The sequence below is a fragment of the Arthrobacter sp. NPDC080073 genome, assembly GCF_040686575.1.
GTDB lineage: Bacteria > Actinomycetota > Actinomycetes > Actinomycetales > Micrococcaceae > Arthrobacter.
This window is the reverse complement of record NZ_JBFBKR010000001.1, coordinates 115,344-226,321: the sequence shown is the minus strand read 5'-3', so window position 1 is coordinate 226,321 and position 110,978 is coordinate 115,344. Positions and strand designations below refer to the sequence as shown.

Here is a 110,978-nt window from a genome sequence, read left to right as displayed (position 1 = left end):
AACGTCGCCGAGGCGGGCGACCACGTTGTCGCCAGCCCGAGCCTCTACGGCGGCACCTACAACCTGCTGGCCCACACGCTGAAGAAATTCGGCATCTCGGTCACCTTCGTCGAGGATCCGGACAACCTCGACCACTGGCGCGACGCCGTGCAGCCAAATACCAAGCTCTTCTTCGCCGAAGTCGTCTCCAACCCCCGCCAGGATGTTTTGGACATCGAGGGCGTCTCCCGCGTTGCGCACGAGGCAGGGGTCCCGCTCGTCGTGGACAACACCCTCGCCACGCCCTACCTCATCCGGCCCATCGAGTGGGGCGCGGACATCGTGGTGCATTCGGCCACCAAATACCTGGGCGGGCACGGATCTGCCATAGCCGGCGTCATCGTGGACTCCGGCAACTTCGATTTCGGCAAGGACCCTGGGCGGTTCCCCAACTTCAATACCCCGGACCCCAGCTACAACGGCCTGGTCTACGCCCGCGACCTCGGCAAGGACGGTGCCCTCGGCGCGAACCTCTCCTACATCCTCAAGGCCCGGGTCCAGCTCCTGCGCGACCTCGGCTCGGCAGTTTCCCCGTTCAACGCTTTCCTGATCTCCCAAGGAATCGAAACCCTCAGCCTGCGGGTGGAACGCCACGTGGACAACGCCACCAAAGTGGCGCAATGGCTCGAAGGGCGCGACGACGTCGAATCGGTCGCGTACGCGGGGCTGCCTTCGAGCCCGTGGTTCGAACGCGGGCGCAAGTACGGTCCCCGCGGCACCGGCGCGGTGGTCTCCTTCACCATCCGCGGCGGGATCGACGCCGGAAAGCGCTTCGTGGACGCCCTGGAACTGCATTCGCACGTAGCAAACATCGGCGACGTCCGTTCCTTGGTCATCCACCCGGCGTCCACGACGCACAGCCAGCTGACGACCGATCAGCAGGCCCTTGCTGGGGTGACCCCGGGCTTGGTGCGGCTGTCCGTCGGAATAGAGCACATCGACGATATCCTCGCGGACCTCGAGGCTGGATTCCGGGCGGCCAAGGGCGCCTAGTACCGCTCCGGATGGCGCAGGAGGCCGGCGGGCGACGCAGCATGAATCTTCGCCGGCTGGCTTCCGCATCCCTTTCTTCGTGAACAAAACGCGGCCAAGTGTCACAAAGATGTCATAATCTTCGTCAGGAGGGGTCCGGTTTTCCTAGACTCTTCCCGTAGGTCATGAGTGCCAGCGACAGCCCCGGCTTGCTGGCCGGCAACCCTCCTTTCGCGGCGGGGTGCCCCGGGTGAAGACCTGGCCCTTCGCTGTATTGGCGGCGGGCAAGCGCGATGTGAGGTGTCAACGAATGACAATTGCTGCAACAGCCATACCCCTTTCCGGTACCCAGGACGGAACCCTCAAGTATGTTTCCGTGGGCGGACTCGAGCTCGAAGCCGGAGGTTTCCTGCCGGACGTAGTCCTTGCCTATGAGACATGGGGGCGGCTCAACGCAGACGCGTCCAACGCCGTCCTGGTGGAGCACGCACTGACCGGCAGCACCCATGTGGCCCGCGGCGAGAGCGGGGAAGAAGGCTGGTGGGAACAACTCGTTGGCCCCGGTGCCACCATCGACACGGACCGCTACTTCGTAGTCTCCATCAACATCGTGGGAGGCTGCTACGGCAGCACCGGCCCGTCGTCGAACGCTCCTGACGGCAGGCCGTGGGGCTCCCGCTTCCCGCTCGTGACCCTGCGGGACAGCACCGTAGCCGAAGCCCGGTTGGCCGACGCCCTGGGGATCCGCAGCTGGCATACCGTCGTCGGCGGGTCCTTGGGCGGTGCCCGGGCACTGGAATGGGCCGTCAGCTATCCGGACCGCGTCCAGCGATGCGCCGTGATTTCGATCGGGGCGTACAGCACTGCCGAGCAGATCGCGTTCGCGCAGGCCCAGACGCTTGCCATCCGGCAGGACGCCGACTTCAACGGCGGCGACTACTATGGCCAGGCCGCGCCCGAGGCGGGGTTGGCCCTTGCCCGTCGGATTGCCCACATCACCTATCGTTCGGCGGATGAACTGGACTTCCGCTTCGGCCGGAACGCCCAAGGCGGCGAGGCGCCCCTTCAGGCTGCCGCGTTGGGGGACCGGGGCCGCTACCAGGTGGAGAGCTACCTCGACCACCAGGGAAGCAAGCTCGTCCAGCGCTTCGACGCCAACAGCTACATCGCCATCACCGAGGCCCTCATGAGCCACGACATCACCCGCGGCCGGGGCTCATTGGAGGAGGCGCTGTCCGTGGCAACGGCGAAGTTCTTCGTTGCCTCGGTGGACTCGGACCGCCTCTATTTCCCGGAACAATCCCACGAGTTGGCCAAGGCCTTGCCCGGAGAAGTTCCCGTTCACGTGATCGAGGCGCCGATCGGGCACGACGGTTTCCTCACCGAGATCGGCCAGCTCGGTCCCCAGCTGCGCGAAGCTTTCTTCGGCTGAATCAGCCGTTCATGATCTCCTGGCGGAGCTTCATGTAGTCCTCCATGGCGATTTTCCCGTCACTGTACTCCTGGTCCAGTTCCGCCAGTTTCCGCGCCCGGTAGCCGAGGGGAGCACCGTTCGGCTGGTGCGCCGCTTCCGGTTGGGGCGCCGCGTCCGGTTGGGGCGCCGCGTCCGGTTGGGGAGCAGTCGACGGCGGAGCGCCCTGCGGAACGGGCCTCGCCACCGGAGGTTGCGGCTCAGCCGGGATGATTACCGGGGGTCGCTCCGGGTATCCGACGGGGTGGTGCTGTGGAGGGTATTGCTGCCCGGGGAGGGGGCCGTCGGGATATTGCTGTCCGGGGAACTGGCCCGGAGGGGCTTCGGGGTACCTCCCGTAGCTGTTGTTCCCGTAGTCCCCGTTCCGGAGCCTGCGCTGGCGCGATCGGTTGTACATGCGGATCCCCATGGGAATCAGCCAAGAGCAGACGATGATCCAGAAGATCAAATTGTTCACGGTGGGGGCCTCCTAGGTCTTTCACCAGCTTAGTCCCGCTCCCTGTGACCCACCTCGTGGTTCCCGGTCAGCTCCGCGGCTGGATGGTGTCGGCAGGACCGAAGACGGGTCCCGGCGTCGGGCGTTTCGGAAGGATTCCGTCGCCGGAGGACCGGTGCCGGATCCGGCGGATGACCCACGGGACAAAATACTCCCGCGCCCAAACGAGATCGCCCGAGCGGGCTTCGCGCCAACTGCGCTGGGGGAGCGGCTTGGGGAACAGCGGTTCGAGGTTGTGCGGCACATTGAGTGAATCGAGGACCATCGCTGCGATGGTGTGGTGGCCGAGCGGCGAGAAGTGCAGGCGGTCTTCGTCCCACATCTGGGAGTCCGAAAGTTGCCGCAGGGACCACATGTCAGCGATCACGGCATCGTGGCGCGCGGCGACGGTGCGGAGGTTTTCGTTGTAGATGGCCACCTTGCCGCGGATCCGGCCGAGTACGGATGACACGGTGTCCGGACCATTGAAGAGAACCACCGTGGCGCCTTCGGAACTCAGGATCTGCACGGCGGCATCGAGTTTCTCGGCCAAGGCGTCGGGATCGCCGCCTGGACGGATGAGGTCGTTGCCGCCTGCGGAAATGCTCACGAGGTCCGGCTTGAGGTCCATGCACGGGCCAAGTTGTTCGTCGATGATCTGTTGTAGCAGTCGCCCGCGGATGGCGAGGTTGGCGTAGGCGAAATCCCGGTGTCCCCGGCTCAGTTCCTCCGCAACGCGGTCCGCCCAGCCGCGATGTCCCCCGGGGTTGTTGGGCTCGGGGTCGCCGATGCCTTCGGTAAAGGAATCACCCAATGCCACGTAGCGGGTCCACGGATGATTCCGCTCGGCCGGCTTCGGCCCCACCGTGGAATCAGTGTCACTCACGTTCATATCCTGCCTCTTGCTGCATCGCTACGCGCCCGTAGCTTGTTACTCATCGGTAACTGCAAGAATAGTCCCATGAGTCAAGCCTCCGCCTTCCCTGCCCCTGCTTTTCCGGATCCGGTCGTTTTGTGGTCCCACGAAGAGGAAGAACGGGCTGGTAAACCGTTGCTGCTCCTGTTGCACGGTTACGGGTCCAACGAGCAAGACCTCTTCAGCCTTGCCGGGCTGTTGCCCCAGGACTTCGTCGTCGCTTCGCTCCGGGCGCCGATCGCCACCGGCCCGGGCTTCACGTGGTTCCCTCTCACGGCGTCCATCGACTACTCCCTCGACGCCGTCAAGGACGCAGCGGAGTACGTGTTTTCCTGGTTGGACACGATCAAGGCCAACCACAGTTCGGTGACCCTCCTCGGATTTTCCATGGGCATGGCCATGGCCACCTCGCTGCTCCGGCAGCGCCCGGCGGACTTTGCCGCCGTCGTCGGGCTTTCAGGCTTCGCCGTTGACGTCGATGCCGACCCCGCTTTCCATGACGCCGAACTGGATGGTTCAGTGCCGCTCTTCTGGGGACGGGACCAGCAGGATCCCGTGATCACGCCGGACAAGATCGAATACACCATGGAGTGGGTACGAAAGCACACGGACCTTACCAAGGTGCTCTACACGGGCATGTGGCACGGCATCAACCAGCAGGAAATCGGCCACGTTGCAGAATTCCTGGAGCACAAGGTCCTCGCCTCCGTCTGAAGCAACGCGGGGTCACTTACGGCCCATTCAGAGGCATGTAACGGGCCGTAAGTGACCCCGCGTTGCTAGGAATCCTTGGTGATCCGCACCGTCTGTCCGTTGACGGTCACGGCGTCGCCTACGTGGAGTTGGCGGCCGCGTCGATCGTCGATCTCGCCGTTCACTTTGACCAGGCCGTTCTTGATGAGTTCCGTGGCTTCCACGCCGTCCTCCACCAGGTTGGCGAGCTTCAGGAGCTGGCCGAGGCGGATCATGTCGTCGCGGATGGGGACTTCTTCGATTTCCGGGTTGCTCATACAAGCAATGATGCCTGAAGTAAGGTGGTGAAAATGCCGCAGTCATCCCGTCCCTTGCTCACCGGGCTGCTCCTTGCCGTAGCAACCGGACTCGTGATTCCCCTTCAGGGCCGCATCAACGGCGCCCTGGGAGCAACGCTCGACGACGGCATCGCGGCCGCCGTCGTCAGCTTCACCACCGGACTGGTCCTGATCGCAGCGATCGGACTGATGCTGCCGAAGGGCCGCGCCGCCTTGCGAAGGATCGTCCCTGCCCTCAAGGAGCGGAGCTTTCCACGGTTCTACGTCCTGGCCGGCGGCATCGGTGCACTGTTCGTGTTCGCCCAATCGTTCACAGTCGGCTTGCTTGGCGTGGCCTTGTTCACGGTTGCTGCGGTGACTGGCCAGACCCTGAGCGGACTACTCGTGGACCGGCTCGGCATCGGGCCCGGCGGCAAACGCTCGATCACCGGGGTCCGCATCCTCGGCAGCGTCCTGACGATCGCCGCCGTCGTCTGGGCCGTTTCGCCTCGCCTGGGGGCTGCAGCCGACGTCGGGTCCCTGCTGCTCCCGATCCTGTTGCCCGTCGTGGCCGGCTGCCTGGTGAGTTTCCAACAGGCGATGAACGGCACGGCGACCGTGCACTACGGCAGCCCTGTCGCCGCGACGCTGGTGAATTTCGTGGCCGGAACGGTCATTCTCTGGATCGCGTGGCTCATCAAAGTGATCCTCGTTGGTCCTGGTCACGCCCTGCCCGCCGAATGGTGGTATTACTTGGGCGGACCGATGGGCTGCGTCTTCATCGGCCTGGCGGCCTTGTTGGTCCGCAGCCTGGGTGTCCTGGTGACGGGGCTGGGAATGATTGCGGGCCAGTTGCTCGGATCCCTCGCGCTTGACCTGGTCCTGCCGGCGCCTGGAACCGTGGTTGCCTTGCCCACGATCCTTGGCACCTTGCTGACGCTGTTCGCCATCATCGTCGCCACGTTGCCTTGGCCCAAGGGTGCGCTCTCTTCCCGCCGTCGCGCCGGGGCGAGCCAGGCCAGTTCCCGGAGGCAGGACCGCGGCCAAAGGCCGGTAGGCTAGGACACGCAGCTTCCTGCACAGCATTACCTTCGCGCACAACCACGGACCGCACCCAGCGGCCCTGTAGAACATTGGAGTACCCATGGCAGCAAAATCCGTCCTCGACCAGGTCATTTCCCTCTCCAAGCGGAGGGGCTTCGTGTTCCAGGCCGGTGAAATCTATGGTGGCTCCCGGTCCGCATGGGACTACGGCCCCCTCGGTGCCGAGCTCAAGGAAAACATCAAGCGCCAATGGTGGCAGAGCGTCGTCCGCGGCCGCGAAGATGTAGTGGGCCTGGATTCCTCCGTGATCCTGCCCCGCCAGGTATGGGAAGCCTCCGGCCACGTCGAGGTGTTCTCGGACCCCCTCGTCGAGTGCCTTTCCTGCCACAAGCGCTACCGCGCCGACCACCTCGAGGAAGAGTACGAGGAAAAGAAGGGCCGTCCCGCCGAAAACGGCCTCAAGGACATCGCCTGCGCCAACTGCGGCACCCGCGGCCAATGGACCGAACCGCAGGAGTTCTCCGGCCTGCTCAAGACCTTCCTGGGCCCCGTGGCCAGTGAAGAAGGCCTGCACTACTTGCGCCCGGAAACCGCGCAGGGCATTTTCGTCAACTTCAGCAACGTGCTCACCACATCCCGCAAGAAGCCGCCGTTCGGCATCGGCCAGATCGGCAAGTCCTTCCGCAACGAAATCACGCCGGGCAACTTCATCTTCCGCACCCGCGAGTTCGAACAGATGGAAATGGAATTCTTCGTCGAGCCGGGCACGGACGAGGAATGGCACCAGTACTGGATGAAGGAACGCATGTCCTGGTACACCGGCCTGGGCATCCGGCCGGAAAACCTGCGTTTCTTCGAGCACCCGTTGGACAAGCTCAGCCACTACTCCAAGGGCACCACGGACATCGAGTACCGTTTCGGTTTCCAGGGCTCCGAGTGGGGCGAGCTCGAGGGCATCGCCAACCGCACCGACTTCGACCTCTCCACCCACTCGAAGGCCTCCGGCCAGGACCTCAGCTACTTCAACCAAGCCACCAACGAGCGCTACACGCCGTACGTCATTGAACCGGCCGCCGGCCTGACGCGGTCCTTCATGGCCTTCCTCGTGGACGCCTACACCGAGGACGAGGCACCCAACGCCAAGGGCGGCGTCGACGTCCGCACCGTCCTGAAGCTCGACCCCCGCCTGGCACCGGTCAAGGCAGCCGTGCTGCCCCTGAGCCGCAACGAGGACCTGTCCCCGAAGGCGAAGGACCTGGGTGCCCAGTTGCGCAAGAACTGGAACATCGACTTCGACGACGCCGGTGCCATCGGCCGTCGATACCGCCGCCAGGACGAGATCGGTACCCCGTTCTGCATCACCGTGGACTTCGACACGCTTGATGACCAGGCCGTCACCATCCGAGAGCGCGACACCATGAGCCAGGAACGTGTGTCCCTGGACAAGGTGGAGGGCTACCTGGCTGCACGACTGATCGGCGCCTAAGCGTGACCATCGAATACCGCGAATGGCGTGAGGGCGACGACCTCGCACTCCTGGAAATGTGGGGCGGCCCCGAGACCCTGCCGGCCCAGCAGTTCCGCGCAGCCCTGGCGCCGTCGAGCAACGGGGGCCAAGGCCAGCCTTGGCGCCGGTGCATCGTGGCCGAAGACGTCGTTGACGGCATCGGCATCCCGGTGGCCGCGGGCGTGGTCCATGAGGCGTCCCTGCACCCGGAACGGCTCTGGGCCTACGTCGAGGTTGCCAAGGACCACCGCCGGAGCGGGATAGGGTCCACGCTCCTGACCATGCTGCGGCGCGAAGCCGAGCAGTCGCCGTCGGGGGTTACCAAGCTGCGCAGCAAAGTGGAGCCTGGCACGTCCGGTGCGGCCTTCGCCGAGTGGGCAGGGCTGGCACCTATCCAGCGTTCCCGGCTGGTGGTGGTGGATCCCGAGCCGCTCAGGCTGCCGGTGTTTGGAGACGGCTCCGAAGAAGCCGCTTCCGAGCAGGTGGAAGACCTCGCGACGGGGTCCGTGGAACTGAGCGACGTCGTAGGCCGGTACTACACGGCCGTGCACCACTGGGACAACCCCGGCGAGCTCGGCATCCCCACGGTGCAGCGGCTGTTCCTCGACGAGCTGACGGGGGCGCACGGTGCGCTCGTGCTGCGTGCGCCCAAGGCGAGTGCCTTCGGTGCGGGAGTTCCGGCGACCCGCAAGGGCAAGTTGCAGGCCTTCGCGATCAGCTATGCCCAGGGCAGCTCGGATGAGCCCTCGGAAGTATTCCTTGGCCACGAGCCGCTTTTGCAGGATGACGAGGCCCGCGCTGCGATCCGTGACCTGCTGGCGCTCATTGCCTACCAGCACCCCGTGCTCCTCGAAGTGGACGATTCCATGACGGCCGTGCGGGCCGTCGTCGATCCATTGCTGGAGCTGGGCAAGGCGAAGCTCCGCAGTGCGGACACCTTGGTGGTCAGCGAATAGCTGCTGTTCTCCCGCTGCCGTCCCAACTGACTCGCATTAGTTGTCGTTTTGAGCCCTCATAACGACAACAACTGCGTGGGCCCACGCCGCCAGGGTTCCCTGGCCGAGCTTGCGAGGCGAGGGTGGCGGTGGGGACGAGTTGGGCGGGACGCAGCGCTGCCCCACGTAGGCTTGTGCGCATGAGGTTTTGCAGCTAATGGGTCACGGCCATTCACACGGACACACAGAGCATTTCGAGCCCAGCCCGCAGGCGCTCGCGGCACGCAAGCGGGCCAACTGGCTCCTCGTAGCCGTGCTGGTTCCGATTGCCGTGCTCACGATCGTTGCCATGCTGCTCATGTGGCCCTCCGGGAGCAAGGAAGGCATCACGTTCGCGAGCCCCTACGCGGCCGCCCCCGGGGTGACGTTCGATACCGGCAAGATCCAAGCTGTCACCCAGGAAAGCTGCACGCAGGGGACCCAAGCTCCGGGTGCGAACGGTACGAACGGTGCGAACCAAAGCAGCGGGACACAGCCGCAGGGGTCCCAATGCACCTTCGCGTCCACGCAGCCGGATAACGGCGGCAGCCCTGTCAAAGTGGTCATCAACCCGGATGTCGCCAAGTCCCACGGCGTCAAAGTGGGGGACAGCATCCGCTACCTGAACCTCTCCGGGGTGCAGGGCGCGGCGGCAGGCAACGGCTCGCCGTCGTACGTTTTCCTGGATTTCGTGCGGACGGTTCCCATGGCCCTTCTGGCGATCCTGTATGCCGTGGTGGTCATTGCCGTCGCGCGTTGGCGCGGCTTCAGGGCGCTCCTTGGACTCGCCGGAGCCTACGTGGTGATGGTCAGCTTCATGCTTCCGGGATTGGTGGAAGGCAAGCCGCCGCTGCTCGTGGCGTTGGTTGGCTCCACGGCGATCATGATGGGCGTGCTCTATTTCGCCCACGGATTCTCGGCCAAGACCTCCACCGCGTTGCTGGGCACGATCTTCGGCCTCGGCATTACGGCGCTGCTGGCGGCCTGGGCCACGGATGCGGCTAACCTGACCGGCATCGCAAGCAGCGAAGGCGCCACACTGGTGAACATGTCGGGCAAGATCTCCCTCACCGGGATCATCCTTTGCGGGCTGATCATCTCCGGACTCGGAGTCCTCAACGACGTGACCATCACCCAGTCCGCGGCCGTGTGGGAACTCTACGAGCTGGCACCGGAGACCGGCGCGCGCAAGCTGTTCACCTCGGCCATGAGGATCGGCCGGGACCACATCGCCTCAACGGTCTACACGATCGCGTTTGCCTACGCCGGTGCCGCCCTCCCCATCCTGATCATTGTCATGCTGTACGACCGCCCGCTGGTCGATGCCCTCACCAGCGCCGAGTTGTCCGAAGAAGTCATCCGCACCCTGGTCGGGTCCATCGGCCTGGTGCTGGCGATCCCGGTGACCACGTTGATCGCCGTGATGGTGGTCAAAGCGACAGGTCCGAGGCGGCTGGCGGCCGCGGTCGCCCCGGATTCGGCACCAGGAGACGACGACGGGAAGGTCCGCGAGCTTGAAACCGCAGGGTCCGCCGATGCCTTCGAATCGTTCGATACCGGCGAGCTCGCCGCCGTCGTCATGACCAGGCGGGCACGCAGGGAAGCCGAGCGCCGCTAGCCCCCTGCGTCGAAACCGCGGGTGCGGGCCGAGCGCTGCGTTCCGGTCCGCAGCCACCGGGCGAAACCCATGTATTCACCGATAACAGGGTCCACATGACATTTGTCACCCCGCATTGGTGACACACGCCCGGGCACCGGACACGGATCCCGGCTTTGATGGGTAGTGAAGTGAACCAAAGCCAAGGAGAGCCATGACAACAGCGAGTGTGCCGGCCGTCCACGCCGCCGGACTGCACAAGAGCTTCGGGAAGGTCCACGCCGTCCGCGGCCTGGACCTCACCGTGCAGCCGGGGGAGGTGGTGGCGTTCCTCGGTCCCAACGGGGCGGGCAAGACCACCACGATCGATATGATCCTCGGATTGAGCGCCCCGGACCAGGGACGCGTTTCCATCTTCGGCCACACTCCCCGGGGAGCCATCGCCCGCGGCCAGGTGGCAGCCGTGATGCAGACCGGCGGCTTGCTGCGGGACATCAGCGTCCGCGAGACCGTGAAGCTCAATGCCGCCATGTTCGATTCCTCCCGCCCCGTGGACGAAGTCCTGGCGCGGGCGGGCATCCTGGAGATCGCCGACCGCAAGGTGGAAAAGTGCTCCGGCGGCCAGCAGCAACGGCTGCGCTTCGCCATGGCCCTCGTCTCCGATCCTGGATTGCTCATCCTGGACGAGCCCACCACCGGCATGGATGTCGCAGGGCGACGCGACTTCTGGACCGCCATCAGGACCGACGCCCAGCGCGGACGGACCGTCATCTTCGCCACCCACTACCTCGAAGAAGCCGATGCCTACGCGGACCGGATTGTCCTGGTCCGGCAGGGCAGCATCGTTGCGGACGGCACCGCCGCCCAGATCAAGAACCTTGCCTCGGGCCGCACCGTCAAGGCTTCGCTTCCGGCCACAGAGCGCGGGCTGCTCGCCGGGATGCCGCCCGTCGAAAGCATGGAGTACGACGGCGGCCGCCTCACCGTCCGCACGGGCGACTCGGACGCCGTCGTGCGGTACTTGCTCAACAACACGGGCGCACACGACGTCGAGGTGGCGGCCAACAACCTCGAGGAGGCGTTCGTAACCCTCACCGGAGACGATGCCGTGCCGGAATCCACGAGCATCACTTTCGAAGGAGACCTCGTATGAGCACGGCAGCAGTCGTCCAGGAACGGAAGCCGTCCGCCGGCGGGGTCAACCGCACGTTCCTCTGGATCGAGATCAAGCGGATGCTCCGGAACCGCCGGACCATCATGTTCACGGTATTCATGCCGGCCATCTTCTTCTTCATTTTCGGCTTGTCCAACAAGGACAAGCTCCTGCCCAACGGACACAGCTACGGCCAGTACATCCTCATCAGCCTCACGGTCTACGCCGCGATGACCGCTGCGACGGGCGCCGGCAGCCAAGTGGCGGTGGAACGTGCGCAAGGTTGGAGCCGCCAGCTGCGCCTCACGCCCCTCCTGCCCGGTGCATATGTCGCGGTGAAAGCCATGGCCGCGTTGACGCTGTCCCTCGTTGCCGTCGTGGCCCAATTCGTCATCGGTGCCTTGGCAGGTGTCACGATGGATGCGCAGACCTGGCGCACGGCGGGGTTGGTAGCTTGGCTGGGCTCCCTGGTCTTCGCGGCCCTCGGCCTGTTCGTCGGATACCTTATGCCGAGCCAGAACGTCATGCAGATCCTCGGCCCGGCCCTGGCGATCCTTGCCATGCTCGGTGGGCTGTTCATGCCGATCGAAATCATGGGGGAGACCTTCGGGAACATCGCCAAGTTCACGCCCGCATACGGGATCGGGCAGTTGGCCCGGAGTCCCATCACCGGCGAGTTCGATTGGGCGTGGATCGTCAACGTGCTCACCTGGCTCGCGATCTTCGTGGCCGGGGCTGCGATGGCGTTGCGCCGCGACACGAAACGTGTCTGAACCGGCCGCTAGGGTAGGCACCATGACCAGCAACGCCATGTTCCGCGGCCCCGGGCCACGAGGCTGGTTCATCGGCGCGGGACTTTCCATCCTGCTCTGGGCGTGGCCGACGTGGAACATCGTGTGGTCCGTGGACGAGCCGCTGGCCTGGAAAGCGGCGGCTTCGGCGTCCCTGATCGTGTTCTTCGCAGCCTACGTCTTCCTGCCGCACATCAGTTGGCGCCTGGGCGTCCGGGCGGGCATCGTGTCCGTCTGTGTCCTGCTGGCGCTGAACGGGCTGATGATCCTCATCATCGGAAGGGAGGCCTTGTGGACCTGGACGTTCCTCGCCTGCGCCATCGCGATGACGTCCCTTCCGCAGCGCGCCGATTTCTTCCTCATCGTCGCCTTGTCCCTCGCCTCTTTCTGCACCCAGCTGGTGACGGGCAACGGGGAGCAGGCCTTGCTCCAGGCCGGGATCATCTTGTCCCTCGGCCTCATGATGTCCGCCTTCGCGCGGCTGATCCGGCAGACCGCACGGCTCCGGGAAGCACAGACTGAACTGGCCGACGCCGCCGTGGCGCTGAACGCAGCCGGGTGGCCCGGGACATGCACGACATCCTGGGGCACTCCCTGACGGTGATTGCCGTGAAAGCCGAGCTGGCCGGGAGGATGCTGGACACCGTCCCCGGCGACTACCCTGCCCGGGACCGGGCGGCCGCCGAGATCTCCGCGGTCCAGGATTTGGCCCGCGGTGCGCTCGCCGACGTCCGGGCCACAGTGGCAGGGTACCGCGGAGTCAATGTCCTGGCCGAGCTCGCTGTTGCCCGGACGGCATTGGAATCCGCCGGGATCGACGCCGAATTGCCGGGAACCGTGGAGCAGGTTCCGGCGCGGCACCGGGAGCTTTTTGGCTGGGTCCTGCGCGAAGGCGTCACCAACGTTGTGCGGCACTCCGGTGCGGCGCGCTGCCGCGTCCGGTTGACGGCGTCGAGCGTTCTGGTGGAGGACGACGGCGTCGGCCCGGCCTCCGGGGGCCGCTCCGGGAACGGACTGGCCGGGATCCGCGAACGCGTGGTTGCCGCCGGGGGAACGGTCAGCGTTGGCCCGAGTGACCTGGGAGGGTTCAGATTGGCGGTGCAGGTATGAGCATCCGATTGGTGATCGCGGACGACCAGGCGCTCGTGCGCGGGGCACTGGCGGCTTTGCTGGGACTGGAGCAGGACATCGAGGTGGTCGCTGAACTGGGCGACGGGACAGGGGTGGCGGCCGCCGTCGTCGAGCACTCCGCCGATGTGGCGATGCTCGACGTCGAGATGCCGGGCCTGGACGGGATCAGCGCGGCTGCGGCCGTGCGGCGGGCCGCGCCGTCGTGCCGGGTCCTCATGGTGACCACGTTCGGTCGGCCCGGCTACCTCAAGCGTGCCATGCAGGCCGGTGCCTCCGGATTCGTCGTCAAGGACACGCCCGCGCGGCAATTGGCCGAAGCGGTGCGCCGCGTCCACCAGGGGCTCAGGGTGGTGGATCCCGTGCTCGCCGCTGAATCTTTGACCGCCGGGGACAGTCCGTTGACCGAACGCGAGGGGGAGGTGCTCAAGGCAGCGTCCGACGGCGGAACGGTGGCCGATATCGCGAAGTCGGCGATGCTTTCCGAAGGGACCGTGCGGAACTACCTCCCGCCTTGAGAACGTGGGTGCGGGCCGGGCGCTGCGTTCCGGGCCGTAGCTGTCGGCCCGCACCCACGTATTCGGCAAGCTCCAGTCTGAGACAATGGACCGGTGACTGTAGTAGCAACGCCCCCCTCGCCCAAGCTCGAACTGCCCCCGCTGCAGCTCGGCCCGATCACCGTAGACACCCCCGTGATCCTCGCGCCGATGGCCGGGATCACCAACTCGGCCTTCCGCCGCCTGTGCCGTGAATACGGCGGCGGTCTGTACGTTGCGGAGATGGTGACCTCCCGTGCGCTGGTGGAGCGCACGCCGGAATCGTTGCGCATCATCTCGCACGACGACGACGAAAAGGTCCGTTCCGTGCAGTTGTACGGCGTGGACCCGGTCACCGTGGGCCAGGCCGTACGCATGCTCGTCGAAGAAGACCGGGCGGACCACATCGACCTCAACTTCGGCTGTCCTGTGCCCAAGGTCACCCGGCGCGGCGGCGGATCGGCCCTTCCCTGGAAGATCGACCTTTTCACCTCGATCGTCCAGACCGCCGTCAAGGAAGCCTCCAAGGGCGATATCCCGCTGACCATCAAGATGCGCAAGGGCATTGACGAGGACCACCTCACATACCTTGACGCCGGCCGCATCGCCCGCGATTCCGGCGTTGCCGCCGTCGCGCTCCACGGCCGCACGGCCGCGCAGTTCTACTCCGGCCAGGCCGACTGGTCCGCCATCGCACGGCTGCGCGAAGCCCTCCCGGACATTCCCGTCCTCGGCAACGGCGATATCTGGTCCGCCGAAGACGCAGTACGCATGGTGCGCGAAACCGGGATCGACGGAGTTGTGGTGGGCCGCGGCTGCCAAGGCCGCCCGTGGCTCTTCGGTGACCTCCAGGCCGCGTTTGAAGGAAGCGATCAGCGCCACCGTCCGGGCCTGCGCGAGGTGGCCGACGGCGTCTACCGCCACGCCGAACTCATGATCGAAACATTCGGCAACGACGAGTACAAGGCGCTGCGCGAGATCCGCAAGCACATGGCCTGGTACTTCAAGGGCTATGTGGTGGGCGGGGAGCTGCGCGCCAAACTGGCCACCGTGCCGACCCTCGAGGTCCTCCGCGAACTCCTGGACCAACTGGACATGGACCTGCCGTACCCCGGCGTCGACTCGGAGGGTCCGCGCGGACGCGCAGGTTCCCCCAAGAAGCCGGCCTTGCCCAAGGACTGGCTGCTCAGCCGGCAGATGGATGCGGATCAGACGCGCGATATCGCCGCAGCCGAGCTCGACGTCTCAGGCGGCTAAAGCGCGGCATGGATCGCCGCGTGCACGCGCACGGCCGGAGTCGTGGAAAACTGGCTGCATAGGCACCGGCTGAACAGGCGCCGGTGCACGGCAAGCGGAGGAGGCAGATACCCATGGGAACTGAAGCGATGTCTGCAGCACGCCCGGCCGAAAACGCAACGGGCATTCCAGGCTACGTGGAGGCCGACTCGGAACGCTGGGTCCAGGAACCCCGGAAGAATACCTACCGCTCGGACTTCGAGAGGGACCGGGCAAGGGTGCTGCATTCCTCGGCCCTCCGGCGGCTCGGGGCCAAGACCCAGGTGGTGGCCCCGGACACCGACGACTTCGTCCGCACCCGCCTGACGCACAGCCTTGAAGTGGCCCAGGTGGGCCGCGAGTTGGGCCGGGCCCTCGGTTGCGATCCGGATGTCGTTGACACAGCATGCCTGAGCCACGATCTTGGCCACCCGCCTTTCGGCCACAACGGGGAATCCGCGCTCAACGAGGTAGCCCACGGAATCGGTGGCTTCGAAGGCAACGCCCAGACCCTGCGCCTCCTGACCCGCCTTGAACCCAAGGTCCTTGCCGCCGACGGCCGGCCCGCCGGACTGAACCTGACCCGCGCCAGCCTCGACGCCGCGTCCAAGTACCCATGGTCCGCCGTCGACGCCCCCGTCATCCACGGGCAGCGGAGCAGCAAATTCGGTGCCTATGAGGACGATCTGCCCGTGTTCGCGTGGCTTCGTGACGGCGCGCCAGGCAACCGCTCCTGCATAGAGGCCCAGGTGATGGACCTGGCCGACGATATCTCGTACTCGGTCCACGACGTCGAGGACGCCATCGTTGCCGGCCATTTCCAGCTGAAGTGGCTCGACAATCCGGATCACCGGGCCCGCGTGGTTGGGTACACCAAGCAGTGGTACCTGCCCCACAACGATCCCGCAGAAATCGATGCCGCCCTGGCCCGCCTCGAAGCCACGAGCGTGTGGGTCCGAGAGGCCGACGGCAGCCGCAAGTCGATGGCTGCGCTGAAGGACATGACGAGCCAGCTGATCGGCCGGTTCTGCCAGAGTGCCCTGGAGACCACGCGCGCCCGCTTCGGACCGGACCGCCTCACCCGCTACGGCGCCGAACTCATGGTCCCGGAGGAAACCGTCACGGAGATCGCCGCCATGAAGGGCCTTGCCACGACGTTCGTCATCTCCACCGACCACCGGCAGCCCGTCTATGAGCGCCAGCGCGAAGTCCTGCACGCCTTAGTGGGCGTGCTCAATGCGAGAGGGGACCGCCACCTGGAGCCGATGTTCGCTGCGGACTGGCGGGACGCCCCCGACGACGGCGCCCGGCTTCGCGTCGTCATCGACCAGGTTGCGTCGCTGACCGACGCTTCGGCGCTCGCGATGTACGAACGGCTGGTGGGCAGCCTGCCGTCGCTCTGGTAGGCCACCGTCGGGCTGTCGGCCCGCTCAAGGGCTGTCCTCACAGGGGCTGTCCGCGCGGAGCGACTAGGATGGTGACGTGGCTGGCCTGATCAAACGTGAAGATATCGACGAAGTACGCCAGCGCACCGATATCAAGGAAGTGGTGGACGGCTACGTCACACTCAAGGGCGCAGGTCTGGGCACCTTCAAAGGCCTCTGTCCCTTCCACGACGAGCGGTCGCCGTCGTTCACTGTCCGTCCCCAGGTAGGCCGGTACCATTGCTTCGGCTGCGGTGAAGACGGCGATGCCATCTCCTTCGTCCAGAAGATGGACCACAGCTCCTTCCACGAAGCCGTGGAAAAGCTTGCAGCCCGGATCGGCTATGAGCTGCGCTATGAAGACGGCGGCACCGGTCCCAACCGCGAGGAGGTCGGCAAACGCCAACGGCTGCTGGATGCCCACAAGATCGCAGACGAGTTCTTCCGCGCGCAACTGCTCACCGCAGGTGCCGCCGAGGGCCGCAATTTCCTCCACGGCCGCGGCTTCGACCGGACCGCCGCCGAACAGTTCGGCGTCGGCTACGCGCCGCAAGGTTGGGACTCGCTCCTGAAACACCTCCGCGGGCGAGGTTTCACGGACGCCGAGCTGAAGCTGACGGGAATGTTCTCCGCCGGGGGACCCGGAAACCAGCAGAGGATCTACGACCGCTTCCGGGGCAGGCTCATCTGGCCCATCCGGGACATCGCCGGCGACACCATCGGCTTCGGAGCCCGCAAGCTCTACGAGGACGACCAGGGCCCGAAATACCTGAACACTCCGGAGACCGTGCTCTACAAGAAGTCCCAGGTCCTCTACGGGATCGACCTCGCCAAACGGAACATCGCCAAGGACCGGCAGCTGGTGGTGGTGGAGGGGTACACGGACGTCATGGCCTGCCACCTTGCAGGAGTCGGTACCGCGGTGGCCACGTGCGGCACGGCTTTCGGTACCGACCACATCAAGATCGCCCGCCGCTTGCTGTCCGACGACGGCACCGGGGGAGAGGTCATCTTCACCTTCGACGGCGACGCCGCCGGGCAGAAGGCGGCACTCCGCGCCTTTGAGGAAGACCAGCGTTTCGTTGCGCAGACCTACGTGGCCGTGGAACCGAGCGGGGCCGATCCCTGCGATTTGCGCCAGCTCAAGGGGGACGCGGCTGTCCGGGACCTGATCGGCACCCGCCGGCCGCTCTTCGAATTCGCCATCAGGGCCTCCCTTAAACGCCACAACCTGGACACCGTGGAAGGCCGGGTCGCAGCCCTGCGGGAGTCGGCCCCCGTAGTGGCACAGATCCGTGATTCCGGCATCCGCCCGGCGTATGTCCGCGAGCTGGCGGGCTGGCTCGGCATGCCCATCGAGGAGGTCAGCCGGGCCGTGGGCCTGGCTGCCAAGCGGGCTGCTTCCGGCGCGGCGGGCACCCTAGGAACTGCGGGAACAGCAGGAGCCCCGGCAGCCGGGCAGGGCACGATGCCGGGCCAAGCCGGCCAGCCGGCGGGAGCACCGCCGTCGGCCGCTCCCATCGCCTTCATGCGCCCGGATCCCAGGGATCCCATCGCCGCCATGGAGCGGCAGGCCCTCGAAGTGGTCATCCAGAATCCTGCCGTCCTGGGAGGCGAAGCTGCGCTTAGCGGTGGGGCATGGGAACGTTTTGAGGCATGCCATTTCGTCACTCCGGCCTACTCCGCGGTACACACGGCCGTCCGGGCGGCGGGGCTCGCCCACGTGGAAGACCCCGTGGCCTGGGTGGAAGGGATCCGCCGGGAGGTTCCGGAACCGCTCCAAGGCCTGGTCTCCGAGCTTGCCGTCGTTCCGCTGCCGGCCAGCACGCCCGAAGCACTTCAACGCTACTGCCGCGACATCCTGGCCCGGCTTTTCGAACTACAGATCACCAGGGTCAAGGCTGACAAGATGGGCCAATTGCAGCGCCTGGATGCCTCTGCCCAGCCGGAGGAGTTCCAACGCCTCAACCGGGAACTCATGCAGCTGGAAATGCAGCGCCGCGCCCTCCGTATGGACAGCTGAAGCCTTACCCGGCGCCGATTTCGTTTCCCGGCAGCCCTTTGTTAGGCTTGTACACGCTTCATTCCTCCGTAGCTCAATTGGCAGAGCATTCGACTGTTAATCGAAGGGTTACTGGTTCAAGTCCAGTCGGAGGAGCGCTACTCAAAAATCCCCGTCCTCAGCAGAGGGCGGGGATTTTTGGCGTCTGGTGCGGAAACAGGGTTATAGGACAAAACGTGTGTAAATCCCGGGCGCGTCATGTCCCTCGCGAAATCGTCTTCGCTCCGATGTCGGATTCTGCTCAATCACCCGAATGGACAAATTTCGTCCCTGCGGAATCACGGGACCGGAATCTTCGGCGAAGAGAGTGATCCAGCAGAATCCGACGATGTCCAAGCAACGATTCAGTGGTTGGTGAGGGTGATGTCGTCGAGGTACATCCAGGTGTCGTCGGCGGGGCTGGAGCCGTCGAGGTGGACGTTGAACCAGAGGGTGATGGTCTGGCCTTTGTAGGCGGTGAGGTCGGCGGTGAGCTGGGTCCAGGTGCCGTTGTTGTTGCAGAGTTTGAACAGGCTGGCCAGGGTGGTGCCGGTGGTGGTGCGGGCTTGTGCTTCCATCCAGTCGTACGGGCAGGCGTTGCCGGTGCAGGGGTCTTCGGCGCTGTGGGGCTGGTACCAGAAGGACAGGGTGGTGGTTCCGGTGGCGGGGACGGTGATGGTCTGGGACAGGCTGCTGTCCCCGAGGGGCTCGGCTCCGGAGGCCAGGCCCAGGAGCGCGGAGCCGGTGCCGGTGTGGGCGGTGGTGGAGGCCACGGGTGCCTTGACGCCGCCGGTGGTCCAGGAGGCCAGCCCGGATTCGAAGCCGCCGTTGGTGATGGTCGTGGTGGTTGTCCCGGTGGGGGTGACCGGGGCGGAGGCGGCCGAGGCCGGTGAGGTGCCTACGGCGTTGGTGGCGGTGACGGTGAAGGTGTAGGCGGTGCCGTTAGTCAGCCCGGTGACGGTGGTGCTGGTGGCGGGCGGGTTTCCGGTGACGGTGACCGGGGCCAGGGTCGTGGCGCCGGTGTGCGGGGTGACGGCGTAGGAGGTGATCGGGGAGCCGCCGTTGGCCGGCGCGGTCCAGGACACGGTGGCGGAGGCGTTCCCGGCGGCCGCCGTCACGGCGGTGGGGGCGGCGGGGGCCGTGGGGGTTGTCTGGGTGTTGGTGAGGGTGACGTCGTCGAGGTACATCCAGGTGTCGTCGGCGGGGCTGGCGCCGTCGAGGTGGACGTTGAACCAGAGCACGATGCTCTGCCCGTTGTAGGCCGAGAGGTTCGCGCTGAGCTGGGTCCAGGTCCCGGAGTTGCTGCTGAGTTTGAACAGGCTCGCCAGGACCGTGCCGCTCGTGGTGCGGACTTGTGCCTCCATCCAGTCGTAGCGGCAGGTGGTGCCGGTGCAGGTGTCGTCCGCGGTGTGGGGCTGGTACCAGAAGGACAGGGTGGAGGTCCCGGTGGCGGGCATCGTGATGGTCTGGGACAGGCTACTGTCCCCGAGCGGCTCGGCCCCCGAGGCCAGGCCCAGGAGCGCGGAGCCGGTGCCGGTGTGTGCGGTGGTGGAGGCCACCGGTGCCCGGACGCCGCCGGTGGTCCAGGAGGCCAGTCCGGACTCGAACCCGCCGTTGGCGACGCCCGGAGCGGGCGCGGCCGGGGTGACCGGGGCCGAGGCGGGAGACGGCGCGGATGTTCCGACGGCGTTCGTCGCGGTCACGGTGAAGGTGTAGGCGGTTCCGTTGCTCAGCCCGGTCACGGTGGTGCTGGTCGCGGGCGGGTTACCGGAGACCGTGACCCGAGCCAGGGCGGTGCCGCCGGACGAGGGCGTCACCGCGTAGGAGGTGATCGGGGACCCGCCGTTCGCCGGCGCCGTCCAGGACACCACCGCCGAGGCGTTGCCCGCCGTCGCGCTCACGCCCGTGGGAGCGGCAGGCGCGGTCGGCGCGGCCGGGGTGACCGGTGCCGACGCGGGAGACGGCGCGGACGTTCCCACGGCGTTCGTGGCCGTCACGGTGAAGGTGTACGCGGTGCCGTTGGTGAGCCCGGTGATGGTCGTCGTTGTCGCGGGCGGGTTACCGGAGACCGTGACCGGAGCCAGGGTGGTGGAACCGGCATGGGGGGTCACGGCGTAGGAGGTGATCGGGGACCCCCCGTTGGCCGGCGCCGTCCACGACACCACCGCGGAAGCGTTGCCCGCCGTCGCGGTCACGCCAGCGGGTGCGGCAGGCGCGGTCGGCGCTGTTGGTGCATTGCCCAGGGCCTGGGCGACCGTTTGAACCGACGTGGTTCCGTTGGCCGTTCTCGCAGCCAGCCATGTGACAAAGGTCTTGAAGAGATTGGGATCGATGGTCAACGTGGGATCTGTTCCGACGGCGATGTGGTGGAAGGTCAGCTGGACCCAGCCCCCTCCCGGTTCCGCGTTGGTCACCAGGTCCTCGAGGTTCTGCAGCGTCCATGTGCTGTCCACTTCATCCGGCGCGGCTGTGTTGTATGGATTGGCCGGGGGGAGGGTTTCCGCGAAGGGGCAGCCCGAGCAACTCGCGGGCGAACGGATGTCCCCCAAATTGCGCGCACTGGCAAAACCGCAATTCTTCACGATCTGCTCGACGGAAGAGTTCTCGGCGGCGAAGGGGTAGGCGAAATCGGTGGCGTTGAACCCCCAGCTGGCAAGAGTGGTCCGGCCGCCGCAAACCTCATTGGTTGCTGCCGAAGTGGACAACGTGGTGAGGTCCGGGTGGGTGATGGTGTGGCCGCCGATCTCGTTTCCGTCCGCAGCGATGCTGTTCAGGTTGGCTCGGGTGAGCCATGACGGATTATCGATCCAGCTGGTGGTAATGAAGAAGGTGCCGTGCAATCCGAGCGACTTCAGTAACTGTTCGGCCGGGAGCTGATCGGCATTGCCGTCGTCGAAGGTCAGGCTGACGATGGTCTTCGGGAGCGCCGCGTGAGCAGGGACGTTGATGTAAACAAGGGAGAAGCCAATCAACAATACCGTTGACGCCAGAGTGCTCCAGCGCAACCACGCGCCATAAGCGCCCGGCTCCTTCCAGCTCCACGGTGAGTTCCGCGCGTTCCGCCTTTGGTGCCGCCACGGAAGTACGCTCAGGAGCCGCATGGGGTCCCCCTTTGTCTGAACAGAACGGGTTAGGTGCCCAGTCCGGATCTTAGGGGGTGGACAATTTGCGGCTTAAGAGTGGGTGGTACCTGTTCTTGGACCGGACTGTGCCGTAATTACATGGGCTCCCTGAGACGGGGGCTAGCAGGAGAAGATGGCCTTCCCTGCCGGGAAGGCCATCTTCTGGTTTCTCAATCCTTGGTCTCCGAATGCGGGCTATGTGGCGACGGTAGCCGCGGGGAGTGGCTCCGGGCTGCTGCGTCGCAGAACGGCTCCCAACGCCACACAGCAGCCCGCGGAAACTACCAGTGGAATCGCAAACAGGTAGAAAATGGTGACCGGCGGCATCCCGGCGTCGATCAGGTATCCCACCATGATCGGGGCGATGATCGAGATCAAGCGTCCAACTCCGATCATCCAGCCGAAGCCGGATGCACGGGCCCTGGCGGAATAAAGGGGCGGCACGACCGTGTAATAACCCGCGACGCCCGAGTTGGTGAGCATGCCAAGAAGCACGGCGACACCAAGTGCCACCCCAATGGTGCCGAAGGAACCGGCGAAAGCAAGGTAGGCGGCGGCGGAGAGCAGCAGGCAGATCGTGTTCAGCCTACGGCTCTTGACCCAGGTGGAGACGATGCCGAATCCGATGGACCCGACGATGCCGCCGGTACTGACCAGCACTCCCGCGGTGACGCCAACCTGATTGTCTCCCGTGGCGGCCGCCAGGATTTTGGGGGTCCAGGTGTTGGCGAAGTAGAAGGCCGCGATCAGGAAGGCGTATCCCAGCCACATCAACAGGGTCTGGGCCAGCATCTTGCGTCCGAACACTTCCTTGAACACGCTATCCGGGGCTTCACTTTGTGCGGCTTCCGGCAGTTCCGTCAGCGGTGTGCGGCCCATTTTGACCAGGATGCGGTTCATTTGAGGAAGGGAACCGGCTTGGCGCTTCTCCGCCAGGTATTCCAGGGACTCCGGCAAGGTGAACCAGCAGACGATTAACATGGCAACACTGATGGCGGCGCCGAAGGCAAAGGCGGCGCGCCAGCCGTATCCTGCGATAAGGAGGCCAGCGATGGCTCCGCCGATGGAGCCGCCGATCGGATAGCCGGCCGAGAAGATGCCCATGGCCAGGCCGCGGCGTTTGTCCGATGAGTACTCGGAGACGATAACGCTGAGGTTGGCGATCATTCCGCCGATGCCAAGACCTGTGAATACGCGGCACGCGATCAGCTGTGCGACGTCCACAGTGACGATCGACAGGATCATGCCTAGGGAAATGATTGCCAGGCACAGCAAGGTCAGCCTGCGCCGGCCGATCCTGTCTGCGAATGGCGTAAGAAAGACGGAGCCGATGGCCATTCCGAACAAGCCGGCGCTGAGCAAATAACCCAGCTGGATGGGCGGGACGTGCCATTCGGCGGAGAGCGCGGGCGCGGCGAAGGACATCACCAACACATCGAACCCGTCAATCATGATCAGGACCAGGCATACCGCCACGGCCATGATTTGGAACCGGCTCATCGGTGAGTTCCGGATCTCGCTCTTGATATCCATGCAAGGCCTCTCGGGAAAGTAAAACTATCTATATGAGTAGCTAGTTTGTGAGGCAAAGCACTATCTGTCAATAGAGATGTACGCCGGTATCCCTGGCGACTGATCAGAAGTTGTCGTCGAACGAGTCGATCAGTTTGATCCCGTTGCGCGCCCAGTCAATCTCCGTCTGGGCCTTGGCTACCAACCCCTCGTAGGTGAAGATTTTGTAGGCCGTGATGCGCCGGTGGTCCTGCTTGGGCATGGCGGCGAGCCGCTTGTTCAACATGGCGTTGGTGCCGGTCTGCAGCTCGTGGATTTTCTCCTCCCACTGCCCGCGGCACATCGTGTAGTAGGCGATATGGGCCAGCATCTGGGCGCGCGCCGCGGCGGGGTCGGCCCACTCCAGGTATGCGGCCTTCAGGTGCGCCGGATCGCGCTCACGGGAATACTCCAGCGGGCTGTTCATCCACTCCCGGAATGCGGCGGCTCCGGCTTCGGTTATCCGGTATTGCGTTTTCTTGCCGCGCGGACCCCATGGGATCTCTTCTCCTGCGAGGAGTCCGTCCTTCTCCATGCGACGCAGTTCAGGGTAGATCTGGGAATCCGGAGCATGCCAGACGTAGCCAACCGAGGAGCCGAACTGCTTGGAGAGTTCATAACCGGTCATTGGTTCCACTGAAAGCAGTGCCAACAGTGCATAGCGAAGGCTCAAGGCCGCTCCTTTTTCTTCTTCGACTCTTGCCAAATAACTATATAGATAGATAGTCTGTGATCCATTGCGCTAGCTACGGCCATAGATGGCTGCAGAGGCGCGCACTTAAGAATTCCACAGACTACCCCGGCGGTGTCATAGTCGACGCCGGTCCGGCGACTGGAAGGAAGAACCGTGGCAGAAGTCCGGACGCAGAGCTCCACCACCAACAAAGTCCTCAGCTACCCGCTCAACGTCTGGTACGTTGCCGCGTGGGACAAGGAGGTCGGCCGCAAGCCGATGTCCCGCACGGTGGCTGGCCGGCCCTTGGCGCTGTATCGCACGGAGGACGGCAAAGCGGTGGCCTTGGCTGATGCTTGCTGGCACCGCTTGGCTCCCTTATCGATGGGCAAGGCCGTCGGGAAGGACGGCATCCAATGTCCGTACCACGGCATCGTCTATAACTCGGCAGGGCGCTGCGTGTCGATGCCGGCGCAGGAGACCATCAACCCCAGCGCCACGGTTCCGTCCTTCCCCGTGGTGGAGCGGCATCGCTTTGTCTGGGTGTGGCTCGGCGACCCCACCAAGGCGGACCCCGCGCTGGTCCCGGACATGCATCAAATGGACTCGGACCAGTGGGCGGGTGATGGCGAAACCATCTACGCGCCGTGCAACTTCCAGCTGGTGCTGGACAACCTCATGGACCTCACGCACGAGGAATTCGTCCACGCCTCCTCGATCGGCCAGGAAGAGCTCAGTGAGTCGGACTTCACGGTAACGCACGACGACGGCACCGTGACGGTCGCCCGGTGGATGTTCAACATTGACGCGCCGCCGTTCTGGCTCAAGAACATCCGTGACAAGTTTCCCGGCTTCGAGGGAAAAGTGGACCGCTGGCAGATCATCACCTTCCGTTCGCCGTCGGTGATCAACATCGACGTCGGCGTTGCCAAAGCCGGCACGGGTGCGTTTGAAGGTGACCGCAGCCAAGGTGTCAACGGCTTCGTGATGAACGCGATTACGCCGGAGTCCGATACGTCCTGCCACTACTTCTGGGCGTTCATGCGCAACTACCGCCTGGACAGCCAGCTCATCACCACGCAGTTGCGCGACAGCGTGCACGGGGTGTTCGGGGAGGACGAGGCCATGCTCGCGGCGCAACAAGCGGCTATCGATGCAAACCCGGACTACGAGTTCTACAACCTGAACATCGACGCCGGCGGAATGTGGGTGCGCCGGCTGATCGAGCGCCAGCTCGAGTCCGAGGGCCGCCTGGTTCCGGTTGTGCAGTAATGGCAGCGACAAATATCGAGGTTTGGCAGCTGGGCACAGTTGTCGAGGTGCAAACGATCGCCACCGGCATCCGGCGGGTCGTGCTGGAACCGTCATTGCCGAGGAAGGCCGAACCGGGTTCGCATATCGACGTGATGGTAACGATCGACGGACACAAGGACCGGCGCTCCTATTCGATCGTCGAGTCCAGCGACGACGGCACCCGCTTAGTCATCAGCGTGCGGAAAGCGCCCCTGACCAGGGGCGGTTCCCTGTTCATCCACGGGCTGCGGGTGGGGGAGAAGCTGGAAATCACCCAGCCCCTGCAGAACTTCCCGCTCCGGATCGGCGCCCGGCGGTACATCCTCCTGGCCGGTGGCATCGGCATCACCGCGATCATCAACATGGCCCGCGTCCTGCGGAACCTCGCCTCGGACTACACCTTGGTGTACGCCGGACGCAGCCGTGCGGCCATGGCCTACCTGGACGAATTACGGCAGCTTCACGGCGGGAACCTGGTGGTGCACATCGATGACGAAGGCACACCCCTGGACGTGAATGAGCTCGTAGCTTCGGCCACCGAGGACACGGAACTGTACATGTGCGGTCCTATCCGGCTTATGGACGCGGTACGCCGGACCTGGATGGAACGTGAGCTGAGCTACCCGAACCTCCGCTTTGAGACGTTTGGCAACAGTGGTTGGTACGACCCCGAGGAATTCATCGTCAGGGTCCCGGGGCTCGGGTTGGAGGTTCCGGTGGGTCCGGGCCGCTCGATGTTGGAGGCCCTCGAGGACGCTGGTGCCGACATGATGTTCGATTGCCGCAAAGGCGAGTGCGGGCTCTGCGAGGTCAAGATCCTCGCGCTAGAGGGCGCCGTCGACCATCGCGACGTCTTCTACAGCGCCCGGCAGAAGAAAGCCACGGAGAAAATGGCGTGCTGCGTCTCCCGGGCCGTCACCTCGAAGACCGGACTGGCGGCCGAAGCCTCAGCTACCGGTCCCGCGGTGGTCACCATCGAGGTTTCCTGACGCGACTGTCCCCGGAGAAAAAATGCACAGCCCGCCCCTTATCCAAACGGCGCGTAGTTGCCTTCCGAGACAAGGTCGAGACCGCTGGCCGTCCGCATCATGGGGCCATGGCCCGGCAGGATGACGTCGGCGTTCAGCTGCCGCAACAGCTCGATGCTTGCCGGTACCTCTGCCGGCCTGTGGTGGAAGACCGCCGGCAGAAGCTGCGGTCCGCGTACCGGGCTGACCGGGTGCCCTGTAACGAGCGCGTCGCCGGTGACGAGTGCGTTGGCAGCCGGGATCAGGAACGAGGTGTGGCCTGAGGTGTGACCGAAGGATTCGATCATCCGGGGACTTCCAGGGAACATGTCCAAGGTTCCCTGGTTCATCGCGGCAACACCGGCCAGCGCGACGTCGGACAAGCCCCCGGCCCGAACGGCATGCGCCGCCCAGGCGCCGATCCTCGGCCGGAGCACCCGCAAGCCGAGGTCCTTCACGGTTACCTGTTCAAGGACTTCGCGCCTGACGTTGGGCAGCTCGGCTTGGCTGGCGAAAACCGGAATGCCCATGGCGGAAATCCTTGGCGCATTGCCGATGTGGTCGGAATGACCGTGGGTCAACAGCACCGCGGCGGCATTCTCCAGGACGAGGCCCAAGTAATTCACGCTCGCATTAAGGAGCGGCCAGTTTCCCGGGTATCCCGTATCGATGAGGGTGAATTCTTTTCCACGGCGGAGGACAGTCCAATTGACGGCTGGTCCTTCGACGAAATAAACGTCCTCGGCAACCTCGTGCACGTTGTCCTTCGCGGACCAATGACTGGACATGCTTCCTTCCGTTCGGGGCACCGGATTATCGTATCGGCACGAGCCGGCATGAGCCCTTTCGTGAACCCGCATGCCCACGGAATAATCGTCACCATGACTCTCGCTTCGCTCGCTGCCTTCGCCGGGCTCTGCCTCATTCTGTCCTTGACGCCCGGGCCGGACACGTTCCTGGTGCTGCGCATCGCATTGAACCGGCCCAGCGCCGGCATCGCGGCCGCAGCCGGCTCGGCGGTTGCCGCCATAGCATGGGCGGCAATGGTCGGCGTCGGGCTGGCAGCGATCCTGGAGCAGTCCGCGGAAGTGTTCCGCTGGCTCAAGATCGCAGGTGGCCTCTACCTGCTTTACCTCGGCATTTCCTCGTTCATGAAGACGCGGAAGGCCGCACAGGCCGGTGCGGAAGGCAGCAACGAAGGTGGTGCGCTTCGTTACACCAAGCTCGGTGGCCTCGGCGCGGGCGCACTGTCGACATTGCTCAATCCAAAGGTGGGCTTGTTCTACTTGGCGATCGTCCCGCAGTTCATCCCTCAGGGCGGGGACACCATGGGTACGGCAATGATCCTGGGCTTGGTGGAGGCGGTCATCGCGTTCACGTACCTGGCCGTCGTCGCGCTCGTCGCTTACAAGGCGATGCGGTGGCTGCGGCGCCCGAAGGTGAGTACCGCCGTCGAACGCGTCAGCAGCGGCATCATCGCTGCCCTCGGTGCCGGCGTCGTTGCCTCCGGCGCGAGCAGCTAGCGCCCGCAGCCGGCCTCGATTTCGCTTGCGGTAAAACCTTTGCTAAAGTCATAACCGCTTCATTCCTCCGTAGCTCAATTGGCAGAGCATTCGACTGTTAATCGAAGGGTTACTGGTTCAAGTCCAGTCGGAGGAGCGCATCAAGCCCCGCACCGATTCAATCGGTGCGGGGCTTTCTTTTTCGCTAAATTCACTATGCACATTCGTAAATCACACGAAGTCCATTTCCACTTGCAGGAACCTCGCTGCCTCGGCCACAGCGGACTGGAAGGCGTCATCTTCGGTGGGCGGCGTCCTCGGCTCCCGCGGGTGCCATTCGTGGGCGGCGGAGTGGACGCGGGTGAACCCGCCGCCAGGGGGAGCGTAGAAGATTCCGAAGCGTTGGACGGGCCACTCCGGAGAGGTCTCCGGAGCCACGAGCAGCGCCGCGCCATTGGTCGGATTGAACCATTGCGCAATCGGACGGCGGCGGTCCTCCGTAAAGAGCCCGGCCGCATAAAGGGCCGCGGATTGCGGGCTTGTCACCGTGCACAGACGATCCCACCACAGCGGGAGGATGCCATCATCCCTGCGCTGCCATGGGGCCGGAATAGGCTGTAGTTCCTGCCAACGGGGCACATCTCAACTTTATCGCCGGGCCATGACCGGCAACAGGCCCCGACGCAACGGAAGGTACGCTTAGTCCCGTTTCCATGGTCCGGGATTGATCCGGTAGAGGATTGCGGAACCGACGACGGCGCCCAGCGGCGCTCCGAACACAGGGTTTCCGATCCCGCGGCCCAGCAAGAAGCCGACGACGGCGCCGAGCATGGCTCCGAGGAAGAGGCCCCTTCCGTTGCGGTGCGGTTTGCGGGTCATGGCTTGAGCCTACTGCTCCCCGCGGACGTCCGAACCCAGCGCATCAGTGGATGGAGGGGACGGACCGGGGCCGCACGACGAGCCAGAGGGCCGACACGGCTCCTGTGAGGCACAGGGCCTGGACTGTCCCCATGGGAACTGCCGAGCCGACGCCCAGCCAGCCAACCACGGGCGGGATGATGCCGGCCATCAGGAAGTTCGAGGCACCCAGCAGGGAAGCCGCGGTTCCGGCTTGCGCGCCATGATTGGCCAGGGCGGTCACCTGGACGCAGGGGAACATGAAGCCGGTAGCAAGGATGTAGAACCACAGCGGGACCATGACGCCCCACAGGCCGAAGCCGAGCAGGTCGAACACCACGATCAAAAGGGCCATCAGCAGCATCCAGGCAGTGGCGAACGCCATGATCCATTGGGGTGCCACCCGCCTGATGACCCTGGAGCTGATTTGGACGCCGGCGACGATGCCCAGTGAATTGACACCGAACAGCAGGCCGTACTCCTGCGGGGAGAAGTTGTAGACCTGTTGGAACAGGAACGTGGACGCGGAAAGGTAGGCAAACAATCCGCCGAAGTTGAACCCGCCGACCAGCAGCATCCCGACGAAAATCCGGTCGGCGAACACGGCCTTGTAGCGTTGGCCCGCCGTCGACGTCCTCTGCCGGCGGAGCTCGGCAGGATACGTTTCCCGGATGAGGAACACCGCAGCAATGATCACGAGGATTCCGTAGCTTGCCAGGAAGTAGAAGATCCCGGGCCATGGCATCACCAACAGCAATTGTGAACCGATGATTGGAGCAAGAATGGGCGCCAGGCCATTCACCAGCGACATGCGGGAGAACATCCGCACCATGGCGTAGCCCGCGAAGAGGTCCCGGACCATCGCCATGGCCACCACGCCACCGCCGGCTGCGCCGACGCCCATGAGGACGCGGAACAAGGCGAGTGTGCTGATGTCCGAGGACAGTGCTGCGCCGAGGGAGGAACCAATGTGCAGGGCCGTCGCCAGAATCAAGGGCATGCGGCGCCCGAACTTGTCGCTGAACGGACCCACCACCAATTGGCCAATGGCGAAGCCCACCGTTGTGCCGGTCAGGGTGAGTTGGATCGCAGCCGCCGACACGTCGAAATGATGCTCCAGTGCGGGAAACGCCGGCAGATAGAGATCCACGGTAAATGGACCCAAGGCGGTCAATGCGCCAAGTAGCAGGATATAGAGGAGTTTTTCGCGTCTGCTGAGGGAATCGCCCGGTACGGGGGGAGTGTTCACGGTGATCAATCCTATGTGCGACAGATCATATTTATCAGCGATGGCTGGGCGCGCCGCTGGACCGTCCCGGAAGTTGAGGCTGAAGCTGAATGGTAGTTTTGTGGACAGATGCGCGTGGGCGGTGGTAATCGTCTCCGTGCCGGAGCCGGGTAGGAGCAAGATGGAAGCAGTGAGGCGGAACCTATGAGTGGACGTCATAGCGGCCGGGTTGGCCAACGCCCGGGCATTTCGGCGTTGCCGAACACCCTGAAACTTGCGGCCCGGCTAGCGCCGCGGCAGCTCAACGACGAAATCAGCCTGGCCAAGCTTGAACTTAAGGGCAAAGGCAAACAGTTGGGCATTGCCGGCGCTTTCGTTGGCGTCTCGCTGATCTTTGTCTCTTTGCTCGTTATCGCCCTGGTTGTGGCGGCCATCCTGGGCCTGGCCACGGTCATGCCCCCGTGGCTGGCTGCGCTTGTGGTTGCGGCTGCGTTCCTTTTGATCATCCTCATCGGGGCCCTGATCGCTTTCCGCGCGTTCAAGGGGGCCATGCCGCTCGTGCCTGAGAAGACCATCCGCGGCCTCAAGCACGATCTCGGCATCGTCAAGGAGGGCACTTCCTTCGACGCCAGCATCCTCGATCCTTCTTCGGAGGCCTTCAAGGCTGCGGAGGCCGCGAAAGCCGCCGCGGCTGAGCAAGCCAAAGCCGAAAAAGCCGCCAAGGCAGAAGCACAAAAAGCCGGGCAACCCCCCGCCCCAAGCGAAGCTGAACTGCTCCGACGTCTGGAGCAGCGCCGCGAGCACCTCGCCGACGTTCGCGACCAGCTCGGCGTCGAGCTCGACGTCAAGACCCAGGGAAAGGTCCTGCGCGACGTTGCCGGGCAAAAGCTCGACGACGGACGCCGGTTCGCTGCCGACAAACTCGCAGATTTCAGTGAAAAGGTTCCGGCCGGGCTGCCGGAGCGGCTCGCCGCGCGCTGGAAAGAACTATTTCTCTTTGCCGCTTCCGCCACGGTGGCCGCAGTAGGACTGCGGAAGCTGTTGAAGAAGTAATCGGGACGGCAAGCAGCAGCGTCTGCTGCGGACTACGGAAAGGGGGACAGGTGAAGTTCATCGGTGCAGGCGCACGCCCGGGCCAGCCACAGACCGACCACGATCTCATCTTCACCGTCCCGAATTTCCTGACTGTGTTGCGCTTCATGGGCGTCCCGCTGTTCGTGTGGCTGGTGCTGTGGCAAAAGGAATACGGTTTCGCGGTGCTGGTTCTCGCCATCATGGGCGGGACCGACTGGGTGGACGGCTACGTCGCGCGGCGTTTCAACCAAACCTCCAAACTGGGCCGTATCCTCGATCCCGTCGCAGACCGCCTGGCACTCATCACGGTCGCTGTCACGCTCGTCATCGCCGGGGTGGTGGACTGGTGGTACCTGGCCGCCTTGGTGGTGCCCGACGTCGTCCTTGCCACAGCGTCGTTTTTCTATTTCCATAGCCACCCCGACCTCCCGGTGAGCCGGATCGGCAAGATCCGGACGGCGTTCCTGCTCCTCGGCACGCCTCTCCTGGTCCTCTCCAAGCTCGCGATTCCCTACACCACTGCCTACTTCGCGATCGCGTGGGTCTGCCTGGGCTTGGGTCTGATAGGACACTGGGTAGCTGCGTACAACTATTTCTGGGCAATCCTCCGTAAGGGCCGGGAACTCAGAGCCAACGACGGCGGTCCCCGCTGATGGTCTGGTTGGCGGTCCTTCTTGCGGTGCTTGGTGCGTTCTGCCTTGCCATTGGCGCCCAGCGCCAGGGCAGCGCGGTCAAAGCGGACACCGGGGGCCTTGCCCTGAGTTCCCACGGTTTCCTGAGGCTGCTCCGTAATCCGCGGTGGATGTTCGGCCTGCTGTTGCTTGCCTTGGGCATGGGCATGAACGCCATTGCCTTGGTGTCGGCACCCTTGACCGTGGTGCAGCCCATCGGGGCCATCGCCTTGGTCATCACCACGGTGGTCAACGCCAAGGACCAGGGACTCAGTATCAACCGCGGCACGGTGGTGGCGATCTCTGCTTGCGTGACCGGTTCGGCGATGTTCGTCCTGCTGGCCGTCAACGCCACCCAGGAGAACCACCACGTCAGCGGCGAGGACGAAATAACCATCGTTCTCCTGCTGGCACTCGCCGTCGGGCTTTTTGGAACACTGGCTGCCATGTTCCGGCATCGCATGAGCGCTTTTGTCTACATCCTGGGCGCCGGAGTGTTGTTCGGGTTCGTTGCTGTCCTGACGCGCATCATCGGCCGGCACCTGCTGGACCCCAACGGGCACTTCCTGCTCAACGTGCAGTGGTACACCGTGGTCGCCATTGCCGCTGCCGGCGGGCTCGGCTCGTGGTTCGTGCAGAGCGCCTATTCAGGCGGGCCGCCGGATCTGGTGATCGCAGGGTTGACTGTGATCGACCCCATTGTCGGAATTGCCATCGGGATCGCAATTTTGGGTGAGCTTCGTCCCGATGTCCACGCCGTGCTGGCAATCGCCATGGCTGTGGCCGCTTCCCTTGCTATCGTTGGGGTTATTGCCCTGAGCCGGCACCATCCCGAGGTCACCAAGAGAAAGCGTGACGCGAAGGCGGCAGCAAGCCGGAAGGCCTAGGGCAGAGTTCGACAACCGTGCCCCGCACACCCGCGGCAGGCGACCGGCGAAGACACCGCAGGCCAAACGTTTTGCGATGTTCGCACCGTGACCATCAGGAGTTCTCCACGTGACCGTTCCCGAAACCAACAAACCCCTCACCATCCTGATCGCGGCGGAGACTTACCGCCCGCAAGTCAACGGTGCTGCTCAGTTCGGGTACCGGCTTGCCAAAGGCATGAAGGCACGGGGCCATGATGTCCACGTGCTGGCCTGTCGGGCGGACAACGGCAAGAGCTTCACCGAGTTCGGGGATGAAGGCACCGTGCACCGCTTGAAGTCCCACGGAGTCTTTACGCACGAGTACTTTCGCATCTGCTACCCCTGGGAAATCAAGAACGACATCCGACTGCTCTTCGACAAGGTGCAGCCCGATGTCGTTCACATCCAAAGCCACTACATGATCGGCGAACACGTTCTCTACGAGGCGAAGAAGCGGGGCATCCGGGTCATAGCCACCAACCACTTCATGCCCGAAAACCTGAACCCGTTCCTGCCGTTCCCGCAGTGGTTCAAAGACATCATCGGCCGGGTCTCGTGGAAAGACATGGGCAAGGTCATGGGCCAGGCCGACGTCGTCACCACTCCCACGCCGCTTGCCGCGAAGGCCATGCACCAGCACGCTTTCCTTCGCAAGGTCCTGCCTCTGTCCAACGGTATTGACGCGGCCGCTTACGAACTGAAGCCGGGCGAAGAGATCGAGCCGCACGCCAACCCCACCGTTCTCTTTGTCGGCCGCCTTGCCGAAGAAAAGCATGTGGACGTCCTGATCGATGCTGTCGCCAAGACTCCCGCCGAACTCAATGTGCACCTTGAAATTATCGGAGGTGGCGAGGTCCGGGCGGCACTGGAAGCCCAAGCCAAGCGCCTGGGCCTGGGCGAGCGGGTCAGGTTCCTGGGCCTCGCGAGCGATGAGGACCTGAGGAAGGCGTACATTCGCGCTGACCTGTTCTGCATGCCCGGAACAGCCGAACTGCAGTCCCTCGTGACGCTCGAGGCGATGTCGGCGTCGACGCCGGTGCTTCTCGCCAATGCGATGGCCCTGCCGCACCTGGTGCGCGAAGGCGAGAACGGGCATCTGTTCACGCCTGGGGACAGCAACGAGCTGGCTGCCAGGATCACCGAGCTATTCCGTCTGCCGGCGGGTGAACTCGAAGCCATGGGCAAGGCAAGCCGCGCCATGGTGGAGCCGCACAGCATCGAAGGCACCCTGCAGACGTTCGAGGACCTCTACCGCGGGGCGGGCTATGAGGACAAGGTCATCTAGTCAGCTGGATCCGGCGCGGTCTCCCGGTTGGCGTCGCGAACCGAATTGTTTTGCTAGAGTGTTTTGGCTGGGAAGACGCTGACCAAAGCGGCCGCCCGGCCGACTCGGGGCTATAGCTCAGCTGGTTAGAGCGCGGGACTCATAATCCTAAGGTCCTCGGTTCAAGTCCGAGTAGCCCTACCCGAGAAGAGCCCCTGAGCTACGGAAACGTAGATCAGGGGCTCTTTCGTGGAAGGCGGACCCCTGCAAGTAGTCCAGTAGGTGGCTGGTGTGCCAGCCAAGTAGCAAGTCGAGTGTTCACATTCACTATGGATGCGGAGACAATATGACCAGCGCGCCCGGACTGGGAGGTGCGACTGTTCCAGGGGTGGTTGTGGGTAAGCATCATGAGTCTGGCCGGATAGTCCGCGTCGTACTTTCGCGACGCAGTTTCGTCACTGCCACCGTGATCATTGCCGCTGGCGCTGGACAGGGCGAACTTGGTAGGCGTATCACCGGTGGCGCCGCTCCCATAGCGCAGGCGACATCCCCCACAAGCTCGTCGTCGGGACCCGTGCTGGCTGCCGACAACGCCGCCGTGCCGTTCGAGCGCTCTGCCGTCCAGGCCCTGGGCAAGGACGGAACCGGGAACCTCAATGTCGCTTCGACTTCCCTTGAGCGGCCTCCCGCCGGCAAACTGTACGCCCCGCTTGAAGTGCTGGTTCGGAGCTCTCCGTTCGGGTTCAGGATCGACCCCTTCACCGGGCTGCCGGGGGAGTTCCACTGGGGCCAGGACTTCGCTGCGCCCTGCGGTACCCTCGTCTACGCGGCCGATGCCGGGGTGGTCCGGGCCGTGGGCTGGCACCCGTGGGGTGGCGGCAACCGCGTGGAAATCGACCACGGCAACGGCCTCGTCACCACGTACAACCATCTGCAAGGAATCGCTGTCGTCAACCGGCAACCGATACGGGTGGGTCAGGTCATCGCAAAAGTCGGAACCACAGGATCCTCCACAGGCTGCCATCTGCACTTCGAGACCCATCTCAACGGCGTCTACACCAACCCGATGAACTGGACGTTCCTGCCAACCAAGCAGGTGGATCCCCTCGGCGACATTCGAATGGTCAGCTACCAACCAGGTTCCGGAACCGCGCCCTCACCGGGGTCTGTCTGGTCCGTCCCTGGAGCCGTGCCCACTGACCCGGGGACCGCGCCGCCCACACAGACCGTCACGGGCGGCGTCCAGGAGGGCAAGGTCCCGGCCCAGCCGAGTACATCGCCTCCCGCGTCACCAAGCGCGACGCAGAGCCCCACGGGCGCGCCGACGCGAACGCGGACGGCCACCCCCACGGGCACGGCGTCACCGACGCCGACGCCGACGGGGACCGGGTCGGGTTCGCCGACGCCGACGCCGACGGGGACCGGGTCGGGTTCACCGACGCCGACGCCGACGCGGACGGGGGCGGGTTCGCCGACGCCGACGCCGACATTGACTCCGACCGGGGCGGGGTCGCCGACGCCGACATTGACTCCGACCGGCGCGGGTTCGCCGACGCCGACGCCGACGCGGACGGGTTCACCGACGCCGACGTTGACCCCATCGGGTTCGCCGACGCCGACGTCGACGCCGACGCCGTCGCCGACGCCCGGCAATACGAATGCCCCATCCTGAGGCTGGGTGCGGGTCAGCGCAACATAGCCGACCACTGCAGTGGCCTCAGGAGGGTGAGTTTTCCGCTTGGGCGCGGCGCGGCGTCGATGCCGCAGGCGCGGGCGCAGCGGGTGGGCAGCAGGAAGAAGTGCAGGAGAGTTCTTGCTCGCGGCGGCGCTCCCGTTCCGCGGCTACCTTGTTCTTTGCTTTTTTACGCACTTTGCTGGCGGGCATGGAGTGGTCTCCTTCTCGTCGTGGCTTGAGGCGGCAGGATTGGCTCCACTGATCGCCGGGGGCGGGGATCCATGGATTTGTTGACCAGGGGCTCGCCCGCTAGCCCGGACTGTGGAACCTCGGTCTACGGTATCTTCCGGAGGCCAAATCGGGGCCGGTCCGGCGACGCAGTGCTACCTCGGTGGGCCGGTTTCGTTGAACATTCGGGGCAACACCCGTCGGTTGTCCCGGTGCTGACCCTTGGTTCCACCTGATTGTCCGGTTGAGGTTCAACGCAACAGGCCTCTCCACGCCAGGCGTCGATGCCTTCGCGGGCAGCGGCCAGGGCGATGACCAGGGCGGCGCCTGCGTCGGCCCACCACCAGCCCAGGGCGCTGTTGAGCATCAGGCCGGCGAGGAGGACAGCGGAGAGATAGGTGCAGAGCAGGGTCTGTTTGGAGTCTGCTACCGCAGTCCGTGAACCGAGTTCGCGGCCGGTGCGGCGTTGCAGCCAGGATAGGACGGGCATGACGACGAGGCTCAGGGCCGCGATGGCGATGCCCGGTGCGGAGCGTTGCGCTTCGCCACCGCCTGCAAGGGAGCGGACCGAGTCCAAGGTGACGAACGCGGCCAGTGCGAAGAAGGAGAGCGCGATGATGCGCAGTGTCAGGTGCTCGCGTCGCTCCGGGTCCCTGGCGGAAAACTGCCACGACAAGGCAACGGCAGAGGCCACTTCTATCACTGAATCGAGTCCGAAGCCGATCAGTGCCGACGAATCCGCCATGCCACCGGCCCAGAGTGCCACGATGGCCTCGATGACGTTGTAGGTGATGGTCGCTGCTGCGAACAGGCGCACGCGGCGGCTCAGCACGGCGCGCCGGACGACGGAGGGCGAGGAAAGGCTGCCCGACGTCATGCCAGGCACTCGCCGTCAGGGGCGCAGCACGCCGGGTCCACGGCCAGCACCACTCCCAGCAAATCCGTGATCGCGCTGCCCAGCCGGGCGTCGGCGAGCTCATACCGGGTCCGCCGACCGTCAGGAACAGCCACCACCAGCCCACACCCGCGAAGGCACGTCAGATGGTTGGACATGCTTTGCCGCGATACCCCGAGGGAGTCTGCGAGATCGGACGGGTAGCCGGGTTCCGTAGCCAGAGCCAGAAGGATCCGAGCCCTGGTCGGGTCGGAGACGGCGTAGCCGAAGCGAGCCAGCACCGGGGCATGCGTGAGGGTTTCCATGGTTCAAAAGTACATCGATGGATGTATACACGCAACTATGTATTTCTCGGCATCTCAATCCCGGTGCCAACAGGACCTGAGTGATGCGCAATGCGAACGTCGCCCACGAGCGGGCAAAGTCCACAAGCCCGAAACGCCCTGCGTCATATTACGACCAGCTACCCGGCCCGCCGCCCCCTTCTCCGGGAGGGTGGTACAGTCCTTTTTGTTGAGAATCGTTCTCAACAATCACCAACAGGAAGGACGTCCCCAATGAAGGCCGTTACCGTTCAGGAAATCGCATCGAAGGCTCCGTTGAGCGCACCGCAGGGTCCGGGCACCAACGCTCTGGTTCACAACCCGTTCGCGTTTGAGGCTGTCGCCGCGGTTGCACCGTTGAGCGCACCGCAGGGCCCGGGCACCAACGCCCTGGTGCACAACCCGTTCGCGTTTGAGGCCGTGGCCGCGGTTGCACCGCTCAGCGCACCGCAGGGTCCGGGCACCAACGCCCTGGTGCACAACCCGTTCGCGTTCAGCGCGTAACACCTCAGCTCTGGCGGCGCGGAACCGAATCCGTTGGCCGCTGAACTGAAGCTCCAAGCCGCGCCCTCGTCACTGGACACGGGGGCACGAGCACCTGTCTCTTTCACGAAAGATTCCCATGTTTCGACTTGTCCCCGGACACCTCCTCTACCCTGTGGCCCCTGGCGACTGGCGCTGCGTCTCCCCGCAACTCGACTTCCTCCGCATCAGCGGACCGGAAGACGCTTTGCAGGCGGTGCATGCCAGCCTTGTCGGTTCCCGCCAGGAAGCAATGCCGCTCGACGGCGATGCCGCGACACTTCTCGGCATGCTCGTTGAGCGCGGGGCTGTGTACCGCGCAGAGGCAGAAGACCCGGTGGATGGTTCTGAGCATGAAGACGAAGTGAAGGATCTGCCCCAGACCGCCGGGAAGATCGGGATACTGGGCTCCGGCCCGGTTGCCGAAGCCCTTGTGCGGATGCTGGGCGATGGGTGCATCGTGATTCCGGGTCCCCTCGATGAGGGCGCGGCGAGCATCGTGTCTGTCCTGGTGGTGTGCTCCCTCCAGATGAAGGATGCCGAGTGGACCGCCATTGACGAGCTGTGCCAGCGCGCCGGGACTTCCTGGCACCGTGCATTCGTAGAAGGCGGCTCCCTCATTGTCGGTCCCTTCAGCGCCGGAGGCCGGACGGTGAGCTACCACGACTACCGCGCCCGCCGTCGAGCGGCAGCCGCGACCGTGGAGGAACTGGACCAGCTATGGAACTACCTGGACTCGAACGGGACCGGCTGGAACGTCTGGCCGGATGAGGGACTTTCGGCTGTTGCCGCGGGCCTCATCGCCCACGACCTCCTCTGTCATGCCAAGGGGCTGGACATCCCGGGCGGCCGTTGCGAGACGGAGATCGATCTTGGCGCGGGCACCATCACCCGCCATACCGTGTTGCCGTTGCCTTCAGGTATCGCGCAGTGAACGCGGTTCCGTGGGCGAACCAGAGGGTCCCGTCCGGCGATGATACAGCCCTCTTTGCCGACTGCCATGTGCCGCCCGAATCGGAATGGCCGGTAACCGCCGTAGTCACCCGCACGCCTTATGGCCGCTCGAAACATCTCGCGGAGGGCAGGGGGTGGCGCCGGCACGGCTACGCCTACGTTGTTGCCGATGTGCGCGGCCGATACGATTCCGACGGCGTGTGGGAACCCTACCGAAATGAGCGCTCCGACGGCGCAGCCCTTGTCGATTGGATCCAGGCACAGCCATGGAGCGACGGCCGCGTCGTCGCCTACGGCGGCTCCTACTCCGGATACACAGCCTGGGCCATGGCCGTTGAGCGCCCAAGGGCGGTCGCCGCCGTCGTGAGCCTGGGCCCGTCGATGTCGCTGGCCCGCACCAAGTTCTCACCCTCCGGAGTGCTTCGCCTGGCCGAACACGCTGCGTGGTGGGCCGAGCGAGGCGACGCCAGGACCAGCCGTGACGGATTCGCCGCACTCTTTTTCGCTGAAGAGCCTGAGGCTTTGGATAGCCTGCCTGTGGTGGATCTCGACGCCCGCCTGGGTACGGAGATGCCCAGTTGGCGGAACATTGTCCTGGCAGGCCCGGAAGCCGTGAACGGCGAGGAAATCCGGGACCATGAACTGGAGGCTCTGACGATGCCCACCCTCCATGTTGGCGGCTGGCATGACCTCCTGCTCCCGGAAACCCTCGACCATTGGCGGACGGTCGGCGAAGATGTCCCCGGATCCACGAAACATCTGCTGATCGGGCCCTGGCTTCACGATCTGCCGTTCTCGACCTCTCCACGCGTCGGAGACCGCGACTACGGTCCGGACGCGATCCGGCCCTGGGGCAAGGAGCTGGTCGAATGGATCGACGCCGCCTTGGCCGGGCGCCTTGCACGCAGGGCCGCCGAAGTGTTTGTCATGGGAGAGAACCGTTGGAGCATTGCAGAGTCCTGGCCGCGGTCAACACGGATACACAGCTGGACCGCCTCCGGTGCCACCCTCGTTGACCGCGAGGAGTACGACGCCGTTGCCGCCCCTGACGCCCGGTCGGCGGAAGAGCACACGGTCAGGTACTCGCCGTCGGACCCGTTTCCGTCCCACCCCGAAGGACGCGACCGCTCGGCTCTCGCGACGCGCCCCGACGTCGTGAGGTTCACCACCCAGGCGCTCACCGCACCGCTGCGGATCGACGGCCCCGGAAAGGTCCGATTCAGGACCCGCTTCGACACCGACGTCATTGACTGGGTGGCGAGGATCACCGAAATCACTGCGGCAGGAGAGATCTTCGAGCTCACCGCCGGCGAAACGACCATCAGCACGCCGGACCCGGCCGCTGTGGCCATCGTCCCGCTGCTCCCGGTCGCCGTCACGGTCCCGGCCGGTTCCCGACTGGGCTTGGAGCTGACGGGCAGCGACTTCCCGCGCCTGGCCCGCAACCTCGGACGCCCCGGCAGGGATCGCTACCTGGCGGCCTCCGGAGACCCCATTATCCAGAGCGTCGTGGTCTCTTCCGAGTACCCGCTCCTCCTGGAGCTCCCCATCATCGGCACCACCGAACCCACCGAAGGGCTGAGCACATGAACAGAGCATCGTTGGTCAACCCGAGGACGGGGCTCCTGACGTCCGTCGCCCGATCCGCGCAGGATCCCCGGATGCCCGCCGCCTGGGTCGGCTACGGCGCCACAGTCTCCCGACCCGACCGATTCGCCGGATGGCGTGCCGACGGCTTCGGCTTCGGCGCTTCCCTGGGCATCGAAGCCGCGGCTCGGGGCGCGGCGATAGGCGAAGCCGTGGAACGCTACTGCGGAAACGCCGTTCCTCAGGCACTGCGCCGCGCGAGCTGGAATGAACTCAAGAACGCCGGGGAAGACGCCCTCGATCCCCACACCCTGGCCCTCTATTCGCCCGAGCAGTACGCGCTGCCCGGGTTCCCGTTCGAACCATTCGGCCGGGACCTCACGGTGAACTGGGTCCAGGGCACCGATCTGGCGGAGCAATCACCTCTCTGGGTGCCGGCGTCGCTGGTCTACCTCGATTACATTCACGGTCCCCGCGTCACGGAGCCGAAACTGCACTCCCTGATGTACTCCGGTATCGCGGCCGGTACCTCCCGGGCCAGCGCCGAACGCGGGGCGCTCGAGGAACTTATGGAACGTGACGCCTGCACGATCTGGTGGGCCAGCGGCGCCTCCACGAAAGAACTGGACGACGACGGTTTGGTCACCGGGGCACTTGGCCGGCCCGGCGGTAGCAGCGAACTGAGGATCCGGCTCCTGGAGATCCCAAGTGACCTGCCGGCTCCCGTCATCGCCGCTTTCCTGGAAGATGGGTCACCGGAGGAGGGCGGCGTCGTGGCCTTCGGCAGTGCCTGCCGCTCCACCCCCGAAGCCGCCGCGACCAAGGCACTCGTCGAGGCCCTGGGACTGCTCCAGCTCACCCGGCAGCTGCTCGACCCAGCAGCGGAAGTGTGGCGCGCGGTCGAGGCGGGGCACATCGAAGACCACGTGTTCCTGCCGTACCGCCAGGACCGGTGCTACCTCGACGCCGTGGACCCGGACTACCGGACGCTCACCGACCTGCCGCCTGTCGCGCAACTCTACCTCGACCCCCGGATGAGCGGATCACCACTGGACCGGCTCCGGCCCACATTCTCGGCCCCGCTCGCCGGGATGCGCCAGGTCCCGGGGGAAGACCCAGCCGGGCACTACGTGCGCGCCCTTGCTGAACGCGGCATCCGGACCGTTTCGGTGGACGTAACCACCGACGACGTCCGCGACGCCGGATACACGGTGGTCCGGGTCATCGGTGCCGGCCTGGTGGGCAACGCGCCGCCGGCCTTCCCCCTTCGCGGCTCCCACCGCTACTACTCCGTCCCTGAGGAGCTGGGCTGGGACCGCAAGCCCAGTAACGCCGCCGAACTCATCTCCCATCCGATTCCCCTTGCCTAAGGTGACCATGAACAACCCACTGTCGCTCGTCAACGCCAGGACCGGAGTGGTGCGCAGCATCGAAGCACGTGCCATCCCGGCCCATTTTCCCGCGTCCTTCGCGCTCAGCCACGCGGTCCTCGCAGACAGCCGTGCGTTTTCGAAATGGCCCTCCGATGCCAGTGGCGCCGGGTACTCCTTCGCGAACCCCGAGGCTGTGTTGGGGGCAGCCATCGGGGAAGCCGTAGAGCGGTACTGCGGGAACCTCGTCCCGGCGGGACTCAAGCGCGCGAGCCGCCGGGACGTGCAGGCAAGCGGAGCGGCCGCGATCGGACTGCAGGAATTCTGCCTCTTCTCCCGGGAACAATACGCCCGCCCCGGCTTCCCGGTCCCGGCCCCCGATGCTGACACAGTCATCGACTGGGTCCCCGCGCAGGATCTCGTGGACGGAACAGACGTGTTGGTTCCGGCGAGCATGGTCTGGGTCGCCCATTCGCTCCTCGTCGAGCCCGTCCGCCACCCGGTGATCCAAGCCGGACTGGCCACTGGCCGGTCACTCGAGGAAGCCCGCTGGGGCGGGCTGTGCGAGGTGATCGAACGCGACGCGATGACCCTGTCCTGGACAGGCGGGCGCGGCGTACACGAACTCACCGTCCCGAAGTGGCTCGCGGACTTCTCGCGCGGACCGGAAGGGCGCCTGCGGACCCGCTGGCTGCTGTTCGCCACGGAATTCGGCGTCCCGGTCATCGGGGCCTTGGTGTTCGACGAAACCACTGGATACCTGACCCTGGGCATGGGCGCCGGAGGCGATCCGGTGGCCACGGCACAGAAAGCCTACGGCGAAGCATTGCAGCTGCAGCTTTTCGTCAGCGACTACGACGATCCGCATGGTCCATACATGGCCGCCGCGCAATCACCTTCAAGCCCGCTCAAACCCTGGCGCCAGGACCGGTCTTACTCCAAGGATTACGCCGCGGACCTCTCAGATGTGGTCGACTACGGCTGCCACCTGCAGCTGCACATAGACCCTGTCATCCAGCGACGTTTCCTGGATGAGCTGGAAACGAGCATCCGCGGGCGGCTAGCCCTCGATGAACTGTCCGACGAATGGACAGGGGAAGACCGGCTGGAGCGTCTGGTTTCCGCCCTTGCATCCCAGGGACACCGCGTCCTCTGCGTCGAGGCAACCACCGAGGACATCGCCCCCACAGGTCTGCGGGTGGTCCGGATGGTTGTGCCGGGCCTGTATTCGAATGCCCCGCATGCCCTGCCGTTCCTGGGTGGCACCCGGCTTCACCCGGTCATCCGCCGATCTGTCCCGCTGCCGCACTGACCACTCCTGGAAAGGACACCTATGCGCACCACCGCTCACCCGGGCACCCCGGGCAGGGTCCGCCTGACCGCAGCCGGTCCCGGTGCTCAAAGCACTCCACGCGCCACGCGGAGAATTTCCTTGCGCTTGGCCTCCGTCCTGCTGGTCATCCTGACACCGGTGGTCGTGGCCCTCGCAGTCGCCCTCGGTCCGGTGACCATCGCCCCTGGCGATGTCGTCTCGATCGTCCTCCACCACCTGTTCGGGGCTGCTCCGACGGCGGCGGCCGTCGACGACCACATCGTGTGGGAATTCCGTGTTCCGCGCGTGCTCCTTTCCCTTCTCGCCGGGGCCGCCCTGGCCGTCGCCGGCGCGGTGCTGCAGACCGTGATCCGCAACCCGCTGGCCGATCCCTATGTGCTGGGAATCGCCTCGGGGGCCTCTCTCGGTGCGGTCAGTGTCCTGGTCCTGGGCGCCACGGGTGCCGGGTTCCTTGCCTCCCTGGGCGTCTCGGGTGCCGCGTTCGCCGGGGCCGTCGTGACGCTCGCGATCGTGCTGGCCCTGGGCCGCCGTCACGGCCGGCTGGACCCGCCCCGGCTGATCCTCTCCGGCGTGGCCGTGACCTACCTGTTCCAGGCCGGCACAAGCTTCCTGCAGCTGACGGCTTCACCGGACAAACTTTCCACCGTGCTGTTCTGGCTCCTCGGTTCCGTGGCAGGGGCCAAATGGTCCGAGTTGGCGGTGCCCGCCGTCGCCGTGGTGCTGTGCCTGGGATGGTTGCTGGGCCAGGGCCGCAGGCTGAACGCCCTCATGATGGGGGACGATGTTGCGTCCGCCCTCGGGATCGACTTGGGCCGGTTCCGCACCGTCCTGCTGGTGATCTGCGCGCTGCTGACCGCGCTGGTCGTCGCGGTGGCCGGCGGCGTCGGCTTCGTCGGTCTCATCGCTCCGCACTTTGTCCGGCTGCTCAGCGGCTCCAACCACCTCCGCAGCCTTCCGCTGACCTCCCTTGTGGGCGGCTTGTTCCTGGTCGTCGCGGACCTGGCCGGCCGGACCGTGGCCGCACCGCTCGAACTGCCACTCTCCGTCATCACTGCCGCCGTAGGCGTCCCTGTGTTTCTGTTTGCCTTGCTGCGCCGCCGCCCGGGGGTGCCAGCATGAGAGTCACCTTCGATTCCCTGGGGGTGCGCCTGGCAGGCCGGAACCTGGTCGGTCCCGTCAGTTTCATCGCGGAAACCGGCGAGTTCGTTGCCCTTGTCGGCCCCAACGGGAGCGGCAAATCGACGATCCTCAAGACGCTCTACCGAGCGATGCAGGCCACGACAGGAACCGTCCGGCTAGGCCCCGATCTGCTCGCGGAGCTGAGCCCGCGGGCGGCGGCGCAGCGGCTCGCCGTCCTTGCGCAGGAACACGGCACCGACTTCGACTTCACGGTCCTGGACGTGGTCTCCGCCGGACTGACGCCGCGCAAGCGGATGTTCCAGACCGATACGCGCGAAGACCGGGACCTCATTGCCGCGACCCTTGCCAGAATCGGTATGGCGGAGCATGCACCGCGATCATTTTGCACGCTCTCCGGCGGCGAGAAACAACGGGTCCTGCTTGCGGCAGCCCTCGTCCAACAGCCACGAGTGCTCATCCTGGACGAACCTACCAACCACCTCGATATCGCCACCCAACTGGAGATCCTGGACTTGGTCGCCTCGCTGGGAATCACGGTGCTCGCTGCCTTGCACGACCTCAATCTGGCCGCAGCCTACTGCGACCGGGTCTACGTCATCAAAAACGGCCTCCTGGTCGACGGCGGCACTCCAGCCGAGGTCTTCCGCTCCGAACTGGTGGCTGAGGTCTTCGGGGTGGCCGTCAGTATCGGCGAGAACCCCGCGACCGGCCGACCCCATCTCTTCTTCAGTTCCAACCCCAACTGATCCACCCCAACAACGCGAAAGAGAATCATGTTAACAACCCCTGCCCCTGGCCGCCTCGGCGCGGCTGCCGTGTCCCTGGCTGTGCTGACGAGCCTCGCCCTGGGCGCATGCTCGGCCCCAGGCCCCGTTGCCGCGGCGGCCAAGGAAAGCTCCACGCCACAGCCGGTCAACGAAAAGAACTGTGGACGCCAGCTTCATTTCGACACCCCGCCCAAGCGCATCGTCTCCCTCTGGCCGGCCGTCACCGAAATGCTCATCGCGCTCGGGGTCAAGGACCGCGTCGTCGGCCAGGCCTTCACCGACCAGTCGCCGCCCCTGGCGGAGTACGCGGACGCCTACAAGTCCATTCCAGTGCTCGCGACGAACAGTGTCTCCCGCGAGCCACTCTTGAATTCGCGTCCGGAACTGATCGTCGCCGACGGCGAATACCACTTCAACGGAACCGAACTTCCCACCATCGATGACCTGAACAAGCTGGGAGTGCAGGTCTACATCATCAGCTCCTTCTGCAACGGGCAAACGACCACCGGGCACGTCGCCGACGCCGCGACCGATCTCGCCGCACTGGGCCGGATCACCGGGGCAGAAGGTACCGCGAAAACGCTCATCGACGCCCAGGCAACCGAACTCGACAAGGTTGCGAAGAAGACCGGCGGAGCCGAGCCTGTGCCGCTGGCACTGGTCCAGTTCTATGACAACGCTCTCTACGCCGACGCCCGCGGCATCTACTCGGACGTCGTCGAACGGGCAGGCGGGAAAAACATCTACGACAACGACCTTCCGGCCGGCCAGTATTACGCGCAGGTCGCCGTCGAAGACCTTGCCAAAAAGAACCCGGGCACCATCGTTTACCTGTACAACTCCGAGGAAGACAAGGCCGCCCAGCTCGCGGCGATCCGCGAGAAACTGCCCACCGTGGATGCGGTAAAGAACAACCGCCTCTACCCGCTGCCCTCCACGGACTTCATCGGCTCCCGCGCGGTGGACGGAGTGCGCGAGCTCAGCACACTGCTGCACCCCTGACATGACCAGGCTCCTGACCCGGCGGGCAACCGGTCCTTTCAAGTACTTCCTGCTCTCCCGCAGCGTGTCGTGGGCAGGCAACGCCGTGTCAGCGGTCGCGCTGCCGATCCTGATGTTCCAGGAAACCGGCAGCGCGGCCATGTCCGGGCTGCTGGCGGTGTGTGAAGCCGTGCCGTACCTGCTGTTCGGACTTCCCGTCGGCGCCCTGGTGGACCGCTGGGACCAGCGCCGGACCATGACCGTAACCAGCTGGCTGAGCGCCGCCGTGACGGCAACCATCCCGCTGGCCGCGGCCGCGGGGATCCTCGTCCCAATGCATCTGCTGGCCGTGGCGACGCTGCTCGCTGTGCTCTTCGTCTTCTTCGATGCCGCCAGTTTCGGCACGATCCCGGCGCTTGTCGGCCGGGACGGAATTGCCGGCGCCACGGCACGCATGCTGACAGTGAGCACCGTGATCGGCATCATCGGCCCCGCCGTCGGCGGTGTCCTGACCGCGGCCATCGGCGGCGCCTGGGTCCTGGCGATCGATTCCGCCAGCTACATTGCCGGCGCCCTGATCCTGGCGCGAATCCACTGGCACCAGCCTGAGCGCGAGGTCCGCCGGGGAATCGACCTGCGTGCCGAGATCGCAGAGGGGATCAGCTTCATCCGCCGCACCCCTGTCATCCGGGACCTGACCCTGGTCGGAATCGGCAATAGTTTCACCGGGGGCGCCGTCGCCGGGCTTGTCGTGGTCATGGCCGCGCAAGGGCTCGGACTCAACGCCGGAGATGGAACCATCGGCCTGCTCTTCGGCGGCGCCGCCGTCGGGAGTCTTGCCGCTGCCCGCCTACTGGAACCCGCGCAGACACGGTTGAGCATCGGCGCGATTACGCTCGGCGCCCTCGCCTTGAATGCGGCCTTCCTCGGTGCCTGGGCAGCCAGTAGCACCCTCGCCGCAGGAATCCTCGCACTTATGGGCTGGCAGGCAACGAACTCCCTGGTCTCCCTCAATGGAATCGTGGTCCGCCAGAGCCTGACTCCCGCTTCCCTTCAAGGCAGGGTCAACACTACGGCACGCATGATCGCCTGGGGTGGCCAGCCCTTCGGCGCAGGCATCGGAGGGCTCTGCGCCGAACTCTGGGGTGTCCGGCCCGCTCTTCTTATCGCGGGAACCGGGGCGCTGCTCTCGCTGGCAGCAGGCTCACTTTCGAGCCTGCCACGGGCAGGCACGCTAGGACATGTCCGCGCCGCCACGGACATCGGCTGATCAGCGCCGTCGTCTCCGCTGGTCACGACCTGCCCGGAATAATGGCCCCGGAAATGTTCCGGGGCCATTTCTCATTGGGAGGTCTCAGTGTTCGTCGTAATGGCCCTCATGCTCGGCGTGCCGGTGGCCGTCATGGACGTAGTCCATATGGTCCCCATGCTGGACAGCTTCATGCGTGCAGTCTGCTCCGCCGTGCTGGTGCTCGGCCGGAGTGTGCTCGGCCGGATCGTCATGTTCGTCGTAGTGGCCTTCGTGCTCGGCGTGCCGGTGGCCGTCGTGGATGTAGTCCACGTGGTCCCCATGCTGGACCGTGACGTGTTCGCAGTCCGCTCCGCCGTGCTGGTGCTCGACGGGTGTATGTTCAGCCTTGACTTCCTCGGTCATGTTGTCCTCCTTCGCATACGCCGGGCGTGGACCGGCGCTAGCGTTCCTGGCTGTGTGTGATGGCGTCTTGGATGACGTGGGCCACGTGATGGTCGGTCAGGGAGTAGATCGTCTCGCGCCCGGACCTGGATGCCGTGACCAGATTGATCCCCCGGAGCAACCGCAGATGCTGGGAGACCAAGGGCTGAGACAACTTCGTCGTCTCAGTCAGTGCGCTTACGGACGAGGGCTCATGCGCAAGCGCGGACAGGATGAGAAGCCGCGAGGTGGCCGACAGGGCCTTGAATAACTCTGCCGCCCCGGTAAGGGACTCCTCATCAGGATTCACATAAAGATATAAGCATGTACCTATATATCAGGTCAACAGTTTTCCACGCAGGGCTCGAGGAATCTCCGCCTACGTCCAAGCACCAAGCGACACTCTACTGGTGTCGGGAACCGGCGGTCGCGCACGCTCCCTGCCTGGTTTCGGGGTTGGAGGAATCCGGCGACGCCGGGATGCGTGAGCGGCGCGCGAGGATCCAGGATGCTGCTGCTGAGGTGGCGTATTCGAGCGACGCTGCGCTTGTGATGGTGAAGCTGGAGGGCAGGGTGGGCACCCAGTAGGCGAGGGCCAGCCCTGCCCAGACGGCGGCGACGGCAAGGGCGCCGGAAAGCCAGAAGGCGGTCCATGGTCTGTCAGTCAGTTTGCGGGCTGCCGCCGGGGGTGCGGCGAGTAGCCCGAAGACCAGGAGCGCGCCGACGAGCTGGCTGGCAGTAGCGGCAGTCGCGCCGAGGAGGGCCAGGAAAAAAGGGCCGAGGAACCGCACGGGGATCCCTCGGGCCGACGCCCCGGCGGGATCGAGGGAGGCGAAGAGCAGGGGCCTGGCGATGGCGAGCAGCACCAGGATCAGGCCTGCCGCTGTCCACGCCTCGGACTGGGCCGCGGCGGAACTGATGCCCAGGATCGAGCCGAAGAGGACCTTCACGTTCGCGGTGCTGTCGCTTGTGCTGCTCCGGGTGGTGTAGATCGAGAGGAAGAACACCCCGAGCCCGAGGATCCAGGCAAAGGTCGTTCCGATGACTACGTCATCGGATGCTCCGCGGCCGCCGAACAGGCCGAGGGCGAACCCGATCCCGATCGTCGCGGTGAACAGCCCGAGGCGTAGGTCCAGGCCTGCGGCGAGGGCGGCGAGGGCTCCGGTGTAGGCGACATGGGAGAGCGCGTCGCCTGCGAATACCTGTCCGCGGAGGACCACGAAATGCCCGACGAGCCCGGCTAGCAGGGCCACCGCGGTCCCGGCGATGAAGGCGTTCTGCATGAAGGGCTCGGAGAGTATCCACCCTCCGGTGCCGAAGGTCGCGATGCCGGTCATGCCCACACTCCCGAGTTGGGGATAGCCCGGCGGCGGCCCCGGTGCTCGCGGCCTGCCTGCCAGGCCGTGGCGGCGACGAAGGCGGCGAAGGCCAGGGAGGCAACCCAGAACCCGATGGGGTACGGCGAGAAGTATGCGATCGCTTCGCCGGCCCAGGTTGCGGCCAGGGCGATCACGACTGAGAGGACGATCCCCAAAACCGGCCTGGCGGTGAGCCGGGTTGCGGTGGCTGCAGGGGCGACGAGCAGGGAAAACACGAGGAGGCTTCCAGTGACTTGGCTGGTGCCGGCCGTAGCGACTCCCAGGAGGACGAGGAAGGCGGCCGAGACCGCTCGGACGGGGACCCCGCGGGACGCGGCGATCGCCGGGTCGATCGAGGAGAAAAGCAGTGGCCGGGCGATGCATGCCAGGACTGCGAGGCTCACCAGGCCGGCGACGGCGAGCAGGGCCACCTGGCCGGTGGTGACCCCGGTGATGGTTCCGAAGAGGAGGTTGTTCAGGCCGCTCAGGAAACCCTTGTAGAGGCTGACAAAGAGGAACCCGCAGGCCAAGGCGAAGGCCTGGACTGTGCCGATGGCTGCTGATTCCTCGCTGGCGCCTCCGAGCTCACCCCCGGCACGGCCGGTGGCGGGAAGCGCAGCGATGGCCAGCGCGCCGCCGATGCAGGCCACGAAGTATCCGAGCGCCGGGCTCAGGCCAAGCAGCGTCGCTCCTGCGGCTCCGGGGAATCCGATGACGGCCAGGGTGTGGCCGGCGAATGATTGCCGCCTCTGGACCATGAACCAGCCGATCGCACCGGCGGCGACTGCCACGATCGTGCCGGCCTGGAAGGCATTGACCATGAAGGGATATGCGAAGAGCTCCCCGAGGAAGCCTGCGGGATTCATGCGTGCACCTGAGGACCGTGGGGGTGTTCGGGAGGGGCGTCGGGCTGGCCGATGACAACAAGCCTGCCCGCCCGGTCGCGCAGGACGTCGACCGGTGTGCTGTACAGGGCAGTCAGGGCCTCGGGCGTGATCACTTGATCCGGGGGACCGGTAATGGCGCTGCCGTGCCCGAGGTAGATTACGTGGTCGAGGTAGGGAAGGATCGGGTTCACATCGTGGGCGACCATCAGCACCGTGACACCCTCGCTTCGGCACACGCCTTGGATGAGGGCGCTCACGGATCTCTGGTTGGTTACGTCCAGGGAGTCCAGTGGCTCGTCCAGGACCAGCAGCTTTGGGCGGCGCACGAGCGCTTGGGCGATGAGCAGGCGCTGCTGCTCGCCGCCGGAACACTGCCCGATCGGCCGGTTGGCATAGTCCTCGGCGCCGACGAGCCGGATGGTTTCCCGCACCCGCGCAGAGGCCGTGCGGCCCTTCCGGCCTAGCAGCCAGCCTGGCAGAGGGGTGCCCCAGCGTTCGCCGTCCAGGCCCAGGCGCACGATATCGGTCCCGCGGATGCGAACGGACGAGCCGAAGGCGTGCCGCTGGGGCAGGTAGCCGATCGTGGACCGGTCATGCCCTGGCTTCCGGCCGAAAACGGCGACGGTCCCGGAGCTGACGGGAACCAGGCCGAGGATGGTCTTCAGCAGAGTCGACTTCCCGGCACCGTTGGGTCCGAGGACGGCCACGAACTGGCCGGCGTCGACCGTGAAATCGACGCCGGCCCAGACGGTTCGGCCCCCGACCGCAGCGGCCGCGCTGCGGAAGCGGACCGCCGGTTCGTTTGTCATTTCCCGGTGGCCTGCGCTAGCGCCGTCTCGAGGGACTTCAGTTGCGTTGTCTGCCAGTCCTGGAAGGTGGCGCCCTTGGGGCTCAAGGTCTCGGTGACTGCGCTGACAGGGATGCCGGCGGCCTTGGCTGCGTCGACCTGCGCGGCGACGTCGGGGGTGGAGTTCTGGCTGTTGAACACGTAGACCTTCAATTGCTTGCCCGTGATCTGGGACTTGATCGTCGCCAGATCTGCCGGCGACGGGTCGGTCCCCTCGCTGATGGCCTTCAGGAAGCTCGGCGGTGTGATGAGGTTCAGCCCCAGCGCGGATGCCATCGGGGCAAAGATGCTCTCGCTCGCCCCGACCGGCGTTCCTGCGTACTTTGCCTTGATCTCGGCGATTGTGGCGTGGTAATCCGCCAGTGCCTTTGAATCGAAATCGGCCCGCTGGGCGTCGAAGTAGGCTGCGCTCGACGGATCGGCCTTCTTCAGTGCCGCAGTGATCGCATCCGCGACCTTGCCCACGCTCTCCGGTGCATACCACTGGTGCGGGTTGCCGTCGTCGGGGGTGCCGGTCACTGCCCCCACCTCCACCACCGACCGGTCCGCGGTCGGGTTCGCGGCTACGGCCTTTGCCGCCCAGCTGTCATAGCCGATCCCGTTCTCAACAAAGACCTTGGAGGCCGCAATGGTGCGCGCATCTGCGGGGGTGGGCTCGTAGGCGTGCGGGTCCGTGTCCGGGTTGTTGATGATCGAGGTCGCCTGCACGTGTGTGCCTCCAAGCTCCGAAAGGATGCTTCCCCACGCATCCGTGGTGGCCGCCACGGGGATCACCTGGCTTGATGTCGCTGAAGTTCCGGTGGCCGGGGACGAGGGGGATGCACCCGTGCCGCAGCCGGCAAGGGCGATCGCCGCGAGGGCGGCGACAAAAACAGCAGAGGGAAGTCGACGGGACATCAGGGATCCATTCTTCGTGGCGGGGCGGCCGATGTGTGCCTTACACTTCAAATAATTACATGAGAATGGTTATCATTGTCAATCGAATTGAACGGCCCTCCGGTTGGAGGACCGGAGCGCACGGAAGGGGGCGTCGCGGCCGTGAACAGACGAAAGACCCGCAAGCAGGAGGCCGTGCGAGTGGCGTTGGAGGGACAGGAAGGTTACCTGAGCGCCCAGGCGTTGCATCGGATCCTCGAGCAGCAAGGCACGCCGATGGGGCTGTCCACCGTCTACCGGAATCTCACCGGACTCTGCGAAGCAGGCATTGCCGACGTGCTCCGCAGCCCCGACGGCACCACCTTATACCACACCTGCCACTCTCCCCAGGGAATCCATCACCACCTGGTATGCCGCTCCTGTGGACGCACGGTCGAACTGGAACTGACGGAAGCCGACGCAGCCCTCCGCACCGCGGCCGCAGAACGGGGTTTCGTCCAGGCGGACCCCGCCTGGGATGTCTTCGGCCTCTGTGCAATCTGCAGCACACAGGACGCCCACCTGTAAGCCGGCCGATCGAAAACTAGTGTCTGGGACGGCGCTCAACGGCCGACGTCTTGCAGGCCTGCGTTGGCGACTGCGCTGAGGACCAGTCTCCAACACCGGAACCCACTTTCCGTTCTACACTGGGTAGAAATCATGGGTGATGATGGAGGAGGTTGGGCATGGGTGCTCGATATGGTGCCGGGCGCTTGCCGCGGGCGGTTGCGGGCTTCTTCCTGGCCACACTGGCAGCGGTTCTTGCCTTGGTGCCGGTGTCTCCGGCTTCGGCACATGACGTGCTTGAGGGTACTGAACCGGCGAACGGGTCGGTGGTCGCGACGGTTCCGTCGGTGGTGCGGTTAACGTTCAACAACACGCCGATCGCGCTCGGTTCCCAGATCCTGGTCAGGGACGCGAACGGGACGAACCAAGCCGACGGGCCGGTGTCGATCGTGGACAACGTTGTCTCGCAAGCCGTGAAGGCCGACTCTCCCGCCGGACGGTATACGGTGGTTTGGCGGATTGTGTCCTCGGATACGCATCCGATCGAGGGGACCTTCACCTTCACGGCGGGGCCGGGTGCCACCGCGGTGTCGGGGAGCCCAGCTGCGGTTCCCGAGCCTGCCGGGTCCACCGGCTTTCCCTTGCCGGTGGCTGTCATAGTGGCGGGTGTGCTGGCGGCCGGACTGGTCGCTGGAGGCTTTTTTGTGCGGCGCCGCCTCTCCGGTAATGACACAGGGAACCCGCCGGTGGACGAGTCCGGGGACGACGGGTAGGGCCCGCTGGCTTGTCATGATTGGTTCCGGTGCCGCCCTCGCACCGGCGAGACCGTAGAATTTTGGGGAATCCCGCACTGACTTGTGAACCCGGAAAGGACCGCCGATGACGACTCGTGCTTCTTTCCGGATCCTCCGCACCGCGGTGATCGGTTCCCTCATCCTGGGCCTGGCTGCGGGCGGGCACCTTGCCGGCGGCGGTCGCCTGCCCGAGCCTGCCATCCTGGCGGCGCTGTGCGCGTTGACGGTACTCCCGGTCGCGGTGCTCACGCGCTTCCGCTTGTCGATGCCGGTCCTTACCGCGCTGCTCGGCGCCGGGCAAGCCTGGCTTCACTGGGCCTTCCATGCCCTGTCGGACGGCGCTGCCCCGGGGACGCCGGTGCTGTCCGGCCACGCAGGACATGCGTCCGGGGCACTGGCCCCGGCTGCCTTCGGCGCTGCCGCTCCGGCCCCCGGGGCCGGGAACGAGTTGCAGATGTTCGCCGCCCACGCGGCGGCAACCCTGGCGACCGCGCTGGTGCTTGCCCGCGGCGAACAGGCGCTCTCGGCGCTGGCGGCCTGGCTGCGCCCCCTCGTGCAGTTGCCCGCTGCACCGGCTATGCAAACCCCGCGGCTTCCGGGACCGTCCTATGTGCCTGCCGTGCTTCGCGTGGATCGTCCGGGACTCCGCCTGCCGTCTCGGCGGGGCCCGCCGGTGCTGGTGTCCGCCGCCTAAGGCTCTCCCCTTTCACACACGGGCAGGGATAGGCGGCAGATCGCTGCCTTCACCGGTCCGGACCCACGTCCGCCCCGGCCCCTTACCGCTTTTCCTTTGTGAAAGGGCATCATTGCCATGAAGACCTCCTTCCGCCGTACCCTCAAGACCGCCTGTGCCGCCACCATGGCCGCCGGGCTGCTCGCCTTCGGCGTCTCCGCCGCCTCCGCGCACGTCCACGTCGACCCGGACGACCCGGCGGCCGGCGGCTCCACGCACCTGACCTTCAGTGTCCCCAACGAATCGCCCACGGCCAAGACCCACAAGCTCGAAGTCTCACTTCCCACCGATACCCCGTTCAACGCGGTGTCCGTGAAGCCCGTCGAGGGCTGGACGTCCGAGCTCGTGACGACCACGCTGCCCAAACCCGTTACAGTCGCCGGCACTACCGTGACCAAGGCGGTCACCTCCGTGGTGTGGACGGCCGACGCCGCGCACCAAATCGGGCAGAACGAATACCAGGCGTTCTCGATCTCAGTGGGCATCCTGCCCGACGCCGGCACCACCATCACCCTGCCGGCAACCCAGACCTACACGGACGGCACCGTGGTGAAGTGGGACGAGAAGACCGTCGACGGCCAGCCCGAGCCCGCACACCCGGCCCCCTCGTTCGTCACCACCGCGAACGACGCCGCCGCGATGGGGCCCATGTCATCGGCCTCGGCGACCCCGGCAGCGACCACAGCGGCTGCGGCACCCGCGGCGGCGAAAGCATCCGGCGACGGCGGATCCACGGCGGGCTGGTACGGCCTCGCCGCCGGCCTGATCGGCCTGGCCGCAGGAGTCACCGCGCTGGCCCGCACCCGCCAGGCCAAGAGCAACTAACCCGCCATCAGGCGCACCCGAAGCAACCCGTGCCGGACCACCGGCACGGGTCCCTTCGGGTTGTCTCCAAACATCTGGCCTACAGCCGCCCGCGGAAAGCGGGCCGGCACCCAGGCTTGCCCTGCCGCCTGCCGAAACTCGCGAAAGACCACACCATGACCCTTCTGACCAAGCCTCCCGCCGGGGCACAAAAAACGCCACCCCAAACCGGGCCGGATCTGCCCCGTCCGGACACGGATCGTGGCTGGTTCCGGGCCTTCCTGCTCCGGATCCACTTCTACGCAGGAATCCTTGCCGGGCCCTTCCTGCTCATCGCCGCCATCACCGGCGGCCTGTACGCCATGACCCCGCAACTCGAACCGGTCATCTACGCCCGGGAACTGCACGTCCCGTCCGTCACCCACCCCTTGCCCCTCGCCGCCCAGGTGAAGGCCGCCGTCGCACACGCCGGCGGTGCCGCGCCGGTGACCGTCCGCCCGGCCCCGGGACCGGAAGACACCACGAGGGTCCTTTTTGCGGACCCGCGCCTGGGCGATTCCCAGTACCGCACACTGTTCGTTGACCCCGGCACAGCCGAAATCCGCGGTGACCTGCCGACCTATGGCAGCAGCGGGGCGTTGCCCCTGCGGACCTGGATCGACAATCTCCACCGTTCCCTGGGCCTGGGCGAACCCGGGCGGGTCTACAGTGAACTCGCGGCCTCCTGGCTCTGGGTGATCGCCCTCGGAGGCCTGCTGCTGTGGATCGACAGGGTCCGGCGCCGCCGGGCCACTGCCAAGAAAGCAGGTGCGTCGAAGCCACGCCCGGCGTCCGGGCGTGCCCGGCTGCTCTGGTTGCACGGCACCACCGGCACCGTCCTGCTCCTGGCCTTCGTGTTCCTCTCGGCAACGGGCCTGACCTGGTCCGCGAACGCCGGAGCCAACATCGGCACCCTGCGCACCGCCCTGGGCTGGGCCACACCCACGGTCTCCACCGCATTGACAGGACCGGCGGCCGCACCCGCGGGGGAGCACGCCGGGCACGGCACCGGCGCCGCGCCGTCGGCCGCGCCTGTCATCGACCCGGCCCTCTATGACACTGTCGCCCGGATTGCCCGGGCCGACATCATCACCGCCCCGATGATCGATATCAAGCCCCCGGCGAAGCCCGGCACGGCCTGGACCGTGACCGAAGCAGGCAGGGAATGGCCCGGGACCGCCAGCGCCGTCGCGATCGATCCCTCCACGGGCACGATCACCAGCCGGGCCGACTTCAACGACTTCAGCCCCGCCGCCAAACTCACCCGATGGACCATCGCCGCGCACATGGGACTGCTCTTCGGGCTCCCGAACCAGCTTCTCCTGCTCGCCGTGGCCGTCGGTCTGGCTGCCATGGTGGTCTGGGGCTACGTCATGTGGTGGAAGCGCCGGCCCACCCGTGGCAGCGCCTGGGCCCTCGGGCGCCCCGCACCGCGCGGGGCGTTCCTGCGTGCACACTGGGCGGGCGTCCTCGCCGCGCTCACCGTGATGGTCGCCCTCGGGTTGCTCCTGCCGCTGCTGGGCTGGAGCCTGCTGGCCTTCATCATCCTCGACACCGCCATCGGCGCCATGAAGCGCCGCCACCGCCCCTCAGCCACACTGCGGGCCGGAGAAAGGGAAGCGCCCGAGGCCTCGCGCGTGCGATAGCCGCTGGGCACTGAAGCTTTGAAGCCCCGGACAGCAGCAGCTGTCCGGGGCTTCGTTCAAGGCCCGGTTCCCTGTCGGGTGGCCGGAGGATGGCCGGAAGGGAACCCTTGCCTCCAATTAGTAAGCATGCTTAGCTTAATGCACCCCTCGGATTCACTCACTCCGGAAGGAAGCGGGCCCAGATATCCTGGCCCCGCGCTCCGGGCCGTGCGACGCTGGGGGATAGACAACGACGGCTTTGGGTGCGTGCCAAGGCGCAGGGGGAGCCTGACCCACCATTCTATGGAGGGTAAGAAAATGCGGATAGGACTCGTTGCAGGACCGTGGATCCCAGTTCCCCCGGTGACCTACGGCGGCACTGAACGGGTAGTGGACACTCTGGCACGCGGATTTGCCAAGGCCGGGCACGAAGTGCTTTTGGCAGCGTCCTCGGACAGCCAGTGCCCAGTACCACGAGTGCCGCAGATGCAGACCTCGGACCCGGCGGAACTTGGTTTTACTATCTCCGAACTCAGCCACGTAGTCCGGGCCTACGACGGGCTCGGGGACGTGGACATCATCCATGACCACACACTGTCCGGCCCGCTGTACCGCTACGGACCACCCGGGGTGCCGGTAGTGACGACGATCCACGGCCCCCTCACGTCCTCGGCCAAGGACATCTACCGTGCGATCGGAAGAAGTACCTCCATCATCGCGATCTCGCGGGACCAGGCTTCCCAGGCATCCGGGGTGCCGGTCCGTCGCGTGATCCACCACGGCATTGATCTCTCGACCGTTCCCGTGGGTGCCGGCCAGGGCGGCTACGTCTGCTTCGTGGGGCGGATGTGCCCGGACAAAGGCGTCCTGGAAGCGATCAGGATCGCCCGTCAGGCGGGCGTCCCACTCCGGATTGCGGCCAAGGTGCGCGAACCTGAGGAGATCCTCTATTTCGAGGAGGTGATCAAGCCGATCCTCGGTCCAAACGAGGACTTCACGGGCGAAGTGGACGATGCCGAGAAATACCGTCTCATGGGCGAAGCAATCGCGTTCCTCAATCCCATTCAGTGGTCTGAACCCTTCGGCCTGGTCATGATTGAAGCACTCGCCACCGGCACGCCGGTTTTGGGGACGCCCCTGGGAGCCGCGCCGGAAATCGTTTCACATGGAATAACGGGTTACCTCGCTGCCACTAACAATCTCGCAGCCTTGATCCCGGCGGCCGCGGGCCTGAGCCGGGAGCAGTGCCGGGCACGGGCGGAGCAGCAATTCAGCGCCGAGCGTATGGTGGCCGACCACCTCCGCCTGTTCGCCGACCTTATCGAAGAGCAAGGGGCGGCCGGGGTACCGGATTCGGTCGCGTTGAACCAAAATTTATAAGGGAACCGGTTTCCCGGTCCCCTTATCTGTTTTGGCGGTAATTGTCCCTGGCGCCGCCGCCGCGCTGTGAGGTGAGGAGTCCTCCCATGACGGCTTGGAACGCTGACGCCGAAACGACGATTACCGAGGCCGGTTCCGTCATTCTCGTGGAGGGGTCCTCTTTCTGCATTTCCTCCCGCAGCGGCGACATCCGCCCGGACGGCGAGACGAATGGTGCGTTCTTTCAGGACACCCGGATCCTGTCACGCTGGGAACTGAACATTAACGGGTTCCCTCGAGAGCCCCTCGCTGCTCAGCGCCCCGATGCTTTCGAGGCCACTTTCGTGGGCCGGGCGAAGTGGCCGGACGGCCGCTTCGACAGTCCCTTGGTGGTCCGGCAGCAACGGCATGTCGGCCCCGGGCTCCAGGATGACATCACACTCGAGAATTTTTCCGCAGAACCGGTTGACTGCAGCATCGAGCTGCTCGTAGACGCTGACCAGGCCGACTTGTTCGACGTCAAAGGGGGCCGCCCCAACAGACATTCTGCACTGACCAGAAGCGTGCGCGGAAATGAACTGGTGGTCGAAGCTGTCAGCGACGGTCAAAGGCGGGGCTCGGCGATTCGGGCGGCAGGCGCCGAAGTCTCCGAGTATGCTCTGCGTTTCCACCCCACCATTCCGGCACGGGGCAAATGGTCCACGAGCGTCATTGTGGTCCCGCTGGTCAATCGCGTGTCTCCGGACGAGACTTTTACGGAGGCGGGGAAGCCACGCCTCCGGACAGGGGTCAAGCGGCACCGGGCCTGGGAGAAAAGCGTTCCGCCCATCACGCTGGGCGAGAGCAGTGTCGAGGCCACGCTGCGGTGGAGCCAACGCGATCTGGGCTCACTGCGGATTTTTGATCCCGGCCACCCGGAGCGCGTGGCCGTGGCCGCAGGCGCTCCATGGTTCATGGCCCTGTTCGGTCGGGATGCCCTGCTGTCCTCATACATGGCGCTCCTGATCGACCCGGATCTGGCCTCGGGAACCCTCCAGACCCTGGCGGACATCCAAGGCACTAAAGTCGACCATGACTCCGAAGAGGAACCCGGCCGCATTCCGCATGAAGTCCGGCTCGGGGTCACCCCCGGTCTGTCCAGGAGCGGAAAGGCCTACTACGGCACAGTGGATGCCACGCCGTTGTTCGTCGGAGTGCTGGGTGAGCTCAGCCGCTGGGGGCTCTCCGAAGACATTATCGAGGCCCTGCTGCCGCACGCGGACCGGGCCCTGGACTGGATCCAAGACTACGGCGACCGCGACGGCGACGGATTCGTGGAATACCGGAGAGCCACCGACCACGGGCTGGCCAACCAGGGATGGAAGGACTCGTGGGACGGGATCAATTTCGCCGACGGGACGATAGCCGAGGCGCCCATCGCCCTCTGTGAAGTCCAAGGCTATGTCTACTCCGCCTACCTGGCACGAGCCGGCATAGCCCGGGCGGCAGGGGAAAGAAAAACGGAGCAGCACTGGGCAGCCCGGGCCGCCGTGCTGAAGGAGGAGTTCAACAAAAGGTTCTGGCTACCGGACAAGGGATATTTCGCCATCGCCCTGGACAGGGACAAGAAACCGGTGGACTCCTGCGCATCGAACATGGGCCACTGCCTCTGGACAGGCATCGTCGACGAGGAAAAAGCGCCATCGGTTGTGCGGCGGCTGATGTCACGGGAGATGTTCACCGGCTGGGGGATCCGAACCCTGGCTTCAGACATGGTCGCCTACAACCCCGTCAGCTATCACAACGGCTCGGTCTGGCCGCACGACACCGCCCTGGCCGCTACCGGAATCATGAGATACGGCTTCGTTGACGAGGCGAAGAAGGTGGCGCGCGGTGTTTTGGAAGCGGCCGCGCATTTCGACGGCCAGCTCCCGGAACTGTTTTGCGGTTTCGACCGATCCGAATTCCACGCCCCGGTGTCCTACCCCACAGCATGCGCACCACAGGCGTGGGCAGCCGCGACGCCGGTCCAGCTGATGCGGATCCTGCTGAGATTCGATCCTGACCTGACGCGCGATGTGGTCCATCTTGCCCCGATCCTTCCGGAGGAATTCGGGGATTTCAAAGCCGAGGATGTGAAGCTGGCCGGATCCCGCATCACCCTCAGTGCGAAGGGAAGCGAGGGCAGCATCGAGGGCCTGCCGGCGGACCTGAAGCTGCTGAAGGAACCGCGACCCCCGTTGGATACGCAGCTCGGCGGACAGTCCGGGGACTAGAAAAACATGCTGTTCAGGGGTCCGAGCCTGGTTCCTGCCCTGGGTCTTTCCCTGGTTGCTGCCTCGGAGAGTACCCGTCAGGTCCGAGCTCGTCCGAGTAGGGTGCGTGGCCTTGGGCGAGTGTGTCGATGAGTTCGTTTGCGGCCATGGCCAGGAGGTCGCGTTGGAGGACGGGCAGCGAGAGGAGGCCTTGGAGGTAGGCTTCCACCTCGTACTCGCCCACTTCGCCGCCGAGGCTGAAGTATTTGAGCCAGAGTTCGCCGACGTTGATTTGTGCTGATTTCATGGCAGCGGCCAGCATGCGCTGTTGTTGTGGTTCGTGCGGATCGAAGCCCACGGGCCTGCCCTTAGTCCGAGACGGCCGGTATTCCGGCGAGGAGATCGGCGCTGATCTGGCCCAGTGTGCTGTTTTGCCGCCGGGCCCGGCGCATCAGTTCGGCAAGGGCCATGTCCGCGGTCAGGCAGTGGCGCTGCATCAGGATGCCGCAGGCCTGGTTGACCAGGTCGCGGCTGTGCAGGGACGCCGCCAGGGCTTCGCTGATGCGGTGTGGTGCTTCGCTGGACTGGATGTTCGCAAGCAGCGTTGCGGTCGGGCCGGCGAAGAGTTCCAGCACCCGCGCGGCGTCCTCACCGAAAGCGCCGGCGTGGTCCGAGTAGATCTTCAGGGCGCCGATGCATTCCTGTCCCGCGAGCAACGGGGTGCTGATAACCGAACGGATGGGCAGGTCTTTCACGGCGGCGGTCCAGTCCGGCCAGCGCGGGTCTGTTGCGATGTCCCGCACGGCCACCGTCTCTTCCGTCGCCCAGGCTGTCAGGCACGGTCCTTGGCCCAGGTCGTACTGGAGGGCATCCGCGCGGGTGACCGTTTGGTCCGTGGACGCGCTGCTGGTCCGCCTGCCCCGGGAATCCAGGATGGAGACCCCTGCGCCGGTGGCCCCGGTCACGGAGTCCTTGATGGCCCGAGCGAGCAGCTGCACGGCGCGGTCCACTTTCTCTTCCGTGAGCAGCAGGCCCTGGATCCGGGCAATAACGGTGGATAGCTCATCCAGCGGGAGTTTCCGCGCCATGGTCCTCATTCATCTAGGTCGAGTGCAACGCCCGCAAGGTTCCTGTGAAGGTATTCCTGTCCTGCGGGGTGGTGCGCTGTTCTTAGCTTAGCCCGCCGCTTTCCCCACGATCCGGCTATTCCTCGAAGTGCACTACCACGTCGGTTTCTCCCGAGATGGAGGCAATGACTTGCGCGGCGATGTCGCGGAGCTTCATGTTTCGGTTGTTGGATGCCTGGGTCAGCACTTTGAAGGCAGCGTCCCGGCCGCAACGGTTTTGCGACATGACAATTCCGACGGCGGTATCGATGGTCGAGCGGGACTGCATGGCCGCGGTAAGGTCGTCCCGTGCATCGCGCAGGTGTGCGATCCTCAGTGCCAGGCGCAGGGATTTCGCGGCGCCCCCGGCCAACGCTTCCGCAGTGCTGATGTCCGGGCCCGAAAAACCGTGGGTGTTCTCCGAGTAAAGGTTCATCACGGCCTCGGCTTCGCCCGCCATTTCAAGAGGCACTGCCAGGATCGAGCCGATGCCGTGCCGCCGAACAACTTCCATGTAGTCAGTCCAGCGGCTATCACGCCGGGTATCGGGCACGAAAATCACTGAACCGTGTCGAAGAGCTGTCAGGCAGGGACCGTTTCCGTGCCCGTTCTGCAATTCATCGAGGGTCCGGCCCCGTGCGTCGCTGCTGGCAGTGACAACTCCTCTCTTCCTCCGTATAACGGTGATACTGCAGGTGACTGAGTTGTTCGCGGTCGAGAGCACGTCCGAGGCCACGGTGGCTAATTCGGTCAGGAAGTCCCCGACGTCGATGCTGTCCAGGACCAGGTCCTGGAGGGTGTAGCCAAGGTCCTGGTCCGGATGCGGGGCCAGACCCGCCAACGACCTGTGAGTGCGTGTGTGCTCCTGACCATTCACGTCGCTGCCGTCCCTTCGGCGTCCATTTCCTGGATTGCCAAGGCCAGAAGGTTCATTTGGGAGGGTGGAAGGTCGCCAAGTTCGTGAAGGTAGGCATCCAAGGCCATTTCGTCCGCATCCCCGCCGATCCCGTAGAAGTAGGTCCACAACCTGGCCAGGCCCGTGCTGCCGTCGCGGTACCAGACGGCAGCCGATCGCCGTTGCTCGGACGCCCGCTCAGGAACCCCCGGACCCGGTGCATCATAGTCATTCATCGGGGGTCCGGGACGAAGTGGAGGAACCGGACGGGGGAGTCGGGCCCGGGGGGGATGAGGTGTGCAGGATGTCGGTGGCGATCTCGTGAAGGCGGCGGTTGCTGTCCCGCGCCGCGATCTGGAGGAGTTCCATTGCCCGGTCCCGTCCGCACCGGTTATGGAGCATGATCAAGGATATCGCCGCGTCCACCACCGCGCGCGACTGCAGGGCCGAACGCAAGTGTTCCGGATAAGGTTCGGGGACGTGGAGGCGCAGGGCCAGCCTCAGCGTCTTGGAAATGGTTTCGGCATGCTCCTGTACGGCGACCGTCATGGCGTCGTCGAAGGTCCCCGGAGCGTAGGCGTAGCAGTTCAGCGCAGCGCGCGATGACGGGTCGGTTTGGATGGGTACCGCGAGGACCGAGCGGATGCCTTCGCCGTGCACCGCCCGTGCGTACCCTGCCCAGCGGCCGTTGCCTTGCAGATCGTCAATGAGCACCCGGTGCTGGTGACGCAATGCGGTAAGGCAAGGGCCGTCGTCGAACGCGTATTGTTTTTCGTCCAGGCGCCGCGCCTTGTCGGTGCTGCTGGCCACGGTGGAGGGCCCGCCGTCACGCTCGACGGTGATGGCACACAACACGGGCTCCCGTCCGCCCAGCATCGATGCTGAGATGGTGACCAAGCCGAGAAGGAATTCCGTGAAGCCGGGACTTTCGAGCAGGAGATCCTGCAACTGTTCCGTTGTGGGTGATGCGTCAATGCGGGCCATGCGGCCTCGATTCCAAGGGATGCCCAAGGTCTCAACCCCGGGCCTTGGCCGTGATTGCTTCCGCCGATCACAGCCCTGGCATTCAATCCCCGGATCCCATCACCATCCCGAAATCTCTTGATTCGACACTACGCCTCCGGGGCCGGTTTGGACACCGCCCTTAAGACGCCCTCTTGATCCGTCTTCCTTCCAGTGCTATAAAAAATCTATAGCAGCCACTGCACAAGTTGGCTGGAGGATTCGCATCGCTCGTTACGGGAGTGAGGAAAACATGACGATGCGGGGGAGGGCAAGCGATGGCGCTGTCGGAGTATGAGCGCAGGCGCCTCCAGGCCCTGGAAGCGGATCTGGCTGCCCAGGACCCTGCCCTCGCCCGGGAACTGGCCACGGGGACGCCATCCGGACTGTGGCTTCGCAAGTGGGTCGGCGCTTTCGTCGCCCTGGGAGGTATCGGCCTGTTGATTCTGGGCATCGCGGTGCACGTCCCGGTTCTGGGCATCCTGGGCTTCGTGTTGATGATCTGCGGTGCGTGCGGATACCCACGACGCCGGCTGGCCGGTTCCGGGCCGGGACAGGGACAAGAACCAGGACAAGGAGCACCAGGGGAAGGAGCGCCAGGACAAGGGCCGGGGCAAGGAGCGCCGGGAAGATGACGAGGCATGGATCTCAGGGCCGGCCATGAAGAGTCTTTGCCGCACCGATGAGTCGTGAGGGGGCCGGGCAGGGCTCCTCACCATCGGCCGACGGGCAGTGCCGCGTGGCGGCGGTGAGACCGTCGGCCAAACCAAGGGTCCCCCGGCTCGGTTCAAGAGCGGGGACCGTTCACATCAAGAAAGGTGGTTTCCTATGAAGAAATGGACACGATGGCAGGATTGGGTCACGGTTGCCGCCGGGCTCTTTGCTGCGCTATCGGTCATCTGGACCAAGGCGGCCGGTGGCTCGACTGCCTTGATGCTCGTGTTCGGCGCTTTGCTGGTCATCAGCGGCGTCATCAACCTGGCCATGCCCGGAACGCCGGCCATGGAGTGGATCCAGGCAGCCTTCGGCGCCCTGTTGTTCCTTTCCCCGTGGCTGGGTTCCTACGCCATGCAAACCGGGGCCGCCTGGACGTCCTGGATCTCCGGGCTGGTGGCGCTCGTGGTCACCGCGACCGCCATCAAGCCCAGCACCGAGGAACACCGGCATCACACGGTCAGCCCCTCGCACTGAGCCGTGAGCCCTGGGCTCGCTGGACAGCCCGAACGGCGAAACGGTGGGAACACGGGCCGGCGGGTACCAACAGGACCTGCCGGCCGCACGGGCGCCCCGGTTGCGTCCTTGGTCCAGCAGGCGATCCGGGCCTGAATATCCCCGGAACTCCTTCGCCCGCAGGGGATTCGTTCCGATAAATCCAGAGGAGATTGACGATGAACATCGAGCCGGAGGAAATCGGCCCGGAAGTACCCGAAGCCGACGCACTCGAGCAGCACACACCGGTCCTGCCGCTAATCGAAGAAGAACCGATGGAGGCAAACCGGGTACCCGAGGGGGTGCCGCAGGAGGACTTCATCGACCAGCGCACGGACGTGCAGCCCGGCAGCGCAGACTACGACGGGATAGCCGCCACGGAAGCGGAAGCCGCCGAAGCTGACCTCATCGAGCAGGCAAGGGGGCTCTCCGCCGACAACGAAGACGAATACCCGGAAGCCTACGAAAAGGGAGACTGACAGAACAGGTTCAAAGCCGGTCTTTGGCGCGATTTCGGGCTTGCGAAGGTTTGCACCATCGCGCCCTCAAGGCCGGTTTGCATCCGTAGCTCAGTGGTCAGAGCAGGGGACTTTTAATCCTCGGGTCGTGGGTTCGACCCCCACCGGATGCACCGTTTTCGCGATTAAGGTTGAGTGGCCGATTCAATGAAGGATCCACCACGGGATCCGGTACCCGCCCGGTGCGGATCCTTCTTCGTCCCGTGCTGCTCGGCGTTCCGGCAATTGGTGGAAGAGATCCCATGGGCTCGTGGGCTGCTGTCCGTGGGCTTGGCCTGCGGGGGGTTCCCAGCGCACGGGGCCGATGATGAGGGCGGCGCCGGAGGGTCCTTGCGATGAGCGGACGGAAGGTCCCTGTGGGTGCCGCGGGGACGGAACGTTTCCGGGCCGTGGGGATCCCGCCCGCTGCCGGTCGTACGCGGCCCGCTTGGCCGGGTCGCGGAGAACGGCGTAGGCGTCCATGATGTCGCGCAGTTCCTGGTCGCGCAGTTCTTGTGCGCCGGTGTCCGGGTCTGCGGCCGCGGCTCCGGGGGCGCGGGTATCGGGATGGTGGGCGCGAACGAGTGCCCGGTAGGCGCGGTTGACTTCACGCGCCGTGGCTGCCGGATCCAGCTGGAGGACCTTGTAGGGGTCAGGGCTATGTTCTTTCATGGTTCCGCTTTCCGTGCGAACATTCCCTCCAGGCCCGCCGGTTTGCTATGGTGTCTGGTATAGATTTTTTATATCACCGGCGCAAATCTGGTGCAAGGGAGGAATCTGGCTGGCATCCGCATGGTCCTTGAGCTTGAAGCGGTGAACCGGCGGCTGGAACGGGAACTGGCGGCGGCCCGGACCCGGCACTGAGCAGTGCCATCAGCTGCGGACGGTTTTGAGCGCCGTTGTCCAGGAGATCAGCTGGTCCAGCAGGGGATTCAGGGCTTCTTCCGCGGCTTCGCTGGGGGTGAAGGTGGTGAAGTTTTCAAACTCGGTGGCGAAGGGCAATGCCACCTGGGCCCTGACGTCGGCCATTTGAAGTTCGCCGGCGATGAGGCGCAGGTTCTCGACGGCGCGAACCCCGCCGGCGCTTCCGTAGGAGACGAATCCGGCGGCTTTGTTGTTCCATTCCGCGTAGAGGAAGTCCAGGGCGTTTTTCAACACCCCGGGAACCGAGTGGTTGTATTCAGCGGTGACAAAGATGAAGCCGTCGAAGCGGGAGATCGTTTGCGCCCAGGCCTTGGTGTGCTCGTGCTTGTAGTTCCCGAGGGATGGAGGCAGCGGCTCGTCCAGCAGCGGCAGCTCGTGTTCGGCCAGATCCAGGATTTCGAAGTCCGCGCCTCCGCGTGTTGTTGCCCGGGAGAATACCCAGTCCGCCACTTGCCTGCTCCGGCGCCCGGGCCGGGTGCTTCCGACCACCACGGCGATCTTGACCATGCAAACCACTCCTTTTCTTCTCGGCTTTTCATGCACGGTGCGCTTTTGGGTTTGGGTTTGGACCGGCGACGCGGGGATGGATTTTCCGGTGTCGGAGGCCCTCTTGTTCAGCCGCTGCTTGAGGTGTCTCCCAGCATGGCGTTGAACGTCTTGGTGTCGGTTCCGCGCTGGGCAGTGATGGCGGCCTGCTGGCCGGGTTGGGCCTTGCGCAGGGCTGCGAGCAGGTCGGTGACTTTGGCGATCTTCTGCCCGGCGAAGGAGGTGATGATGTCCCCTGTCCGGATGCCTGCCTTGTCGGCAGGGCCCCCGGGTGAAACCTGGATGACCAGTGCTCCAGTGGTGGTTGGCAGGTTGAAGCGCTGGACGATTTCGGGAGTGAGGTCGGCCGGGATCAGCCCAAGGACGGCGTGGGAGGCCTTTCCGTTCTTCAGCAGCTGGTCCGCGACGTTCGTGACGGTGGCCGAGGGCGTGACAAAGCCGATGGCCACGGCTCCCGAGCTCGGAGGCAAGTACGCCTCGGACAGCCCGATGATTTGGCCTTTGTTGTCGGCAACGGCTCCACCTGAATTTCCCGGCGAGATAGGAGCGTCGGTCTGGATCAGGTCAAGGGCACCTTGGGGTTGTTCCCGGGAAGGCGGCATGTTCCGGTGAAGCCCGGAGACGATCCCCGAGGTGACAGTGTCTTCCAGGCCCAGAGGGGTACCGATCACCACCGTCAGGTCCCCGACCTCAGGCGTGGCGGTCGAGAACCGCGCCGCGGGAAGATTTGACCGGTCTGCCCTGATGACTGCTACGTCCGTGGGGTCGTCCACGGCAAGCACCGATGCGCTGGTCCGGGTGCCGTCGGCCAGCTGGACCTGAACGCTCGTGAAGGGCTGTCTCTGCTGGTCCTCGACAACGTGCGCATCGGTCACGATGCTGCCGTCGCTGCGGTAGATCACGCCACTGCCGATCCCGGCCTGGGTCGTGATGGTCACCACCGAGGGCTCGACCTCCTTCACCACCTCCGGTATCGACAGCGTGCCCGACGGTGCCGGCAACAAACCGGAAGGCCCAGGCGTTGCGTTGCCTCCGGAGGACCCGCCGGGAGAGACTGGCGCTGAGGTGGCTGGAGCTTGTCCGCGATCGGTTCCGGTGCACCCCGGAACTGAGGCCAGCACCGCTACGGCGAGAATCAAGGCCACATTGCCGCGGCTGCCCCTGAAGCCGGCCATCCCTGCTCCCTTCCTTCAGCTGCCCTGCCCGCCGCTGCAGGCCCGTCTCCTATCGCCGCAGGTGGCCGGTGCGGGGAAATTACACCCTTCTTTCCTTTCGTTTCCGGACAAACGCCAGCCAGACGCAAGGCCGTGCGGAACGCGTCCTTAGGAAGGGGTACCTTCCAGTTCAGGGCGCACCAGCTGACGTAGAGCCCGTAGCAGGCCTCGGCGCTGGGTGCTGAGCCGTCCGCCATATCTGCGATGATGCACTCCTGAAGGAACCGGCGGATCTGTGGGGGCGTCATGGCACTCCCCGGAATGTCACCCAGTGCCCGGACCGCGGCAAGAGTCCTCCGCCCCGCGGCTAATCCGCGGGATGGTGCTGCCGGGCTTGCGGAGTAGTGCGTTCGCTTGGTCATGGGCAGGATTTCAGGGCTGGGTTCCATAGATGAATTCCTTGGCGTGCGCGACGGCCTTTCGGAAAGCGTCGTTGCGCAGGGTGGCTTGCTCTTTGTTCCTGGGATCGGTTTCGAGGTAGTTCGTGAAGCCGGGCCGCAGGACCCAGATGTCGCCGGCCGGGGGCAGGTAGAACACTCCGAAGGAGCGGTGCTGGGGGTCCTCGGTCCAGATGGGCACGACAGCGACAGCGGCTCCGGTGTCCGGGTTGATCCATTGGGCGCGCGGCATGGGTTCTTCATGGGTTTCGGGGTCCAGGAACGGAGCTGTTCCTTTGCCCCACCGTTTTTCAAAGCGTTCGTAGAACGCAGGCATTAACTGGCTGTCGTACGGACGCCAGGCACTCATCAGGATCTCCTTCGTGCTTCGAGGTATGCCGCGTGGGCGGGGGACGGGGATGGTCCCCGGTCCGTTCAGCCGGGGACCATCGTTGCGGGAGTTATCCGATGCGGTACCTGGTGCTCCCGGTCCCGGGAGGCTGCGCTGTGGCTCAGGCGCTGATCTCCTGGCGCTGTTTTCCGCCGGTTTCGATTTCAATGCGGCGCGGCTTCGCTTTCTCCGCCACCGGGATGCGCAGGGTCAGGACTCCGGCGTCGTAGCTTGCCTTGACACCGTTGGTGTCCAGCGCGTCGCCGAGGATGAGCTGGCGGCTGAAGACGCCGCGGGGGCGTTCGGAGGCGATCAGTTCCGTGCCCTCGCCGACAGGCTCCGGGCGTTCGGCCTTGACGGTCAGCACGTTTTGCTCGACGTCGATGTCCACCGAGTCCACGTTGACTCCTGGCAGATCGAAGGCGACCACGAAGTCCTCGCCTTCGCGCCAGGCGTCCATCGGCATGGCTGCCGGCCTTGTGGTGGTGCCGAGCACTTGTTCGGCAAGCCGGTCGAATTCACGGAACGGGTCCGTTCGCATCAGCATGGTCTGTCACTCCTTGCAGATCGCAGCTTTTGTTGTCACCCAGCCGATCTATGGTGGCTGGTATATATTTCTTATATCACCGCGGATGAGTCAGGGCAAGGCTCATTTTGGAAAGATTTGGACCCGCCCGGTGGCCGCGCCGAGGACCGCGGACGAGGGGCCGAAGCGTGGATCGATCTCCGGCGGGGCCGGGCAAAACCTGTCCGCGTCAGTCGTCACTGAGCCTGAGTCAAGCGACGCCAAGCCTGGATAGCGCACGCAGCACGTCCTCGACGGTGACCGCGAGCAAGGCGGGGTCGGGTGAATCCGCGAAAGGATCGCCCCTGCGTTTCGTGGCATCCGTCAAGACGGCGTGGGGGCCCGAACGGGGCGGCCCCCACCGGCTCGCGGCCGCCGGCCCGAAGATGACTGCCGACGGCGTTGCGAAGGCGCTGGCAAGGTGGGCCGCTCCGGTGTCGCCGGATACGAGTAGACGGGCGTTGGCCAGTGTTGCGGCGAATTCTTCGAGGTCCTGCCGTCCGGCGAGGATCTGCCCGTCGTCCAAGCCGGCGAGACTGGCCACGGCCCGTGCCCGATGCTGGTCGGCCTTTCCTCCGGTGAGTGCAACCCGGTGGCCGTGCCCCTCCAGCTCCCGGGCTACTTCAGCAAAGCGATCCACCGGCCAGAGCCTGCTTCCGGATGCGGCTCCGACGTGCAGCATCGACGCCCCAAGCGGGATTATTGCCGAGCCGTGGGCGGCGGGCATTGCCAGCCTGAAGTCCTCGGGGTCGCCCCCGATCCCGTACCAGTCCAGCATCCTGACCCAGCGCTCGCGCTCGTGGAGTTCTTCCATCCACGGCGCTCCCTCCGCCTGGGTTGATCGGCCGAAAGCCGGTCCGGAGCCTGGGCCCTGCACGGCATGGCCCAAATACCGGGACGGCTTGGACGCGAGGACTGCGTCCCGGCTCTGCTGCCCGGTTCCATGCAGGTTGACGGCGACGTCGGGTGGTTCGATTTCGGCCAGGGCGGTCGTTGTGGCCGGCCCCAATCCGGCTACGGGGAGATGCCGGTCGGCAATGCCGGTCATTTTCACGATCGGCGAAAGCCATGGCGCGGTGGCAAGGACCAGTGCGTGTGCGGAGAAATGCCGCCTCAGGGCCCGCAAGGCGGGGACTGCCACGAGAAGGTCTCCGAGGCCCAGGGCCCGGAGGACCAGGAGGCCGGGAGCTGTGCTTCTCGGCGGGTTCCCTGGCTTGTTCATATTTCGCCCTTCCTAAAAGCTAAGCAAGCTTACTATTATCAATGGTACGGACTGGAATCCGGGGGAGTCATGGAGAGACGCGGCAAAACTACGTCGATTCGAGGCGTACTTTTCGATCGGGACGGGACCTTGATTGTCAACGTTCCATACAATTCAGAGCTGGCACTCGTTCGGCCCATGCCGGGTGCCGGCGCCCTCCTCAGCGAACTGCGCCGGACCGGCGTCAAACTCGGCGTGATCAGCAACCAATCAGGAATCGCCCGTGGGCTTCTCACGAAGGAGCAAGTGCAAGCGGTCAACCGGAAGGTGGACGCGCTGCTCGGGCCGTTCGATGTATGGAAGTTCTGTCCCCACGGGCCTGCGGACGGGTGTTCCTGCCGCAAGCCGCGGCCTGGCATGGTCCTCGCTGCCGCGGCCGAGCTGGGGCTCCGTCCGGACGAAGTCGCGGTAGTGGGAGATATCGGTGCAGACATCGCGGCCGCGCATGCCGCAGGCAGCCGGGGGATCCTCGTGCCGACACGGGAGACCCTTGAAGTCGAGGTGAGCCGGGCGCCGCGCGTCGCCCAAGACCTCTGGGCAGTGCTGCCCATGCTTCAAGCGGAGCAGGAAGGGGACGGCCCCGATGGCCGGGACCGGCGGGTCACGCCATGACGGACGAAGCCCTGGTCGTGCGGTTCGACAGCATGGGCGACATGCTGATGACAGGGCCAGCCGTGCGGGCGGTGGCGCATGGTCCCCGGACGGTGACTATGTTGTGCGGTCCCCGCGGGGAAGAGGCTGCCCGCCTCCTTCCCGGCGTTGAACGGGTTATTGTCTGGGATTGTCCCTGGATAGCGAATCCAGCCCCGGCCGCGACCACAACAAGCGTGGCGGAACTGCTGGTTTTGTTGAAAGACCCGCCCGCCGAAGCGGTGATCCTCACTTCTTTCCACCAGTCTCCCCTCCCCACCGCCCTCCTGCTGCGGATGGCAGGCGTCAGGCACATCACTGCCATTTCCGAGGACTACCCGGGATCGCTCCTCGACATACGGCTCCGCCCAGGCACCGACGTCGAGGACCTGCTTCCCGAACCGGAGCGAGGCCTCGCCGTCGCCCGCGCGGCGGGTTTTGAGCTGGGGGCCGACGACGACGGCTCACTCGCTGTGCTGTTGCCGGAACCATGGGTGCCGCCTTCCCAGCTCGCCGCGCTCTGGCAGTCCGAAGCGACGCCGCCTTACGTCGTGGTACATCCCGGCGCCGACGCTCCTGCACGGACCTGGCCCGCCGGGCACTACGCGGAATGCGTTCGGCTGTTGGTCGCTGAAGGCATGGACGTCCTGGTGACAGGCGGCCCCGGCGATATCGCCTTATGTGCCCGGATAGCGGGGAAAGGGGCGCACAACCTGGCCGGACGGACCGACGTCGCCGGACTCGGCCAGCTCATCTCCGGTGCGGCCCTGATGATCACTGGCAACACGGGGCCGGCGCACCTCGCGGCGGCCGTCCACACTCCGGTGGTTTGCCTTTTCGCTCCGGTGACGGCGGCGGCGAACTGGGCCCCGTATGGGATCCCCCTCGAATTGCTCGGCGACCAGGATGCCCCCTGTGCGATGACCCGGGCCAGGGAATGTCCCGTTCCGGGACATCCCTGCCTCAGTTCGATCACTCCGGAACGGGTAGTGGAGGCAGTTCACCGCCTCGCTTCGCGCACAGGCGCCGCGTTCGGATCACGCGGCATCCCGCGGTCGGGAGCGGGGCGATGAAGATCCTGCTCTGGCACGTCCACGGCGGCTGGACAGACGCCTTCGTCAGGGGCCGGCACCAGTATTTGCTGCCCACGACGCCTGATCGCGGCCCTTGGGGACTTGGACGGGCCGGGAGAAATTGGCCGGAGACGGTCCTTGAGGTCTCTCCCGAAGATCTTGCAGGAATGGACATCGATGCCGTGGTGCTGCAGCGCCCTGAGGAACTGGACTTCGCCAATCGCCTGACCGGCCGGACGCCGGGACGGGATCTGCCTGCCTTCTATGTGGAGCACAACACCCCGAAGCCCCACGCTACCAACTCCGTTCACCCGCTCGCCGGCCAGAATCGGATTCCGATAATCCACGTCACCCATTTCAACCGGCTGTACTGGGATAACGGACGGGCACCGACCGTGGTAATCGAACACGGTATTCCCGACCCCGGAGCGCTTTACACCGGGAGCCGCGAAGGTCTCGGCGTCATGATCAACGAACCCGTCCGGCGGTGGCGGATAACAGGCACTGACCTCCTGCCGGCCTTTGCAGGAGTCGCCCCAATAGAGCTCTTCGGCATCGGAGGCCTGGAAACGGCCGCGAGGCTGAACCTCCCCGCCGGGCGGCTGATATGGAAAGGAGACCTGCCAACAGCGGACGTTCATTCGAAGCTTGCGGACAACCGCGCATACCTGCACACCGCCAGATGGACTTCCCTGGGCCTGTCCCTCCTGGAAGCGATGTTCATGGCGATGCCGGTTATTGTCGTAGCCGCTACCGAAGCGTGCAGGGCGGTGCCGCCCGATGCGGGCGCCGTCTCGGACGACTTGGGGGAACTGACGGAAGCTGCGGCCCGGTTCATCGCCGAACCGGACTACGCAGCGGCCTGCGGACGGGCGGCCCGCGCGGCCGCCCTGGAGAAGTACGGTCTCGAAATGTTCCTACAGCGTTGGGATCTGGTGCTGGGCCAGTGATCTGCGCTGCAGCCATGCGTGGAAGGAGAGCGGAATGAAGATTTCCATGATTTCGGAACATGCCAGCCCCTTGGCAGCCATTGGGGGAGTGGATGCCGGCGGCCAGAACGTCCACGTGGCCGAACTTGCGAAGGCCCTTGCGGTCCGCGGACACGACGTCACGGTCTACACCCGCAAGGACAACCGGGCATTGCCAGCCCGGGTGACGCTCAGCGAGGGATATGAGGTAGTCAATGTGGCGGCCGGTCCGCCTGAGCCCGTCCCCAAGGACGAACTGCTTCCCTTCATGCCGGCCCTCGCGGAGGGAATCGCTGCGGACTGGAGGGGCGGAGCCCCGGAGGTGGCACACAGCCATTTCTGGATGTCAGGGGTTGCGTGCATCGAGGCCACTCAGCAGCTCGGCTCCGACACCGAAGAGAGTCCGCACATGGCGCAAACCTTCCATGCCCTGGGCAGCGTCAAGCGCCGCCATCAGGGTCCCCAAGACACAAGCCCGAAGGAACGCGAATGGATGGAGCCGTGGGTGGGACAGTCGGTAGACCGGGTGGTGGCGACGTGCACTGATGAGGTCTTCGAGTTGAAAAGGCTCGGGGTTGATCGCACGCGCATCTCCATTGTCCCGTGTGGTGTCGACACGGCGATGTTCACTCCCCACGGACCTGCCGAACCCAGGCCCGAGGGGTATCGGATCCTCACCGTCGGCCGCTTGGTTCCACGCAAGGGCGTGGACACTGTTATTCAGTCGCTCTCTGGCTTGGCACTGCGCGGCATCAGGAATGCCGAGCTCTGGGTGGTGGGGGGCGGTGCGGGAGCCGACGCGTTGGACGAGGACCCTGAGGTGCGCCGACTGCGCAATCTCGCGTCCGACGTCGGTGTCTCCACGCAAGTGAAATTCACCGGTCAGGTGCCGCGTGAAAGGATGCCGGCCGTACTGAGGAGCGCAGACGTCGTGGTTTGTGCTCCCTGGTATGAGCCCTTCGGGATTGTTCCGCTCGAAGCGATGGGATGCGGCATCCCGGTCATCGCGACGGCCGTTGGCGGGCTTTCGGACACAGTTACCCATGGCGTCACCGGCCTTCAAATTCCTCCCAAGGACCCGGACGCCCTTGCCGAGGCCCTTGCTGAATTGCTCTCCCAGCCGGATATGGCCCGCTCCATGGGGCGTGCAGGCGTGACCCGTGTGCGGGACCGCTATACCTGGAGCCGCGTCGCGGCAGACACGGAACGTGTTTATGAATCGATGCTGGGCGGCGCATCCAGACGGCGCGTCGTGAGATTGGACGGCAGTGGATTCGGAAGGAGCGGGGCGTGATGACGACTGTTGGAAGGCGACTGCCACGCAATCGCCGAATGCCCGTCGCCCACACACCCCAAGGCGTGGACGTCGTCCTTGAGCACCTCTTTCAGGTGGGCCCGGCGGTGGCGTCGCTGCGACGGGAGTCCTCCCGCCTGGCCGAATGGGGCGAAGACCTGGCACGCCGCCTCATAGTCGGCCACCGGATCCTTGCAGCCGGCAACGGAGGATCTGCCGCAGAAGTCCAGCATTTCACCGCCGAGCTGCTGGGCCGCTATTCCGGGGAGCGTCCGCCGTTTTCCGCTATCGCCCTGCACGGCGACAGCTCCGCCATGACGGCGATCGGGAACGACTACGGCTACGACTCAGTGTTCGCACGGCAGGTAACAGGGCATATCCGGAGGGGCGACGTGCTTCTCCTCCTGACGACCAGTGGCAGAAGCCCCAACCTCCTGGCGGCGGCACGCGCGGCCAGAGAAGCGGGCGCAACCACCTGGGCCCTGACCGGGCCTGCGCCAAATCCATTGGCCGACGTCGTCGACGAGGCCATCTGCGTCAACGCTCCGGCGCCAAACGTCCAGGAAGCCCACCTGATCGCGCTGCACGCGCTGTGCGGGTGCTTCGACGCCGCCGTGGAAAGGCTGGTGGGGCAATTATGAAAATTGCGGTGGTTGGTGACGTTCTGCTGGACGTCGATATGTTCGGGGACGCCGAGCGGCTGTGCCCGGACGCGCCTGTACCGATCGTGGACATCAAAGAAACCCTCTACCGGGCAGGCGGCGCCGGGCTGGTGGCATCCATGCTGCTGGAGGATGGACATGAGGTCCGGTTGCTCACGGCTCTGTCCGCGGACGAGTGGGCCGGGAAGATCCGGGCGGCGCTCGCCGGAGTTGCTATTTCGGAAGCACCCTTGCTGGGGCCAACACCCATCAAAACCAGGGTTAGAGCGGCTGACCAGGCAGTGGTGCGAATCGACACCGGATGCGGAACAGCTCCTGTTCCTGAGCTGGGTGACTATCTGTTGTCCCCGCTGGACGAAATGGACGCCATCGTTGTGTCAGACTACGGCCGCGGGTTGACGCGCAATCCGCGGCTCCGATCCCGCCTTGAGGCACTCGCAGAGCGGATACCTATCATCTGGGATCCGCATCCAGCGGGTGCCCAGCCGGTTCGCGGAGTGGCCGCGGTAACGCCGAACGCGGCCGAGGCCGCAGGGTTCAGCGGCATCCCCGCCAACGGAGCCGTGTCCGCGGCCGCTGCCGCGGAACAGCTTCTCGAACGATGGTCCAGCGGCTCCGTGGTGGTGACCCTCGGTGAGTTGGGCGCCCTGTTGTTGGAACATCCGGGCGAACCTGCGGCGTCGAGCGGGCCAAGTGTCCCACGGATGATCCCCGCTCCGTCCGTTTCAGTCGTGGATCCGTGCGGCGCCGGTGACAGATTCGCCGCTTCCCTGGCCCTGCAACTGGCAGCTCGCGAGTCCATGCCGGAAGCAGTGCAGGCGGCAGTCACCGAGGCCGCTCTATTCCTGGACTCCGGAGGGGTCGGCCATGTTGCGAAGGCCGAGGAGGTGTATGACGCAGACAAGTGGGAATCGCGATCTGCGGCGGTCGAACTCGCCCGTCGAGTACGGTCCCGGCACGGGACCGTGGTTGCCACCGGAGGCTGTTTCGATCTTGTCCACGCCGGCCATGTCCGCACCCTCGAAGCCGCCAGGCGGCTCGGTGATTGTTTGATTGTCTGCCTGAACTCGGACGAGTCCGTAAGGCGGCTCAAAGGGCCTGGGCGCCCTGTGATCGGTCTGCGGGACAGGGTCGAGTTGTTGCTCGCACTCAGGTGCGTTGACGCCGTTGCGGTCTTCGAGGAGGACACACCGGAGCAGGTCCTTGCCGAAATCCGCCCCGACTTGTGGATCAAGGGCGGAGACTACGCCGGGACTCGGTTGCCGGAATCGATGTTGTTGGAGCAGTGGGGAGGACGCACGGTGACATTGCCCCATCACCCCGACCGTTCCACGACGCAGCTGGCAGCCGTCCTCGAAAAGATCGGGTAGGGCGGCGAGGGCCATGATGGTCGACGCGAATAAAGGTGAACATCCAACAGGGAGGCTGGACATGGAGACGGAAACGCAAGGAAAGCTCGCCGGACGGACGGTATTGGTGACGGGTGGTTCGTCCGGACTCGGGGCCGCTGTAGTGCAGGGCGTCCTGTCAGCAGGCGGAAACGCGGTGGTCCTGGATGTCAGTGCGGCGAGTGGCAGCAACGGGAATGGTTCACGGAGGGCCGGATTCGCGCTCGACGTGTCGGACCCACGCGCGGTGCCCGACGTCGTCGCGAGCGCCGCAGATGCCTTCGGCGGGCTCGACGCGGTGGTCACCGCAGCAGGAATTGATCGGTGCGGCCGTCTTGAGGACGTGGCCCCCGGGGACTGGGACAAAGTGATCGGCGTCAACCTTCTCGGAACCGCCTCGGTCGTGCGGGCTGCCATGCCGTGGCTCAAACGGTCAGCAAATGGGCGCGTGGTTACCGTTGCGTCGACTTTGGGGCTCCGTGCGCTCCCCGAGGCCACGGCGTATTGCGCATCCAAGTTCGGCGTCATCGGCTTCAGCCGCGCACTGGCGGCGGAAACCCGCGGGCAGATCGGTGTCACTACCCTCATTCCCGGCGGGATGAACACGGCATTCTTCGATGACCGGGAGGAGAAGTACAAGCCTTCCGATCCGTCCTCGCTGAACGATCCGGCGCAGGTGGCGGATGCAGTGCTTTTCGCGCTCGGGCAGCCGAAAGGCTGCGAAATCCGGGAGCTGCTCATTTGTCCTAGCGGCGAAGACTCGTGGCCGTGAAGCCGTGGGTCACGCGGGCCTTGGAACCGGGGCTACTGGAGGAGGAAACGTGAAAGATCTGCGTATACAGCTTCCGGTGAAACGTCGTCCACATAGGAAACATCATGAGGACAACGCCCGGTTCCCAACGCCGATGCGGCGCCGCACACCGGACACGTCGTTCGCCACCCGAGGTGGATGCCGTGACGGGCACGGGAAAAGGGGGCGGCATTGATCGCGTTCGGACCCCAGAAGATGGCCACGGTAGGACAACCCAAGGCTTGTGCCAGGTGCCTTGGGCCGCTGTCGTTGCCAAGGAAGGCCGTGGCATGAGACAGGAGGGACACCACGTCGGCGAGGGCGGAGCGACCGGCCGTTGCGGTGACCAGGCCGGCACCTCTTTGGGCCGAAGCCGAGCCTTGGAGGAGCACACGCGCGTGCTCGCGGATCTCCTCCGCCGTCGCCGCATCTTCTTCGCCGCCAACGATGGTCACGTCGTAGCCGGCGCGGGCCACGGCCGCCACGACCTGTGCGAAAGATCCCGCAGGCCAGCGCCGACGCGGATCGCTTGCGCCAGGGTGGACGACCACTACTCCCGGCTGTCCGACAGGCCGGGGCTCGTTTCCACCCAGTCGGGCCGAGGGCCGCGCCTTGGCCTTCAGTACCGGTTCAAGAACAACAGGCTGCGCTCCGGCCAACGAAGCCACCTCGAGCCAGCGGAGTACTTCAGGTTGCGATACCTGATAGGGGAGACTGCGCTCAAGCTTCGCTGCCTCAGGTGTGGCGCATCCGACCGTGTGTTTTGCGCCAAGGCGGTGCACGAACGGATTGGACTGGCGTCCTCCGCCGTGCAACTGCACCAAGAGGTCGAAGCTCCGACCCCGGAGCCGGGCGACCGCGGCTTCCAACCCATCGTTGGCGCGGCCGCCGGATCGCGGGCCCCCCGGCCCGGAGGGCGCGGCGGAGCCGTCCCAACCGTCGGCAAGCACTTCCACATCCTCAATCTCCGTGTCGCAGGCAGCCACGAGGGAACGATGGACATCACTGCCCAGCAAAGTGAGGGACGCGCCGGGGTAAGCGGCGGACAATGCGGCGATGGCGGGAAGCGCGAAAATCAGGTCGCCCAGCCCCCCGCCTCGAAGAACACCAATTCGACGCACATCCGGGAAGAGGTCGCCGTAGCCCGCCTGGGGCCAGAACCGACGCGGATCGATCTCTATAGGACGTGTTTCCATGGAAGCCTGCCTCACACCGGGAATTTCACCATAAGGGCCAGGGCGCAGCTGCCGTCAAGGACCGCCGTCGCTTGCCGCGGCGGCCACACGGGCTATCAAGCTTCCGGGGGGTGGGATTCATGAACGCCATTGACACCTTCGACGCCGGCGTTTTCCGCCGCATTGCCGGCCGGCGCTCCCTGGATCCGAGGCTTCCAATGGACATCGCTGCCTGCCGCCCGCATGTGGTGGTGCTCGGAGAACTCATCCTCGATGGTTGGTGGTCCGGGTCCATCGACCGGCTCTGTCGGGAGGCCCCGGTTCCGGTGTTCGATGTCTTGAACCGCGAATACAGCCCGGGGGGAGGAGCCAACACGGCCGTGAACCTGGCGGCCTTGGGCGCAAAGGTTTCCCTCCTGGGGCTGATCGGGGACGACGACGGCGGCCGGCTGCTCCGCCGGCTCCTCACGGAAGCCGGAGTAGGCACACGGGGGGTGATCACCGTGCCGGGCCTCAGGACCCAAAGCAAAACACGGTTGTCCAGCGAGGATCAATTGCTCCTCAGGTTCGACGACGGTGCACGCCGCCGGGCCGGGACAGCGGAGACTCTGCTGCTCGGCCAGGCACAAGGCGAGATGGTCGCCGTCGCCCGGGAAGTGCTGCCTGATTCCCGGGCAGTGGTTGTTTGCGATTACGGGCAGGAGCTCTTGCCGCTCGGACTCGCCTCCGAGTTGCGCAGCTGGGCGCCGCAAAATCCAATGTTCGTGGTGGACGCCCATGATGCCTCTCGGTGGGCGCCTTTGGAACCGGATCTGGTCACGCCGAATGCTGCGGAGGCCGCACGGCTGGCGGGACGCGATGTCGAGACGGACCGCAGAGTCGACTGGGCGCGGGAAGTAGCGCCGATCATCTTGTCGAGGACACGGTCGAGGAACGTAGTAGTAACCCTGGACCGCGAGGGAACGGTCCTGGTAGAAAGCGCCGGCGCAGCTGAAGGGGCCGCGCAGGCCCACCGAACGTGGGCCCATCCGGTGCCGAACAAGCAGGCCAGTGGCGGGGGAGACACGTTCGTGGCCGCATTGACCGTGGCCGCGGCCAGCGGGCTACCACTGCGCTTGAGTGCAGACCTGGCGCAAGTGGCCGCAGACGTGGCAGTCCACCGGCCGGGGACCGCAGTGTGTTCACTGAGGGATCTCTCTGACCGCCTGAGTGACATTCCGGGTAAGGTGGTCGACCCCGGAACGTTGATGCGTGAGGTTTCCGTAGCCCGCGCCCATGGTCTGCGGATCGTGCTGACAAACGGCGTTTTCGATGTGCTGCACCGCGGCCACACGAGTTACCTTGAGCAGGCCAAGGAGCTGGGGGACGTCCTGGTCGTCGCGGTCAACGGGGATGAGTCCACGCGCAGGCTCAAAGGCGAGGGCCGGCCCGTCAACCGGCTGGAGGACAGGACGGCCCTTCTGGCATCGCTCCGCTGCGTGGACTACATCACGGTGTTCCACTCGGATACGCCCATACCCTTGATAGAGGCGCTCCGGCCAGATGTCTATGCGAAAGGCGGCGACTACCAAGCGGGGAGCCTGGAGGAAGCCCCGGTGGTCGAAAGGTGCGGTGGTCGGGTGGTGATCCTGGACTACGTGCCTGACTATTCCACGTCCGCGGTCGTCCGCCGCATCAAAAGTCGCCGCTGACCCCGATCTCGGGAATCAGGGGCCGATGTCATACATCTCGTAGTCGTCGGTGGTGATGGTCCCGTTGGTTTGGATGTTCAGGCCCCAACTGATCCCCGAGGCACCGGCCGGCAGGGGAGGGGTGGTCCAGGTGATTTGGGTCCAGTTCGCCGAGGCGAGGACCAAGGGGCTTGCGGTCCAGTACTTCCAATACCCGTTACCGATGCGGTAATAGAGCTCGAACTGGGTCGGCGCAGTGGATTTGAACCAGGCCTTCAGCTGATATCTATGTCCGGTTGTGCCGGTCGGTGAGCAGCCGCCAAGGTCCAGGGCGGGCAGGAGTTTCGCGTCCCCTGACGACCGGCCGGTCAGGGTGAGCTGTTCGGCGTTCGTACCGGTGTGGCCTGGGGAAACAACGGCGAAGGTGGGGGTATTTGTGCCATACCCGCCGGCGGCCCAGCACTGCGGGATCGTGTTGACCAGGGTCTCCAAGCCGGGGTTTTGAATCATGTTCGTCCCCGGAGGGGGTGGCGGAGGTACGGCAGGGCCGGGGACGGCGGGCTGCTGGGTGCCGCCAACGACCTGGTCCACGGTCTGCACGGCGACCGTACCGGCCGCCTTTTGCTGGGCCAGCCAGGTGGCGAACTGGTTGAACAGGGTCGGGGTGATGGTCAGCGTGGGGTCCGTGCCGACGGCGATGTGGTGGAAGGTCAGTTGGACCCAGCCGCCGGTGGTTGTCTGGGCGTGGGTCAGCTGGTTCTCCAGATTCGCCAGGGTCCACGTGCGGTCCACCTCATCCGGTGCCACAGTCACGTAGGGATTGGCGGGCGGGATCGTGTCCGCCGCCGGAAGCGTCGCCGAGGCCGGATCCTTGCTCGCCGCGTCGCCCAGGCCGCGGGCACTGTTGAACCCGCACCCTTTCACCAAGGCTTCGGTTGCCGGGTTTTCGGAAGCGAACGGGTAAGCGAAGCTGGTGACTTTGAAGCCCATGTTCATCAGCGCCACGCGGCCGTTACAGATTTGCCGTGTCGACTCGGCGGGGGTCAGGGACACAAGATCCGGGTGGGTGACGGTGTGGCCGCCGATCTCGTTGCCGTCGGCGGCGATTTGCTGCAGGTTTGCAGTGGTCAGGTAAGTGGGCTGGTCGATCCACCCGGTGGTGATGAAGAACGTGCCGACCAGGCCCAAATTTTTCATCGTGCCTTCGGCCGTCAACTGGTCCGCGTTGCCGTCATCGAACGTCAGTGACACCACCGTGTTCGGGGCAGCATGCGCCGGTGCGGCGAAACCCACCCCGGCCAGCAGGCCGGCAACAATCAGCGCCGTGCTGCCAAAAGCGGTCCAGCGCTTGCGAAAGTGCTTGGCGGGCAGAATTCCTGTGAGGTCCGGCCGCGCACGGCCCTCGAGCCGCGATACAGCTGCCTCCCGTTGCTTATCCGTGGTCCTCATGGTCAACTCCTCCCCAGCCCGGATAACGCACCAGAAGCTGGGTGATCCTTCGTTGATTTTCCAGGAAGGCGCCGCTCGAAAAGGGAGTCCGCTTTGGGTTCCGGCGGGTGGCACCCGGTTGTGATTACTTCACACACGCGTACTTTAGAGGCTACGACTGACCGGTCGCCGCAAAAACGAGTGGTCAACACTCGTTCTTTCTGTCACTGCGTTAGGTAGCCGTCCTGATGTAGCTAGTTAGTTGCCGTTGGATCGTTTTCCACGAACGTCCCGGGCGGCATCCAGGCGCCGAACACCGGGCCCGGATCCGGCCGCTTCGCGTGCCGCCCGTCGTCGGAGATTCCTTGTTTGAGGCGTTGCAGGACCCAGGGGAACAAGTGCTCGCGTGCCCAGATAATGTCATCGGTCCTTGCTTCCCGCCAGCTTCGCGCGGGAAGGTCTTTCGGTGTCATCGGTTCCAGGGTGTGGGGGACGTTGAGGGTATTGAGCACCATGATCGCGATGGTGTGCTGCCCCAGGGGCGAGAAGTGCAGCCGGTCCGGATCCCACATCCGGGGGTGGGTGAGCTCTCGCAGGGCCCAGAGGTCGGCGATGACCGCATCGTGGCGCGCGGCGATGGTGCGCAGGTTCTCGTTGAAGATGGCCACCTTGGCGCGGGTCCGTCCCAGGACCGGCGTAGCGCCCCAGTCCGGGCCGGCGAAAAGTACGATTGTTGCCCCGGTCGAGGCCAGGAGTTGCACGCCGGCATCCATCCGCACGGCGAGTTTGTCGGGATCGCTCCTGCGGAAGATCAGGTCATTGCCCCCGGCATTGAGAGTGATCAGATCCGGTTTCAGGGCCAGCGCCGGGCCCACCTGCTCGTCCAGGATCTGATGGAGCAACCTTCCGCGGACTGCCAAGTTCGCGTACGCGAAATCTTCGTGTCCGGCGCTCAGTTCTTCCGCGACGCGGTCCGCCCAGCCCCGCAGGCCTCCCGGGCTGCGCGGCTCCGGATCTCCCACTCCTTCGGTGAACGAATCACCGAGCGCCACATAGCGGCTCCACGGGTGCAGGCGGGCCCCGGAATGAACAGGGCCCCCCTGCGGCGGACCATCGGCGCCGGTAGCGTTCATCCCCCCATACTGCACCTGCCGGGCCGAACGCGCCACGGCGTGCTGCCTTGTTCACGTGCCGGATGCACACCCTAAAGTCATATTGTGAGCTTCAAATTGCCCTCGCTGATCGATCGCGAACTGTGGTCACTCGTCGATGAATCCCGCGCGTTCTACGCCGGCCGGCCAGCCGGCCGCGGTCCGGGCAACCGGGAAGAGCTGCTCGCATTCCGAGCGGGATCGGCGGCACCTGCAGAGTGTGATCCGCGGCCAACCACAGAGCTGGCAAGCGCACTTGGCCGAAGTGTCCCGGTGCGGATCCATATGCCGGTCAGCACGCCGGTAGCCGGCGTGTTCCTGGAAATCCACGGCGGCGGCTTTTACATGGGCTCGGCGGCCGGAAGCGACGTTCGCAACAGGCGGCTTGCGGATTCGCTGGGTATAGCAGTGGTCAGCGTGGATTACCGGCTCGCTCCCGAACACCCATGGCCATCCGCACCCGACGACTGCGAGACGGCAGCGCTGTGGCTGGTAGAGCACGCCGAAGATCGTTTTGGTACCGCGAACCTCGCTATCGGTGGCTTCTCTGCCGGTGCGACCTTGGCGGTGTCTACGCTTGTGCGCTTGCGCGACCGCCGGGTCAGGGCCTTCAGTGGCGGCGTGCTGCAGTTCGGCACTTATGACCTCGCCGCGAAGACTCCAGCCGGACGCCTGATCGCCGACGAGTATTTTCTTGACGCCTATGCGGGAACTACTCCGGATCGCACCCACCCGGACATCTCGCCGCTCTTCGCCGAGCTCGCGGAGCTACCGCCCATCCTGATCGTGATCGGCAGCGAGGACATCCTTCTGGAAGACAATCTCGCCATGGCCGCACGGATGTCGGACGCCGGTGTCGATGTCGACCTGCGTATCTATCCGGCCTCCCCTCACGGATTCACCGGACACGCGACGCCGATGGCCCGAGCCGCTCTCGGACACATCGACGCATGGCTTCGAGCCCGGCTGGGCACAGCAGGCTGAATCGCTCGGCCCGGGATGCCTGGTTGCTTGTCTTGGGACTGCCAGTGCGGTAAGTTACTCACCAGTAACTTATGCAAAGGAGCGCCATGTCCAAGGCAGCAATCGACCTCGAGAATCTCCCGTACGCCGACGGCGACTTCTACGGCTTTGAGCAAATGCTCACGGGCAAGGAACAAGACCGGCTGGCTGAGATCCGGGGTTTCCTTGCCCGTGAAGTCAAGCCGATTGCTGTCGATTGCTGGAACCGTGGCGAGTTCCCCATGGGCCTGATCCCCAAGCTGGCCGAGATTGACCTGGTCAGCCCGGTGAGGCGGCAGGGCTATTCCAACCTTTTCGCTGGCCTGGTCCACGCAGAGGCAACCCGCGCCGATGCCTCGATCGCCACGTTCATGGGCGTTCACGATGGCTTGTTCACTGGTTCCATCGAGGCGTTGGCATCTCAAGAGCAACAGGACGCCTGGCTGCCGGACATCTACTCCCTCAGGAAAATCGGCGCCTTCGGGCTGACCGAGCCCTTAGGCGGCTCGGACGTTGCCGGCGGCACCCGGACCACGGCGCGCCGCGACGGCGGCAACTGGATACTCAACGGGGCCAAGCGCTGGATCGGCAACGCCACCTTCTCGGACTGGGTTGTGGTCTTCGCCCGCGACCTCGGCGACAACCAGGTCAAGGGCTTTCTGGTGGACACAAGCCTCTCCGGATTCACGGCCAGCAAGATCGAGAACAAGATCTCGCTGCGGACTGTCCAGAATGCCGATATCACCCTTGAGAACGTGGTGGTCCCGGACTTTTTCAAACTGGCCCATGCCAACAGCTTCAGGGACACCAACAAGGTCCTCAAGGTCACGCGGCTTTCGGTCGCGTGGCAGGCTGTGGGCCAGCAGCTTGCGGCATTCGATGTCGCCCGCCGCTACGCGGTTGACCGCATGCAGTTCGGGAGGCCCCTGGCATCGTTCCAATTGGTGCAGCAACAACTCGTGCAGATCCTGGGCAACACAGTCAGCTCCATGGGCATGATGGTCCGACTCGCGCAGCTTGAAGATGCCGGTCTGGCCAAGGACGAACAATCCGCTTTGGCGAAAGCCTTCACCACGGCCCGCATGCGCGAAAGCGTTTCGCTGGGCCGGGGAATCCTGGGCGGCAACGGCATCGTCACGGACTACGAGATGGCCAAGATCTTCGCCGACGCCGAGGCTATCTACTCCTACGAAGGCACCCACGAAATCAACACCCTTGTCACGGGGCGGGCCATCACGGGGATTTCCGCCATCGTCTAGGGGCAGCCAATCGTCCAGAGGCAGCAACACGGACGGGCGGAGATCCGTGACGAAGGCAAGCGGATTGACGTAGTCCTGCCCATGCCGGACTCCCCAGTGGAGGCACGGCGATCCGGCGCAGTGGCCGATTCCCACTACGCCGATGGCTTGGCCCTTGCTCACGGCGGTACCCGCTGCTAGTTCGCTGTCCACGGGCTCAAAGCTGCTCCGTAGGCCGCCCCCGTGGTCGATGACGATCACCGGCCGGTCCACCACGACACCCACGAAGCTCACGGTGCCGTCGGCGGGTGAGGCGACCGTGGCGCCGTCGTCCGCTGCTTGTAGATCCACGCCGCGGTGCCCGCTCAACCACGGCTTGTCCGGGGGGTCGAAGCCGCGCACGACGGCGGGCTTGGGGGAGAGCGGCCACCCCCACTCCGGGTGGGTGCCGGGCGGGACGGCCATGCCCGGCGGACCGGATGCAACGGCAGGCGCCGCGCCCAGGGCGATAAGCAAAAGAATGCAGGCCGGAAGATGTGAAGTTCCCATGGAGCAAGCCTTCGCGGGCGCCGCAGGGTGCGAAAGCGGCCAGTTCGGCTATGTGGAAAACGGTCCCGGAAATCTGCCGGAGGACACAAGCTGAACCCGGGGCTTCTGCGGTCATGAGGCTGAAGGCGCTGTAGTACACTTGGTGGAGCAGTTTGCTGTGCCCTCAAGCTTGTTCAGGAGCGCTTCTCATTCAGTTGCGCGGGGGTCCCAGGCTGACTACGCGTATCCAACCCTCCAATTGCGAATCCCCGTGGATTCAGTGCTGCGGAGGATTGTGCCTCTTGCGGTCCGGCGAGTCATTGGCCGGATGAGAAGTGCAATGGATGCCAGGAGCCAAGGCCCGTTCGGGTCCGGCTAATTAACCGTCAACTATTGGCAGGGTAAGAGCGGCCCGTGTGGCTCTCTCATGAATGACCTGTCGGAAGGAGCGTCGGCATGCCCGTCGTAACTATGCGCCAGCTGCTTGACAGCGGCGTCCACTTTGGACACCAGACCCGTCGTTGGAACCCGAAGATGAAGCGATTTATCTTCACGGAGCGCAACGGCATCTACATCATTGACCTTCAGCAGTCGCTGTCCTACATCGACCGCGCTTTCGAGTTCGTCAAGGCTACTGTCGCCCACGGCGGCACCGTCCTGTTCGTCGGCACCAAGAAGCAGGCCCAGGAAGCAATTGCTGAGCAGGCTACCCGTGTTGGCCAGCCGTACGTCAACCAGCGTTGGTTGGGCGGTATGCTCACCAACTTCCAGACCGTTGCCAAGCGCATCCAGCGCATGAAGGAACTCGAAGAGATCAACTTCGAGGACGTCGCAGGCTCGGGTTACACCAAGAAGGAGCTCCTGCTCCTCAAGCGTGAACTCACCAAGCTGGAAACCAACCTCGGTGGTATCCGCAACCTGACCAAGGCTCCTTCCGTTCTGTGGGTTGTTGACACGAAGAAGGAACACCTGGCTGTTGACGAAGCCAAGAAGCTGAACATCCCGGTTGTTGCCATCCTGGACACCAACTGCGACCCCGATGAAGTTGACTTCCCGATCCCGGGTAACGATGACGCCATCCGCTCCGTAAACCTGCTCACCCGCGTGGTTGCCGACGCCGTTGCTGAGGGCCTCATCGCCCGTAACCAGCGCGCAACCGGTGCTGCAGAGGCCCCGGAAGAGCCGCTGGCTGAGTGGGAGCGCGAGCTCCTCGAAGGCAGCAAGGCCGAGGCCGCTGAAGCTCCGGCCGCCGAAGCTCCGGCTGCGGAAGCTGTCGAAGCCCCGGCCGCCGAGGCCACCGAAGCTGCTGCCGGCGAAGCCGAAGCAGACAAGTAAATCCGGACCTTCCCCGCACCGATTCCGGTGCGGGGAGCTACTGACAGGATGGCGGCCCACCAGGTGGGCTGCCGTCCTGTCAGTCCGTAAACACATAAATTTCTAGACAGAGGGGTTCACATGGCGAACTACACTGCTGCTGACATCAAGGCCCTGCGCGAGCGCACCGGCGCCGGCATGATGGACGTCAAGAAGGCTCTTGACGAGGCCAACGGCGACGCCGAGAAGGCCATCGAGATCATCCGCATCAAGGGCCTCAAGGGCGCTACCAAGCGCGAAGGCCGCTCCACCGCCGAAGGCCTGGTTGCAGCCAAGGTCACCGGCGGCGTTGGCGTAATGATCGAGGTCAACTGCGAGACCGACTTCGTCGCCAAGGCTGACAAGTTCATCCAGCTGGCCGACAAGGTCCTGGCTGTCGCCGTCGAGTCCGGCGCTGCCGACCTCGAGACCCTGCTGGCCATCGATGTCGACGGCAAGCCCCTTTCCGAGGTTGTCGTCGAAGAAGGCGCCGTTCTTGGCGAAAAGGTTGTTGTCCGCCGTATTGCCCGCATTGAAGGCGGCACGGTTGACGCTTACCTGCACAAGACCTCCAAGGACCTCCCGGCCCAGGTCGGCGTCCTGTTCGCCGTTGACGGCGAGGGCGACGCTGCTGCTACCGCAGCCCACGACGTCGCTGTCCACGTTGCAGCCATGGCCCCGAACTACCTGAGCCGCGAAGATGTCCCGGCCGAACTGGTCGAGTCCGAGCGCCGCATCGCCGAAGAGACCGCCAAGGCTGAAGGCAAGCCGGAAGCCGCTCTCGCCAAGATCGTCGAAGGCCGCGTGACGGGCTTCTACAAGGGCGAAGTTCTCTTGGACCAGGCATTCGCCAAGGACTCGAAGAAGACCGTTGCACAGGTCCTCGAAGAGGCCGGCGTCAAGGCAACTGCCGTTGCCCGTTTCCGCGTCGGAAACTAGTCAGATATACAAAAGGGGTGGTCACTTCGGTGGCCGCCCCTTTTGCATGCAACGGCAGGCCCGCACCGACTGACTGCATCTACAGCCGGCAGCTTTCTGCCCGGCCCCCAGCAAGATAATCTAGCCAGAGTCCACAAACGGGAAGGCACCATGGAAACCGAGAACACTGCACTCCATCCGGAGAAGACCCGTCGTCGTGTACTGCTGAAGCTGTCCGGCGAGGTCATCGGCGGCGGAAAGCTTGGAGTGGACCCGGAAACCGTCCGCGCCATCGCCAAGCAAATCGCGGCCGCTGTTTCCGAGGTCGAGGTGGCAATCGTCGTCGGCGGCGGTAACTTCTTCCGCGGCGCCGAACTGTCCCAGAGCGGCATGGACCGCTCCCGCGCCGACTACATGGGAATGCTCGGCACTGTCATGAACTGCCTGGCCCTCCAGGATTTCCTGGAACAAGCCGGCGTCGAGACCCGCGTGCAGAGCGCCATCACCATGGGCCAGGTAGCCGAGGCCTACATTCCGCGCCGTGCCATCCGCCATATGGAGAAGGGCCGCGTGGTCATCTTCGGTGCGGGCGCAGGCCTTCCGTACTTCTCCACAGACACTGTGGCCGCCCAGCGCGCACTCGAAGTGCACGCCGACGTCGTGCTCATGGCAAAGAGCGGTGTGGACGGTGTATACACCGCGGATCCCAAGAAGGATCCCACGGCTGAGAAGCTCGAACGGCTCAGCTACGACGAGGCCCTGCGCCGCGACATCCGCGTCATGGACCAGACCGCCATGACCATGTGCAAGGACAACGATTTGTCCATGGTCGTCTTCGGCATGGAAGGCGAAGGGAACGTCACCCGGGCCATTCTCGGCGAAAAGCTGGGCACGATGGTCACCCCCTAGCAAGGGCTAGGATATTTCTAGGACTCTTCCGCCCTCAGGGGCGGAAATTTATTGTGCATTGCGGCCCGTGGACCGGGGCGCGACTATTTCTGAGGAGAAACCGTGATCGAAGAAACCTTGCTCGAAGCCGGGGAAAAGATGGACAAGGCGGTCGAGGTAGCCAAGGAGGATTTCGCGACGATCCGTACCGGTCGCGCGAACCCCGGGCTGTACAGCAAGGTGATCGTGGAATACTACGGCACCCCCACACCGCTGCAGCAACTGGCTTCCTTCGCGATTCCGGACGCCAGGACCATCCTCATCACGCCCTATGACAAGACGGCGATGCGCGACATCGAGAGGGCCCTGAGCGACTCCGAGGTCGGCGCCAATCCGTCCAATGACGGCAACGTCATCCGGATCACCATCCCGGAGCTCACCCAGGAACGCCGCAAGGAATACGTCAAGATCGTCAAGGGCAAGGGTGAGGACGCAAAGGTCACCATCCGAAGCATCCGTCGCAAGGCCAAGGATTCGCTGGACAAGCTCGTCAAGGACGGCGAAGCCGGAGAAGACGAAGGCGCCCGCGGCGAGAAGGAGCTCGACGCCATCACCAAGGCACACGTCGATGGTATCGACGAGCTCCTCAAGCGCAAGGAAGCCGAGCTGCTCGAGGTCTGATGAGCGAGGCTGAGCCGGCGCCCTTGCAGGGAATTCCCACACGCGCCAGACGCCAACGAGGCAACCCGACGCCCAAGGCCGGCCGGAATCTTCCGGCCGCCATCGGCGTCGGGCTCGCCATGCTCTTTGCCGTTCTCGGCGGGCTGCTGTTCCTTCCGCTGGGGTTCGTTCTCCTGACCACCGCGTTTGCCGTCCTCGGCGTCTGGGAAATTTTCCGTGCGCTCGAAGCCCAGGGCACCAGGATGCCGATCATCCCCGTGTTGACCGGTACCGTGGCGATGCCGCTGGCGGCTTACTTCGGCGGCACCGAAAGCCTGCTCTTCGCGATGGTGCTGAGCAGCACCGCAGTCCTGCTCTGGCGTTCCCTTGAAAGCGCTCCCGGAGCTCCGCGCAGTGTCTTCTCCGGAATCTTCACGCTTGCGTGGGTGCCTTTCCTGATCAGCTTTGCCATCCTGCCTCTCCATACAGGCGGGGGAGCGACGACGGCGGGTCCCTGGCCCGATGGGCAGGTTCCGGCAGGTGCCTGGCAGATTGCGGTGATGTTGCTGCTGGTAGTGTCCAACGACACTTTCGGGTACCTCGTCGGGGCGCTGTTCGGCAAGCATCCGATGGCTCCCAAGATCAGCCCCAAAAAGTCCTGGGAAGGGTTCGCCGGCTCGGTGGCAGGCGCCATGGTCATCGGGATCCTCGCCAGCATCTTCGTCCTGGGCAGGCCGTGGTGGGTCGGCGTGGTGCTTGCGGTAGGCATGGTTGCCGCCGCTACCGCCGGTGACCTCGCGGAATCCATGGTCAAACGCGAACTTGGCGTCAAAGACATGAGCAGCATCCTGCCCGGTCACGGCGGGGTCATGGACCGCCTCGACTCGATCGTCTTCGCGGCTCCTGCAGCATATATTCTTTTCGCGCTGTTGAGCGGCGCCTGACAACCACCCAGAAGGAAAGCAGTGGCAGTGGACATTCGTCGCCAGATCCCCGCAGCATTTGAGCGCGTGGCGCACAGCAAGTATGGCTACAACGCAAGGCAAGTGGACGAGTTTTTCCAGCGCGCCCGGAAGTCGTTTGAAAACCGGGCCGAGGCATCGGAGAAAATCGGCAGCAGCGATGTCCGCGCGGTTTCGTTTGACCCTGTCAAGGGCGGCTACGACGCCACCGCTGTGGACGCCGCATTGGACCGCCTCGAAGATGCCTTTGCCCGGCGTGAACGCGACGAGCTGATAGCGGCCGAAGGCGAGGAAGCCTGGTTGCTGAAGATCGGCAAACTCTCCGGAGTCTTGCGCGGCCGTTTGCACCGGCCTGATGGCGAACGTTTCCGCCGGCCGGACAAGAAGCGTGCGCGCAGCTACAACATCGCCGAAGTCGACGCCTTGTGCGTCTCCTTGATCGGTTACCTGGAGAACGATAAACCGCTGAGCGTCGACAACGTCCGCCGGGCCACTTTCTCCGAGGCCCGCGGGCGCGACGGCTACGAAGAGGCGCAGGTTGACGCCTTCCTCGACCGGGTCGTCGAACTCATGGCGGCGATCGACTAGCAAACCCAGGCGGGACTCCCGCGCCCTTCGGCGGCGATCGACTAGCGGAGCTGGCGCTCCGTGGCCACCGGCCGTTCCGGGACATGAAGCCTGGTCATCAGCCGGGTCACCGTCCCGGGGACACGGTGTTTCGTGGCCCGCGAGACCAGCACCATCACGGCAAAGGCCGCCGGCACCGTCCAGGCCGCAGGCTGGGCAATCCATCCGGGTGCGGCCGGACCGATGATCGTGCTTGAAACAAGCGCACCACCGCACAGGACGGCTCCCGTCAGCATGCCGGCAATCGCTCCCGAGTCGCTCAGGCCGCGCCACCAAATGCCCAGCACCAGGACCGGACAAATGGTGGACGCGGTGAAAGCGAACACCAGCCCTACGCTGCCGGCCAAGGCCATGGAATCGGTCGTGAACGCAAAAGCCAGGGGGACGGCGGCAGCCAGGAGGGCGGCCACCCGGAATCCGCGCACGCTGCCACCAAGAAGGTCCTGGCTGATGACGCCGGCCAGTGAAACCACCAGTCCCGACGTCGTCGAGAGAAAGGCCGCAAACGCACCGGCAACGACCAATGCCGACAGCAGATCGCCGGGCACTCCGCCCAGCAGCTTTCCAGGCAGCAGCAGGACCAGGGCGTCGGGCCGTCCGTTGCGTGCAAGCTCAGGTGCGAAGACCCGCCCGAGGAGGCCGGACGCCGTCGGGAACAAATAGAAGACCGACAACAGGCCCAGCACGATGAGGGTGGTCCGGCGGGCCGATTGGCCGTCCGGGTTGGTGTAGAAGCGGACAAGGACGTGGGGCAGTCCCAGTGTTCCGAAAAGCAATGCCACCAGGAGCGAGACAGTCTGGTAAAGCCCGGCTGCAGGGAGGCCCGTGGGATTGCTGGATGCCTCCGCAAGGACGGCTGAGCCGCCGCCCGCCTGGTTCAGCAGCAGGAACACCACAGGAACGGCCAATGCCGTCAATTTGAGCCAGTATTGGAAAGCCTGGACGAATGTGATGGAGCGCATCCCGCCGGCCACTACCGTCACGCAGACCACCGCGACGACGGCGACGGAGCCCACCCAGGAAGGCAATCCCGTGCTGATCCGGATCGTGAGCCCGGCGCCCTGAAGCTGCGGCACGATGTAGAGCCACCCGACAGCAACCACAACAAGGCTCGTCACCCGGCGGACGGCTTTCGACTCGAGCCTGGCCTCCGTGAAGTCCGGAATCGTGTAGGCGCCCGATCGGCGCAAGGGGGCGGCCACGAACAGCAACAGCATCAGGTAGCCCGCCGTGTAGCCCACGGGGAACCACAGTGCGTCCGTTCCGGTCAACAGGATCAGCCCCGCGACGCCCAGGAAACTCGCTGCCGACAAGTATTCGCCGCCGATCGCCGAGGCATTCCACCATGGGCGGACAGTGCGGGATGCAACGTAAAAGTCGCCCGTGGTGCGCGAAATGCGCAGGCCGTAGAAGCCGATCGCCGCGGTCGCTAGCGCCACACCCAGAAAAGCGGCGAGCCCGACGGCGGGATTCATTTCTCCTCCACAAGATCGCGATAGCGGGCTTCGTTCCTTGCCGCGGAGCGGTTGTACAGCCATGCGCTCAAGCCGATCACGGGATAAAGCGCCGCTCCGAGGATGATCCAATTTACCGGAACGCCCAGAATCCGCATTTGCGCGAGCTGGGGCACCAGCGCCACCATGGAGCCGTAGGCGGCGAGCACCAGCAGGAATCCCGAAGCCACAACCACAGCCAGGCGCAGCTGCGAACGGATGAGAGACCGGACGAAGACCTGCCCGACGTCCGAGTCCTCGGCAGCTTCGCCCGAATGGTACGGACGCTTCGGGGCTATCCTGGCAGCAGACTGCGGGGCCGTGACCCTGACGCGGGTCATCCTTGCGGCCGGATCCGGGTGGCCTCGAGCTTGTCCCGCACGGCCGGAAGGTGCCTGCGGCTGATCGGCAGTTCGGCTCCGGCCACCGTGACACTTGGACGTGCCGCCGCGAGTTTCATGTGCCCCACGTGGTTGAGGGACATCAGATAGGAACGGTGGATGCGGATGAATCCGGCTCCCGCCCACTGCTGTTCGAGATCGCTCAGGGGTACCCGGATCAGGTAGCTCGCCTCCGCTGTGTGCAGCCGGGCGTAGTCTCCCTGGGCCTGGACGTAGCTGACGTCGTCCCTGCGGATCATCCTGGTTGTTCCGCCTTGGTCAACCGTGATCATCTCCGGCACCTTGCTGCCGTCCTTGATGAGCTCGCTGATGCGGCTGATGGAACGCGCCAGGCGTTCGGCACGCACCGGCTTGAGCAGGTAGTCGACGGCGGCCAGTTCGAACGCCTCGAGCGCACAGTCTTCGTCGGCGGTGACGAAGACGACGGCGGGAGGGCGGGGGCTGCGCGAGATGGCGCGGGCGATGTCCAAGCCGGAAAGCGCGGGCATATGGATGTCCAGGAAGACCGCGTCCACGGATTCGGTTTCGAGGGCGCTGAGGGCCTCGGCGCCAGAGGCTGCGCGGTGGATGGCACCGATGCGCTCGTCCCGACCCAGCAGGAAGGCGAGCTCTTCAACGGCGGGGAGCTCGTCGTCCGCGACGAGTACGTTGATCATGGTTATAGATTAGCCTCAGGCATCATGGCTCGGCTGGGACTTGGGCACGCGCATGGTGATCAAGGTGCCTTCGCCCGGCGCGGTCTCGATGACGAGGCCGTGTTCGTCGCCATAAACCTGCCGGAGGCGGGCATCGACATTCCGCAGTCCAACGTGGTCTCCGTCGGCATGCCCCGCGAGGACCGAGCGCAGGTGTTCCGGATCGATGCCCACGCCGTCGTCCTCGATGGTGACCTCCGCGAAGGCCCCGGAGTCGTTGGCACAGATCGTGATGTGCCCCGGTCCTTCCTTCGCTTCAAGCCCATGGCGCACCGCGTTTTCCACGAGCGGCTGCAGGCTCAGGAAAGGAATCACCGTGCTCAGGACTTCGGGCGCGATCCTGAGGCTCACCTGCACCCGGTCTCCGAAGCGTGCCTTCTCCAACAGCAAGTAGCGGTCGATGCTCCGAAGTTCCTCCGCCAAGGTGGTGAAATCGCCGTGGCGGCGGAAGGAGTACCGGGTGAAATCCGCGAACTCGACCACCAACTCCCTCGCCCTGGCGGGATCGGTGTTGATGAACGAGGCGATGGCGTTGAGCGAGTTGTAGATGAAGTGTGGACTGATTTGTGCGCGCAGGGCCCGGACCTCGGCCTCCATGAGCAAGGTGCGGGAGGCGTCGAGTTCGGCCAACTCCACCTGCACGGCAACCCAGTCGGCCAGCTCGCTTGTCGCCCGGACCAACCCGGCACCGGTTTGCGGTGCGAAGGCCGCGACGGCTCCCACCACGCGGTTTCCGGCCCTGATCGGCGCGACGACGGCGTTCAGGGCGTGCGAAGCCGGGACAACCACGGTCCGTCCGTCGCAGAGAACTCCCGCGGCGAGCTCCATCAGCACGGCTTTGAGTTCTTCTGCTGCGCCGTCCCATGCCAGGACGGACTCGGTGTCCGTGATCGCCAGGGCGTCGCAGCCAAGCAGGGAACGCAATTGCTTGCTCGCCTTGGCCGCTCCCGCCGCGTGGAGCCCGGTGCGCAGGTGCTGTCCTGCGCGCGACGCCGCGTGCAGCGTCTGGTACGTGGCCCTCTCGGCGTCGGTTCCCAGCTCGCGGAAGGAACGGATCACCTTGAGGCCGACCCCGACGACCACCGCCACGGCGAGCACGATGACCGCGATGGCGGCGGCAGTGACGAGCGGGGAATCCGGCATGGAGCAAGACTAGCGAACCCGCCGTTCGGCGCAGCAACGCGTCCACTGGGCGACGCCTATGCCGGCGAATCTGGAAGTGGCGCAGCTGCGCGGCGGATAGTGATTCCAGTCACATCGACCCGGAGCGCGTGGTCGATGTAGGCACCCACAACAGGAGGAAGCCATGGGTAACGAGGCCCAGACACCGGACGCAGCGGCGTCCGTGGATTTCCAGGAAGTCCAGCAAACGGGGCAGTTTCAGGAGCTCCGCAAGCGCCACCGTAGTTTTGTCTTTCCAATGGCCATCGCGTTCCTGCTTTGGTATTTCGCATATGTCCTGCTGGCCGACTACGCGGTGGGCTTCATGTCCACCAAGCTGTGGGGCAACATCAACGTCGGCCTTGTCCTGGGCCTGCTGCAGTTCGTCTCAACCTTCGGAATTACGGCCTGGTACGTTCACTACTCCAACCGGAAACTGGACCCGATCGCCGCGGAAATCCGGAGTGAGATCGAGGGCCATGAGTTCGACAAGGGCAGCACGGTGAGGGGGACTGCGAAATGAGCGCCATGGTCCCGATGGTCAACGTCGCCGCCCTTAAGGACACCACGCTGTTGAACATGGGCATCTTCGCCCTGTTCGTCCTGGTCACCATGGTGATCGTTTTCCGGGCCAGCCGGATCAACAAAACGGCCGCTGACTACTATGCCGCCGGGCGTTCGTTCACCGGTTCGCAGAACGGCACTGCCATTGCCGGAGACTACCTTTCCGCAGCTTCCTTCCTCGGGATCACCGGGGCAATCGCTGTCAACGGCTACGACGGCTTCCTGTACTCCATCGGGTTCCTCGTCGCATGGCTTGTGGCGTTGCTCCTTGTCGCCGAGCTGCTGCGCAACACGGGCAAGTTCACCATGGCCGATGTGCTTTCCTTCCGGCTGCGCCAGCGCCCGGTGCGGATCGCCGCGGCCCTCTCCACTTTGGCCGTCTGCTTCTTCTACCTGCTGGCACAGATGGCCGGCGCCGGAAGCCTCATCTCCTTGCTCCTGGGCATCAGCGACTGGGGCGGACAAGCCCTGGTGATCGTCGTCGTCGGCGCCCTCATGATCATGTACGTGCTGATCGGAGGAATGAAGGGCACCACGTGGGTCCAGATCATCAAAGCGGTGCTGCTCATCTGCGGTGCGGCAGTCATGACACTCTGGGTGCTTTCCATCTACGGCTTCAACCTGTCGAACCTGTTGGGTGCTGCCGCGGACTCAGCAAAGAACCCCAACGTGTTGAACCCCGGCCTGCAGTACGGCAAGACCGAGAGCTCCAAGCTGGACTTCCTGTCCCTGGGCTTGGCACTCGTCCTCGGCACGGCCGCCCTGCCGCACGTGCTGATGCGCTTCTACACGGTGCCCACGGCGAAGGAAGCCCGCAAATCGGTGGTCTGGTCCATTTGGCTGATCGGTTTGTTCTACCTGTTCACCCTGGTCCTCGGCTACGGCGCGGCAGCCCTCGTGGGAGCCGACACCATCAAGTCGGCCCCCGGCGGGGTGAACTCCGCTGCACCGCTCCTCGCCTTCCACCTGGGCGGCCCGTTGCTGCTGGGCTTCATCTCGGCCGTCGCGTTCGCCACCATCCTTGCGGTGGTGGCCGGCCTGACCATCACGGCAGCGGCGTCGTTCGCGCACGATATCTATGCGAACGTCATTTCCAAGGGCAAGGCCGACGCCGGGACCGAGGTCAAGGTGGCCCGGCGCACTGTGGTGGTCATCGGGATCCTTGCGATCCTTGGCGGTATTTTCGCCAATGGCCAGAACGTAGCCTTCCTCGTGGCGCTCGCCTTCGCGGTGGCGGCGTCAGCGAATCTGCCGACCATCGTCTACTCCCTGTTCTGGAGGAAGTTCACCACCCAGGGTGCGATTTGGAGCATGTACGGCGGACTGACGGCTGCCATCGTCCTCATTGCCTTGTCGCCCGTTGTTTCCGGTGCCAAGACGTCAATGATCCCGGGTGCCAACTTCGCGGTCTTCCCGTTGAGCAACCCGGGAATCGTGTCCATTCCGCTCGCTTTCCTGCTTGGCTGGCTCGGAACCGTGGTGGACAAGCGGCGCGAAGACACGGCGAAGCAGGCCGAGATGGAAGTCCGTTCCCTGACCGGCGTAGGAGCCGAGAAAGCGGTGAACCACTAGGAGTACCGGTTCAACACAGCGATCCCTCCCGCATACAGTGCGGGAGGGATCGCTGTTGCCGGGCAGGGAGGTCTCAGTGGTTATGGCCCCCCGGCAGAGAGTGCTCTCCATGCGGGACGGCGTGCGCTCCGGCAACCGAGGCGGCGAGCCCCGGCGTCGTAATTGCCGCGACGACGACGGCGGCGGCGAAGGCAGCCCCCAAAAGCGCACCGGCCCGTGGGGAAGCCGAGGCGGCCCCGCCGTCGTCGCGGTACCTGCGGGCGAGCCAGGCAGAGGATCCCAGGACCATCAGGACCAGGAAAAGAGCCGCCAGGTGCCCGCCGTCGAGCACTCTTTGGGCCACGCCGGCAACCACGAATCCAACGTGGACCAGCACGGCCGCGAGGAGGGCGATGGTTGTTGGCTTACGGAACCGGAGCCGCCCCCGTTGGAGGCTGGCAATCGAGCTGGCGAGCAGCGCCAGGCCCCAGGCCGCGAAGACGCCGCCCGCCCACATAAGGTTTCCCCGGCCCGAAAGGTAGCTCGACGCGATGGAAAGCTCCACGAGCCCGGCCCCCATTCCCGCGAAACAGGAAAACAAGGTCAGGGAGGCCCCGGCGGTTGGTCCCACGGACGTCGCTGCTTGAGCTGACACGGACGGCTCCTTCCGGTTTCGCGGGCTTCTAGACGTGGGCCCTGGCGGTGGTGGCCCGAACCTTGTCCTGCGAGAGACCGATGCCGAGAAGCACCACTGCGCTGGCCAGGTGCAGGACGTTGTCCGCGCCGTTAAGGGCGATGATGTTCAAGGCGGAACCCACGAGGAACAGTCCGAGGATGCCGACGAGCAAGTAGACGGCGCCGACGGTGGTGTTGACGGTCTTGGACAACGCCGTGCTGTTTATGCCCGAGTAGAGCAGGGCGGCGCCTATGGCGAGGTGGATGATGTTGTGCAGAGGGTTTACCGCAAAGATGATCAGATTGGCACCCTCGGTGGCGAAGAATCCAATTCCCGAGGTGACGAAGAATCCAACGACACCCACGAGCAGGTAGACGGCTCCAAAGATGGTGGCGATCAGGCGGTTGGGCGAAGTGCGCATGGTCCAAACCTTCCGGTATGCCGGTTTAGTATCCGGCCTGTGGTTGAAACCCCGGACGGGGCTCTCAACCAGATATTCGGACCACCAAGGAGTATGGATGGGTGGGATGGGACGGATTTTTTTCCAGCTTGTCCGGCTCAGCCGGTGCGGAGGGCCGTCTTGGTGTTGCGGTTCAACAACGGCTGCACCCGGAAGGGAATCAACTCGCCCATGGACATGGCCGTGTCCGTTCGTTCCACGCCGTCACACGCAAGGATCTTGCCGTTGATCCGGAACAAATCCTCGGCGTCGAGCGCCACCACCCGCAGCAGCAGGTCAGCCGATCCGGTCAGGCCGTACCCCTCCAGGATTTCCGGGATTTCGGCGAGGTCCAAGGCAAGCTGCCCAAGCTTTTGCTGCTGCACATGCACCGAGATGAACGCCATCAGGGGATAGCCGAGGGCGGCAGGGTTGATGCGCCGTTCGAAGGAGAGGAACGCATGCTTCTTCTCCAGTTGGGCCATCCGCGCCTGGACCGTATTCCGCGATAGTCCTAGCTTCTGCGCCAGGGCGACAACCGTGCCGCGGGGGTCCTTCGCCATGGCTGAAAGCAGGCGCGTGTCGGTGCCATCTAAAGCTTGCATAATGCGCAACGTTAGCACGGTGAAGGCCACCCAGATAGGGCAGAATGCGCAGAATTTTCAACGGTGGTTGTACCCAATGAGCATTGTGAGTAGGGTCACAATTAATCCAGGCGACGACGCCCGGATGCTGGCCCGCGGGTGGATCACAAGTCCCTCCAAGAGCCTGCGAGCACGAGCTGAAAGGTGCGATCAACTGTGTTGACGGACGAACCCGGCCAGGACGCCTACAAGGCTTCGAATCCCGGCATCAGTGCAGCAAGCCCGCGTCGGACCGGCGGGGATCTGGTCCAACTGATTTCCCCGGAAGGGGAACGCATCAGCCACCCGGAGTTCGATCTCTGGGTCAGCGATGTCACGGACGAGCAACTGTGCTCGCTGTATGAGGACATGATGGTCATCCGCCGCATCGACGCCGAAGCCACCGCCTTGCAGCGTCAGGGCGAGCTCGCCTTGTGGCCGCCGCTGCTAGGCCAGGAAGCATCGCAGATCGGTGCGGGCCGGGCCCTCCGGGACGACGACTTTGTCTTCCCGAGTTACCGGGACAACGGCGTTGCCTACTGCCGCGGTGTGGAACCAACGGACTTGGTCCGGGCCTGGCGCGGCAACGCTTCGTCCGGTTGGGACCCGTACCGCCACAACATTGCCACCCAGCAGATCATCATCGGTTCGCAATCGCTGCACGCAACCGGCTACGCCATGGGCATCCAGCACGACGGAGCAGACTCAGCCGCGGTTGCTTTCTTCGGCGACGGCGCCACGAGCGAAGGCGATGTCAACGAGGCAATGGTCTTTGCGGCGAGCTTCCAGGTGCCCGTGGTCTTCATCTGCCAGAACAACCACTGGGCCATCTCCGAACCCGTCCGGATTCAGTCCCACATCCAGATCGCCGACCGTGCTTCCGGCTTCGGGATCCCCAGCATGCGGGTGGACGGGAACGACGTCCTGGCTGTTTTGGCAGTCACCCGTATTGCGCTGGACCGGGCCCGCAAGGGCGGCGGACCTACGTTCATTGAAGCGGTGACCTATCGCATGGGCCCGCACACGACGGCGGATGATCCCACACGCTACCGCGACGCCAATGAGCTGGAGGACTGGGCTGCAAAGGACCCGATTGCCCGGCTCAAGGCGCTGCTTCGCACCAAGGGCCTCCTGACGGAAGAGGTCGAGGCCAAGACCCAGGCCAAAGCGGACGAGGTGGCAAGGAGCCTGCGGGCAGGAGTCATCAACATGCCCGATCCCGCGCCGCTTGACCTCTTCAAGCACGTGTACAGCACGCCCAACTCCTGGATCGAACGCCAGAAGGACCACTACTCCCGCTATCTGGAAAGCTTCAGCGGATCAACCCAGGAAGGTGCACTCTGATGAGCAAGCTGACCTTCGCCCGCGCCATCAACGCCGGCCTGCGCAAGTCCCTCGAAAACGATCCCAAAGTTGTCCTCATGGGTGAGGACATCGGAGCGCTCGGCGGCGTCTTCCGGGTGACCGACGGCCTTCAGAAAGACTTCGGCAAACACCGGGTCGTTGACACCCCCTTGGCCGAATCCGCGATTATCGGCACCGCCGTCGGATTGGCCTACCGCGGCTACCGGCCGGTCTGCGAAATCCAATTCGATGGCTTCATCTACCCGGCTTTTGACCAGATCGTCAGCCAGGTAGCCAAGATGCACTACCGGACACAGGGCCGTGTCAAGATGCCCATCACCATCCGGGTTCCCTTCGGCGGCGGAATCGGTTCACCCGAGCACCACTCCGAGTCCCCGGAAGCCTACTTCACCCACACCTCGGGCCTCCGCGTCATCAGCGTCTCCAACCCGCAGGATGCCTACACCATGATCCAGCAGGCCATCGCCTCGGACGATCCGGTGCTGTACTTCGAGCCAAAGCGCCGCTACCACGACAAGGGCGAAGTGGATGAGACGGCAGATCTTTCCGCGGCGCTGTCCATGGAGAAGGCCAGGGTGGTCACCCCAGGCAGCGACGTCACCTTGGTGGCGTACGGCCCGCTCGTGAAAACCGCGAACGACGCAGCCGTGGCCGCCGCCGACGAAGGAGTCTCCGTGGAGGTCATCGACCTGCGCTCGCTGGCCCCGATCGACTTCCAGGCAGTGGAGGCATCCGTCCGCAAGACCGGCAGGCTTGTCATCACCCATGAGGCTGCGCAGTCCGGCGGACTCGGTGCCGAAATCGCCGCCAGCATCACCGAGCGCTGCTTCAACTACCTCGAATCGGCGCCCGTCCGGATCACGGGATTCGACATCCCGTACCCGTACTCAAAGCTCGAGATGCACCACCTGCCGGATCTGGACCGGATCCTCGACGGCGTGGACCGGGCACTGGGCCGCGGCAACTCCCTGAGCGGGCTGGAAGGATGAGCGCCACCATGATCAAGGAATTCAGGCTGCCCGACCTCGGCGAGGGACTCACTGAGTCGGAAATTCTCAGCTGGAAGGTTGCGGTGGGGGACACCGTGACCTTGAACCAGGTCATTGCCGAGGTCGAGACGGCCAAGGCCGTGGTTGAGTTGCCTTCGCCCTTCGCGGGAACCGTCGCCGCTTTGCACGAAGAGGCCGGTTCGGTTGTCGAGGTCGGCAAGCCGATCGTCTCGTTCGAAGTCGACGACGCCGGAGCCCCGCCTTCCGCTGTTGCCAGTTCCGGCGAGGTCGCCTCCAGTGAGGTCGCCTCCAGTGAGGTCGCCTCGACGGAAAGCCCGGCGGAGTCAGCGGCAAAACGCGAGCCGAACCTCGTAGGCTATGGCGCCGTCGTCGACAAATCCGGACGCCCGGCCCGGCGCCAGCGGATGTTTGCCGGCGCCCCCGAACGCGAGCCGGTCCGGGAACCCGTTCCCGCCGTCGAAACCGTTCGCGCTGTCGAAACCAGCGCACCGCCCACGGTTCCAAGCGGTCCGGCAGTGGAGCACGAGCGTCCACGGTCCACGCCTCCGGTCCGCAAACTGGCACGGGATCTTGGAATCGACCTCGAACTGGTCGAGGGAACCGGACCAGGAGGGCTCATCACCCGCTCGGACGTCCAGGAGTTCGCGGCCGGGTCCCAGGCACAGGTCTCCGTTCCCGAGCCCGCGCCCGCCGTCGTGGTTTCCGCTGAACGCGAGACGCGCACCCCCATCAAGGGAGTCCGCAAGTTCACGGCCGCTGCCATGGTGCAAAGTGCGTTCACGGCGCCGCACGTGACGGAGTTCCTGACCATCGATGTCACGCCCACCATGGAACTGCTGACGCGGCTCAAGGCCAGCCGCGAGTTTGCCGGGTACAAGCTCACGCCGTTGACCATCGCGGCGAAGGCGGTGTTGATAGCCCTGCGCAGGAACCCGACGCTGAACTCCCGCTGGGACGAAGCCGCGCAGGAGATCGTGCAGTTCAACTACGTGAACCTGGGTATCGCGGCAGCCACGCCCCGGGGACTGACTGTTCCCAACATCAAAGACGCGGACAAGATGACGCTGCTGGAACTGTCCACGGCTCTGTCCGAACTCACGGACACGGCACGATCAGGCAAGACCTCCCCGGCAGACCTGACGGGCGGGACCATCTCGATTACGAACATCGGCGTGTTCGGGATCGACGCCGGAACCCCCATCCTGAATCCGGGCGAGGCAGCCATCGTGGCGCTGGGATCGGTGCGCAAAGCTCCTTGGGTTCACAACGACGAACTCGCCGTGCGCCAGGTGATGTCCCTGAGCCTGTCCTTCGACCACCGGCTGGTGGACGGCGAACAAGGCTCGAAATTCCTGGCCGATTTGGGCGCGATCCTGTCCGACCCCGCAACAGGCATGACGATGATCTAGCGGGGGCTTCCGACGACGCTCGCTCACGTATGTCGTGTTTCTGGGGGACGCTCGCTCACGTATGTCGTGTTTCTGGGGGACGCTCGCTCACGTATGTCGTGTTTGTGGGGGACGCTCGCTCACGTATGTCGTGTTTGTGGGGGACGCTCGCTCACATGTACAAAGGACAGTCCCGGGGGTTGGCTGTGGAGCGCGCATAGGTGAGCGGGCGTTGGCTGGAAGGGCGTTATAGGTGAGCGGGGGTTGGCTGGAAGGGCGTTATAGGTGAGCGGGCGTTGGCTGGAAGGGCGTTATAGGTGAGCGGGCGTTGGCTGGAAGGGCGTTATAGGTGAGCGGGCGTCGAACTGGCCAGCTAGCGCACCGTCAAGGCCGCAAGTGCCATCCGTTCGAGGATGGGCCGGGCGCTTTTCACGGCCATGCGTCGTCCGTGGTGCCGGACCGAGTGGGGAGTCGAGTTGATGAGGCCGAAGGCTGCGTGGGCGCGGACCCGTAGCTCGGCAGGATCCGTGTCGGAGTGCAGTTCGCTGAGCACTCCCACCCACAGTTCGACGTAGTTGCGCTGCAGGGTGCGGACTTCGGCCTGGTCGGAGTCGCTGAGGTTGCTGAAATCGCGGTCCTGGACCCGGATGACATCGGGATTGCTGAGGGCAAAGTCCACGTGGAACTCCACCAGTCCGCGCAACGCAGCTTCGGCGTCGGGGGCCTCGGACGCCACGGTGCGGCCGCCGTCGAGCAGATTCCGGCTCACACTCAACAGGAGCTCTGCCAGCACGGCCTGCTTTCCCGGGAAATGCCGGTACACCGCCGGGCCGCTGACTCCCGCCGCGGCGCCCAGGTCCTCAAGGGACACGCGGTTGAAGCCGTCCGCGGCGAACAACCCGGCTGCGGCGGTCAGGAGGGCCTTGCGCCGCGTTTCCTTGGCTTGGCTTCTCTGGGTCGGGCCGTCTTGCTTGAGGCTCCGCGGGCTTGGGCGGTCCTGCTGGGAGCTCCGCTGGAAGGTGACCACAATTCCTCCTTTTGCACGTGTCCAGTTCAGCGCCCATACCGGGACGGGCCCGGTGCGGAGGCGATGGACAACACAGTTAATAGAGACTAACCTAAATTCCAGTTATGCGGTACTAACTGAGATGGCCCTTGGGCCGGGATGGGACGCAGTCGATGGAGACACTCGCCAGCCAGCTGGATACCAGCAGCGATCAGTTCGCGGCCAACGCGGAAGCGCAGCTGTCACTCGTGCACGAGCTGAAGAAGCGCCTTGCCGTGACGGCCCTGGGTGGCCCGGAAAAGTCCCGTCAGCGCCACATCTCCCGGGGCAAGTTGTTGCCGCGCGAGCGCATCAACTATTTGCTGGACGAGGGCAGCCCGTTCCTGGAGATCGCCCCGCTGGCGGCCAACGGAATGTACAACGATGACTCACCCGGTGCCGGCGTGATCGCGGGCATCGGCCTGATCCATGGCCGCCAGGTGATGGTGGTTTCGAATGACGCGACGGTCAAGGGCGGGACGTATTACCCGATGACGGTGAAGAAGCACCTCCGGGCCCAGGAAATCGCCCTGGAGAACCGGCTGCCGTGCGTCTATCTGGTGGATTCCGGAGGAGCGTTCCTGCCCAAGCAGGACGAAGTGTTCCCGGACAAGGAGCACTTCGGCCGGATCTTCTTCAACCAGGCGAAGATGTCTGCGGCGAAGATCCCGCAGATCGCCTCGGTCATGGGATCCTGCACGGCCGGCGGTGCCTACGTTCCGGCCATGAGCGACGAAACCGTGATTGTCCGCAACCAGGGCACCATCTTCCTGGGCGGCCCGCCTCTGGTGAAGGCAGCCATCGGTGAGATCGTCACGGCCGAGGAACTCGGCGGCGGGGACGTCCACTCAAGGATTTCCGGTGTGACGGACCACTTGGCCGAAAACGACGAGCATGCCCTGCAGATCGTCCGCGATATCGTCTCTACCCTCCCCAAACCGGCCGCCCCGGCGTGGGACGTGGACACCGCCGTCGAGCCCGTAGTGGAGCCGGGCGAGATCTATGGCGCCGTTCCCACGGACGTCAATGCGCAATACGACGTCCGCGAAGTCATCGCCCGGCTCGTGGACGGCTCGAGGTTCCACGAGTTCAAGAAGAACTACGGTTCCACCCTGGTGACCGGATTCGCGAAGCTGCACGGCCACCCGGTGGGCATCGTGGCCAACAACGGCGTGTTGTTCAGCGAGTCTGCGCTCAAGGGCGCGCACTTCATCGAGCTGTGCGACCAGCGCGGCATCCCGCTGGTCTTCCTGCAGAACCTTTCGGGCTTCATGGTCGGGAAGGACTACGAGCGCGGCGGCATCGCCAAGAACGGCGCCAAGATGGTCACCGCCGTGGCCACCGCCCGCGTGCCCAAGCTGACCGTGGTGATCGGTGGTTCCTTCGGTGCCGGGAACTACTCGATGTGCGGCCGGGCGTATTCCCCGCGCTTCCTGTGGATGTGGCCGGCGTCCCGGATTTCGGTCATGGGCGGGAACCAGGCCTCGAGCGTGCTGGCCACCGTCAAACGGGACCAGTACGAGGCCCGGGGCGAGGAATGGTCCGCCGAGGACGAGGAGGCCTTCAAGGCTCCCATCAAACAGCAGTACGAGGACCAAGGCAGCCCCTACTACTCCACCGCCCGGCTCTGGGACGACGGCATCATCGACCCCGCAGACACCCGGCGCGTCCTGGGCATGGCCCTGGACGTCGTCTCCCGCCAACCCCTGCCGGAAACCTCCTTCGGCCTCTTCCGGATGTGACCCCATGACAATCAACTCGTTCGACACCGTCCTTGTCGCTAACCGCGGCGAGATCGCCTGCCGCGTGATCCGCACCCTCAAGGCCATGGGCATCCGTTCGGTGGCGGTCTATTCAGACGCCGACGCCGGGGCGCGCCACGTGCGCGAAGCAGACACTGCCGTCCGGATCGGCACAGCCGCGGCGGCGGACAGTTATCTGCGGATTGACGCGATCATCGAGGCTTGCCTGCAAAGCGGCGCCCAAGCCGTCCACCCGGGCTATGGGTTCCTCGCCGAAAACGTGGAGTTCGCCAAGGCCCTGGATGCCGCCGGTATCGCGTTCATCGGCCCGGGGATTGACGCCATCGAGATCATGGGCGACAAGATCCGGTCCAAGAACCACGTCATGTCCTACGGCGTCCCCTGTGTTCCGGGCATCGCCGAACCCGGGTTGAGCGACGAGGCCCTGATCGAGGCGGCGCCAGGCGTCGGCTTCCCGCTGCTCATCAAGCCTTCGGCCGGGGGCGGCGGCAAGGGCATGCACATCGTGGAGCGGCCCGAAGACATGGCGGCCACGCTGCTGACGGCCCGCCGCGTGGCGGCGAGCGCCTTCGGTGATGACACCCTGTTCCTCGAGCGGCTCATCCAGGCGCCCCGGCACATCGAGGTCCAGGTACTCGCCGACAACCACGGCAACGTCATCCACCTCGGCGAACGCGAATGTTCGCTCCAGCGCCGCCACCAGAAAGTCATCGAGGAAGCACCGTCCCCCTTGCTGGAGTCCCTGGCGAATGGGGCAGAGGTCAGGGCCCGCATTGGCGAGGCCGCCTGCCAGGCTGCCCGGAGTGTCAAGTACAGCGGTGCGGGCACGGTCGAGTTCCTCGTCTCGGACCAGGACCCGGAACACTTCTTCTTCATGGAGATGAACACCCGCCTCCAGGTGGAGCACCCGGTCACGGAAATGGTGACGGGCGTCGATCTTGTCGAATGGCAAGTGCGCATCGCCGCAGGTGAGGTCCTCACGGTGGCGCAGACCGACGTCGTGCTTGACGGCCACGCGGTGGAGGCGCGCGTCTACGCGGAGGTGCCCGAACGCGGTTTCATGCCATCCATCGGCGAGATCGTGACGCTTCGGGAACGGGCAAGCAGCGATCCACACGTCCGCGTCGACTCCGCCATGCTTCCCGGACTGTCCGTCACCGGCGACTACGATCCCATGCTCGCGAAGGTCATTGCCTGGGGCCCGGACCGCAAAGCCGCGCTGGACACCCTTGACCACGCACTGGGTGACTACACGCTGCTGGGCGTGCACACAAACGTTGAGTACTTGCGGCTCCTGATCAACGACGACGACGTGCGCGCGGGCCGCCTCGATACCGGCCTGATCGAGCGCAAGCTGCAAGGGATGGAATTCCGTCAAGTGACCGACGTCGAGCTGATCGCCGCAGCGATGTTGAACCGCTCAGAACTGCTCGGCCGTTCAGAACCGGTTCCGGCCGGGGCGTCAGCCCCCTGGAACACTGCCGATAGCTGGCGCGTCGGCGCCCCCGCTCCGTGGAAGACCACCATCGGACGCCCCGACGGCGGCCTGGCCACCGTGGAGCTGACTGTTGACGGGCCGGGCTTCACGGCGCGCGTGGATAACGGCGTCGAGCACTCTGCCGCCCTGCGGCCGACGTCCGCCGGGCATGCGGTAATGGTGCTCGACGGCGTTGAGCACCATTTCGCGCACGGCTCACCTTCTCCGGGGCGTGAGGTGCGGGAACTTTGGCTGGGCAGCGACGGCTGGTCCTGCCGGCTGGAGATCCTGGACCGCGAGGCCCGGCTCCAACGCATCCTCGCGGGCATCCAGCGCGAAGAAGGCGCGGCGGATCCCGAAGTCCGGTCTCCCATGCCGGGAACCGTCGTCTCCGTTTCGGTGCACAACGGCGATCACGTGGAAGCCGGCGAGGTCCTCCTCTCCGTGGAGGCAATGAAGATGGAACACCAGCTGGTGGCCTCAGTGTCCGGCACCGTGCACCTCGCCAGCAAGACCGGGGACCTCGTCAAGGCCGACCAAGTCCTCGCCACCATCCATGTGGCGGCAGAACCCGCCCCTGAAGCCACAGCGGAACCGGCCCCTGAAGTTACAGCAGAAAACCAGAAAGACGAGGAAGTCTAGCCATGGCAAGTTTTGAACTCACCGAGGAATACCAGGACCTGAGCGACTCCGTCCGGGAATTCGCCGACGAGGTAGTGGCCCCGGTGTCCACCAAGCACGACGAGGAACACAGCTTCCCGTACGAGGTGGTCAAGCAGATGGGTGAGATGGGCCTCTTCGGACTGCCGTTCCCTGAAGAGTTCGGCGGCATGGGTGGAGACTACTTCGCGCTCGCCCTCGCGCTGGAACAGTTGGGCAGGGTGGACCAGTCGGTGGCGATCACCCTTGAAGCCGGCGTCTCGCTCGGCGCCATGCCGGTGTACCGCTTCGGCACCCAGGCGCAAAAGGAACACTGGCTGCCGCAGCTGACCTCGGCCGAAGCGCTCGCAGGCTTCGGCCTGACTGAGCCGGAAGCCGGCTCGGACGCCGGAGGCACCAAAACGCACGCGCGCCTCGAGGGCGTCGGAGACGCAAAAAACTGGGTCATCAACGGCAACAAGGAGTTCATCACCAACTCCGGGACCGACATCACCCGGCTCGTCACCGTTACCGCTGTCACCGGGCAGCACGAACGCAAGGACGGGAGCATCAAGAAGGAAATCTCCACCATCCTGGTTCCTACCGACACGCCCGGTTTCACCGCGGAAAAGGCCTACAACAAGGTGGGCTGGAACGCCTCCGACACCCACCCGCTGACACTGAACAACGTCCGGGTACCCGAAGAGAACCTGCTCGGCGTCCGGGGACGGGGTTACGCGAACTTCCTGTCGATCCTGGACGAAGGCCGGATCGCCATCGCTGCGCTCGCCACCGGTGCGGCCCAGGGCTGCGTCGACTTGTCCGTCAAATACGCCAAGGAACGCATGGCCTTTGGGCAGAACATCGGCAAGTACCAGGCCATCCAGTTCAAGATCGCCCGCATGCAGGCACGGGCCCACACTGCGCGACTGGCCTACTACGACGCTGCCGCGAGGATGCTGGCCGGCAAGCCGTTCAAGACCGAAGCGGCCATCGCTAAGATGGTCGCAGGCGAGGCAGCCATGGACAACGCACGGGACGCCACCCAGGTGTTCGGTGGCTATGGCTTCATCAACGAATTCACGGTGGCACGCCACTACCGCGACTCCAAGATCCTGGAAGTCGGGGAAGGCACTACCGAGGTCCAGTTGATGCTCATCGCCCGCGAGCTGGGCCTTTAACCGTCAGGGAAGGTAAACGATGATTGACAAAGTTGTTGCCAGCGCCGCGGAAGCGGTGAAGGACATCCACGACGGTGCCTCTCTCGCCGTCGGCGGGTTCGGCTTGTGCGGTATCCCGGTGGCGCTGATCGATGCGCTCCACGATCAAGGCACCAAGGACCTTGAAACAGTCAGCAACAACTGCGGCGTGGACGACTGGGGCCTGGGCATCCTGCTCAGGGACGGGCGTATCCGCCGGACCATCAGTTCCTATGTGGGTGAGAACAAGGAGTTCGCACGGCAGTACCTTGCCGGCGAGCTTGAGGTGGTCCTCACCCCGCAAGGCACCCTGGCCGAGAAACTGCGCGCCGGCGGCGCGGGCATTCCCGCGTTCTTCACGGCGGCCGGCGTCGGGACGCAGGTTTCGGAAGGCGGCCTTCCGCAAAAGTACGACGGCGACGGCAACGTGGCGATCGCGTCCTCACCCAAGGAAGTGCGCACGTTCAACGGCGCGGACTATGTCCTGGAGGAATCCCTGACACCCGATTTCGGACTGGTCCACGCCTGGAAGGGCGACCGGCACGGGAACCTCGTCTTCCATGCGACGGCCATGAATTTCAATCCGCTGTGTGCCATGGCGGCCCGGATCACCATCGCCGAGGTCGAGGAGCTTGTGGAACCGGGCGAACTCGATCCGCAGCATGTCCATACTCCGGGCATCTTCGTCCACCGGGTTGTGCTCGCACCGGACACCGAGAAGCGCATCGAAAAGCGGACCGTCGCGTTGACCCCGGCGTCCGCGTTGACCCCGGCGTCCGCGGGCTCAACCGAGCAGGCAGGAGCGTAGCCATGGAATCGAACATCACCCAGGATGTGCCGCCGCGTCCCGAGGCCGTCAGGCACGAGTACCGCCGCGCCGGCGCCGAACACCACGAGGGAAAAGGCTGGACGCGGAACGAACTGGCCGCACGGGTAGCCCGCGAACTGAGCAACGGGCAATACGTCAACCTCGGGATCGGGATGCCCACCCTGATTCCGAACTACATCCCCGACGGGGTCGAGGTGATCCTGCATTCCGAGAACGGGATCCTGGGCGTCGGCCCCTACCCGGCCGAGGACGCCGTCGACCCCGATCTGATCAACGCCGGCAAGGAAACGGTCACCGTCAATGCGGGCGCCGCGTTCTTTGACTCGGCTACCTCATTCGGCATGATCCGCGGCGGACATGTCGACGTCGCAGTGCTTGGCGCGATGGAAGTCGCGGCCAACGGGGACCTGGCCAATTGGATGATCCCGGGCAAGATGGTCAAGGGCATGGGCGGCGCCATGGATCTGGTCTTCGGCGCCAAACGGGTGATCGTCATGATGGAGCACGTGGACCGCAACGGCAAGCCCAAGATCGTCAAGGAATGCTCGTTGCCCGTCACGGGGAAGGGCTGCGTGGACCGGATCATCACCGATCTTGCCGTGATCGATGTCGTCTCCGAGGGCGGAGTCTCCAGGCTCGTCCTGCGGGAGTTGGCACCGAATGTCTCCGCCGAGGACGTGGCCGCCGCGACCGGCGTCGAGCTTTTCGAAGAGGACCAGGAGCTGACTGTATGACCGCGGACGCCGAGTCCCGGGTCCCCGGGCCGCGCATTATCGAACAGCGCGGGCTGTACTTCGAGGAGCTTGAGGAAGGCGTTGTCTACGCCCACAGGCCCGGGCGGACAGTCACTGAAACGGACAACGTCCTGTTCACCACGCTGACGATGAACACCCAGGCCCTGCACCTGGACGCGGCCTGGAGCGCCACGCAGCCCTTCGGGCAGAGGCTCATGAACTCGATGTTCACCTTGTCCACCATGGTGGGACAGTCCGTGACGCAACTGACCCAGGGCACCATCATTGCCCAGCTGGGCCTCACGGACGTCTCTTTCCCGCACCCGCTCTACCACGGCGACACCCTCTACACGGAGACTGTGGTCGCCGGGAAACGGGAGTCGTCCTCGCGTCCTGGCCAGGGCGTCGTGACCATGAAACACACCGGCCGCAACCAGGACGGCACAGTGGTGGCTTTGGCCACGCGGGCGTGCCTCATGTGGACCCGGACCGCGCATCTGGAGGCGCAACAGAGGACAATCAATACATGACCTTCACCATGGGCCCCGCTTTGCTTTTCTGTCCAGCCGACCGTCCGGAACGGTTCCAAAAGGCCGCCGAGCGTTCCGACGCCGTCATCGTGGACCTCGAGGACGCCGTCGCGCCCGCAGACAAGAAACGGGCCCGGGGCGCCATCCTCGCCCAGCTCGGCTCGGGCGGGGAGACCGCCGAACTCGACCCCAGCCGCACGATTGTGCGCGTCAATCCGGTGGGCACCCCGGACTTCGAGAAGGACCTGCACTGCCTCGCGCACACCCCTTACCGCACTGTCATGCTGGCCAAGGCCGAGACGGTCGAACAGCTGAAGGCACTTGAGGGCTACCACGTGATCGCCCTGTGCGAGACGGCAAAGGGAATTATCAACGCGAACGAGATCGCCCAGGCTCCCAACGTCGTCGGGCTCATGTGGGGTGCCGAGGACCTGATTGCCTCGATGGGCGGCACCTCGAGCCGCAAGGACGACGGCGGCTACCGCGCCGTCGCAACGCACTCCCGTTCCGCGGTGCTGCTCGCCGCCAAAGCCGCGGGCAAGGAGGCCATCGACGCGGTCTACGTGGACATTCCCGACCTCGCCGGTCTGGCTGTGGAATCCGCCGACGCGGTAGCCAGCGGATTCGGTGCCAAGGCCTGCATCCACCCGAGCCAGGCCGCAGTTGTCCGCGAAGCCTATGCACCCTCGCCGGAGGCCGTCGCAGGGGCCCGGGAACTACTTGATGCTGCGGCTGCGGCTGGAACCGGCGTGTTCCAGCACAAGGGCAAAATGGTGGACGGACCCATCCTGAAACACGCCGAATCCACGCTGCGCAGGGCCCGGATTTCCTGAAAAGTTGTTCCGGCCGGGCCTATTGACCGCGTCGTCGGGACTTTGGCAGGGACAACGGCGCGATGACCTCGTAGAGCTCCATCCGGATCCAGCGCTGGCCTGTTTCGCGGAACTCGGCCCTCGTGGCGAAGCGGTAGAGGAAGCTGCGGGCCCGCACCCAACGCGGCCGGGCGCCGTCGAACGGGTCCCGGCGCAACAAGCGCAAGGTGGGCGGATCGGCGTCGAGCAGCTTGGCGAGGAAGGCGTAGAACCATTCCTCGTGCACCGTGCGCAAGGGCAGGAACCACATCAACCAGTCCAGGCGCAGGTGGTACGGCGCCCATTGCCGGGGGAGCCGGTGGACCTCGCCGGGCTTGCCTTTGAAGCCGTATTCGCGCCAGTCGGCCTCATCGACGGGAACGTCGGCCTGGGTGCCTTCCACCACGATTTCCACCCGGTGGCGCGTCACCGTACCGAACGCCCCATAGGTGTTGACCAATTGCCAGCGGTTGAAACTGGCGTTCATGAGCTGCTCCCGCGAGAGCAGGTTGCGTGCGGGCCAATAGCTGAGCACCACGAGGAGCACCGTCACCGCGAGCACGACGGCGAGCCACCACACCGGGGTCTGAGCCGCGGCAGGGTACCGCTGTTGCGGTATGAAGGGCAGCACAGCATGGGCCACCGGGTCGCTCACCGCGGCGAAGGCAAGCACGATCGCCGACCAGTTAAGCCACGCGAAGTTACCGGTCCCCACAAGCCAGAGCTGCGTGAAGACCACGATTCCGGCGGCGATCGTTGCCAGTGGCTGCGGAGCGAACAGGAAGAACGGCACCACCAGCTGGGCGAAGTGGTTGCCGAGCACTTCCATGCGGTGCAGTGGCTTAGGCAGGAGGTGCGCCTGGCGGCTCAACGGCCCGGGCATGGGCTGCGTCTCGTGGTGGTAGTACAGGGCGGTTAAATCACGCCACTCGCTTCCGCCATGGATCTTGATCATGCCCGCCCCGAATTCCAGCCTGAACAGCAGCCACACGAGAAGGACCAGGATGGTCTTCGGCGGGGGAGTCTGCTCCGAACCGAGGAAGGCGACAGTGAAGCCCATT

At 65.2% G+C, this 110,978-nt stretch carries 111 protein-coding genes, 4 tRNA genes, 2 pseudogenes and 1 riboswitch (2 of these 118 cut by a window edge); of the genes and pseudogenes, 74 read left to right on the top strand and 43 right to left on the bottom strand.

What is annotated here, in order from left to right; all coding sequences use genetic code 11:
- A protein-coding gene (locus AB0O52_RS01125) for a bifunctional o-acetylhomoserine/o-acetylserine sulfhydrylase (RefSeq protein WP_364532123.1) crosses the window boundary here: on the top strand, positions 1–1,032 show its 3' portion. 285 nt of this gene lie to the left of the window's left edge; the window shows 1,032 of its 1,317 coding nt (coding positions 286–1,317); its start codon lies off the left edge, out of view; the stop codon is at positions 1,030–1,032.
- 160 nt (positions 1,033–1,192) lie between these two features.
- Positions 1,193–1,308: riboswitch (SAM riboswitch) on the top strand.
- A gap of 13 nt (positions 1,309–1,321) precedes the next feature.
- A complete protein-coding gene (locus AB0O52_RS01120; RefSeq protein ID WP_364532120.1) occupies positions 1,322–2,443 on the top strand; it encodes a homoserine O-acetyltransferase in 1,122 nt (373 codons plus the stop codon).
- A 1-nt stretch (position 2,444) separates the two neighbouring features.
- Here AB0O52_RS01120 and AB0O52_RS01115 read toward each other — a convergent pair whose 3' ends face one another.
- Complete coding sequence (locus AB0O52_RS01115; RefSeq protein ID WP_364532117.1) at positions 2,445–2,939, bottom strand: hypothetical protein; 495 nt, start codon at positions 2,937–2,939, stop codon at positions 2,445–2,447.
- 67 nt (positions 2,940–3,006) lie between these two features.
- Complete coding sequence (locus AB0O52_RS01110) at positions 3,007–3,849, bottom strand: SGNH/GDSL hydrolase family protein (RefSeq protein ID WP_364532114.1); 843 nt, start codon at positions 3,847–3,849, stop codon at positions 3,007–3,009.
- Positions 3,850–3,918: 69 nt separating this feature from the next.
- On the opposite strand from AB0O52_RS01110, the gene AB0O52_RS01105 reads away from it, so the two are divergent.
- Positions 3,919–4,587, top strand: a complete 669-nt coding sequence (locus AB0O52_RS01105; protein WP_364532111.1) for a phospholipase — start codon at positions 3,919–3,921, stop codon at positions 4,585–4,587.
- Positions 4,588–4,652: 65 nt separating this feature from the next.
- On the opposite strand, the gene AB0O52_RS01100 is transcribed toward AB0O52_RS01105, so the two are convergent.
- Complete coding sequence (locus AB0O52_RS01100; RefSeq protein ID WP_364532108.1) at positions 4,653–4,883, bottom strand: RNA-binding S4 domain-containing protein; 231 nt, start codon at positions 4,881–4,883, stop codon at positions 4,653–4,655.
- 33 nt (positions 4,884–4,916) lie between these two features.
- Here AB0O52_RS01100 and AB0O52_RS01095 point away from each other — a divergent pair, with 33 nt between their 5' ends.
- From AB0O52_RS01095 to AB0O52_RS01035, 13 genes are all read left to right on the top strand, one after another.
- Positions 4,917–5,945, top strand: a complete 1,029-nt coding sequence (locus AB0O52_RS01095) for a DMT family transporter (protein WP_364532106.1) — start codon at positions 4,917–4,919, stop codon at positions 5,943–5,945.
- Positions 5,946–6,027: 82 nt separating this feature from the next.
- Positions 6,028–7,413: a glycine--tRNA ligase gene (locus tag AB0O52_RS01090; protein WP_234750757.1), complete on the top strand. Its 1,386-nt coding sequence runs from the start codon at positions 6,028–6,030 to the stop codon at positions 7,411–7,413.
- A gap of 2 nt (positions 7,414–7,415) precedes the next feature.
- Positions 7,416–8,390: a GNAT family N-acetyltransferase gene (locus tag AB0O52_RS01085; protein ID WP_364532103.1), complete on the top strand. Its 975-nt coding sequence runs from the start codon at positions 7,416–7,418 to the stop codon at positions 8,388–8,390.
- 196 nt (positions 8,391–8,586) lie between these two features.
- Positions 8,587–10,026 carry a YibE/F family protein gene (locus tag AB0O52_RS01080; RefSeq protein ID WP_364532101.1) on the top strand — a complete coding sequence of 480 codons (1,440 nt, stop codon included), beginning with the start codon at positions 8,587–8,589 and terminating at the stop codon, positions 10,024–10,026.
- A gap of 193 nt (positions 10,027–10,219) precedes the next feature.
- A complete protein-coding gene (locus tag AB0O52_RS01075; protein ID WP_364532098.1) occupies positions 10,220–11,158 on the top strand; it encodes an ABC transporter ATP-binding protein in 939 nt (312 codons plus the stop codon).
- Positions 11,155–11,931 (top strand): ABC transporter permease, encoded by a 777-nt coding sequence (locus AB0O52_RS01070; protein ID WP_364532095.1) that lies wholly within the window; start codon positions 11,155–11,157, stop codon positions 11,929–11,931. The genes AB0O52_RS01075 and AB0O52_RS01070 overlap by 4 nt, the downstream gene beginning before the upstream one ends.
- 22 nt (positions 11,932–11,953) lie before the next feature.
- Positions 11,954–12,547, top strand: coding sequence for a hypothetical protein (locus tag AB0O52_RS01065; RefSeq protein ID WP_364532092.1), 594 nt, complete (start codon positions 11,954–11,956; stop codon positions 12,545–12,547).
- Positions 12,520–13,059, top strand: a complete 540-nt coding sequence (locus AB0O52_RS01060) for a histidine kinase (protein WP_364532089.1) — start codon at positions 12,520–12,522, stop codon at positions 13,057–13,059. Before AB0O52_RS01065 ends, AB0O52_RS01060 begins: the two co-directional genes overlap by 28 nt.
- On the top strand, positions 13,056–13,595 hold the full coding sequence (locus tag AB0O52_RS01055; RefSeq protein ID WP_364532086.1) for a response regulator transcription factor: 540 nt from the start codon (positions 13,056–13,058) through the stop codon (positions 13,593–13,595). Before AB0O52_RS01060 ends, AB0O52_RS01055 begins: the two co-directional genes overlap by 4 nt.
- 93 nt (positions 13,596–13,688) lie before the next feature.
- A complete protein-coding gene (gene dusB, locus AB0O52_RS01050) occupies positions 13,689–14,870 on the top strand; it encodes a tRNA dihydrouridine synthase DusB (RefSeq protein ID WP_364532083.1) in 1,182 nt (393 codons plus the stop codon).
- Between the two features lie 128 nt (positions 14,871–14,998).
- Positions 14,999–16,294, top strand: a complete 1,296-nt coding sequence (locus tag AB0O52_RS01045; RefSeq protein WP_364532682.1) for a deoxyguanosinetriphosphate triphosphohydrolase — start codon at positions 14,999–15,001, stop codon at positions 16,292–16,294.
- A 76-nt stretch (positions 16,295–16,370) separates the two neighbouring features.
- Positions 16,371–18,335: a DNA primase gene (gene dnaG / locus AB0O52_RS01040; RefSeq protein ID WP_364532080.1), complete on the top strand. Its 1,965-nt coding sequence runs from the start codon at positions 16,371–16,373 to the stop codon at positions 18,333–18,335.
- 62 nt (positions 18,336–18,397) lie between these two features.
- Positions 18,398–18,470: transfer RNA gene (locus tag AB0O52_RS01035), tRNA-Asn, on the top strand.
- A 248-nt stretch (positions 18,471–18,718) separates the two neighbouring features.
- On the opposite strand, the gene AB0O52_RS01030 is transcribed toward AB0O52_RS01035, so the two are convergent.
- The 3 genes from AB0O52_RS01030 to AB0O52_RS01020 form a co-directional block, all read right to left on the bottom strand.
- Positions 18,719–21,454 (bottom strand): fibronectin type III domain-containing protein, encoded by a 2,736-nt coding sequence (locus AB0O52_RS01030; RefSeq protein ID WP_364532077.1) that lies wholly within the window; start codon positions 21,452–21,454, stop codon positions 18,719–18,721.
- Positions 21,455–21,670: 216 nt separating this feature from the next.
- On the bottom strand, positions 21,671–23,008 hold the full coding sequence (locus AB0O52_RS01025; protein WP_364532074.1) for an MFS transporter: 1,338 nt from the start codon (positions 23,006–23,008) through the stop codon (positions 21,671–21,673).
- A 103-nt stretch (positions 23,009–23,111) separates the two neighbouring features.
- Positions 23,112–23,699: a PadR family transcriptional regulator gene (locus tag AB0O52_RS01020; RefSeq protein WP_306862842.1), complete on the bottom strand. Its 588-nt coding sequence runs from the start codon at positions 23,697–23,699 to the stop codon at positions 23,112–23,114.
- Between the two features lie 174 nt (positions 23,700–23,873).
- On the opposite strand from AB0O52_RS01020, the gene AB0O52_RS01015 reads away from it, so the two are divergent.
- Both AB0O52_RS01015 and AB0O52_RS01010 read left to right on the top strand, forming a co-directional pair.
- Complete coding sequence (locus AB0O52_RS01015; protein WP_364532071.1) at positions 23,874–24,971, top strand: aromatic ring-hydroxylating dioxygenase subunit alpha; 1,098 nt, start codon at positions 23,874–23,876, stop codon at positions 24,969–24,971.
- Positions 24,971–25,981 (top strand): PDR/VanB family oxidoreductase, encoded by a 1,011-nt coding sequence (locus AB0O52_RS01010; protein WP_364532068.1) that lies wholly within the window; start codon positions 24,971–24,973, stop codon positions 25,979–25,981. The genes AB0O52_RS01015 and AB0O52_RS01010 overlap by 1 nt, the downstream gene beginning before the upstream one ends.
- A 38-nt stretch (positions 25,982–26,019) precedes the next feature.
- On the opposite strand, the gene AB0O52_RS01005 is transcribed toward AB0O52_RS01010, so the two are convergent.
- Positions 26,020–26,787, bottom strand: a complete 768-nt coding sequence (locus AB0O52_RS01005) for an MBL fold metallo-hydrolase (protein ID WP_364532065.1) — start codon at positions 26,785–26,787, stop codon at positions 26,020–26,022.
- A 93-nt stretch (positions 26,788–26,880) separates the two neighbouring features.
- Here AB0O52_RS01005 and AB0O52_RS01000 point away from each other — a divergent pair, with 93 nt between their 5' ends.
- Together AB0O52_RS01000 and AB0O52_RS00995 are read left to right on the top strand one after the other, a co-directional pair.
- Complete coding sequence (locus AB0O52_RS01000) at positions 26,881–27,522, top strand: LysE family translocator (RefSeq protein WP_364532062.1); 642 nt, start codon at positions 26,881–26,883, stop codon at positions 27,520–27,522.
- A gap of 63 nt (positions 27,523–27,585) precedes the next feature.
- A tRNA-Asn gene (locus tag AB0O52_RS00995) sits at positions 27,586–27,658 on the top strand.
- A 74-nt stretch (positions 27,659–27,732) separates the two neighbouring features.
- On the opposite strand, the gene AB0O52_RS00990 is transcribed toward AB0O52_RS00995, so the two are convergent.
- From AB0O52_RS00990 to AB0O52_RS00980, 3 genes are read right to left on the bottom strand one after another with little or no spacing between them, the layout of a single operon-like run.
- Positions 27,733–28,140 carry a hypothetical protein gene (locus AB0O52_RS00990; protein ID WP_234750734.1) on the bottom strand — a complete coding sequence of 136 codons (408 nt, stop codon included), beginning with the start codon at positions 28,138–28,140 and terminating at the stop codon, positions 27,733–27,735.
- Positions 28,141–28,200: 60 nt separating this feature from the next.
- Positions 28,201–28,380 carry a hypothetical protein gene (locus tag AB0O52_RS00985; RefSeq protein WP_364532059.1) on the bottom strand — a complete coding sequence of 60 codons (180 nt, stop codon included), beginning with the start codon at positions 28,378–28,380 and terminating at the stop codon, positions 28,201–28,203.
- A gap of 43 nt (positions 28,381–28,423) precedes the next feature.
- The gene (locus tag AB0O52_RS00980; protein WP_364532679.1) at positions 28,424–29,653 is read right to left on the bottom strand and encodes a multidrug effflux MFS transporter; all 1,230 of its coding nucleotides are present in this window, start codon (positions 29,651–29,653) and stop codon (positions 28,424–28,426) included.
- 177 nt (positions 29,654–29,830) lie between these two features.
- On the opposite strand from AB0O52_RS00980, the gene AB0O52_RS00975 reads away from it, so the two are divergent.
- From AB0O52_RS00975 to AB0O52_RS00950, 6 genes and pseudogenes are all read left to right on the top strand, one after another.
- A complete protein-coding gene (locus AB0O52_RS00975; RefSeq protein WP_364532056.1) occupies positions 29,831–30,679 on the top strand; it encodes a phage holin family protein in 849 nt (282 codons plus the stop codon).
- Between the two features lie 50 nt (positions 30,680–30,729).
- Positions 30,730–31,353, top strand: coding sequence for a CDP-alcohol phosphatidyltransferase family protein (locus AB0O52_RS00970; protein ID WP_364532053.1), 624 nt, complete (start codon positions 30,730–30,732; stop codon positions 31,351–31,353).
- Complete coding sequence (locus AB0O52_RS00965) at positions 31,353–32,258, top strand: DMT family transporter (protein ID WP_284984022.1); 906 nt, start codon at positions 31,353–31,355, stop codon at positions 32,256–32,258. Before AB0O52_RS00970 ends, AB0O52_RS00965 begins: the two co-directional genes overlap by 1 nt.
- A 109-nt stretch (positions 32,259–32,367) precedes the next feature.
- Entirely contained in the window at positions 32,368–33,564 is a 1,197-nt protein-coding gene (locus AB0O52_RS00960; RefSeq protein ID WP_364532050.1) for a glycosyltransferase, read from the top strand.
- Positions 33,565–33,670: 106 nt separating this feature from the next.
- Positions 33,671–33,744: transfer RNA gene (locus tag AB0O52_RS00955), tRNA-Ile, on the top strand.
- A gap of 145 nt (positions 33,745–33,889) precedes the next feature.
- Positions 33,890–34,549, top strand: a pseudogene (locus AB0O52_RS00950) (M23 family metallopeptidase); the annotation flags it as partial.
- A gap of 122 nt (positions 34,550–34,671) precedes the next feature.
- Here AB0O52_RS00950 and AB0O52_RS00945 read toward each other — a convergent pair.
- The 3 genes from AB0O52_RS00945 to AB0O52_RS00935 all read right to left on the bottom strand — a co-directional run bounded on the left by AB0O52_RS00945 (position 34,672) and on the right by AB0O52_RS00935 (position 36,646).
- Positions 34,672–35,250, bottom strand: coding sequence for a hypothetical protein (locus AB0O52_RS00945; protein ID WP_364532715.1), 579 nt, complete (start codon positions 35,248–35,250; stop codon positions 34,672–34,674).
- 302 nt (positions 35,251–35,552) lie between these two features.
- On the bottom strand, positions 35,553–36,323 hold the full coding sequence (locus AB0O52_RS00940) for a cation transporter (protein ID WP_364532047.1): 771 nt from the start codon (positions 36,321–36,323) through the stop codon (positions 35,553–35,555).
- The gene (locus AB0O52_RS00935) at positions 36,320–36,646 is read right to left on the bottom strand and encodes a winged helix-turn-helix domain-containing protein (protein WP_364532044.1); all 327 of its coding nucleotides are present in this window, start codon (positions 36,644–36,646) and stop codon (positions 36,320–36,322) included. The genes AB0O52_RS00940 and AB0O52_RS00935 overlap by 4 nt, the downstream gene beginning before the upstream one ends.
- A 252-nt stretch (positions 36,647–36,898) precedes the next feature.
- Here AB0O52_RS00935 and AB0O52_RS00930 point away from each other — a divergent pair, with 252 nt between their 5' ends.
- The 9 genes from AB0O52_RS00930 (at position 36,899) to AB0O52_RS00890 (ending at position 46,588) form a co-directional block, all read left to right on the top strand.
- On the top strand, positions 36,899–37,168 hold the full coding sequence (locus tag AB0O52_RS00930; RefSeq protein ID WP_364532041.1) for a streptamidine-related RiPP repeat protein: 270 nt from the start codon (positions 36,899–36,901) through the stop codon (positions 37,166–37,168).
- A 118-nt stretch (positions 37,169–37,286) separates the two neighbouring features.
- Complete coding sequence (locus AB0O52_RS00925; protein ID WP_364532038.1) at positions 37,287–38,120, top strand: hypothetical protein; 834 nt, start codon at positions 37,287–37,289, stop codon at positions 38,118–38,120.
- Positions 38,117–39,730, top strand: a complete 1,614-nt coding sequence (locus AB0O52_RS00920; protein WP_364532035.1) for a CocE/NonD family hydrolase — start codon at positions 38,117–38,119, stop codon at positions 39,728–39,730. Before AB0O52_RS00925 ends, AB0O52_RS00920 begins: the two co-directional genes overlap by 4 nt.
- The gene (locus AB0O52_RS00915; RefSeq protein WP_364532032.1) at positions 39,727–41,097 is read left to right on the top strand and encodes a YcaO-like family protein; all 1,371 of its coding nucleotides are present in this window, start codon (positions 39,727–39,729) and stop codon (positions 41,095–41,097) included. Before AB0O52_RS00920 ends, AB0O52_RS00915 begins: the two co-directional genes overlap by 4 nt.
- A 7-nt stretch (positions 41,098–41,104) precedes the next feature.
- Positions 41,105–42,409, top strand: a complete 1,305-nt coding sequence (locus AB0O52_RS00910) for a YcaO-like family protein (RefSeq protein WP_364532029.1) — start codon at positions 41,105–41,107, stop codon at positions 42,407–42,409.
- 21 nt (positions 42,410–42,430) lie between these two features.
- Positions 42,431–43,549 carry an iron ABC transporter permease gene (locus tag AB0O52_RS00905; protein ID WP_364532026.1) on the top strand — a complete coding sequence of 373 codons (1,119 nt, stop codon included), beginning with the start codon at positions 42,431–42,433 and terminating at the stop codon, positions 43,547–43,549.
- The gene (locus AB0O52_RS00900; RefSeq protein ID WP_364532023.1) at positions 43,546–44,316 is read left to right on the top strand and encodes an ABC transporter ATP-binding protein; all 771 of its coding nucleotides are present in this window, start codon (positions 43,546–43,548) and stop codon (positions 44,314–44,316) included. The genes AB0O52_RS00905 and AB0O52_RS00900 overlap by 4 nt, the downstream gene beginning before the upstream one ends.
- A 27-nt stretch (positions 44,317–44,343) precedes the next feature.
- Entirely contained in the window at positions 44,344–45,339 is a 996-nt protein-coding gene (locus AB0O52_RS00895) for an ABC transporter substrate-binding protein (RefSeq protein WP_364532020.1), read from the top strand.
- Between the two features lies 1 nt (position 45,340).
- A complete protein-coding gene (locus tag AB0O52_RS00890) occupies positions 45,341–46,588 on the top strand; it encodes an MFS transporter (RefSeq protein WP_364532017.1) in 1,248 nt (415 codons plus the stop codon).
- Between the two features lie 84 nt (positions 46,589–46,672).
- Here the strand turns inward: AB0O52_RS00890 and AB0O52_RS00885 are convergent, their stop codons facing one another.
- From AB0O52_RS00885 to AB0O52_RS00860, 6 genes are all read right to left on the bottom strand, one after another.
- Positions 46,673–46,972 carry a hypothetical protein gene (locus tag AB0O52_RS00885; protein WP_364532014.1) on the bottom strand — a complete coding sequence of 100 codons (300 nt, stop codon included), beginning with the start codon at positions 46,970–46,972 and terminating at the stop codon, positions 46,673–46,675.
- Between the two features lie 37 nt (positions 46,973–47,009).
- Positions 47,010–47,300, bottom strand: a complete 291-nt coding sequence (locus AB0O52_RS00880; protein WP_364532011.1) for a metalloregulator ArsR/SmtB family transcription factor — start codon at positions 47,298–47,300, stop codon at positions 47,010–47,012.
- Positions 47,301–47,394: 94 nt separating this feature from the next.
- Entirely contained in the window at positions 47,395–48,327 is a 933-nt protein-coding gene (locus AB0O52_RS00875; protein ID WP_364532008.1) for a metal ABC transporter permease, read from the bottom strand.
- Complete coding sequence (locus tag AB0O52_RS00870; RefSeq protein WP_364532005.1) at positions 48,324–49,214, bottom strand: metal ABC transporter permease; 891 nt, start codon at positions 49,212–49,214, stop codon at positions 48,324–48,326. The genes AB0O52_RS00875 and AB0O52_RS00870 overlap by 4 nt, the downstream gene beginning before the upstream one ends.
- The gene (locus tag AB0O52_RS00865) at positions 49,211–50,044 is read right to left on the bottom strand and encodes an ABC transporter ATP-binding protein (protein ID WP_364532002.1); all 834 of its coding nucleotides are present in this window, start codon (positions 50,042–50,044) and stop codon (positions 49,211–49,213) included. Before AB0O52_RS00865 ends, AB0O52_RS00870 begins: the two co-directional genes overlap by 4 nt.
- Complete coding sequence (locus tag AB0O52_RS00860) at positions 50,041–50,979, bottom strand: zinc ABC transporter substrate-binding protein (RefSeq protein ID WP_364531999.1); 939 nt, start codon at positions 50,977–50,979, stop codon at positions 50,041–50,043. Before AB0O52_RS00860 ends, AB0O52_RS00865 begins: the two co-directional genes overlap by 4 nt.
- A gap of 141 nt (positions 50,980–51,120) precedes the next feature.
- On the opposite strand from AB0O52_RS00860, the gene AB0O52_RS00855 reads away from it, so the two are divergent.
- From AB0O52_RS00855 to AB0O52_RS00825, 7 genes are all read left to right on the top strand, one after another.
- The gene (locus AB0O52_RS00855) at positions 51,121–51,525 is read left to right on the top strand and encodes a Fur family transcriptional regulator (protein WP_364531996.1); all 405 of its coding nucleotides are present in this window, start codon (positions 51,121–51,123) and stop codon (positions 51,523–51,525) included.
- 158 nt (positions 51,526–51,683) lie between these two features.
- Positions 51,684–52,277 (top strand): copper resistance CopC family protein, encoded by a 594-nt coding sequence (locus AB0O52_RS00850; RefSeq protein WP_364531994.1) that lies wholly within the window; start codon positions 51,684–51,686, stop codon positions 52,275–52,277.
- A 106-nt stretch (positions 52,278–52,383) separates the two neighbouring features.
- Positions 52,384–52,992 (top strand): hypothetical protein, encoded by a 609-nt coding sequence (locus tag AB0O52_RS00845; protein ID WP_364531992.1) that lies wholly within the window; start codon positions 52,384–52,386, stop codon positions 52,990–52,992.
- 117 nt (positions 52,993–53,109) lie between these two features.
- The gene (locus AB0O52_RS00840; protein WP_364531990.1) at positions 53,110–53,856 is read left to right on the top strand and encodes a YcnI family protein; all 747 of its coding nucleotides are present in this window, start codon (positions 53,110–53,112) and stop codon (positions 53,854–53,856) included.
- 155 nt (positions 53,857–54,011) lie between these two features.
- Positions 54,012–55,520, top strand: a complete 1,509-nt coding sequence (locus AB0O52_RS00835; RefSeq protein WP_364531987.1) for a PepSY-associated TM helix domain-containing protein — start codon at positions 54,012–54,014, stop codon at positions 55,518–55,520.
- 297 nt (positions 55,521–55,817) lie between these two features.
- On the top strand, positions 55,818–56,879 hold the full coding sequence (locus AB0O52_RS00830) for a glycosyltransferase family 4 protein (RefSeq protein WP_364531984.1): 1,062 nt from the start codon (positions 55,818–55,820) through the stop codon (positions 56,877–56,879).
- A gap of 86 nt (positions 56,880–56,965) precedes the next feature.
- A complete protein-coding gene (locus tag AB0O52_RS00825) occupies positions 56,966–59,113 on the top strand; it encodes a glycogen debranching N-terminal domain-containing protein (protein ID WP_364531981.1) in 2,148 nt (715 codons plus the stop codon).
- Between the two features lie 13 nt (positions 59,114–59,126).
- On the opposite strand, the gene AB0O52_RS00820 is transcribed toward AB0O52_RS00825, so the two are convergent.
- The 5 genes from AB0O52_RS00820 to AB0O52_RS00800 form a co-directional block, all read right to left on the bottom strand.
- Positions 59,127–59,450, bottom strand: coding sequence for a hypothetical protein (locus tag AB0O52_RS00820; RefSeq protein WP_364531978.1), 324 nt, complete (start codon positions 59,448–59,450; stop codon positions 59,127–59,129).
- Between the two features lie 10 nt (positions 59,451–59,460).
- The gene (locus tag AB0O52_RS00815; RefSeq protein ID WP_364531975.1) at positions 59,461–60,180 is read right to left on the bottom strand and encodes a GAF and ANTAR domain-containing protein; all 720 of its coding nucleotides are present in this window, start codon (positions 60,178–60,180) and stop codon (positions 59,461–59,463) included.
- A 115-nt stretch (positions 60,181–60,295) separates the two neighbouring features.
- Positions 60,296–61,039: a GAF and ANTAR domain-containing protein gene (locus tag AB0O52_RS00810; RefSeq protein ID WP_364531972.1), complete on the bottom strand. Its 744-nt coding sequence runs from the start codon at positions 61,037–61,039 to the stop codon at positions 60,296–60,298.
- 32 nt (positions 61,040–61,071) lie between these two features.
- Entirely contained in the window at positions 61,072–61,329 is a 258-nt protein-coding gene (locus tag AB0O52_RS00805; protein WP_364531969.1) for a hypothetical protein, read from the bottom strand.
- The gene (locus tag AB0O52_RS00800) at positions 61,322–62,077 is read right to left on the bottom strand and encodes a GAF and ANTAR domain-containing protein (protein ID WP_364531966.1); all 756 of its coding nucleotides are present in this window, start codon (positions 62,075–62,077) and stop codon (positions 61,322–61,324) included. The genes AB0O52_RS00805 and AB0O52_RS00800 overlap by 8 nt, the downstream gene beginning before the upstream one ends.
- Positions 62,078–62,373: 296 nt before the next feature.
- Here AB0O52_RS00800 and AB0O52_RS00795 point away from each other — a divergent pair, with 296 nt between their 5' ends.
- The 4 genes from AB0O52_RS00795 (at position 62,374) to AB0O52_RS00780 (ending at position 63,935) form a co-directional block, all read left to right on the top strand.
- Positions 62,374–62,730, top strand: a complete 357-nt coding sequence (locus AB0O52_RS00795) for a DUF3040 domain-containing protein (RefSeq protein ID WP_364531963.1) — start codon at positions 62,374–62,376, stop codon at positions 62,728–62,730.
- A gap of 193 nt (positions 62,731–62,923) precedes the next feature.
- Complete coding sequence (locus AB0O52_RS00790) at positions 62,924–63,286, top strand: SPW repeat protein (protein WP_364531960.1); 363 nt, start codon at positions 62,924–62,926, stop codon at positions 63,284–63,286.
- Positions 63,287–63,483: 197 nt separating this feature from the next.
- Positions 63,484–63,783, top strand: a complete 300-nt coding sequence (locus AB0O52_RS00785) for a hypothetical protein (protein WP_364531957.1) — start codon at positions 63,484–63,486, stop codon at positions 63,781–63,783.
- 79 nt (positions 63,784–63,862) lie between these two features.
- Positions 63,863–63,935: transfer RNA gene (locus AB0O52_RS00780), tRNA-Lys, on the top strand.
- A gap of 31 nt (positions 63,936–63,966) precedes the next feature.
- On the opposite strand, the gene AB0O52_RS00775 is transcribed toward AB0O52_RS00780, so the two are convergent.
- The 6 genes from AB0O52_RS00775 to AB0O52_RS00750 form a co-directional block, all read right to left on the bottom strand.
- A complete protein-coding gene (locus AB0O52_RS00775; RefSeq protein WP_364531954.1) occupies positions 63,967–64,473 on the bottom strand; it encodes a J domain-containing protein in 507 nt (168 codons plus the stop codon).
- A 201-nt stretch (positions 64,474–64,674) separates the two neighbouring features.
- Positions 64,675–65,232, bottom strand: coding sequence for an NAD(P)H-dependent oxidoreductase (locus AB0O52_RS00770; RefSeq protein ID WP_364531951.1), 558 nt, complete (start codon positions 65,230–65,232; stop codon positions 64,675–64,677).
- Between the two features lie 107 nt (positions 65,233–65,339).
- On the bottom strand, positions 65,340–66,446 hold the full coding sequence (locus AB0O52_RS00765) for a trypsin-like peptidase domain-containing protein (RefSeq protein ID WP_364531948.1): 1,107 nt from the start codon (positions 66,444–66,446) through the stop codon (positions 65,340–65,342).
- Positions 66,447–66,857: 411 nt separating this feature from the next.
- Positions 66,858–67,232 carry a hypothetical protein gene (locus tag AB0O52_RS00760; RefSeq protein WP_364531945.1) on the bottom strand — a complete coding sequence of 125 codons (375 nt, stop codon included), beginning with the start codon at positions 67,230–67,232 and terminating at the stop codon, positions 66,858–66,860.
- Between the two features lie 142 nt (positions 67,233–67,374).
- Positions 67,375–67,800, bottom strand: coding sequence for an Hsp20/alpha crystallin family protein (locus AB0O52_RS00755; RefSeq protein WP_364531942.1), 426 nt, complete (start codon positions 67,798–67,800; stop codon positions 67,375–67,377).
- A gap of 229 nt (positions 67,801–68,029) precedes the next feature.
- A complete protein-coding gene (locus tag AB0O52_RS00750; protein WP_364531939.1) occupies positions 68,030–69,040 on the bottom strand; it encodes a glycosyltransferase family 9 protein in 1,011 nt (336 codons plus the stop codon).
- A gap of 69 nt (positions 69,041–69,109) precedes the next feature.
- On the opposite strand from AB0O52_RS00750, the gene AB0O52_RS00745 reads away from it, so the two are divergent.
- The 7 genes from AB0O52_RS00745 (at position 69,110) to AB0O52_RS00715 (ending at position 75,866) form a co-directional block, all read left to right on the top strand.
- A complete protein-coding gene (locus AB0O52_RS00745) occupies positions 69,110–69,691 on the top strand; it encodes an HAD-IIIA family hydrolase (RefSeq protein ID WP_364531936.1) in 582 nt (193 codons plus the stop codon).
- Positions 69,688–70,782, top strand: coding sequence for a glycosyltransferase family 9 protein (locus AB0O52_RS00740; protein ID WP_364531933.1), 1,095 nt, complete (start codon positions 69,688–69,690; stop codon positions 70,780–70,782). Before AB0O52_RS00745 ends, AB0O52_RS00740 begins: the two co-directional genes overlap by 4 nt.
- The gene (locus AB0O52_RS00735) at positions 70,779–71,732 is read left to right on the top strand and encodes a glycosyltransferase (RefSeq protein WP_364531930.1); all 954 of its coding nucleotides are present in this window, start codon (positions 70,779–70,781) and stop codon (positions 71,730–71,732) included. The genes AB0O52_RS00740 and AB0O52_RS00735 overlap by 4 nt, the downstream gene beginning before the upstream one ends.
- Before the next feature lie 34 nt (positions 71,733–71,766).
- A complete protein-coding gene (locus tag AB0O52_RS00730) occupies positions 71,767–73,044 on the top strand; it encodes a glycosyltransferase (RefSeq protein ID WP_364531927.1) in 1,278 nt (425 codons plus the stop codon).
- Positions 73,045–73,082: 38 nt separating this feature from the next.
- On the top strand, positions 73,083–73,685 hold the full coding sequence (locus AB0O52_RS00725) for an SIS domain-containing protein (RefSeq protein WP_364532676.1): 603 nt from the start codon (positions 73,083–73,085) through the stop codon (positions 73,683–73,685).
- Complete coding sequence (locus AB0O52_RS00720) at positions 73,682–75,076, top strand: PfkB family carbohydrate kinase (RefSeq protein WP_364531924.1); 1,395 nt, start codon at positions 73,682–73,684, stop codon at positions 75,074–75,076. Before AB0O52_RS00725 ends, AB0O52_RS00720 begins: the two co-directional genes overlap by 4 nt.
- Before the next feature lie 61 nt (positions 75,077–75,137).
- Positions 75,138–75,866, top strand: a complete 729-nt coding sequence (locus AB0O52_RS00715) for an SDR family oxidoreductase (RefSeq protein ID WP_364531921.1) — start codon at positions 75,138–75,140, stop codon at positions 75,864–75,866.
- 32 nt (positions 75,867–75,898) lie between these two features.
- On the opposite strand, the gene AB0O52_RS00710 is transcribed toward AB0O52_RS00715, so the two are convergent.
- Complete coding sequence (locus AB0O52_RS00710) at positions 75,899–77,080, bottom strand: glycosyltransferase family 9 protein (RefSeq protein WP_364531918.1); 1,182 nt, start codon at positions 77,078–77,080, stop codon at positions 75,899–75,901.
- Positions 77,081–77,199: 119 nt separating this feature from the next.
- On the opposite strand from AB0O52_RS00710, the gene rfaE2 reads away from it, so the two are divergent.
- Complete coding sequence (rfaE2, locus tag AB0O52_RS00705; RefSeq protein ID WP_364531915.1) at positions 77,200–78,750, top strand: D-glycero-beta-D-manno-heptose 1-phosphate adenylyltransferase; 1,551 nt, start codon at positions 77,200–77,202, stop codon at positions 78,748–78,750.
- A gap of 15 nt (positions 78,751–78,765) precedes the next feature.
- Here rfaE2 and AB0O52_RS00700 read toward each other — a convergent pair whose 3' ends face one another.
- Together AB0O52_RS00700 and AB0O52_RS00695 are read right to left on the bottom strand one after the other, a co-directional pair.
- A complete protein-coding gene (locus AB0O52_RS00700) occupies positions 78,766–80,178 on the bottom strand; it encodes a polysaccharide deacetylase family protein (RefSeq protein WP_364531912.1) in 1,413 nt (470 codons plus the stop codon).
- A 233-nt stretch (positions 80,179–80,411) separates the two neighbouring features.
- A complete protein-coding gene (locus tag AB0O52_RS00695) occupies positions 80,412–81,290 on the bottom strand; it encodes an SGNH/GDSL hydrolase family protein (protein ID WP_364531909.1) in 879 nt (292 codons plus the stop codon).
- An 84-nt stretch (positions 81,291–81,374) separates the two neighbouring features.
- On the opposite strand from AB0O52_RS00695, the gene AB0O52_RS00690 reads away from it, so the two are divergent.
- Together AB0O52_RS00690 and AB0O52_RS00685 are read left to right on the top strand one after the other, a co-directional pair.
- The gene (locus AB0O52_RS00690; RefSeq protein WP_364531907.1) at positions 81,375–82,292 is read left to right on the top strand and encodes an alpha/beta hydrolase; all 918 of its coding nucleotides are present in this window, start codon (positions 81,375–81,377) and stop codon (positions 82,290–82,292) included.
- Positions 82,293–82,378: 86 nt separating this feature from the next.
- A complete protein-coding gene (locus AB0O52_RS00685) occupies positions 82,379–83,569 on the top strand; it encodes an acyl-CoA dehydrogenase family protein (protein WP_364531904.1) in 1,191 nt (396 codons plus the stop codon).
- Between the two features lie 15 nt (positions 83,570–83,584).
- On the opposite strand, the pseudogene AB0O52_RS00680 reads toward AB0O52_RS00685, so the two are convergent.
- A pseudogene (locus AB0O52_RS00680) lies at positions 83,585–84,097 on the bottom strand (M23 family metallopeptidase); the annotation flags it as partial.
- Positions 84,098–84,532: 435 nt separating this feature from the next.
- On the opposite strand from AB0O52_RS00680, the gene rpsB reads away from it, so the two are divergent.
- From rpsB to AB0O52_RS00650, 6 genes are all read left to right on the top strand, one after another.
- The gene (gene rpsB / locus AB0O52_RS00675) at positions 84,533–85,411 is read left to right on the top strand and encodes a 30S ribosomal protein S2 (RefSeq protein WP_364531901.1); all 879 of its coding nucleotides are present in this window, start codon (positions 84,533–84,535) and stop codon (positions 85,409–85,411) included.
- A 120-nt stretch (positions 85,412–85,531) separates the two neighbouring features.
- Positions 85,532–86,368: a translation elongation factor Ts gene (gene tsf / locus AB0O52_RS00670; RefSeq protein ID WP_364531898.1), complete on the top strand. Its 837-nt coding sequence runs from the start codon at positions 85,532–85,534 to the stop codon at positions 86,366–86,368.
- 150 nt (positions 86,369–86,518) lie between these two features.
- Positions 86,519–87,256, top strand: a complete 738-nt coding sequence (pyrH, locus tag AB0O52_RS00665) for a UMP kinase (protein WP_364531895.1) — start codon at positions 86,519–86,521, stop codon at positions 87,254–87,256.
- A gap of 102 nt (positions 87,257–87,358) precedes the next feature.
- Entirely contained in the window at positions 87,359–87,916 is a 558-nt protein-coding gene (gene frr / locus AB0O52_RS00660; RefSeq protein ID WP_364531892.1) for a ribosome recycling factor, read from the top strand.
- The gene (locus tag AB0O52_RS00655; RefSeq protein ID WP_364531889.1) at positions 87,916–88,839 is read left to right on the top strand and encodes a phosphatidate cytidylyltransferase; all 924 of its coding nucleotides are present in this window, start codon (positions 87,916–87,918) and stop codon (positions 88,837–88,839) included. Before frr ends, AB0O52_RS00655 begins: the two co-directional genes overlap by 1 nt.
- Before the next feature lie 21 nt (positions 88,840–88,860).
- Positions 88,861–89,445 carry a DivIVA domain-containing protein gene (locus AB0O52_RS00650; protein ID WP_364531886.1) on the top strand — a complete coding sequence of 195 codons (585 nt, stop codon included), beginning with the start codon at positions 88,861–88,863 and terminating at the stop codon, positions 89,443–89,445.
- 41 nt (positions 89,446–89,486) lie between these two features.
- Here the strand turns inward: AB0O52_RS00650 and AB0O52_RS00645 are convergent, their stop codons facing one another.
- From AB0O52_RS00645 to AB0O52_RS00630, 4 genes are read right to left on the bottom strand one after another with little or no spacing between them, the layout of a single operon-like run.
- The gene (locus AB0O52_RS00645) at positions 89,487–90,959 is read right to left on the bottom strand and encodes a cation acetate symporter (protein WP_364531883.1); all 1,473 of its coding nucleotides are present in this window, start codon (positions 90,957–90,959) and stop codon (positions 89,487–89,489) included.
- Complete coding sequence (locus AB0O52_RS00640) at positions 90,956–91,318, bottom strand: hypothetical protein (RefSeq protein WP_364531880.1); 363 nt, start codon at positions 91,316–91,318, stop codon at positions 90,956–90,958. The genes AB0O52_RS00645 and AB0O52_RS00640 overlap by 4 nt, the downstream gene beginning before the upstream one ends.
- A complete protein-coding gene (locus AB0O52_RS00635; RefSeq protein WP_284983986.1) occupies positions 91,315–92,034 on the bottom strand; it encodes a LytTR family DNA-binding domain-containing protein in 720 nt (239 codons plus the stop codon). The genes AB0O52_RS00640 and AB0O52_RS00635 overlap by 4 nt, the downstream gene beginning before the upstream one ends.
- Before the next feature lie 15 nt (positions 92,035–92,049).
- Positions 92,050–93,216, bottom strand: coding sequence for a histidine kinase (locus tag AB0O52_RS00630; RefSeq protein WP_364531877.1), 1,167 nt, complete (start codon positions 93,214–93,216; stop codon positions 92,050–92,052).
- 163 nt (positions 93,217–93,379) lie between these two features.
- On the opposite strand from AB0O52_RS00630, the gene AB0O52_RS00625 reads away from it, so the two are divergent.
- Both AB0O52_RS00625 and AB0O52_RS00620 read left to right on the top strand, forming a co-directional pair.
- Complete coding sequence (locus AB0O52_RS00625; RefSeq protein WP_364531874.1) at positions 93,380–93,757, top strand: DUF485 domain-containing protein; 378 nt, start codon at positions 93,380–93,382, stop codon at positions 93,755–93,757.
- Positions 93,754–95,370: a cation acetate symporter gene (locus tag AB0O52_RS00620; RefSeq protein WP_364531871.1), complete on the top strand. Its 1,617-nt coding sequence runs from the start codon at positions 93,754–93,756 to the stop codon at positions 95,368–95,370. The genes AB0O52_RS00625 and AB0O52_RS00620 overlap by 4 nt, the downstream gene beginning before the upstream one ends.
- Before the next feature lie 73 nt (positions 95,371–95,443).
- On the opposite strand, the gene AB0O52_RS00615 is transcribed toward AB0O52_RS00620, so the two are convergent.
- From AB0O52_RS00615 to AB0O52_RS00605, 3 genes are all read right to left on the bottom strand, one after another.
- Complete coding sequence (locus AB0O52_RS00615; protein ID WP_364531868.1) at positions 95,444–96,004, bottom strand: hypothetical protein; 561 nt, start codon at positions 96,002–96,004, stop codon at positions 95,444–95,446.
- Between the two features lie 28 nt (positions 96,005–96,032).
- Positions 96,033–96,446 carry a DUF4383 domain-containing protein gene (locus tag AB0O52_RS00610; protein WP_364531865.1) on the bottom strand — a complete coding sequence of 138 codons (414 nt, stop codon included), beginning with the start codon at positions 96,444–96,446 and terminating at the stop codon, positions 96,033–96,035.
- Positions 96,447–96,583: 137 nt separating this feature from the next.
- The gene (locus tag AB0O52_RS00605; protein ID WP_234753072.1) at positions 96,584–97,069 is read right to left on the bottom strand and encodes an Lrp/AsnC family transcriptional regulator; all 486 of its coding nucleotides are present in this window, start codon (positions 97,067–97,069) and stop codon (positions 96,584–96,586) included.
- A 246-nt stretch (positions 97,070–97,315) separates the two neighbouring features.
- Here AB0O52_RS00605 and pdhA point away from each other — a divergent pair, with 246 nt between their 5' ends.
- Genes pdhA through AB0O52_RS00590 form a run of 3 tightly spaced genes read left to right on the top strand, consistent with a single transcriptional unit; the run spans position 97,316 to position 100,871 of the window.
- Positions 97,316–98,431, top strand: coding sequence for a pyruvate dehydrogenase (acetyl-transferring) E1 component subunit alpha (gene pdhA / locus AB0O52_RS00600; protein ID WP_364532673.1), 1,116 nt, complete (start codon positions 97,316–97,318; stop codon positions 98,429–98,431).
- Positions 98,431–99,441, top strand: a complete 1,011-nt coding sequence (locus AB0O52_RS00595; protein WP_364531860.1) for an alpha-ketoacid dehydrogenase subunit beta — start codon at positions 98,431–98,433, stop codon at positions 99,439–99,441. Before pdhA ends, AB0O52_RS00595 begins: the two co-directional genes overlap by 1 nt.
- The gene (locus tag AB0O52_RS00590) at positions 99,438–100,871 is read left to right on the top strand and encodes a dihydrolipoamide acetyltransferase family protein (protein WP_364531858.1); all 1,434 of its coding nucleotides are present in this window, start codon (positions 99,438–99,440) and stop codon (positions 100,869–100,871) included. The genes AB0O52_RS00595 and AB0O52_RS00590 overlap by 4 nt, the downstream gene beginning before the upstream one ends.
- Positions 100,872–101,223: 352 nt before the next feature.
- Here the strand turns inward: AB0O52_RS00590 and AB0O52_RS00585 are convergent, their stop codons facing one another.
- Complete coding sequence (locus AB0O52_RS00585; protein WP_364531855.1) at positions 101,224–101,877, bottom strand: TetR/AcrR family transcriptional regulator; 654 nt, start codon at positions 101,875–101,877, stop codon at positions 101,224–101,226.
- A gap of 152 nt (positions 101,878–102,029) precedes the next feature.
- Between AB0O52_RS00585 and AB0O52_RS00580 the strand changes: the two genes are divergently transcribed.
- The 7 genes from AB0O52_RS00580 to AB0O52_RS00550 are packed head-to-tail and all read left to right on the top strand — an operon-like array spanning position 102,030 to position 109,899.
- A complete protein-coding gene (locus AB0O52_RS00580; protein ID WP_364531852.1) occupies positions 102,030–103,637 on the top strand; it encodes a carboxyl transferase domain-containing protein in 1,608 nt (535 codons plus the stop codon).
- Between the two features lie 4 nt (positions 103,638–103,641).
- Positions 103,642–105,777, top strand: a complete 2,136-nt coding sequence (locus AB0O52_RS00575; RefSeq protein WP_364531849.1) for a biotin carboxylase N-terminal domain-containing protein — start codon at positions 103,642–103,644, stop codon at positions 105,775–105,777.
- Between the two features lie 2 nt (positions 105,778–105,779).
- Positions 105,780–106,955, top strand: a complete 1,176-nt coding sequence (locus tag AB0O52_RS00570) for an acyl-CoA dehydrogenase family protein (RefSeq protein ID WP_364531846.1) — start codon at positions 105,780–105,782, stop codon at positions 106,953–106,955.
- A gap of 19 nt (positions 106,956–106,974) precedes the next feature.
- The gene (locus AB0O52_RS00565) at positions 106,975–107,781 is read left to right on the top strand and encodes a CoA transferase subunit A (RefSeq protein ID WP_364531843.1); all 807 of its coding nucleotides are present in this window, start codon (positions 106,975–106,977) and stop codon (positions 107,779–107,781) included.
- A gap of 2 nt (positions 107,782–107,783) precedes the next feature.
- Positions 107,784–108,536, top strand: coding sequence for a CoA transferase subunit B (locus AB0O52_RS00560; protein ID WP_364531840.1), 753 nt, complete (start codon positions 107,784–107,786; stop codon positions 108,534–108,536).
- Positions 108,533–109,066, top strand: coding sequence for a MaoC family dehydratase (locus AB0O52_RS00555; RefSeq protein ID WP_364531838.1), 534 nt, complete (start codon positions 108,533–108,535; stop codon positions 109,064–109,066). Before AB0O52_RS00560 ends, AB0O52_RS00555 begins: the two co-directional genes overlap by 4 nt.
- Positions 109,063–109,899: a CoA ester lyase gene (locus AB0O52_RS00550; protein WP_364531835.1), complete on the top strand. Its 837-nt coding sequence runs from the start codon at positions 109,063–109,065 to the stop codon at positions 109,897–109,899. Before AB0O52_RS00555 ends, AB0O52_RS00550 begins: the two co-directional genes overlap by 4 nt.
- Before the next feature lie 19 nt (positions 109,900–109,918).
- On the opposite strand, the gene AB0O52_RS00545 is transcribed toward AB0O52_RS00550, so the two are convergent.
- On the bottom strand, positions 109,919–110,978 hold the 3' portion of the coding sequence (locus AB0O52_RS00545) for a lipase maturation factor family protein (protein ID WP_364531832.1). The gene runs 401 nt beyond the window's last position; 1,060 of the gene's 1,461 nt are visible here — the last part of the coding sequence; the start codon falls outside the window, past its right edge; the stop codon is at positions 109,919–109,921.

What these genes read in the sequence shown, in the direction of transcription:
- AB0O52_RS01120 (WP_364532120.1), top strand. Translation starts at nt 1,322, where the DNA reads ATGACAATTGCTGCAACAGCCATACCCCTTTCCGGTACCCAGGACGGA.
- AB0O52_RS01110 (WP_364532114.1), bottom strand. Translation starts at nt 3,849, where the DNA reads ATGAACGTGAGTGACACTGATTCCACGGTGGGGCCGAAGCCGGCCGAG.
- AB0O52_RS01105 (WP_364532111.1), top strand. Translation starts at nt 3,919, where the DNA reads ATGAGTCAAGCCTCCGCCTTCCCTGCCCCTGCTTTTCCGGATCCGGTC.
- AB0O52_RS01100 (WP_364532108.1), bottom strand. Translation starts at nt 4,883, where the DNA reads ATGAGCAACCCGGAAATCGAAGAAGTCCCCATCCGCGACGACATGATC.
- AB0O52_RS01095 (WP_364532106.1), top strand. Translation starts at nt 4,917, where the DNA reads ATGCCGCAGTCATCCCGTCCCTTGCTCACCGGGCTGCTCCTTGCCGTA.
- AB0O52_RS01090 (WP_234750757.1), top strand. Translation starts at nt 6,028, where the DNA reads ATGGCAGCAAAATCCGTCCTCGACCAGGTCATTTCCCTCTCCAAGCGG.
- AB0O52_RS01080 (WP_364532101.1), top strand. Translation starts at nt 8,587, where the DNA reads ATGGGTCACGGCCATTCACACGGACACACAGAGCATTTCGAGCCCAGC.
- AB0O52_RS01075 (WP_364532098.1), top strand. Translation starts at nt 10,220, where the DNA reads ATGACAACAGCGAGTGTGCCGGCCGTCCACGCCGCCGGACTGCACAAG.
- AB0O52_RS01070 (WP_364532095.1), top strand. Translation starts at nt 11,155, where the DNA reads ATGAGCACGGCAGCAGTCGTCCAGGAACGGAAGCCGTCCGCCGGCGGG.
- AB0O52_RS01065 (WP_364532092.1), top strand. Translation starts at nt 11,954, where the DNA reads ATGACCAGCAACGCCATGTTCCGCGGCCCCGGGCCACGAGGCTGGTTC.
- AB0O52_RS01060 (WP_364532089.1), top strand. Translation starts at nt 12,520, where the DNA reads ATGCACGACATCCTGGGGCACTCCCTGACGGTGATTGCCGTGAAAGCC.
- AB0O52_RS01055 (WP_364532086.1), top strand. Translation starts at nt 13,056, where the DNA reads ATGAGCATCCGATTGGTGATCGCGGACGACCAGGCGCTCGTGCGCGGG.
- AB0O52_RS01045 (WP_364532682.1), top strand. Translation starts at nt 14,999, where the DNA reads ATGTCTGCAGCACGCCCGGCCGAAAACGCAACGGGCATTCCAGGCTAC.
- AB0O52_RS01030 (WP_364532077.1), bottom strand. Translation starts at nt 21,454, where the DNA reads ATGCGGCTCCTGAGCGTACTTCCGTGGCGGCACCAAAGGCGGAACGCG.
- AB0O52_RS01025 (WP_364532074.1), bottom strand. Translation starts at nt 23,008, where the DNA reads ATGGATATCAAGAGCGAGATCCGGAACTCACCGATGAGCCGGTTCCAA.
- AB0O52_RS01010 (WP_364532068.1), top strand. Translation starts at nt 24,971, where the DNA reads ATGGCAGCGACAAATATCGAGGTTTGGCAGCTGGGCACAGTTGTCGAG.
- AB0O52_RS01005 (WP_364532065.1), bottom strand. Translation starts at nt 26,787, where the DNA reads ATGTCCAGTCATTGGTCCGCGAAGGACAACGTGCACGAGGTTGCCGAG.
- AB0O52_RS01000 (WP_364532062.1), top strand. Translation starts at nt 26,881, where the DNA reads ATGACTCTCGCTTCGCTCGCTGCCTTCGCCGGGCTCTGCCTCATTCTG.
- AB0O52_RS00985 (WP_364532059.1), bottom strand. Translation starts at nt 28,380, where the DNA reads ATGACCCGCAAACCGCACCGCAACGGAAGGGGCCTCTTCCTCGGAGCC.
- AB0O52_RS00975 (WP_364532056.1), top strand. Translation starts at nt 29,831, where the DNA reads ATGAGTGGACGTCATAGCGGCCGGGTTGGCCAACGCCCGGGCATTTCG.
- AB0O52_RS00965 (WP_284984022.1), top strand. Translation starts at nt 31,353, where the DNA reads ATGGTCTGGTTGGCGGTCCTTCTTGCGGTGCTTGGTGCGTTCTGCCTT.
- AB0O52_RS00940 (WP_364532047.1), bottom strand. Translation starts at nt 36,323, where the DNA reads ATGACGTCGGGCAGCCTTTCCTCGCCCTCCGTCGTCCGGCGCGCCGTG.
- AB0O52_RS00935 (WP_364532044.1), bottom strand. Translation starts at nt 36,646, where the DNA reads ATGGAAACCCTCACGCATGCCCCGGTGCTGGCTCGCTTCGGCTACGCC.
- AB0O52_RS00930 (WP_364532041.1), top strand. Translation starts at nt 36,899, where the DNA reads ATGAAGGCCGTTACCGTTCAGGAAATCGCATCGAAGGCTCCGTTGAGC.
- AB0O52_RS00925 (WP_364532038.1), top strand. Translation starts at nt 37,287, where the DNA reads ATGTTTCGACTTGTCCCCGGACACCTCCTCTACCCTGTGGCCCCTGGC.
- AB0O52_RS00915 (WP_364532032.1), top strand. Translation starts at nt 39,727, where the DNA reads ATGAACAGAGCATCGTTGGTCAACCCGAGGACGGGGCTCCTGACGTCC.
- AB0O52_RS00910 (WP_364532029.1), top strand. Translation starts at nt 41,105, where the DNA reads ATGAACAACCCACTGTCGCTCGTCAACGCCAGGACCGGAGTGGTGCGC.
- AB0O52_RS00905 (WP_364532026.1), top strand. Translation starts at nt 42,431, where the DNA reads ATGCGCACCACCGCTCACCCGGGCACCCCGGGCAGGGTCCGCCTGACC.
- AB0O52_RS00900 (WP_364532023.1), top strand. Translation starts at nt 43,546, where the DNA reads ATGAGAGTCACCTTCGATTCCCTGGGGGTGCGCCTGGCAGGCCGGAAC.
- AB0O52_RS00895 (WP_364532020.1), top strand. Translation starts at nt 44,344, where the DNA reads ATGTTAACAACCCCTGCCCCTGGCCGCCTCGGCGCGGCTGCCGTGTCC.
- AB0O52_RS00890 (WP_364532017.1), top strand. Translation starts at nt 45,341, where the DNA reads ATGACCAGGCTCCTGACCCGGCGGGCAACCGGTCCTTTCAAGTACTTC.
- AB0O52_RS00885 (WP_364532014.1), bottom strand. Translation starts at nt 46,972, where the DNA reads ATGACCGAGGAAGTCAAGGCTGAACATACACCCGTCGAGCACCAGCAC.
- AB0O52_RS00875 (WP_364532008.1), bottom strand. Translation starts at nt 48,327, where the DNA reads ATGACCGGCATCGCGACCTTCGGCACCGGAGGGTGGATACTCTCCGAG.
- AB0O52_RS00870 (WP_364532005.1), bottom strand. Translation starts at nt 49,214, where the DNA reads ATGAATCCCGCAGGCTTCCTCGGGGAGCTCTTCGCATATCCCTTCATG.
- AB0O52_RS00865 (WP_364532002.1), bottom strand. Translation starts at nt 50,044, where the DNA reads ATGACAAACGAACCGGCGGTCCGCTTCCGCAGCGCGGCCGCTGCGGTC.
- AB0O52_RS00860 (WP_364531999.1), bottom strand. Translation starts at nt 50,979, where the DNA reads ATGTCCCGTCGACTTCCCTCTGCTGTTTTTGTCGCCGCCCTCGCGGCG.
- AB0O52_RS00850 (WP_364531994.1), top strand. Translation starts at nt 51,684, where the DNA reads ATGGGTGCTCGATATGGTGCCGGGCGCTTGCCGCGGGCGGTTGCGGGC.
- AB0O52_RS00845 (WP_364531992.1), top strand. Translation starts at nt 52,384, where the DNA reads ATGACGACTCGTGCTTCTTTCCGGATCCTCCGCACCGCGGTGATCGGT.
- AB0O52_RS00840 (WP_364531990.1), top strand. Translation starts at nt 53,110, where the DNA reads ATGAAGACCTCCTTCCGCCGTACCCTCAAGACCGCCTGTGCCGCCACC.
- AB0O52_RS00835 (WP_364531987.1), top strand. Translation starts at nt 54,012, where the DNA reads ATGACCCTTCTGACCAAGCCTCCCGCCGGGGCACAAAAAACGCCACCC.
- AB0O52_RS00830 (WP_364531984.1), top strand. Translation starts at nt 55,818, where the DNA reads ATGCGGATAGGACTCGTTGCAGGACCGTGGATCCCAGTTCCCCCGGTG.
- AB0O52_RS00825 (WP_364531981.1), top strand. Translation starts at nt 56,966, where the DNA reads ATGACGGCTTGGAACGCTGACGCCGAAACGACGATTACCGAGGCCGGT.
- AB0O52_RS00815 (WP_364531975.1), bottom strand. Translation starts at nt 60,180, where the DNA reads ATGGCGCGGAAACTCCCGCTGGATGAGCTATCCACCGTTATTGCCCGG.
- AB0O52_RS00805 (WP_364531969.1), bottom strand. Translation starts at nt 61,329, where the DNA reads ATGAATGACTATGATGCACCGGGTCCGGGGGTTCCTGAGCGGGCGTCC.
- AB0O52_RS00800 (WP_364531966.1), bottom strand. Translation starts at nt 62,077, where the DNA reads ATGGCCCGCATTGACGCATCACCCACAACGGAACAGTTGCAGGATCTC.
- AB0O52_RS00795 (WP_364531963.1), top strand. Translation starts at nt 62,374, where the DNA reads ATGGCGCTGTCGGAGTATGAGCGCAGGCGCCTCCAGGCCCTGGAAGCG.
- AB0O52_RS00790 (WP_364531960.1), top strand. Translation starts at nt 62,924, where the DNA reads ATGAAGAAATGGACACGATGGCAGGATTGGGTCACGGTTGCCGCCGGG.
- AB0O52_RS00785 (WP_364531957.1), top strand. Translation starts at nt 63,484, where the DNA reads ATGAACATCGAGCCGGAGGAAATCGGCCCGGAAGTACCCGAAGCCGAC.
- AB0O52_RS00775 (WP_364531954.1), bottom strand. Translation starts at nt 64,473, where the DNA reads ATGAAAGAACATAGCCCTGACCCCTACAAGGTCCTCCAGCTGGATCCG.
- AB0O52_RS00770 (WP_364531951.1), bottom strand. Translation starts at nt 65,232, where the DNA reads ATGGTCAAGATCGCCGTGGTGGTCGGAAGCACCCGGCCCGGGCGCCGG.
- AB0O52_RS00765 (WP_364531948.1), bottom strand. Translation starts at nt 66,446, where the DNA reads ATGGCCGGCTTCAGGGGCAGCCGCGGCAATGTGGCCTTGATTCTCGCC.
- AB0O52_RS00760 (WP_364531945.1), bottom strand. Translation starts at nt 67,232, where the DNA reads ATGAGTGCCTGGCGTCCGTACGACAGCCAGTTAATGCCTGCGTTCTAC.
- AB0O52_RS00755 (WP_364531942.1), bottom strand. Translation starts at nt 67,800, where the DNA reads ATGCTGATGCGAACGGACCCGTTCCGTGAATTCGACCGGCTTGCCGAA.
- AB0O52_RS00750 (WP_364531939.1), bottom strand. Translation starts at nt 69,040, where the DNA reads ATGAACAAGCCAGGGAACCCGCCGAGAAGCACAGCTCCCGGCCTCCTG.
- AB0O52_RS00745 (WP_364531936.1), top strand. Translation starts at nt 69,110, where the DNA reads ATGGAGAGACGCGGCAAAACTACGTCGATTCGAGGCGTACTTTTCGAT.
- AB0O52_RS00740 (WP_364531933.1), top strand. Translation starts at nt 69,688, where the DNA reads ATGACGGACGAAGCCCTGGTCGTGCGGTTCGACAGCATGGGCGACATG.
- AB0O52_RS00735 (WP_364531930.1), top strand. Translation starts at nt 70,779, where the DNA reads ATGAAGATCCTGCTCTGGCACGTCCACGGCGGCTGGACAGACGCCTTC.
- AB0O52_RS00730 (WP_364531927.1), top strand. Translation starts at nt 71,767, where the DNA reads ATGAAGATTTCCATGATTTCGGAACATGCCAGCCCCTTGGCAGCCATT.
- AB0O52_RS00725 (WP_364532676.1), top strand. Translation starts at nt 73,083, where the DNA reads ATGCCCGTCGCCCACACACCCCAAGGCGTGGACGTCGTCCTTGAGCAC.
- AB0O52_RS00720 (WP_364531924.1), top strand. Translation starts at nt 73,682, where the DNA reads ATGAAAATTGCGGTGGTTGGTGACGTTCTGCTGGACGTCGATATGTTC.
- AB0O52_RS00715 (WP_364531921.1), top strand. Translation starts at nt 75,138, where the DNA reads ATGGAGACGGAAACGCAAGGAAAGCTCGCCGGACGGACGGTATTGGTG.
- AB0O52_RS00710 (WP_364531918.1), bottom strand. Translation starts at nt 77,080, where the DNA reads ATGGAAACACGTCCTATAGAGATCGATCCGCGTCGGTTCTGGCCCCAG.
- rfaE2 (WP_364531915.1), top strand. Translation starts at nt 77,200, where the DNA reads ATGAACGCCATTGACACCTTCGACGCCGGCGTTTTCCGCCGCATTGCC.
- AB0O52_RS00700 (WP_364531912.1), bottom strand. Translation starts at nt 80,178, where the DNA reads ATGAGGACCACGGATAAGCAACGGGAGGCAGCTGTATCGCGGCTCGAG.
- AB0O52_RS00695 (WP_364531909.1), bottom strand. Translation starts at nt 81,290, where the DNA reads ATGAACGCTACCGGCGCCGATGGTCCGCCGCAGGGGGGCCCTGTTCAT.
- AB0O52_RS00685 (WP_364531904.1), top strand. Translation starts at nt 82,379, where the DNA reads ATGTCCAAGGCAGCAATCGACCTCGAGAATCTCCCGTACGCCGACGGC.
- rpsB (WP_364531901.1), top strand. Translation starts at nt 84,533, where the DNA reads ATGCCCGTCGTAACTATGCGCCAGCTGCTTGACAGCGGCGTCCACTTT.
- tsf (WP_364531898.1), top strand. Translation starts at nt 85,532, where the DNA reads ATGGCGAACTACACTGCTGCTGACATCAAGGCCCTGCGCGAGCGCACC.
- pyrH (WP_364531895.1), top strand. Translation starts at nt 86,519, where the DNA reads ATGGAAACCGAGAACACTGCACTCCATCCGGAGAAGACCCGTCGTCGT.
- AB0O52_RS00655 (WP_364531889.1), top strand. Translation starts at nt 87,916, where the DNA reads ATGAGCGAGGCTGAGCCGGCGCCCTTGCAGGGAATTCCCACACGCGCC.
- AB0O52_RS00645 (WP_364531883.1), bottom strand. Translation starts at nt 90,959, where the DNA reads ATGAATCCCGCCGTCGGGCTCGCCGCTTTTCTGGGTGTGGCGCTAGCG.
- AB0O52_RS00640 (WP_364531880.1), bottom strand. Translation starts at nt 91,318, where the DNA reads ATGACCCGCGTCAGGGTCACGGCCCCGCAGTCTGCTGCCAGGATAGCC.
- AB0O52_RS00635 (WP_284983986.1), bottom strand. Translation starts at nt 92,034, where the DNA reads ATGATCAACGTACTCGTCGCGGACGACGAGCTCCCCGCCGTTGAAGAG.
- AB0O52_RS00630 (WP_364531877.1), bottom strand. Translation starts at nt 93,216, where the DNA reads ATGCCGGATTCCCCGCTCGTCACTGCCGCCGCCATCGCGGTCATCGTG.
- AB0O52_RS00625 (WP_364531874.1), top strand. Translation starts at nt 93,380, where the DNA reads ATGGGTAACGAGGCCCAGACACCGGACGCAGCGGCGTCCGTGGATTTC.
- AB0O52_RS00620 (WP_364531871.1), top strand. Translation starts at nt 93,754, where the DNA reads ATGAGCGCCATGGTCCCGATGGTCAACGTCGCCGCCCTTAAGGACACC.
- AB0O52_RS00610 (WP_364531865.1), bottom strand. Translation starts at nt 96,446, where the DNA reads ATGCGCACTTCGCCCAACCGCCTGATCGCCACCATCTTTGGAGCCGTC.
- AB0O52_RS00605 (WP_234753072.1), bottom strand. Translation starts at nt 97,069, where the DNA reads ATGCAAGCTTTAGATGGCACCGACACGCGCCTGCTTTCAGCCATGGCG.
- AB0O52_RS00595 (WP_364531860.1), top strand. Translation starts at nt 98,431, where the DNA reads ATGAGCAAGCTGACCTTCGCCCGCGCCATCAACGCCGGCCTGCGCAAG.
- AB0O52_RS00590 (WP_364531858.1), top strand. Translation starts at nt 99,438, where the DNA reads ATGAGCGCCACCATGATCAAGGAATTCAGGCTGCCCGACCTCGGCGAG.
- AB0O52_RS00580 (WP_364531852.1), top strand. Translation starts at nt 102,030, where the DNA reads ATGGAGACACTCGCCAGCCAGCTGGATACCAGCAGCGATCAGTTCGCG.
- AB0O52_RS00575 (WP_364531849.1), top strand. Translation starts at nt 103,642, where the DNA reads ATGACAATCAACTCGTTCGACACCGTCCTTGTCGCTAACCGCGGCGAG.
- AB0O52_RS00570 (WP_364531846.1), top strand. Translation starts at nt 105,780, where the DNA reads ATGGCAAGTTTTGAACTCACCGAGGAATACCAGGACCTGAGCGACTCC.
- AB0O52_RS00565 (WP_364531843.1), top strand. Translation starts at nt 106,975, where the DNA reads ATGATTGACAAAGTTGTTGCCAGCGCCGCGGAAGCGGTGAAGGACATC.
- AB0O52_RS00560 (WP_364531840.1), top strand. Translation starts at nt 107,784, where the DNA reads ATGGAATCGAACATCACCCAGGATGTGCCGCCGCGTCCCGAGGCCGTC.
- AB0O52_RS00555 (WP_364531838.1), top strand. Translation starts at nt 108,533, where the DNA reads ATGACCGCGGACGCCGAGTCCCGGGTCCCCGGGCCGCGCATTATCGAA.
- AB0O52_RS00550 (WP_364531835.1), top strand. Translation starts at nt 109,063, where the DNA reads ATGACCTTCACCATGGGCCCCGCTTTGCTTTTCTGTCCAGCCGACCGT.